Origin of the sequence: uncultured Tateyamaria sp. (assembly GCF_947503705.1) — a bacterium.
Classification (GTDB): Bacteria; Pseudomonadota; Alphaproteobacteria; order Rhodobacterales; family Rhodobacteraceae; genus Tateyamaria.
In genome coordinates this window covers 166590-280724 of record NZ_CANNES010000003.1, presented here as the reverse complement: position 1 = coordinate 280724, position 114135 = coordinate 166590, and the positions used below count along the sequence as shown (strand labels likewise).

Annotated in this window: 109 protein-coding genes (2 of these 109 running past the window's edge); 47 read left to right on the top strand and 62 right to left on the bottom strand. The window is 60.8% G+C overall.

The genetic code is table 11. The annotated features are described in order from the left end of the window. Together Q1A44_RS09990 and Q1A44_RS09985 are read right to left on the bottom strand one after the other, a co-directional pair. Positions 1 to 1272, bottom strand: the 5' portion of a protein-coding gene (locus Q1A44_RS09990) for an MATE family efflux transporter (protein ID WP_299623817.1). The gene continues 114 nt to the left of window position 1, outside the view; 1272 of the gene's 1386 nt are visible here — the first part of the coding sequence; it begins with the start codon at positions 1270 to 1272; its stop codon lies off the left edge, out of view. A 1-nt stretch (position 1273) separates the two neighbouring features. Beyond that, on the bottom strand, positions 1274 to 2506 hold the full coding sequence (locus Q1A44_RS09985) for an MFS transporter (protein ID WP_299623815.1): 1233 nt from the start codon (positions 2504 to 2506) through the stop codon (positions 1274 to 1276). Between the two features lie 179 nt (positions 2507 to 2685). Between Q1A44_RS09985 and Q1A44_RS09980 the strand changes: the two genes are divergently transcribed. After that, positions 2686 to 3141, top strand: a complete 456-nt coding sequence (locus tag Q1A44_RS09980; RefSeq protein ID WP_299623813.1) for a methylated-DNA--[protein]-cysteine S-methyltransferase — start codon at positions 2686 to 2688, stop codon at positions 3139 to 3141. Between the two features lie 269 nt (positions 3142 to 3410). On the opposite strand, the gene Q1A44_RS09975 is transcribed toward Q1A44_RS09980, so the two are convergent. The 5 genes from Q1A44_RS09975 to fsa form a co-directional block, all read right to left on the bottom strand. After that, the gene (locus Q1A44_RS09975; protein ID WP_299623811.1) at positions 3411 to 4103 is read right to left on the bottom strand and encodes a CDP-alcohol phosphatidyltransferase family protein; all 693 of its coding nucleotides are present in this window, start codon (positions 4101 to 4103) and stop codon (positions 3411 to 3413) included. A gap of 95 nt (positions 4104 to 4198) precedes the next feature. Beyond that, positions 4199 to 4780 (bottom strand): cytochrome P460 family protein, encoded by a 582-nt coding sequence (locus Q1A44_RS09970; protein ID WP_299623809.1) that lies wholly within the window; start codon positions 4778 to 4780, stop codon positions 4199 to 4201. Positions 4781 to 4893: 113 nt separating this feature from the next. Further along, positions 4894 to 5814, bottom strand: coding sequence for a tyrosine recombinase XerC (locus Q1A44_RS09965; protein WP_299623807.1), 921 nt, complete (start codon positions 5812 to 5814; stop codon positions 4894 to 4896). Next, positions 5811 to 6518 (bottom strand): DUF484 family protein, encoded by a 708-nt coding sequence (locus Q1A44_RS09960; protein WP_299623804.1) that lies wholly within the window; start codon positions 6516 to 6518, stop codon positions 5811 to 5813. Before Q1A44_RS09960 ends, Q1A44_RS09965 begins: the two co-directional genes overlap by 4 nt. Before the next feature lie 282 nt (positions 6519 to 6800). Next, complete coding sequence (gene fsa / locus Q1A44_RS09955) at positions 6801 to 7454, bottom strand: fructose-6-phosphate aldolase (protein ID WP_299623801.1); 654 nt, start codon at positions 7452 to 7454, stop codon at positions 6801 to 6803. Between the two features lie 90 nt (positions 7455 to 7544). Between fsa and Q1A44_RS09950 the strand changes: the two genes are divergently transcribed. Continuing rightward, on the top strand, positions 7545 to 9737 hold the full coding sequence (locus Q1A44_RS09950) for a primosomal protein N' (RefSeq protein ID WP_299623798.1): 2193 nt from the start codon (positions 7545 to 7547) through the stop codon (positions 9735 to 9737). 89 nt (positions 9738 to 9826) lie between these two features. Here Q1A44_RS09950 and ileS read toward each other — a convergent pair whose 3' ends face one another. The 5 genes from ileS to Q1A44_RS09925 all read right to left on the bottom strand — a co-directional run bounded on the left by ileS (position 9827) and on the right by Q1A44_RS09925 (position 17547). Next, positions 9827 to 12745, bottom strand: a complete 2919-nt coding sequence (ileS, locus tag Q1A44_RS09945; protein ID WP_299623794.1) for an isoleucine--tRNA ligase — start codon at positions 12743 to 12745, stop codon at positions 9827 to 9829. Between the two features lie 309 nt (positions 12746 to 13054). Beyond that, positions 13055 to 14671, bottom strand: coding sequence for an FAD-dependent oxidoreductase (locus Q1A44_RS09940; protein WP_299623791.1), 1617 nt, complete (start codon positions 14669 to 14671; stop codon positions 13055 to 13057). A gap of 4 nt (positions 14672 to 14675) precedes the next feature. Next, the gene (locus Q1A44_RS09935) at positions 14676 to 15689 is read right to left on the bottom strand and encodes a YcjF family protein (protein WP_299623788.1); all 1014 of its coding nucleotides are present in this window, start codon (positions 15687 to 15689) and stop codon (positions 14676 to 14678) included. Further along, complete coding sequence (locus Q1A44_RS09930) at positions 15689 to 16138, bottom strand: GNAT family N-acetyltransferase (RefSeq protein ID WP_299623785.1); 450 nt, start codon at positions 16136 to 16138, stop codon at positions 15689 to 15691. The genes Q1A44_RS09935 and Q1A44_RS09930 overlap by 1 nt, the downstream gene beginning before the upstream one ends. Further along, positions 16135 to 17547, bottom strand: a complete 1413-nt coding sequence (locus tag Q1A44_RS09925) for a YcjX family protein (protein ID WP_299623781.1) — start codon at positions 17545 to 17547, stop codon at positions 16135 to 16137. The genes Q1A44_RS09930 and Q1A44_RS09925 overlap by 4 nt, the downstream gene beginning before the upstream one ends. A 185-nt stretch (positions 17548 to 17732) precedes the next feature. Between Q1A44_RS09925 and truA the strand changes: the two genes are divergently transcribed. Continuing rightward, positions 17733 to 18500, top strand: a complete 768-nt coding sequence (truA, locus tag Q1A44_RS09920; RefSeq protein ID WP_299623778.1) for a tRNA pseudouridine(38-40) synthase TruA — start codon at positions 17733 to 17735, stop codon at positions 18498 to 18500. A 3-nt stretch (positions 18501 to 18503) separates the two neighbouring features. Here the strand turns inward: truA and Q1A44_RS09915 are convergent, their stop codons facing one another. The 3 genes from Q1A44_RS09915 to Q1A44_RS09905 all read right to left on the bottom strand — a co-directional run bounded on the left by Q1A44_RS09915 (position 18504) and on the right by Q1A44_RS09905 (position 22033). Beyond that, positions 18504 to 19004, bottom strand: coding sequence for a hypothetical protein (locus tag Q1A44_RS09915; RefSeq protein WP_299623774.1), 501 nt, complete (start codon positions 19002 to 19004; stop codon positions 18504 to 18506). Beyond that, positions 19001 to 20644: a hypothetical protein gene (locus Q1A44_RS09910; RefSeq protein ID WP_299623771.1), complete on the bottom strand. Its 1644-nt coding sequence runs from the start codon at positions 20642 to 20644 to the stop codon at positions 19001 to 19003. The genes Q1A44_RS09915 and Q1A44_RS09910 overlap by 4 nt, the downstream gene beginning before the upstream one ends. Positions 20645 to 20797: 153 nt before the next feature. Next, positions 20798 to 22033, bottom strand: coding sequence for an acyl-CoA dehydrogenase family protein (locus tag Q1A44_RS09905; protein ID WP_299624235.1), 1236 nt, complete (start codon positions 22031 to 22033; stop codon positions 20798 to 20800). 241 nt (positions 22034 to 22274) lie between these two features. On the opposite strand from Q1A44_RS09905, the gene Q1A44_RS09900 reads away from it, so the two are divergent. Genes Q1A44_RS09900 through Q1A44_RS09885 form a run of 4 tightly spaced genes read left to right on the top strand, consistent with a single transcriptional unit; the run spans position 22275 to position 26251 of the window. Further along, positions 22275 to 23702: a circularly permuted type 2 ATP-grasp protein gene (locus Q1A44_RS09900; protein WP_299623768.1), complete on the top strand. Its 1428-nt coding sequence runs from the start codon at positions 22275 to 22277 to the stop codon at positions 23700 to 23702. A gap of 4 nt (positions 23703 to 23706) precedes the next feature. Beyond that, on the top strand, positions 23707 to 24651 hold the full coding sequence (locus Q1A44_RS09895) for an alpha-E domain-containing protein (RefSeq protein ID WP_299623764.1): 945 nt from the start codon (positions 23707 to 23709) through the stop codon (positions 24649 to 24651). Positions 24652 to 24655: 4 nt separating this feature from the next. Beyond that, positions 24656 to 25456 carry a transglutaminase family protein gene (locus Q1A44_RS09890; protein ID WP_299623761.1) on the top strand — a complete coding sequence of 267 codons (801 nt, stop codon included), beginning with the start codon at positions 24656 to 24658 and terminating at the stop codon, positions 25454 to 25456. 39 nt (positions 25457 to 25495) lie between these two features. Beyond that, positions 25496 to 26251: a proteasome-type protease gene (locus tag Q1A44_RS09885; protein ID WP_299623759.1), complete on the top strand. Its 756-nt coding sequence runs from the start codon at positions 25496 to 25498 to the stop codon at positions 26249 to 26251. Positions 26252 to 26420: 169 nt separating this feature from the next. Here Q1A44_RS09885 and Q1A44_RS09880 read toward each other — a convergent pair whose 3' ends face one another. The 9 genes from Q1A44_RS09880 to Q1A44_RS09840 form a co-directional block, all read right to left on the bottom strand. Further along, on the bottom strand, positions 26421 to 28367 hold the full coding sequence (locus Q1A44_RS09880) for a beta-galactosidase (protein WP_299623756.1): 1947 nt from the start codon (positions 28365 to 28367) through the stop codon (positions 26421 to 26423). Next, positions 28364 to 29200 carry an SMP-30/gluconolactonase/LRE family protein gene (locus Q1A44_RS09875; protein WP_299623753.1) on the bottom strand — a complete coding sequence of 279 codons (837 nt, stop codon included), beginning with the start codon at positions 29198 to 29200 and terminating at the stop codon, positions 28364 to 28366. The genes Q1A44_RS09880 and Q1A44_RS09875 overlap by 4 nt, the downstream gene beginning before the upstream one ends. Further along, the gene (locus Q1A44_RS09870) at positions 29197 to 29799 is read right to left on the bottom strand and encodes a 2-dehydro-3-deoxy-6-phosphogalactonate aldolase (protein ID WP_299623750.1); all 603 of its coding nucleotides are present in this window, start codon (positions 29797 to 29799) and stop codon (positions 29197 to 29199) included. The genes Q1A44_RS09875 and Q1A44_RS09870 overlap by 4 nt, the downstream gene beginning before the upstream one ends. After that, positions 29796 to 30692, bottom strand: a complete 897-nt coding sequence (locus Q1A44_RS09865) for a 2-dehydro-3-deoxygalactonokinase (RefSeq protein WP_299623747.1) — start codon at positions 30690 to 30692, stop codon at positions 29796 to 29798. Before Q1A44_RS09865 ends, Q1A44_RS09870 begins: the two co-directional genes overlap by 4 nt. Beyond that, complete coding sequence (locus Q1A44_RS09860; RefSeq protein ID WP_299623743.1) at positions 30692 to 31462, bottom strand: SDR family oxidoreductase; 771 nt, start codon at positions 31460 to 31462, stop codon at positions 30692 to 30694. The genes Q1A44_RS09865 and Q1A44_RS09860 overlap by 1 nt, the downstream gene beginning before the upstream one ends. Before the next feature lie 32 nt (positions 31463 to 31494). After that, the gene (locus Q1A44_RS09855; RefSeq protein ID WP_299623740.1) at positions 31495 to 33579 is read right to left on the bottom strand and encodes an alpha-galactosidase; all 2085 of its coding nucleotides are present in this window, start codon (positions 33577 to 33579) and stop codon (positions 31495 to 31497) included. Continuing rightward, positions 33576 to 34424 carry a carbohydrate ABC transporter permease gene (locus Q1A44_RS09850; protein ID WP_299623737.1) on the bottom strand — a complete coding sequence of 283 codons (849 nt, stop codon included), beginning with the start codon at positions 34422 to 34424 and terminating at the stop codon, positions 33576 to 33578. The genes Q1A44_RS09855 and Q1A44_RS09850 overlap by 4 nt, the downstream gene beginning before the upstream one ends. Position 34425: 1 nt before the next feature. Then, entirely contained in the window at positions 34426 to 35412 is a 987-nt protein-coding gene (locus Q1A44_RS09845; RefSeq protein WP_299623733.1) for a carbohydrate ABC transporter permease, read from the bottom strand. Positions 35413 to 35570: 158 nt separating this feature from the next. Continuing rightward, a complete protein-coding gene (locus tag Q1A44_RS09840; RefSeq protein ID WP_299623730.1) occupies positions 35571 to 36803 on the bottom strand; it encodes an extracellular solute-binding protein in 1233 nt (410 codons plus the stop codon). A gap of 209 nt (positions 36804 to 37012) precedes the next feature. Here Q1A44_RS09840 and Q1A44_RS09835 point away from each other — a divergent pair, with 209 nt between their 5' ends. Both Q1A44_RS09835 and ugpC read left to right on the top strand, forming a co-directional pair. Then, on the top strand, positions 37013 to 37801 hold the full coding sequence (locus Q1A44_RS09835; protein WP_299623727.1) for an IclR family transcriptional regulator: 789 nt from the start codon (positions 37013 to 37015) through the stop codon (positions 37799 to 37801). A gap of 23 nt (positions 37802 to 37824) precedes the next feature. Then, positions 37825 to 38886, top strand: coding sequence for a sn-glycerol-3-phosphate ABC transporter ATP-binding protein UgpC (gene ugpC / locus Q1A44_RS09830; protein WP_299623724.1), 1062 nt, complete (start codon positions 37825 to 37827; stop codon positions 38884 to 38886). 427 nt (positions 38887 to 39313) lie between these two features. Here the strand turns inward: ugpC and ptsP are convergent, their stop codons facing one another. The 5 genes from ptsP to Q1A44_RS09805 form a co-directional block, all read right to left on the bottom strand. Beyond that, positions 39314 to 41554: a phosphoenolpyruvate--protein phosphotransferase gene (gene ptsP / locus Q1A44_RS09825; RefSeq protein ID WP_299623721.1), complete on the bottom strand. Its 2241-nt coding sequence runs from the start codon at positions 41552 to 41554 to the stop codon at positions 39314 to 39316. A 148-nt stretch (positions 41555 to 41702) separates the two neighbouring features. Continuing rightward, entirely contained in the window at positions 41703 to 42941 is a 1239-nt protein-coding gene (locus tag Q1A44_RS09820) for an aspartate kinase (RefSeq protein WP_299623718.1), read from the bottom strand. A gap of 109 nt (positions 42942 to 43050) precedes the next feature. Beyond that, the gene (locus Q1A44_RS09815) at positions 43051 to 43692 is read right to left on the bottom strand and encodes an SDR family NAD(P)-dependent oxidoreductase (protein WP_299623715.1); all 642 of its coding nucleotides are present in this window, start codon (positions 43690 to 43692) and stop codon (positions 43051 to 43053) included. Between the two features lie 4 nt (positions 43693 to 43696). Beyond that, positions 43697 to 44140: a DUF1178 family protein gene (locus Q1A44_RS09810; protein ID WP_299623712.1), complete on the bottom strand. Its 444-nt coding sequence runs from the start codon at positions 44138 to 44140 to the stop codon at positions 43697 to 43699. A gap of 62 nt (positions 44141 to 44202) precedes the next feature. Then, the gene (locus tag Q1A44_RS09805) at positions 44203 to 44676 is read right to left on the bottom strand and encodes an NUDIX hydrolase (protein ID WP_299623709.1); all 474 of its coding nucleotides are present in this window, start codon (positions 44674 to 44676) and stop codon (positions 44203 to 44205) included. 179 nt (positions 44677 to 44855) lie between these two features. Between Q1A44_RS09805 and modA the strand changes: the two genes are divergently transcribed. The 3 genes from modA to modC are packed head-to-tail and all read left to right on the top strand — an operon-like array spanning position 44856 to position 47376. Continuing rightward, on the top strand, positions 44856 to 45590 hold the full coding sequence (modA, locus tag Q1A44_RS09800; RefSeq protein WP_299623706.1) for a molybdate ABC transporter substrate-binding protein: 735 nt from the start codon (positions 44856 to 44858) through the stop codon (positions 45588 to 45590). Then, entirely contained in the window at positions 45587 to 46279 is a 693-nt protein-coding gene (gene modB / locus Q1A44_RS09795) for a molybdate ABC transporter permease subunit (protein ID WP_299623703.1), read from the top strand. Before modA ends, modB begins: the two co-directional genes overlap by 4 nt. Continuing rightward, positions 46276 to 47376, top strand: a complete 1101-nt coding sequence (gene modC, locus Q1A44_RS09790; protein WP_299623700.1) for a molybdenum ABC transporter ATP-binding protein — start codon at positions 46276 to 46278, stop codon at positions 47374 to 47376. The genes modB and modC overlap by 4 nt, the downstream gene beginning before the upstream one ends. Here modC and Q1A44_RS09785 read toward each other — a convergent pair. Then, on the bottom strand, positions 47348 to 48103 hold the full coding sequence (locus Q1A44_RS09785) for an EcsC family protein (protein WP_299623697.1): 756 nt from the start codon (positions 48101 to 48103) through the stop codon (positions 47348 to 47350). The genes modC and Q1A44_RS09785 overlap by 29 nt on opposite strands. A gap of 32 nt (positions 48104 to 48135) precedes the next feature. After that, positions 48136 to 48621 carry a GNAT family N-acetyltransferase gene (locus Q1A44_RS09780; protein ID WP_299623694.1) on the bottom strand — a complete coding sequence of 162 codons (486 nt, stop codon included), beginning with the start codon at positions 48619 to 48621 and terminating at the stop codon, positions 48136 to 48138. An 88-nt stretch (positions 48622 to 48709) separates the two neighbouring features. On the opposite strand from Q1A44_RS09780, the gene Q1A44_RS09775 reads away from it, so the two are divergent. Both Q1A44_RS09775 and Q1A44_RS09770 read left to right on the top strand, forming a co-directional pair. Next, entirely contained in the window at positions 48710 to 49315 is a 606-nt protein-coding gene (locus Q1A44_RS09775) for a flavin reductase family protein (RefSeq protein ID WP_299623691.1), read from the top strand. Then, entirely contained in the window at positions 49312 to 49938 is a 627-nt protein-coding gene (locus Q1A44_RS09770) for a CatB-related O-acetyltransferase (protein ID WP_299623688.1), read from the top strand. The genes Q1A44_RS09775 and Q1A44_RS09770 overlap by 4 nt, the downstream gene beginning before the upstream one ends. 125 nt (positions 49939 to 50063) lie before the next feature. Here Q1A44_RS09770 and Q1A44_RS09765 read toward each other — a convergent pair whose 3' ends face one another. After that, complete coding sequence (locus Q1A44_RS09765; protein WP_299624232.1) at positions 50064 to 51671, bottom strand: SulP family inorganic anion transporter; 1608 nt, start codon at positions 51669 to 51671, stop codon at positions 50064 to 50066. Between the two features lie 279 nt (positions 51672 to 51950). Between Q1A44_RS09765 and Q1A44_RS09760 the strand changes: the two genes are divergently transcribed. Continuing rightward, the gene (locus Q1A44_RS09760; RefSeq protein ID WP_299623685.1) at positions 51951 to 53258 is read left to right on the top strand and encodes a glycosyltransferase family A protein; all 1308 of its coding nucleotides are present in this window, start codon (positions 51951 to 51953) and stop codon (positions 53256 to 53258) included. A 49-nt stretch (positions 53259 to 53307) separates the two neighbouring features. Then, on the top strand, positions 53308 to 53865 hold the full coding sequence (locus Q1A44_RS09755) for a dTDP-4-dehydrorhamnose 3,5-epimerase family protein (protein ID WP_299623682.1): 558 nt from the start codon (positions 53308 to 53310) through the stop codon (positions 53863 to 53865). A 29-nt stretch (positions 53866 to 53894) separates the two neighbouring features. Here Q1A44_RS09755 and Q1A44_RS09750 read toward each other — a convergent pair whose 3' ends face one another. Continuing rightward, positions 53895 to 54191, bottom strand: a complete 297-nt coding sequence (locus Q1A44_RS09750) for an AzlD domain-containing protein (protein WP_299623679.1) — start codon at positions 54189 to 54191, stop codon at positions 53895 to 53897. Continuing rightward, complete coding sequence (locus Q1A44_RS09745) at positions 54188 to 54865, bottom strand: AzlC family ABC transporter permease (protein ID WP_299623676.1); 678 nt, start codon at positions 54863 to 54865, stop codon at positions 54188 to 54190. Before Q1A44_RS09745 ends, Q1A44_RS09750 begins: the two co-directional genes overlap by 4 nt. A gap of 102 nt (positions 54866 to 54967) precedes the next feature. Between Q1A44_RS09745 and Q1A44_RS09740 the strand changes: the two genes are divergently transcribed. Beyond that, the gene (locus tag Q1A44_RS09740; RefSeq protein WP_299623674.1) at positions 54968 to 55420 is read left to right on the top strand and encodes an Lrp/AsnC family transcriptional regulator; all 453 of its coding nucleotides are present in this window, start codon (positions 54968 to 54970) and stop codon (positions 55418 to 55420) included. A gap of 241 nt (positions 55421 to 55661) precedes the next feature. Beyond that, positions 55662 to 56030 carry a GFA family protein gene (locus Q1A44_RS09735; protein WP_366942599.1) on the top strand — a complete coding sequence of 123 codons (369 nt, stop codon included), beginning with the start codon at positions 55662 to 55664 and terminating at the stop codon, positions 56028 to 56030. Between the two features lie 16 nt (positions 56031 to 56046). Here Q1A44_RS09735 and Q1A44_RS09730 read toward each other — a convergent pair whose 3' ends face one another. Genes Q1A44_RS09730 through Q1A44_RS09720 form a run of 3 tightly spaced genes read right to left on the bottom strand, consistent with a single transcriptional unit; the run spans position 56047 to position 58186 of the window. Continuing rightward, entirely contained in the window at positions 56047 to 56598 is a 552-nt protein-coding gene (locus Q1A44_RS09730) for an amino acid synthesis family protein (RefSeq protein ID WP_299623667.1), read from the bottom strand. A 2-nt stretch (positions 56599 to 56600) separates the two neighbouring features. Then, a complete protein-coding gene (locus tag Q1A44_RS09725) occupies positions 56601 to 57773 on the bottom strand; it encodes a CynX/NimT family MFS transporter (RefSeq protein WP_299623664.1) in 1173 nt (390 codons plus the stop codon). Beyond that, the gene (locus Q1A44_RS09720) at positions 57773 to 58186 is read right to left on the bottom strand and encodes an ester cyclase (protein WP_299623661.1); all 414 of its coding nucleotides are present in this window, start codon (positions 58184 to 58186) and stop codon (positions 57773 to 57775) included. Before Q1A44_RS09720 ends, Q1A44_RS09725 begins: the two co-directional genes overlap by 1 nt. A gap of 179 nt (positions 58187 to 58365) precedes the next feature. Here Q1A44_RS09720 and Q1A44_RS09715 point away from each other — a divergent pair, with 179 nt between their 5' ends. Then, complete coding sequence (locus tag Q1A44_RS09715) at positions 58366 to 59199, top strand: LuxR C-terminal-related transcriptional regulator (RefSeq protein WP_299623657.1); 834 nt, start codon at positions 58366 to 58368, stop codon at positions 59197 to 59199. Positions 59200 to 59210: 11 nt separating this feature from the next. On the opposite strand, the gene Q1A44_RS09710 is transcribed toward Q1A44_RS09715, so the two are convergent. The 4 genes from Q1A44_RS09710 to Q1A44_RS09695 are packed head-to-tail and all read right to left on the bottom strand — an operon-like array spanning position 59211 to position 66142. Then, positions 59211 to 61229, bottom strand: coding sequence for a peptidoglycan-binding protein (locus Q1A44_RS09710; protein ID WP_299623654.1), 2019 nt, complete (start codon positions 61227 to 61229; stop codon positions 59211 to 59213). Continuing rightward, positions 61229 to 63196 (bottom strand): hypothetical protein, encoded by a 1968-nt coding sequence (locus tag Q1A44_RS09705; RefSeq protein ID WP_299623651.1) that lies wholly within the window; start codon positions 63194 to 63196, stop codon positions 61229 to 61231. Before Q1A44_RS09705 ends, Q1A44_RS09710 begins: the two co-directional genes overlap by 1 nt. Before the next feature lie 40 nt (positions 63197 to 63236). Continuing rightward, positions 63237 to 64067, bottom strand: coding sequence for a hypothetical protein (locus Q1A44_RS09700; RefSeq protein ID WP_299623648.1), 831 nt, complete (start codon positions 64065 to 64067; stop codon positions 63237 to 63239). 14 nt (positions 64068 to 64081) lie between these two features. Then, positions 64082 to 66142, bottom strand: a complete 2061-nt coding sequence (locus tag Q1A44_RS09695) for a hypothetical protein (protein WP_299623645.1) — start codon at positions 66140 to 66142, stop codon at positions 64082 to 64084. 273 nt (positions 66143 to 66415) lie between these two features. Between Q1A44_RS09695 and Q1A44_RS09690 the strand changes: the two genes are divergently transcribed. The 3 genes from Q1A44_RS09690 (at position 66416) to Q1A44_RS09680 (ending at position 68532) form a co-directional block, all read left to right on the top strand. Further along, on the top strand, positions 66416 to 67288 hold the full coding sequence (locus tag Q1A44_RS09690; RefSeq protein WP_299623642.1) for an S-methyl-5'-thioadenosine phosphorylase: 873 nt from the start codon (positions 66416 to 66418) through the stop codon (positions 67286 to 67288). A gap of 81 nt (positions 67289 to 67369) precedes the next feature. Continuing rightward, positions 67370 to 68005 carry a LysE family translocator gene (locus Q1A44_RS09685; RefSeq protein WP_299623639.1) on the top strand — a complete coding sequence of 212 codons (636 nt, stop codon included), beginning with the start codon at positions 67370 to 67372 and terminating at the stop codon, positions 68003 to 68005. After that, a complete protein-coding gene (locus Q1A44_RS09680) occupies positions 68002 to 68532 on the top strand; it encodes an adenine phosphoribosyltransferase (protein ID WP_299623636.1) in 531 nt (176 codons plus the stop codon). Before Q1A44_RS09685 ends, Q1A44_RS09680 begins: the two co-directional genes overlap by 4 nt. A gap of 338 nt (positions 68533 to 68870) precedes the next feature. On the opposite strand, the gene Q1A44_RS09675 is transcribed toward Q1A44_RS09680, so the two are convergent. Both Q1A44_RS09675 and Q1A44_RS09670 read right to left on the bottom strand, forming a co-directional pair. Then, the gene (locus Q1A44_RS09675) at positions 68871 to 70283 is read right to left on the bottom strand and encodes an FAD-binding oxidoreductase (RefSeq protein WP_299623633.1); all 1413 of its coding nucleotides are present in this window, start codon (positions 70281 to 70283) and stop codon (positions 68871 to 68873) included. Positions 70284 to 70354: 71 nt separating this feature from the next. Beyond that, positions 70355 to 71185, bottom strand: a complete 831-nt coding sequence (locus Q1A44_RS09670) for an MBL fold metallo-hydrolase (protein WP_299623630.1) — start codon at positions 71183 to 71185, stop codon at positions 70355 to 70357. A 246-nt stretch (positions 71186 to 71431) separates the two neighbouring features. On the opposite strand from Q1A44_RS09670, the gene Q1A44_RS09665 reads away from it, so the two are divergent. Beyond that, positions 71432 to 71716, top strand: coding sequence for a hypothetical protein (locus Q1A44_RS09665; RefSeq protein WP_299623627.1), 285 nt, complete (start codon positions 71432 to 71434; stop codon positions 71714 to 71716). 7 nt (positions 71717 to 71723) lie between these two features. Here Q1A44_RS09665 and Q1A44_RS09660 read toward each other — a convergent pair whose 3' ends face one another. The 9 genes from Q1A44_RS09660 to coxB all read right to left on the bottom strand — a co-directional run bounded on the left by Q1A44_RS09660 (position 71724) and on the right by coxB (position 79197). Then, complete coding sequence (locus Q1A44_RS09660) at positions 71724 to 72308, bottom strand: GNAT family protein (protein ID WP_299623624.1); 585 nt, start codon at positions 72306 to 72308, stop codon at positions 71724 to 71726. Further along, positions 72308 to 73570 (bottom strand): pitrilysin family protein, encoded by a 1263-nt coding sequence (locus Q1A44_RS09655; protein ID WP_299623621.1) that lies wholly within the window; start codon positions 73568 to 73570, stop codon positions 72308 to 72310. The genes Q1A44_RS09660 and Q1A44_RS09655 overlap by 1 nt, the downstream gene beginning before the upstream one ends. Next, the gene (gene thrC, locus Q1A44_RS09650; RefSeq protein WP_299623616.1) at positions 73567 to 74955 is read right to left on the bottom strand and encodes a threonine synthase; all 1389 of its coding nucleotides are present in this window, start codon (positions 74953 to 74955) and stop codon (positions 73567 to 73569) included. Before thrC ends, Q1A44_RS09655 begins: the two co-directional genes overlap by 4 nt. Before the next feature lie 3 nt (positions 74956 to 74958). Next, positions 74959 to 75642 (bottom strand): SURF1 family protein, encoded by a 684-nt coding sequence (locus tag Q1A44_RS09645; protein WP_299623613.1) that lies wholly within the window; start codon positions 75640 to 75642, stop codon positions 74959 to 74961. A 101-nt stretch (positions 75643 to 75743) separates the two neighbouring features. Continuing rightward, a complete protein-coding gene (locus tag Q1A44_RS09640; RefSeq protein ID WP_299623610.1) occupies positions 75744 to 76577 on the bottom strand; it encodes a cytochrome c oxidase subunit 3 in 834 nt (277 codons plus the stop codon). A 10-nt stretch (positions 76578 to 76587) separates the two neighbouring features. Further along, positions 76588 to 77163, bottom strand: a complete 576-nt coding sequence (locus tag Q1A44_RS09635; protein WP_299623607.1) for a cytochrome c oxidase assembly protein — start codon at positions 77161 to 77163, stop codon at positions 76588 to 76590. Continuing rightward, positions 77163 to 77324: a cytochrome C oxidase assembly protein gene (locus Q1A44_RS09630; RefSeq protein WP_299623603.1), complete on the bottom strand. Its 162-nt coding sequence runs from the start codon at positions 77322 to 77324 to the stop codon at positions 77163 to 77165. The genes Q1A44_RS09635 and Q1A44_RS09630 overlap by 1 nt, the downstream gene beginning before the upstream one ends. Continuing rightward, positions 77321 to 78259, bottom strand: coding sequence for a heme o synthase (cyoE, locus tag Q1A44_RS09625; protein ID WP_299623600.1), 939 nt, complete (start codon positions 78257 to 78259; stop codon positions 77321 to 77323). The genes Q1A44_RS09630 and cyoE overlap by 4 nt, the downstream gene beginning before the upstream one ends. Positions 78260 to 78315: 56 nt before the next feature. Further along, positions 78316 to 79197 carry a cytochrome c oxidase subunit II gene (gene coxB / locus Q1A44_RS09620; RefSeq protein WP_299623597.1) on the bottom strand — a complete coding sequence of 294 codons (882 nt, stop codon included), beginning with the start codon at positions 79195 to 79197 and terminating at the stop codon, positions 78316 to 78318. A gap of 196 nt (positions 79198 to 79393) precedes the next feature. On the opposite strand from coxB, the gene tldD reads away from it, so the two are divergent. The 3 genes from tldD to topA all read left to right on the top strand — a co-directional run bounded on the left by tldD (position 79394) and on the right by topA (position 84881). Next, positions 79394 to 80815, top strand: a complete 1422-nt coding sequence (tldD, locus tag Q1A44_RS09615; RefSeq protein ID WP_299623594.1) for a metalloprotease TldD — start codon at positions 79394 to 79396, stop codon at positions 80813 to 80815. 219 nt (positions 80816 to 81034) lie between these two features. Next, complete coding sequence (dprA, locus tag Q1A44_RS09610; RefSeq protein WP_299623591.1) at positions 81035 to 82189, top strand: DNA-processing protein DprA; 1155 nt, start codon at positions 81035 to 81037, stop codon at positions 82187 to 82189. Between the two features lie 100 nt (positions 82190 to 82289). Further along, positions 82290 to 84881, top strand: coding sequence for a type I DNA topoisomerase (topA, locus tag Q1A44_RS09605; protein ID WP_299623589.1), 2592 nt, complete (start codon positions 82290 to 82292; stop codon positions 84879 to 84881). Positions 84882 to 84920: 39 nt separating this feature from the next. On the opposite strand, the gene Q1A44_RS09600 is transcribed toward topA, so the two are convergent. Continuing rightward, positions 84921 to 85370, bottom strand: a complete 450-nt coding sequence (locus Q1A44_RS09600; protein WP_299623586.1) for a MarR family transcriptional regulator — start codon at positions 85368 to 85370, stop codon at positions 84921 to 84923. A gap of 102 nt (positions 85371 to 85472) precedes the next feature. Here Q1A44_RS09600 and Q1A44_RS09595 point away from each other — a divergent pair, with 102 nt between their 5' ends. The 5 genes from Q1A44_RS09595 to Q1A44_RS09575 all read left to right on the top strand — a co-directional run bounded on the left by Q1A44_RS09595 (position 85473) and on the right by Q1A44_RS09575 (position 88929). Continuing rightward, positions 85473 to 86096 carry an SRPBCC family protein gene (locus tag Q1A44_RS09595; protein ID WP_299623583.1) on the top strand — a complete coding sequence of 208 codons (624 nt, stop codon included), beginning with the start codon at positions 85473 to 85475 and terminating at the stop codon, positions 86094 to 86096. Positions 86097 to 86255: 159 nt separating this feature from the next. Further along, a complete protein-coding gene (locus tag Q1A44_RS09590; protein ID WP_299623580.1) occupies positions 86256 to 86969 on the top strand; it encodes a CoA transferase subunit A in 714 nt (237 codons plus the stop codon). 11 nt (positions 86970 to 86980) lie between these two features. Continuing rightward, positions 86981 to 88006: a PAS domain-containing protein gene (locus Q1A44_RS09585; protein WP_299623577.1), complete on the top strand. Its 1026-nt coding sequence runs from the start codon at positions 86981 to 86983 to the stop codon at positions 88004 to 88006. Positions 88007 to 88019: 13 nt separating this feature from the next. Then, positions 88020 to 88646 (top strand): 3-oxoacid CoA-transferase subunit B, encoded by a 627-nt coding sequence (locus tag Q1A44_RS09580; protein WP_299623574.1) that lies wholly within the window; start codon positions 88020 to 88022, stop codon positions 88644 to 88646. Next, positions 88639 to 88929 carry a GNAT family N-acetyltransferase gene (locus Q1A44_RS09575; RefSeq protein ID WP_299623571.1) on the top strand — a complete coding sequence of 97 codons (291 nt, stop codon included), beginning with the start codon at positions 88639 to 88641 and terminating at the stop codon, positions 88927 to 88929. Before Q1A44_RS09580 ends, Q1A44_RS09575 begins: the two co-directional genes overlap by 8 nt. Positions 88930 to 88990: 61 nt before the next feature. Here the strand turns inward: Q1A44_RS09575 and Q1A44_RS09570 are convergent, their stop codons facing one another. Next, positions 88991 to 89797 carry a lytic transglycosylase domain-containing protein gene (locus Q1A44_RS09570; protein ID WP_299623568.1) on the bottom strand — a complete coding sequence of 269 codons (807 nt, stop codon included), beginning with the start codon at positions 89795 to 89797 and terminating at the stop codon, positions 88991 to 88993. A 373-nt stretch (positions 89798 to 90170) separates the two neighbouring features. Here Q1A44_RS09570 and Q1A44_RS09565 point away from each other — a divergent pair, with 373 nt between their 5' ends. The 16 genes from Q1A44_RS09565 to pdeM all read left to right on the top strand — a co-directional run bounded on the left by Q1A44_RS09565 (position 90171) and on the right by pdeM (position 106513). After that, complete coding sequence (locus Q1A44_RS09565; RefSeq protein ID WP_299623566.1) at positions 90171 to 90350, top strand: hypothetical protein; 180 nt, start codon at positions 90171 to 90173, stop codon at positions 90348 to 90350. 103 nt (positions 90351 to 90453) lie between these two features. Continuing rightward, complete coding sequence (locus tag Q1A44_RS09560) at positions 90454 to 90630, top strand: hypothetical protein (protein WP_299623563.1); 177 nt, start codon at positions 90454 to 90456, stop codon at positions 90628 to 90630. Positions 90631 to 90830: 200 nt separating this feature from the next. Then, a complete protein-coding gene (cpaB, locus tag Q1A44_RS09555) occupies positions 90831 to 91688 on the top strand; it encodes a Flp pilus assembly protein CpaB (protein WP_299623560.1) in 858 nt (285 codons plus the stop codon). A gap of 208 nt (positions 91689 to 91896) precedes the next feature. Further along, on the top strand, positions 91897 to 93324 hold the full coding sequence (locus tag Q1A44_RS09550; RefSeq protein WP_299623557.1) for a type II and III secretion system protein family protein: 1428 nt from the start codon (positions 91897 to 91899) through the stop codon (positions 93322 to 93324). 10 nt (positions 93325 to 93334) lie between these two features. Continuing rightward, complete coding sequence (locus Q1A44_RS09545; protein WP_299623554.1) at positions 93335 to 94000, top strand: OmpA family protein; 666 nt, start codon at positions 93335 to 93337, stop codon at positions 93998 to 94000. A gap of 245 nt (positions 94001 to 94245) precedes the next feature. Continuing rightward, entirely contained in the window at positions 94246 to 95484 is a 1239-nt protein-coding gene (locus Q1A44_RS09540; protein WP_299623551.1) for an AAA family ATPase, read from the top strand. Positions 95485 to 95506: 22 nt separating this feature from the next. Continuing rightward, positions 95507 to 96934, top strand: coding sequence for a CpaF family protein (locus tag Q1A44_RS09535; RefSeq protein ID WP_299623548.1), 1428 nt, complete (start codon positions 95507 to 95509; stop codon positions 96932 to 96934). A 47-nt stretch (positions 96935 to 96981) separates the two neighbouring features. Further along, positions 96982 to 97947: a type II secretion system F family protein gene (locus Q1A44_RS09530; RefSeq protein ID WP_299623545.1), complete on the top strand. Its 966-nt coding sequence runs from the start codon at positions 96982 to 96984 to the stop codon at positions 97945 to 97947. A gap of 10 nt (positions 97948 to 97957) precedes the next feature. After that, entirely contained in the window at positions 97958 to 98929 is a 972-nt protein-coding gene (locus tag Q1A44_RS09525) for a type II secretion system F family protein (RefSeq protein ID WP_299623542.1), read from the top strand. 56 nt (positions 98930 to 98985) lie between these two features. Beyond that, the gene (locus Q1A44_RS09520) at positions 98986 to 99552 is read left to right on the top strand and encodes a tetratricopeptide repeat protein (RefSeq protein ID WP_299623539.1); all 567 of its coding nucleotides are present in this window, start codon (positions 98986 to 98988) and stop codon (positions 99550 to 99552) included. A gap of 84 nt (positions 99553 to 99636) precedes the next feature. Continuing rightward, complete coding sequence (locus Q1A44_RS09515; protein ID WP_299623536.1) at positions 99637 to 100500, top strand: tetratricopeptide repeat protein; 864 nt, start codon at positions 99637 to 99639, stop codon at positions 100498 to 100500. 4 nt (positions 100501 to 100504) lie between these two features. Next, the gene (locus Q1A44_RS09510) at positions 100505 to 100999 is read left to right on the top strand and encodes a prepilin peptidase (RefSeq protein ID WP_299623533.1); all 495 of its coding nucleotides are present in this window, start codon (positions 100505 to 100507) and stop codon (positions 100997 to 100999) included. A gap of 61 nt (positions 101000 to 101060) precedes the next feature. After that, the gene (locus Q1A44_RS09505; protein WP_299623530.1) at positions 101061 to 102368 is read left to right on the top strand and encodes an ATPase; all 1308 of its coding nucleotides are present in this window, start codon (positions 101061 to 101063) and stop codon (positions 102366 to 102368) included. Beyond that, a complete protein-coding gene (locus Q1A44_RS09500) occupies positions 102365 to 103153 on the top strand; it encodes an NAD(P)-binding domain-containing protein (RefSeq protein ID WP_299623528.1) in 789 nt (262 codons plus the stop codon). The genes Q1A44_RS09505 and Q1A44_RS09500 overlap by 4 nt, the downstream gene beginning before the upstream one ends. A gap of 98 nt (positions 103154 to 103251) precedes the next feature. After that, positions 103252 to 105690 carry a ligase-associated DNA damage response DEXH box helicase gene (locus tag Q1A44_RS09495; protein ID WP_299623525.1) on the top strand — a complete coding sequence of 813 codons (2439 nt, stop codon included), beginning with the start codon at positions 103252 to 103254 and terminating at the stop codon, positions 105688 to 105690. Between the two features lie 160 nt (positions 105691 to 105850). Next, a complete protein-coding gene (gene pdeM / locus Q1A44_RS09490; protein WP_299623522.1) occupies positions 105851 to 106513 on the top strand; it encodes a ligase-associated DNA damage response endonuclease PdeM in 663 nt (220 codons plus the stop codon). On the opposite strand, the gene folD is transcribed toward pdeM, so the two are convergent. From folD to Q1A44_RS09450, 8 genes are all read right to left on the bottom strand, one after another. Then, positions 106510 to 107409 carry a bifunctional methylenetetrahydrofolate dehydrogenase/methenyltetrahydrofolate cyclohydrolase FolD gene (folD, locus tag Q1A44_RS09485; protein ID WP_299623519.1) on the bottom strand — a complete coding sequence of 300 codons (900 nt, stop codon included), beginning with the start codon at positions 107407 to 107409 and terminating at the stop codon, positions 106510 to 106512. The two genes, pdeM and folD, sit on opposite strands and share 4 nt — an antisense overlap. Positions 107410 to 107440: 31 nt before the next feature. Beyond that, complete coding sequence (locus Q1A44_RS09480) at positions 107441 to 107911, bottom strand: hypothetical protein (protein WP_299623516.1); 471 nt, start codon at positions 107909 to 107911, stop codon at positions 107441 to 107443. 121 nt (positions 107912 to 108032) lie between these two features. Then, positions 108033 to 109709, bottom strand: a complete 1677-nt coding sequence (locus Q1A44_RS09475) for a formate--tetrahydrofolate ligase (RefSeq protein ID WP_299623513.1) — start codon at positions 109707 to 109709, stop codon at positions 108033 to 108035. Between the two features lie 293 nt (positions 109710 to 110002). Continuing rightward, positions 110003 to 110713 carry an alpha/beta fold hydrolase gene (locus Q1A44_RS09470; RefSeq protein WP_299623510.1) on the bottom strand — a complete coding sequence of 237 codons (711 nt, stop codon included), beginning with the start codon at positions 110711 to 110713 and terminating at the stop codon, positions 110003 to 110005. Positions 110714 to 110830: 117 nt separating this feature from the next. Further along, positions 110831 to 111898: a transporter substrate-binding domain-containing protein gene (locus Q1A44_RS09465; protein WP_299623507.1), complete on the bottom strand. Its 1068-nt coding sequence runs from the start codon at positions 111896 to 111898 to the stop codon at positions 110831 to 110833. Next, positions 111898 to 112962: a transporter substrate-binding domain-containing protein gene (locus Q1A44_RS09460; RefSeq protein ID WP_299623504.1), complete on the bottom strand. Its 1065-nt coding sequence runs from the start codon at positions 112960 to 112962 to the stop codon at positions 111898 to 111900. The genes Q1A44_RS09465 and Q1A44_RS09460 overlap by 1 nt, the downstream gene beginning before the upstream one ends. A gap of 94 nt (positions 112963 to 113056) precedes the next feature. Next, positions 113057 to 113671, bottom strand: a complete 615-nt coding sequence (locus tag Q1A44_RS09455; protein WP_299624229.1) for a hypothetical protein — start codon at positions 113669 to 113671, stop codon at positions 113057 to 113059. Between the two features lie 34 nt (positions 113672 to 113705). Continuing rightward, positions 113706 to 114135, bottom strand: the end of a protein-coding gene (locus Q1A44_RS09450) for an alpha/beta fold hydrolase (RefSeq protein ID WP_299623500.1). It continues 554 nt past the right edge of the window; the window shows 430 of its 984 coding nt (coding positions 555–984); its start codon lies beyond the right edge, outside the window — the gene reads right to left on this strand; the stop codon is at positions 113706 to 113708.

The following is a 114135-nucleotide window of genomic DNA, read 5'->3' as shown; positions in this document are numbered from 1 at the left end:
GCCCATGATCACACCGGCCACAGCCTGGCCATAAATCACGCCCGCCGCCCCAAAAGGCACGGCCAAAAGGGCGGCAGCAGGCCAACTCAGCGCCCCGTCCTTGAGCCAGTTGAGCAAGGTGGACCGGCTTGGTTTGCCCAGATTGTTGAAGGCAGAGTTGGACACAAAGAGCGCCCCCACAAAGACAAAGCCGCCCACGCCCACGTATGTGAAGGCGTGCAAGACCCCTGCCCCCTGCCCCGTCAGACCAAAGGCGTCGATGATCAGCGGCGTGACCGCCACCAACAGCGCCCAGGTCACCAGCGTATAGATCAGGCAAAAGATCAGGGCGTCGCGATACGTACTGCGCACCCGGTCATAATGCCCTGCGCCAAAGTTCTGGCCAAAAATGCCCCCGATGGATGCCGACAGCGCAAAGATGCCGCCAAAGGCCAAAACCGTTAGGCGGCCCACCACGGCCCAGGCCGCCACCGCATCGTCCCCAAAAGGGGCCATCACGATGGTCAGGAAATAGTTGCCCGCAGGGGTGGCCATCTGCGTGGCGATCCCCGGCACGGCCACAGCCATATAGGGCGTCCAGTTCGCCTTGACCGAGGCCCAGGTGGGCCGGGCCACCAGATCATGCTGGTAGACCGCAAAAAACAGGGCCAAGCCCATCAGACAAAAGCGAAAGAGGATCAGCCCAAGGGCCGCCCCGTCCAGACCAAGGCCCAGATAAACGATCAAGATCGGGTCCACGACCATGAGGAACGCACCGGAAAACAGCGTCACATACATCGCCTTGGCGCCCAGACCTTCGGCGCGCAAGGTCGCCGACACGGTCAATGCCACGGCCATGGGCACCAGCGACGGCATGGTCCACAACAAATAGCGCGCCGCCAGAACCGCCGTTTCGCCCGTGGCCCCGGCCATGCGGACCAGTTCGTGGCGCAACAGGATCACGATCAAGGCAAGGGCCGCCTGGATTGCGGTGGCCGTGGCCGCCGACGCCCCCGCCTGGGCCCGCGCCGCCGCCCGGTCCCCTTCGCCGATGCGGCGCGACACAAGGGCGGTGCTGGCGATCATCAAACCCACGCCGGACGAGACAGAAAAGAACTGGATGGCATAGGCAAAGCCGATGGCCGCGACCAGTTGCGGCTCTCCCAATTGCGAAATCCACAGCAGGTTCGCCGCATCTACCAGAAAAACAAAGGTAATGCCAAAGGCGCCCGTGGCCGTCATGCGCACCACATGGCCCATGGTGGAGCCGCTCAGAAATCGCCCCTCTGCCATCCTATTCGGCTGGGGCAGGTGCGGGGCGCACCAGACGGGTCTCGTATCCCGGCACCGGATGGCGCGGGATCAACAGCGCCAGCATCAGCGACGTCGCGGCCATGCCCGCCGCCAGCAAAAATACCGAACCGGGCGAGGCCAGCCACAGCAGGCCCAAGGGCACGGGCAGGCCCACAGCCGCAATATGGTTGATGGTAAAGGCGACCGCCGCCGTGGGCGCGATATCGCCGGGATCAGCGATCTTCTGAAAATAAGTTTTCAGCGCGAGGGCCAGCCCGAAAAAGATGTGATCGATCACATAAAGAGCAGAGGCAATGAACAGGCCCCAGCCCAGGAAATAGACCCCGCCATAAGACAGGAACACGATCACCAGACCGCTATATTCAAAAACCAACGCCTTGCGTTCGCCATACACCGCGACGATCTTGCCCAGAAGCGGGGCCACGATGATATTGACCATCAGGTTGATCAGATACAGGGCGGTCAGCTCGTGCACTTCAAAGCCGAATTTCTCGACCATCATAAAGCCCGCAAAAACCATAAAGATCTGCCGCCGAGCGCCCGACATGAATTGCAGCGCATAATACAGCCAATAGCGACGGCGCAGGATCATCTTTTTCAGCTGCGGATGCGGGGCCTCGAACTGCGGATAAGCGAACATGGCAAACAGCGCGATGGCCGCCGTCAGACCGCCACCCACCATATAAACGGTGTTGTAGGTCAGGCCCAAAGGCTCCCACAGGATCATGATCACGAAATAGACAAGGAACGTCGCAACAGACCCCGCCGCCATCAGCCATCCCAACGTCTGCGGCGCGCGATCCTTGGGCAACCATTGCAGTTGCAGCGATTGGTTCACCGTCTCGTAATAGTGAAAGCCGACCGAACTGAGAAAGGTCAGGATCAGGATGCCCTGAAGCTGCGGAAACTGCGCCGTCATCGCCGTGGTCACACCCAGCAGGACAAGCGAGGACAAGCCCAACACCTGCTCGCGCATGAACATGATGACTAGGATCACCCCCACAGCCAAAAAGCCGGGGATCTCGCGGATCGCATGCAACAGACCAATATCGGCCCCGTCGAAGTCCGCCGCCTCCACCACAAAGTTGTTGAGCAGCGCCAGCCAGACGGAAAATCCGATTGGCATGGCAAAGGCCATCAGAAACAGCAGGGACGTCGGCCGCCGCCAAAAGGGCAGCGTGTGCGCGTCAGACAGGGGGACAAGGCGGGCCATAAAACCGCCTTACGCCTTTTTTGCTGGGCGGGCGAGAGGCTGTTTCGTGCGGTGATGCGCATATGGGTGGCGATGCGTGTTTGCCCGGCTTTTTGAATGAGTATTTTTGAAACAATGAAGCGGGGATTGTGTCAGGATTCGGGTTGTGTCGTCCGGGCCCTCTCCGCGATACTCGCCTCATGCTGCAACGTGATGTTCAAACTCAATTTGGCGCACTGATCCTGACCGAGGATGACGGCGCGATCATTCGCCTGTCCTGGGGTACATCGGGCTGTGCCGACCGGTCGGATGTGCTGGATGCGGCGGCCGCGCAATTGGCCGAATATGACGCGGGCACGCGGATGGGGTTTGATCTGCCATTGTCGGTGCGCGGATCGGCGTTGCAGCGCGATGTCTGTGCCGCCATGTCCGCGATCCCCTTTGGCTATACGGTGACCTATGGCGACATTGCTCGCGATCTGGGCGTGCCCGCGCAAGCCATTGGGCAGGCCTGCGGCGGCAATCCAATCCCGATCATCATCCCCTGTCACCGGGTCATGGGGGCAAAAGGTTTGACCGGGTTTTCGGGCGCAGGCGGGGTTGAAACCAAGGTGGCCTTGCTCAAACATGAAGGCGCTGGCGGGTTCCTGATCTGACGGTCTTGCAGGGACCAGGTCGGTGCGTGCTGTCCGGACCTTAGTTTATTTTCGGGTGAAATGCGGTGGCGTTAACCCCGATTCTCCGGGGTGCTGCGCAAAACGTACGAAAGGCCGGGCAAACTGTACGTTTTAAGTGTGACCCGTCTGAAACCGCCTGAGCCGAGGGGGCGAAAACGTACATTCCAGCGGCCAAACTGCTCAGTTCTGATCACACTGGTCTGGCTGTCCTGCGGCGATGGGCCTGCGTTAACACAGCGTGCGCTGCCTCAGTCGCGTTGCGGGATCAACTGCTGCACCATCCCCGCAAAGACCAGATAGACCGATGTCACAATCAGCCCCCAATGCGCCCAGCTGTCGGGATAAAAATCGACCCAGGCCGCCCAGCCTGCAAAGAATGTCCACGCCAGCGCCATCGGCAGGCTGACCATCCGCCAACGCTCCGTACGCACCGGGTGGATGAATTTGACCGGCAGAAACATCGCAATGGCCAGTGTCGTCACCATGGCCAGACATACCCAAAAACTTGGGTGCAGCGCAAAGATCACCAGCACAAGCATGTTCCAGCATCCAGGAAAGCCGCTGAATGAATTATCCTTTGTCTTCATGCGGTTGTCGGCAAAATACATGGCGGACGCAAAGGTGATCAGGATAATTGCCACCCATCCCGTCCATCCGTCCATGAGCCCGGATTTGAAAAGCGCAAAGGCCGGGATAAACACATAAGTCAGGTAGTCGATGATCAGGTCGAGAAGGACGCCGTCAAATTCGGGCGCGTTGGTTTTGACATCATATTTGCGCGCCAAGGGCCCGTCGATGCCGTCCACAAAAAAGGCCACGACGAGCCACAAAAACATCAGGTCCCACTTGGCATCGACCGCCGCCAGCATGGCCAGCATGGCGAAAACGGCCCCGGACGCAGTGAGCAAATGAACAGATAAAGCACGGGTTTTCGCAGTCATCCGCTTGTCATGCTGCAAGTCGCGACGCGATGCAAACGTAAAACCGTGCCGGGCATGCGGCACGGTTTACTTATCGCTTTAAAGGATCAATGGTATCATTGACTTACGCGCAGCTCTTCAAGTGGGTAGGCCAAAGCGTCCTGATCTTCCCAAGCGGCATGGCAATCGTGGCAAAAGGATTGCTTGACCTTCATCACCTTGCCATTGGGTTGCAGACCGGAATAGAGCCAGCCATCCGCCTCAGGCGCCGCATCCACGCCGACTTTGGTCATGATGAACAAGGGGCCGGGGCGCGCTTTTTGTTTCTTGATCGAGAGGCTGATGGATTCCTTGGCCAACACCGAACCGATAGGCATTTCAACGCCTTCTTCTTCGAACTTCAGGTACTGTTCGGCGGCGATGTCATTGGCAAAGGTCATCAAGAGGCGGTTGCCATGCACGCCCGCCACACCGGGCGCTGTAGCCGTGACGGCCCAGCTTCGGAACTCCGACCCGATCGGGTCCCCCTCCTTGGCGTAACCGGCGGCCATCTTTTCCTCTAGACACTCATAGAGTGCATCAATTGCAGCCGGGTCGAGGTCAAAGGCGTCTTCTACAGCGATGGCGGCGCAGTCCTGCGCGCTCGCAGCCCCCGCGACACAGGTCAACGCAGCGGCAATTGCAAATTTGCGAAACATGGGATGTCCCCCTTCGGGCTTGGTGTACTGTATGCGACGGTATGCCGCGCACCGAACCTTGCATGGATCGTAATCACGTTGTGATCACCATTTGCGCACGTTTGTGTGAGGGATCAGGCCTTGGGATGCGCCCGCGCATAGACGTCCATCAGCCGCGCAGTATCCACCGCCGTATAGGCCTGCGTCGTGGACAGCGACGCGTGGCCCAGCAACTCCTGAATCGAGCGCAGATCGCCGCCCGCGTTCAGCAGATGCGTGGCAAAGCTGTGACGCATCGCATGCGGTGTGGCACTAGCGGGCAGGCCCAGCTGCATCCGGGCGCGCGCCATGGTTTTCTGGATCGCCCCCGGGCCCAAGGCGCCACCGCGCACCCCGCGAAACAACGGCCCAGCATCCGGCAGATCAAAGGGGCTTGCGGCCACATAAGCGTCCACCGCATCGCGCGCCGCGTCCAGCACTGGCACGATCCGTTCCTTGCCCCCTTTGCCGGTGATGCGCAGCACGGTTGGCAAGGGCGCGTCAGCGGCCGTCAGCCCCAACGCCTCCGAAATCCGCAGCCCGCACCCCCAAAGCAGCGTCAGCACGGCGGTGTCGCGCGCACCGACCCAAGGTTTGTCTGATTGCAATGACGCAATGTCCAACAGACTCTGGGCGGCATCAACGGCCAAGGGGCGCGGCAGTTTCTTGGTGAATTTCGGCGCACGGGTGGACAAGACTGCTGTGGGTTCGAACCCCTCTCGCGCAGCAAGCCATTTGTAGAATGCCTTCACTGCCGACAGTTTGCGGGCCAGTGACCGCGGCCCGACCTCGCCCGAGCGTGTGCGGGCCATCCAGGCGCGCATGTCCTGCGTGGTGATCCGCGCCAAAGCGCCCAGGCCTTGGGACTGACCCGAATGCACCGTCATGAAACTCAGAAATTCAGTGATATCACCTGTATAGGCGGTGATCGTGTTTTCCGCCGCGCCCTGAATGCTGCGTTGGTGCGCCAGAAAGCTTTCTAGCGCATCCCGAGCGGCGGGCGAGATCAGGCTCATCCCAGCCAGCGGCGCATGGCCCGCTCAAACACACCGGTGAAAAAGGCAAGCAAATCGGTGCCTTGTTGCGGGCCAAACATATGCGGATCATCCGCGCCCAACACCAAAAGGCCGGGCAGACGGCCATCGCCAAAGTCGAGCTTCAGGCACGCCTCGGAACGGACCCAATCGCTTTTGTCGCCATAGATGACGTCGTCGGCATCCTGAACCTGGCGAAGGGTCACCTGACGAACTGTGCCACCACGCCCATAAGTCAGGTAATTGTCGATAAAACCGGGCTCTGCCACGCTTAGCACATCGCCAAGACGCTGAACGGCGGGGTCATTGTCGTTCTGGACCGACTCCAGCACCAGTTTGACCGCATAAACCCGGAGGATTTCAGCCACTTCACCGCCGAGATCGCGCAGGAAAGGCTCAAACTCCAGCGGGTCCAGCATCCGTAGGATAGCGCGGTGAATCTGGTTGGTGCCTGCAAGGTTTTCATAGGCCGCCGCGATGACGGAACGGTGGGTGTCCTCAAGGCGATCAAGGCGCGCCTCAAGCCGTTCCATCGCGAGGCCACGCAAATCGACAATATTGCCGCCCATCGCACGCTCATTCGCGGCAATCAGGGCATGCATCAAATCCTTGTCGTCCAGAATCACATCAGGACGCGAGATAATCGCCTCGCGCAGGGCGTCTTCAATCTTGGGTTGGCTGCTCATACCGTACTCAAATTTTATTTTGAGGGTCTATAGCATGGGGGCAGAGCAAAATCTGCCCCGAACTTCGATAAAACTGCGCGGTTCTGATCGGTGTTGCAGCCCCGCGTCAGCCAAGGGGGAAGGCGCGCAACCTTCTCCCCGTGAAGGGCACGCGCCGTGCTGTCATATCAGCGTCATGACACAGACACCCCAAGCAACCACTCACGGACCGGCGCCCTCGATTTTCCCTCTCGGGCCCGAAGCCTTGCGGGTGATGCTAAGACGGGCTGGAAGCGCCTGAATTTACAGGATCTTCTGGCCCGTCTTGGCCCAATCCTTCATAAATTGTTCGAGGCCTGCATTGGTCAGTGGGTGACCTGCCAGCTTTTTGATGACCTCTGGTGGCGCGGTGATCACGTCGGCACCGATCATGGCGCATTGCTGGATGTGGCCGACACTGCGGATAGAGGCGGCCAGAATCTCCGTCTCGAACCCGTAATTGTCGTAAATGGTGCGGATGTCCTCGATCAGGTCCATGCCGTCGATGTGGATATCGTCCAGCCGTCCGATAAAGGGCGAGATGAACGACGCCCCCGCCTTGGCCGCCAAAAGCGCCTGATTGGCCGAGAAGCACAAGGTCACGTTGACCATGCGCCCCTCGCCCGAGAGAACCTTGCAAGCCTTCAGGCCGTCCCAGGTCAGGGGCAGCTTGATGGTGATGTTGTCGGCAATCTTGGCTAATTCGCGCCCTTCGGCGATCATGGCATCTGACTCAAGAGCGACAACCTCTGCGCTGACCGGACCGTCAACCAGATCACAGATTTCCTTGGTCACTTCCATGATGTCGCGACCGGATTTCAGGATCAGCGACGGGTTTGTAGTGACCCCATCGACCATCCCCAGGTCGTTCAGTTCGGCAATGGCGTCAATCTCGGCGGTATCAACAAAGAATTTCATGCACGGGTCCTCTTGATGGCTTGGCGTTTGCTTGATCAGCGTTTACCTCATGCGGGGTGATGCTTAAACCCCTCATATGTTGGCGCTAACATGACGCAATCCTTCTTTGACGAAGGCGCGCTTGTGGCCGTTTTGACCACGCAACCGCTGGACCGTGCGCTGGATTACAAAGCGCCCGAGGGGGGCTGTCACCTTGGCGCCTTTGTCGAAGTGCCCCTGGGTCCGCGCAAAGTCATTGGCGTTGTTTGGGGGCCGGGCAAGGGCGATTATGACTATGCCAAGATCCGGTCCGTCATTCGGGTGCTGGACGCGGCACCCATGCGCCAGGAAATGCGTGATTTCCTGACCAAGGCGGCCGCCTATACCCTCACGCCCATGCCCGCAATGCTGCGGCTGGCCACCCGCGCGCCGGGTCTGGGCGACCCGCCGTCGATGCGCAAGATTTACCGGCGAGGCACATCTGATCCCGACAGGATGACCGACGCGCGTCGCCGGGTTCTGGAGTTTCTCAGCGATTACGGGGATTTGTCGTTCACATTGAAGGAACTGGCCGAGCTTTCGGGCGTCACGTCTTCGGTCATCAAGGGGCTTGTCGCCCTAGAGGCCGTGGCCGAAGAAGACAGCCCACGCGACCTGCCCTTCCCTCACATGGACCCCGAACGCCCCAGCAAAGACCTCACGCCCGACCAGGCCACCGCGGCGAGCCAGATCAGCGCCGCAGTCAAGGCGGGGGACTATGGTACAACGTTGCTGCGCGGCGTGACCGGATCGGGCAAAACCGAAGTCTATCTTGAGGCCGTCGCCGCCGCCTTGCGCGCAGGCCGTCAGGCGCTGGTGCTGTTGCCCGAGATCGCCTTGACCGCCGAGTTCCTCAAACGGGTCGAAGAACGCTTTGGCGCGCGCCCTGCCGAATGGCATTCTGGCGCGACGATGACGGAACGTCGGCGGATCTGGCGCATGGTCGGCCAGGGGCAGGCACAACTGGTGATTGGCGCGCGCTCGGCCCTGTTTCTCCCCTATCAGAACCTCGGGTTGATCGTCGTCGATGAGGAACACGACACGTCTTACAAGCAAGAGGATGGCGTGCTTTACAACGCGCGCGACATGGCCGTGCTGCGCGCTTCGCTGGTGGGGGCGCAAGTCATCCTGGCCTCGGCCACCCCATCGTTGGAAAGCTGGGCCAACGCACAAAGCGGCAAATACAGCCGCGTGGATCTTGAGGCACGTTTTGGACCTGCGGTCATGCCCACCATGCAAACCATTGATATGCGGAGTGAAAAGCTGCCGTCCGACCGCTGGGTGTCAGATGCGTTGAAACGGGCGGTGGATGTGCGGCTGGCAGCAGGCGAACAAGCCATGCTGTTTTTGAACCGGCGGGGATATGCCCCGATCACGCTCTGCCGCGCCTGCGGGCACCAGGTGGGCTGCGACCAATGTGATGCCCGCATGGTCGAACACCGCTTCCTCAAACGCCTGATGTGCCACCAATGCGGCGAGACGAAGCCGATGCCAGAAAAGTGTCCCTCCTGTGATGCCGAAGGGCGGATGGCTCCGGTGGGCCCAGGCGTCGAGCGACTGGGTGAAGAGGCCGTGAAACTATTCCCGGAGGCTCGCGTAGCGGTGCTGAGTTCGGACATGTACGGCTCTGCCCGTGCGCTCAAGGCCGAGATCGAGGGGATCGCCGCAGGCGGAGCCGATGTGATCATCGGCACACAACTGGTCGCCAAGGGGCACAATTTCCCGAACCTGACCCTTGTGGGGGTGATTGATGCCGATCTGGGCCTGCAAGGCTCGGACTTGCGGGCCGCCGAACGCACCTTCCAACTGATGCGGCAAGTGGCGGGGCGTGCGGGCCGCGCGGAAAAACCGGGCACGGCCATGCTCCAGACGTATCAACCCGAACACCCCTTAATTCGGGCCATTCTGGCGGGGGACGAGGAAGGGTTCTGGCGGGCCGAGGCAGCTGAACGGGAACAAGCAGGCGTGCCGCCTTATGGGCGGATGGCTGGCATCATCCTGAGCGGGCCGGACGTCGCGCAAGTTTTTGACGCCGCCAACATGTTGGCGCGGAATAATCGCGCTTTGGCCCAGGTCGGCGCGCAAGTGTTTGGCCCAGCCCCGGCACCCATTGCACGGATCAGAGGACGGCACCGGGTGCGACTGCTGGTCAAGGCAGGCAAAGGCGTGGCACTGCAAGGTGCCATCGCACAGTGGATCGGGCAACTCAGGCTCAAAGGCGACTTGCGGCTCGCTGTCGATATCGACCCACAGAGCTTTTACTGACCGTCCATGGCGTACCAACGGCCACGCCTTACGGGGATGAGATCAAACGGATCCCCATAAGGCGGAGGCGTCATCCGCCATTGCCGGTGTCACCCAAGCGCCGCGTCACAGCGACCACAGACACCGACGTGGCTGTGCTGACCCACATCGGGCAACACCTTCCAGCAGCGTGCGCATTTCTCGCCATCCGCCTTTTCAAACACGACCCCAATGCCGGGCACTTCGGGCAACCGGAATGCTTCTGCCGGGCAAGGATCGTTGGTCACACTGATCTGCGAAGTGATGCAGATATCGGCGAAGGGCAGCGCCCCAAGCGTCGCCGCCAACTCCGCGTCCTCCACATGCACCACCGGCGCAGCCTCCAACGAGGCCCCGATCACCTTGTCCGTCCGCTGGATTTCCAACGCCGCTGTCACTGCACGGCGCGCCGAACGGATACCCGCCCACTTCGCTGCCAAGGCCGCATCGCGCCACGCCGCAGGCGTCTCGGGGATGTCTACCAGGTGAACCGAACTGTCCTCGCCCGGGTTCCGCTCCAGCCAGACCTCTTCCATGGTGAACACCAGGATCGGCGCGAGCCATGTCGTCAGCCGGCGATAAAGCAGGTCCAGCACCGTCCGCGCCGCCCGCCGTTCCGGCGTGTCGCCGTCGCAATAAAGCGCATCCTTGCGGATGTCGAAATAGAAGGCCGACAGGTCCACAGTGGCAAAGGTAAACACCGCCGAAAACACCCGCTGGAAGTCAAAAGACGCATAGCCCTCGCGTACGACCTGATCCAACTCCGCCAAACGGTGCAGGACCCAACGTTCCAATTCCGGCATATCGGTCGGGCCCGTGCGGTCCTCTTCCGTAAAGTCAGCCAGAGACCCCAGCATGAACCGCATCGTGTTGCGCAACCGACGATAGCTGTCGGCCACGCCCTTCAGGATCTCGGGCCCGATCCGCTGGTCGGCGGTATAATCCGTCTGCGCCACCCAAAGCCGCAGGATATCCGCCCCATATTGCCGGATCACCTCGTCGGGTACGATGGTATTGCCGATGGACTTCGACATCTTGAAGCCCTTCTCGTCCAGCGTCATCCCATGGGTCACCACATTGCGATAGGGCGCGCGCCCCGTAGTGCCCACAGATTGCAAGAGCGACGAATGGAACCAGCCACGGTGTTGGTCGGTGCCTTCCATATAAACGTCAGCCACACCATCTTCGGACCCGTCCGCACGGTCGCGCAGAACAAAGGCGTGGGTGGAGCCACTGTCGAACCACACGTCCAGAATGTCGGTGACCTGTTCGTAATCGTCGGGGTTCACAATCCCTTCAAGGAAGCGCTGCTTAGCATCCTCGTCATACCATGCGTCAGCCCCTTCCGCCTCGAAGGCCGAGGTGATGCGGCGGTTGACCTGAGGGTTGCGCAGCAGGAAATCTTCATCCGTGGGCAGCGCGCCCTTCTTGGTAAAGCAGGTCAGCGGCACGCCCCAGGCACGCTGACGCGACAGCACCCAGTCGGGGCGCGCCTCCATCATCGAATGCAGGCGGTTGCGGCCCGATTGCGGTGTCCAGTTCACGTTGTCGATCTCGGTCAGCGCGCGCTGCCGGATCGTGGTGCCGTGCGTGTCCTGCCCGTCGCCCACCGGCTTATCGATGGCGGCAAACCACTGCGGCGTGTTGCGGTAGATCACCGGCGCCTTGGACCGCCAGGAATGCGGATAGCTGTGCTTGATCTTGCCCCGCGCCAGCAGCCCGCCCACTTCGGCCAGCTTGTCGATAACAGCGGCGTTGGCGTTGCCCTCTTTCCCGTTGGGTTTCAGGATCGCCTTGCCGCCAAAGAACGGCAGGTCGTCGCGGAAGCGCCCGTCGGGGTTCACGTTGTAGGTGATGACCTGTTCGAGCATGCCCAGTTCGCGGTAAAGCTCGTACTCCTCCATCCCGTGGGACGGCGCGCAGTGCACGAACCCTGTGCCTTCGGTGTCGGTGACGAAGTCAGCGGCACGGAAGTCACGGATGTCATCCCATTCGCCCTCGCCACCTTCTGCACCGGCCAGCGGGTGGGAAAGTGAAATTTTGGCCAGATCGTCCTGGCTGATGTCGCACAACCGGCGATACATCGTCTCGTCCAGGCGGGCACGCCCCAGCACATCAGCGGCCAGGTTATCCGCGAGGATATAGCGATCTCCGATAGTCGCCCAGCACTCTTCGGGTCGGCCGATCACCTCATAGAGGCCATAAGAAATGTCGGGGCCATAAACGACAGCCTTGTTTGACGGCATGGTCCAGGGGGTTGTGGTCCAGATCACGACCTGCGCGCTGTCGAGGGTGGCATCGCCCGTACCCACAACATTGAACTTCACCCAGATCGTAAAACTGTCCTTGTCGTGGTATTCGACCTCTGCCTCGGCCAGGGCGGTCTGCTCCACCGGCGACCACATTACAGGCTTGGAGCCCTGATAAAGCGTCCCGTTCATCAGGAATTTCATGAACTCTTCGGCAATCACCCGCTCGGCATGGAAATCCATCGTCAGATAGGGCTCATCCCAGTTGCCAGTGATGCCCAGCCGCTTGAACTCCTCGCGCTGCACATCGACCCAACCGGCGGCAAAATCCCGGCACTCGGCACGAAATTCGTTGATCGGCACCTGGTCCTTGTCACGACCCTTCTTGCGGTACTGTTCCTCGATTTTCCACTCGATGGGCAAACCGTGGCAGTCCCAGCCAGGGATATAACGGGCATCGCGACCCATCATCTGGTGAGAGCGGACAATCATGTCCTTGATGGTCTTGTTCAGGGCGTGGCCGATATGCAGATGGCCGTTGGCATAGGGCGGGCCGTCATGCAGGGTAAAGGGCGCCCGGCCCTCCGCGGCCAGCGCCTTGTCGCGCAGGCGATCATAAATACCGATCTTCTCCCAACGGGCCAGCCACTCGGGCTCGCGCTTGGGCAGGCCCGCGCGCATCGGGAAATCGGTGCGGGGCAAATTCAGGCTGTGTTTGTATTCAGGCGTATCGGCGCACATGGGTGGCGTCCTTTGTCGGTCGTTCAGATTTGGAATGGCATGGTGCGGCGCGTTGGTCCAAGCGCCTTGACCCGGCAGCTCAAGGGATAAAGATCAGAGCGCCGGGGATATAATTCGCAGAATGCAGATCAAACACATCATGGGCGTCTTATAGGCAGCAGAAACAAGGCTCACAAGACCCACTTCACGCCGTTGTGCCGGGCGCAACCCTCCGTCTTCTCTTCTTCAAAAATACTCCGGGGTTTGGGGCAGCGCCCCAAGACCGCGTGTCAACGCAAATAGAATACTGTCGCGCAAGCGTCCTTTGGATCAGTCGTTGATATGGGACCAGACCGCAGACATCACCACCGAGCCCTCGCCCACCGCGCTGGCCACCCGCTTGACCGAACCCGCGCGCACATCTCCTACAGCAAAGATGCCAGGGCATGACGTCTCGTAAGCGCTGCTGGTACCCTCTTCCACGCCGGTCACCACAAAACCGCGGGGATCCAGATCGACGAGGCCCGACAACCACGCAGTGTTGGGGGCGGCACCGACCATGACAAACAAGGCCTTGGTGTTCAGTTCCCAATCCATCCCGGACGCGCGATCCCGGATGGTGATCGCTTCCAGCACATCTTCGCCTTTCAGGGCGGCGACCTGGGTTTGCGTGTGAATGGTGATGCCGGGGTGGCTCTCCAAGCGCTGCAACAGGTAATCCGACATGGACGAAGCGAGCGATTGGCCACGCACCAGCACATGCACATGTTTGGCGCCCCGTGCCAGGAACATTGCCGCCTGACCGGCGGAATTGCCACCGCCCACAATGGCCACTTCTGTGCCTTTGCAATACCGCGCCTCGACATCCGTGGCTGCGTAGTAAACTCCACTGCCCTCCAGGCGCTCCAGCCCTTCAATGGGCAAGCGGCGATACTGCACGCCAGTGGCCACGATCAGCGCCTTGGCCGAGACCCAATCGCCACTGTCCAATTTGATATGAAAGAGCTTTTTCGAACATTGCTCCAACTCCGTCGCACGCACAGGCATGGCAAAGCGGGTGCCAAACTTCATCGCCTGCACCTCGCCCCGGCCGACCAGATCGCCGCCCGATATGCCGGTGGGAAAGCCCATGTAATTCTCGATCCGACTGGATGTGCCCGCCTGACCACCAATAGCCAGATCCTCCAGCACGATGGCGCACAGGCCCTCTGCCCCCGCATAAACGCCGGCCGCAACACCAGCCGGTCCACCGCCCACGATTGCCACGTCATAAACGTCTTCCTTGCGCAGCGCGATATCGAGGCCGAGGGCCTCGGCGACGCCGCGCGGAGTGGGCGGATCAATGACCTGATGCTTGGCAAAGACAACCGCCGGATGGGCCCGATCAATGCGGCATTGAGCGGCCAGATCGTCGCCCTCTTCAGAGTCGATCTCGACCTCCTGAAACGGAATGCGATTGCGCGCAGCAAAGCTCGCAATACGGCGCACGTCCCGGTCCACTTCGCCCCCAATCAGGGTCAGCCCCCCTTCCGAGAGGTCAACCATCCGGCGACGGCGCGCGGCATAAACGGTGATGATAATATCTGACATTTCGGGCATGTCCGACATCAGCTTCAGCATCTCGTCGCGGCGCACACAAAGCAGCTTGGTATCCTGCACCGCGCGCCCCCCCATAAAGGCGCGTCCGCCGTTCAAAAACGCCAATTCGCCAAAAAACTGCCCGGCCTTCAGGGTCGCGTTGCCATAGCGTTTGCCAGTGGCCGAATTCACGGCCTCGGTCTCCCCGTCCAGCAAATAGTGAAAAGTATCAATACGTTCACCAACCTTTTGGAACCACTCGCCAGCGGCCACATCAATCACCGTCCCGACGCGGCGCAGGGCCGACACGTGTTCGGGCGTCAACGGTGTGCGCACCATCGTATTCAAGTCAGCAGCAAAGCTTTCCATAGTCTCAGTCCCGATTTTCCAGGCGTTGTGTTTGAAATAGCCCGCCCAAAGCCTGTTTCACCAGGCGCCGGGCACGAGGGCGATTTTGGGGATCATAGGCCAAGGGACGGCAGACCTCCATCGCGGCCACGCCCACGCGCGCGGTCAGCGCCCCGTTGACCAGCCCCTCGCCAAATCTGCGGGACAATTTGCCAAGGATCGAACCGCCCAGGATCGGCTCCAGCATATCGTCGCCCACGGCCACTGCGCCTGTGGCCACAAGATGGGTCATCACCGCCCGCGTCAACCGCCACGACCCCACAACGCCGCCGCGCCCGCCGTAAACCTCGGCAATGCGACGGATCATCCGCAGGTTCGCGGTCAACGCCGCCACCACATCGGCCAGGGCCAATGGTACGAGGGCCGTGACCGTCGCCACCTGGCGGGCGGCGGCCTCGACCTCGCGCTCCGCCGCCTGATCCAACGGCGTGATCAACTCAACCTCGGCCAGGGCCAACAGGCCCGCTGCATCCATCTGATCGCCCCGCAATTCCGCCAGTCGCGTCCGACCCCACTGCGTTTCGGGGCGGGCGGCATACATGCTGTCGAGCCTGTCTGTCACCGCTCGCGCGGCGGCCAAATCATCCCGCTCCAACGCGTCCGAGGCTGCATGGCGCAACCCGTCGATCCGCGCCAGACGGCGCAGCGCCGCCAATTCGCGCAGCGCCACGACCAGCAGGACCAGCACAAAGGCCCCCATCAGCCCGGCAAAAACCCAGCCAAGAATGGGCGCCCGCACAATCCAGCCATTGACGAAATCCCATGCCGCCATGCTCAGCACAGCGGTCAGGATCGCACCCAGCAGCGACCAGAAAAGCTGCGACAGCCGGGACGGTTTACGCCCGGCGATACGAGCCGCCGATTGCATCGCCGCCCCCTGGGGCACCGCCACTGGCCCATCGGGCACAGGCGGCGCGTCTGCCACCTGTGGCACGGCATCGCTGTCTTCGATCTCGATCAGAACGGGCCCCTTGGCCATCACGCGGCCTCCCTTTTCCAGGTCATACGCAGGTCTGGCAATCCTTGGTCATTGCCCGCACCATCAGTGGTCTCGGCCGGCACAAATCCATGGGCGGCATAAAAAGCCTGAGCCCCCCGATTGGCCTGAAAGGTCCACAGGTTCAGCGCATCCACCTGCGCCTGCATCGCGCGCAAAAGCGCAGAGCCGATGCCCTGACGCCTGGCCCCGGCTGCGAGGTAAAGCGCGTGAACCTCTGCCCCGTCTCGCGCGGCAAAACCTGCGACGCGGGCGTTTGCTTCGGCCACCGTCACCCAGCCTCTGTCGATCATATCACCGGCAAAGCTCAGATCCTCGGCCCGTGTGTACACGCGCGGCATCCAGGCAGTATCGTCGATGAAGGCTGACAGGATCGCGCCCACCGCCCCCGCATCCGTGCTGCGCGCGGCGCGCAGAACGGGCGGGCTCACAACCGGTCCCCGATCAGAAACTGCGCTGCGCGGTCCATCCTGATATGGGGCGGCCCGTCGCCCGGGCGCAGGGTCAGGGGGGCTGGCGCAAAGCGCATCACCTGATAATCCCCGTCCAGCCACGCCGCGGCCCCAGATTGCGCGGGGTTCAGGATATGGCCCGGATCATCTGGCAGCGCGCCAGGATAAAACGCGGCTCGCTTGCCGGTATCGAGCAAGGTTCCCCGCACGACATCCAGCGGCGCGGCGTCATGGGTCACGGTGTCTTCGGTCGTGGCGCGCAGCGCGGCCAGCGCCAACGCCTGTGTCTCGGCTCCCGCAAAACGGGCCCGGTCCCGCGCGTCGCGGGTCAGCGCCTCCATGATCGCGGTCAGGCGGGCATGTTGGCTGTGATGCAAGTGGTCAGCCTTGGTCGCGGCAAAGAGGATCTTTTCCACCCGCTTGCCACGGATCAACTGCGTCAGAAAGCCGTTCTGCCCCGGCTGGAAGGCAGCCAGAATATCGGTCATGGCGCTGCGCATATCCTCGACCGCAGGCGGGCCGGAATGTATGGCCCCGAGGGCATCGACCAGCACAACCTGACGGTCAATGCGGGCAAAGTGATCGCGAAAAAACGGGCGGACCACCTGGGATTTATAGGCCTCGAACCGGCGGACCATCTCGCGGCGCAGGGACCGGCGCGGGGCCTTGCCCTTGGGCAAGGGCGCAAAGGTCAGAACGGGCGAGCCCGCAAGATCACCGGGCAACAGGAAACGGCCCGGGGTGCAATCGTAGAATCCCGCGACCCGAGCCTGCGCCAGGTAGTCCGTGTAAGTGGCAGCAAGCGCCTTAGCGCGAACCTCATCCAGCTGTTCTGCCCCATCGGTTTCGGCCACCAGCGCTCCGTAGGCCGCGCCACTTTCGCGTTGTTCCACGCGGGCCAATGCAGAGGCAGACCAAGTGTCGTAACTCTGATCCATCAACCCCAGGTCCAAAAGCCACTCGCCCGGATAGTCGATGATATCGAGATGCACGGTGCGCGGGCTTTGCAACCCCGCCAACAGCCCATTGGGCTTAATGCGCAGCGACACGCGCAATTCGCTGACCGCGCGCGTGCTGTCGGGCCATTGCGGCGGTGTGCCAGTCAGCGCACCCATGTGGGTCTCGTAATCGAACCGAGGCACGGTGTCATCTGGCTGCGGCTGCAAATAAGCCGCCGTGATGCGCCCCTCATTCGCCGCCAACAGATGCGGCATCCGCCCCCGATCCAGCAGATTGGCCACCAGTGAGGTGATAAACACAGTCTTGCCAGAGCGGGCCAGCCCCGTGACGCCCAAGCGGATCGTCGGCGTGCCAATCAACCCCGCGCCGGTGTCATAGACCCCTTGCGCCAAATCCAGCACCCCGTCGGCAATCGTCGTCAGAACCACGCGGTACTCTCCTTCACGCTATGCAGGGCAACATAGGCGGCAGCGCAGCGCTTCGCCAGTGGTGGCGGCACGGTTGGGCGCTGCGGGCGCTTTCGGCGGGGATTTCCTGGAACACAGAAGCAGCGGACCCAAGCGCCATTAAGGGGGCCGTTGCCTGTTATGGTTTTTGACGCTATCGCACGCCCATGCCACGTTATGCGCTCAAAGTTGAATATCACGGGGGGGGCTTTGTCGGCTGGCAACGCCAGACAAACCACCGATCCGTGCAAGGCACGATCGAGGCGGCCCTGGCACGGTTGGAACCGCGTGACCACACCATTGCTGCAGCAGGCCGGACGGATGCCGGCGTACACGGGCTGGGGCAAGTGGCGCACTGCGACATGACGCGCGATTGGGACCCGTTTCGCTTGTCAGAAGCACTGAACTACCATCTGCGCAACGATCAGATTGCGATCCTCGATTGCGCGCTTGTGGCCGATGACTGGCACGCACGATTTACCGCGCTGGAACGGCGATACCTGTTTCGATTGCTGATGCGCCGAGCGCCTGCCACCCACCTCAAAGGGCTGGTGTGGCAAGTCAAAAACCCGCTCGACATCGACGCCATGCGCGCAGGTGCTGCCCATTTGATCGGCAAGCATGACTTTACCACGTTCCGGTCAACCATCTGCCAGGCAGAAAGCCCCGTCAAAACACTGAATACGCTGGATATCCGCGCCGTTGATGGGCCCAACGGGCCAGAGGCGCAATTCGACGTCCGCGCGCGGTCGTTTCTGCACAATCAGGTGCGCAGCTTTGTGGGCACGCTGGAGCGGGTCGGGGCGGGGTCGTGGGCACCGCAGGATGTGAAAACGGCGCTGCAGGCCCGCGACCGCGCAGCTTGCGGCCCGGTTTGCCCTCCTCAAGGGCTTTACATGGCCAGCGTAGTGTACCCGCAGGACCCGTTTGGCTGACCCTCAGTCGAGGTCCATCAACCCGGCACCCGCGCCCGCACTGCGCGATGCATCGCTGTCAGGCACATAGGTTTTGGCGGCAAGTTCCTGCATCTGTTCCTGCAATTCCGGGCCAAGCGGCACGCGATCCGGGCGGGACCGATCACTCGGTGCCGCCAGGTTCAGGGAGGCGATGATTGTGTCATCGGCCAGCGTCAAAGCGGTCTGACAAGGCAGTCCCGAGAGCCAGCTGAACAGCAAGGCGCGCGCGCCAGCATCTGCCTCGCGTACAGTCACCGCACTTGCATTCATTGACGCCCCTTCAATCACCTTTTCAACTCGCAATGCCAGCGCAACAATGCTGTCAGGGGCGCGCAATGCGGCTGCAATCGGGGTCTCTGCCCCCCCGTCCGCGAGGTGCCGCGCCACCATCGCCCCAAAGGCCAAAGCCTGTGCTGGAGGGACACCCGCACCGCTTGCCGCCTTGACGCCCAACGCCTGCACTTCGGTCCAGGAATGGGTCAATGGGCCAGCACCGGCAACCACCAGTCATCATTTTCAGGGGTCAGTTCATCGCCCAGCGGCGCGCCTTGGGCCAACGTGATCCGGGTCCAGAGGTCGGACTTGGGATCAAATTTCGTGGCCCCGAAAAAGCTGAGCTTGCAGCGGAGCATGTCGATGGGCTTGCACGTCGCCGCGATCAGATTGTCGCGGATATCGGCATAGGGATAGCGCGACAACACACAGACACGGAACGCGGCCAAGGCGTGATCAGGATATTGCGCGAGAAAATCAGACACCGGGCCATCACCTGCAGGTAAATCGCGGTAAAGGGCAGCCACACGGCGGGCGATATCCAGCGGCGTTTCCAACTCCGCCCCCGGCTCGGCGAAGCGGTCACCCAAACGCGGTTCAAGCTTGGCCGCGCTCACATACCAAAAGCGGCGGCAGGCGTCCGCCTGTGTGTAATCCGCCGTCAAGGCCCATGCCCAATCTGCCTCAATCGCCTGACGCAAGGCGTCGGTGCCGCAGAACGGCGCAGCCAGCGGGCCAAACGGGTCGCCCATACACTCGGCCAACCCGTCGATCAGGTCACCAAAGGGCTCCAGCATCAGTGCGACGACCAGTTCCTGGCAGGGAACCGATTGGGCTTGGGCAGCCTGCCACAATTTCTCCAAAGGGTGCGGTCCGTCCAGCGCATCAAAATGGGGCTGAAAGGCCTGCCACTCCGCTTCCAGGTCGCGCAGGACCTGATTGTGATCGGGTGCGGGCACGTGCCACTCTGACAGGTGCCGGGCCGCCCGAACATGGAGCGCGTGGAATTGGGCCTGCTCTGGGTCCGTCAACCTTTCGATGGATCTGACGCGCCCCAACGCGGTCTCCCGCGCTACCATCCAATTGTTGAGCAAAACCGGATGGTTGACCAGAAACGGGGCCATCCCGAGACCCGTGGCATTCCCGATGCCCAAATGCCGGGCAAGCCCGGGTTCAAGCCGCCCCTGCCCCACATGCTGTACCAGATCGAGGGTGAAATGACGGATCAGGTAGACGGTCAGCATCTCGGCGGCAAAAGGGCCATCAAGGCCCGGGCGGCCGGCAATAACGTGGCGGTCGGCGATGCCGAATTTGCCGTTGCCGTAAACGGCCGTCGTGCGCATCAGATAGCCGATGTCGCGGATCATGGTCGCGTCGGGTTGGCCTCCTGCGCGCAAGGCGTCGACGGTGGCATTCCACATGCGCACGGATTTGTTGGCACGGCTGAGAACCAGATCGCGAGGGCTGAAGCGACCCGCCTCTTGTCTGGGTGCGTTTTCGGCAATCCGGGCGATGTCGTCGGGGCTCGGAACGCCATCAAATAGAACAAAAGCCGCATCCCAGGCTGTGGCGATCACGCGGTCGCTGCGCTGATCCGCAGGAAGGTCGGTCGAGATGGCCACCAGCGAGTAGGTATGCCCACTAAGATCAAGGCTGTAGACCGCGTGACCATGTCCCGCGGCGGTCATGGACCAGACAGGACGCGTGATTTGCGCCCGCTCGGCGCACAACCTGCGCAGCAAGACACGCAGAAAACTGAGCCGCGTGGGCATCATGGCCCCCATGCGCGCAAGACGCATCACGTCGCCCGGCGGGCGCAACGGCATGCTATGATCAGCAAGGTCTTTCATAGATACAGTAAGCCGCGCTTGACGCGACCGATGCAAGCGTTTTTCGACGCGAAAAACGGCTGGAAAGCGACGCGCTTTCCAATCAGCGCGCGACTGATCGGTCCGGGCCCGGTTTCTGCGTCAGAAACCGGCCGGAAACCGCGTCGGTTTCCGTTACATCGGTCGCTGAGTGTACTTTTTCAACTCGGCGCGCGCCACTTGCCGCCGGTGCACCGCATCCGGTCCATCGGCCAGGCGCAAGGTTCGCTGATGGGTCCAGGCATGGGCCAGCGGCGTGTCTTGGGAAATCCCCTGCCCACCATGCATCTGCACCGCTTCGTCAATCACTTTCAGTGACACACGCGGAGCAACAACCTTGATCTGGCTGATCCAGGGGGCCGCCGCCCGCGCATCGCCCTGATCCATCATCCATGCGGCCTTGAGGCACAACAGCCGCGCCATCTCGATCTCCATCCGGCACTCCGCGATGATGTCGTAATTGGCACCCAACTGCGCCAGAGGCTTGCCAAAGGCTTCCTTGGACAGCGACCGCCGACACATCAGCTCCAACGCCGCTTCCGCCTGCCCAATCGCGCGCATACAATGGTGAATGCGGCCAGGTCCAAGACGGCCTTGCGAAATCTCAAACCCCCGGCCTTCCCCCAAGAGGAGATTCTCCGCAGGCACCCGTACATCCGTGAACCGGATATGCATATGCCCGTGTGGCGCGTCATCATGGCCGTAAACCAGCATGGGGCGCAGCACTTCGATCCCGGGCGACCCCGCAGGGACCACAATCATTGACTGCCGCTTGTGCTTGGGCAGATCATCGCCGCCCGTTTTGACCATCACGATATAGACCTTGCAGCGCGGATCACCCGCGCCCGAGGCCCAGTATTTCTCACCATTCAAGACGTAGTCTTCGCCGTCACGAACGCACGACATGGAAATGTTTGTCGCATCGCTGGAAGCAACATCCGGTTCCGTCATCAAATAGGCCGAGCGGATTTTGCCCTCCAGCAACGGCGCCAGCCAATCGGCCTTCATCGCGTCGGTGCCATAGCGCTCGAACACCTCCATATTTCCGGTATCCGGGGCCGAACAGTTAAAGGTCTCCGCCCCCAAAGGCGTTTTGCCCATCTCTTCGGCAAAATGCGCATATTCGACCGTCGACAAGCCAAAACCCTTGTCGCTGTCGGTCAGCCAGAAATTCCACAATCCCTCAGCCTTGGCCTTGGACTTCAGCCCTTCCAGAATCTCGGTCTGCCGGTCGGTATATTGCCAGCGATCCCCCTTGCCGACTTCGGCGGCATATTCTTCCTCAAGCGGCATGATATCGTCGCGGATCATAGTCGCCACGCGCGCCAAAAGCTCCGCATTATCTGCGCGCATGCCAAAGCTGAGATCCATAAAGCTCTTGTCCATTCGGTGTCCTCCCTCGTTATGCGCAGCGTGGCGGCAATTGGCGCGACTGTCCACCTGATGGCACGCAAATCGCGTGGGGTAACTGGGGACGCAACCATAAACAGCAATCGCTTTGCCCCTACGTCACCCACTTCCAACCGCCTGAAATACAGGCAAAATCTGTGACAAGAGCCCCGTCGACACGCCAATTGGTTGCGGCACGCGCCGGAATGTGCAGGCTAAAGGGATGGCCAAGAAACCTGATTACTTTGACGAGATGTATGGCCGCGGCTCGACGCCGCGCGCTCCTTTTGAAGACTACGCCAAATGGTTTGACGGCGAAAACAACGCCCGCCTGCTGGAAAAATCTGCCGAAGCGGAGGCCCTGTTCCGCCTGATCGGCGTGACGTTCAACGTCTACGGTGACCCCGATGCCGCCGAACGGTTGATCCCCTTTGATCTTGTGCCGCGCATTATTGCCGCCCGCGAGTGGGCCAAGGTGTCCAAGGGGATCGAACAGCGCGTGCGCGCGCTCAACGCCTTCTTGCACGACATCTACCACCGGCAAGAGATCGTGCGCGCGGGCCGCCTGCCCGCCGAAATGCTGGCACGCAACGACGCTTTTCTGCCCGAGATGATCGGGGTAACCCCGCCGGGCGACATCTACACCCATATCGTGGGCACCGACTTGGTGCGCACCGACGACAACGAATTCTATGTGCTTGAGGACAACGCTAGGACCCCGTCGGGCGTGAGCTATATGCTCGAAAACCGCGAGACGATGCTGCACATGTTCCCCGAACTGTTCAGTAAGATCAAAGTCCAACCGGTCAGCCAATACCCGCAAAGCCTGCGCCGCTCGCTCATGGCCTGCGCGCCCAATGCCTGCTCCGGCCGCCCGACGCTGGCGGTACTGACGCCGGGCATCCACAACTCGGCCTACTACGAGCACGCATTCCTCGCCGACCAGATGAGTGCCGAACTTGTCGAGGGCCACGACCTGCGCGTGGTGGACGGGCGCGTGGCGATGCGCACAACGCGGGGCTACAAGCCCATTGACGTGCTCTACCGCCGGGTGGATGACGATTTCCTTGATCCGCTGACCTTCAATCCCGACAGCATGTTGGGCGTGCCCGGCATCATGGATGTCTACCGCGCGGGCGGGATCACCATCGCCAACGCACCCGGCACAGGGATTGCGGACGACAAGGCGATCTATAGTTACATGCCTGATATCGTTGAATTCTATACGGGTGAAAAGGCAATCCTGAACAACGTGCCGACCCATCGCTGCTCGGACCCCGAGGCACTGAAATACGTGCTCGATAACCTCGCTGACCTGGTGGTCAAAGAGGTGCACGGATCGGGTGGTTACGGAATGCTGGTGGGGCCTGCGGCGTCCAAAAAGGAGATCGCGGCGTTCCGGATCAAGCTTGAGGCAAACCCCGGCAACTACATCGCACAGCCGACCTTGGCGTTGTCTACGGTTCCAATCCTGACCGACGCGGGATTGGCCCCGCGCCATGTGGACCTGCGACCTTTCGTTCTGGTCTCCCCCCAGGGGATCGAAATCACGCCCGGCGGGCTAACCCGCGTGGCGCTGAGCGAAGGATCACTGGTGGTGAACTCGTCACAAGGTGGCGGCACAAAAGACACCTGGGTTCTGGAGGAGTAACGCAATGCTGGGCAAAACCGCAGGCGGACTGTTCTGGATGTTCCGCTATCTTGAACGCGCCGAAAACACCGCACGGATGATCGACGCAGGGCTGCGCATTTCGCTGACACGGTCCAGCGCCGCCGAAAGCGAATGGACCTCGATCCTGTCCTCGACGGGGCTGCGCGGCGCGTACGAGGCCAATTATGGCCGGTCCTATGACGGGCCAAGGATCATCGACTTTCTTTTGCGGGATCCGTCCAACCCGGGCAGTATTCTGGCGGGCATCGAGGCTGCGCGCGAAAACGCCAGGCTCGTACGGACCGCGCTGACCCGCGAGGTCTGGGAGGCCGTGAACGAATGCTACATGGTGCTGAAAAAGGTGCTGGCCAACCCAATTGAGGATCGTGATCTGCCCCGCGTTCTCCAGGTCGTCCGGCAACGCAGCGCCTTTGTGCGTGGTGCGTCGCATGGCACGATGGTGCGCAACGACATGTACAACTTTTCGCGGATCGGCACGTTCTTTGAACGGGCGGACAATACCGCGCGCATCCTCGACCAAAAATACTATATCCTGCTGCCATCGGTCCGGCTGGTGGGCTCTGCCTCGGACAATGTGCAATGGGAAACGATCCTGCGGGCGACATCGGCGACGCGAGCCTATCAGACCCTGCATGAGGGCGAAAACGACCCAAAGGCCATCGCGCAATTCCTGATGCTGGACGGGCGACTGCCCCGCAGCCTCAAGTTCTGCTATGGCAAGATCGCCGAGAACCTCGGCTATATCGAACAGGAATATGGCGAACGCTCGACCAGCCATGCCCTGGTGGACAGCATTTGCGCCCGGTTCAGGGCACATGACATGAACGCCATCTTTGACTACGGCCTGCACGAATTTATCGCCGACTTCCTGCGCGACAGCGCGGCATTGGGCCGCCAGATCGAAATTGATTATAGGTTTATTGAGTGATCCCATGCGCTTGACCGTTTCCCACCGCACCCACTACGCCTATGACGCCCCCGTGCCCTACGGATTGCAACAGATCCGTCTGCGGCCCAAATCGCGACCAGGCCAACTGGTCGAGGACTGGAATATCGACGTGGCCGGCGGCCAGGTCGAGGTCAGCTTTGAGGACGAACACGCCAACACCGTCGATCTGGTCAGCTTTGCACCCGGCCAGACCGAGATCGAGATCACCTGCCGCGGCACGGTCGAGGTCGAGGACAAGGCCGGGGTCGTCGGACATCAAGGCGGATACGTTCCCATGTGGCTGTTTCAACGCAGCACGGCACTGACCAAGGCTGGGCCATTGATGCAAGCATTACTGGACAAGGTTACACGCGGCGCCGATGACCTCGACACGCTGCACGCGCTGTCGGCACAAATCCTCGACCACGTGCCCTATTCCACCGATCAGGCGGCCGCAGACCTCACGGCCGAGGACGTATTGAAAGCAGGGCACGGCGTTTGCCAGGACCACGCCCATGTGTTCATCACCGCAGCCCGGGCGATGGGATACCCTGCACGCTATGTGTCGGGATACCTGATGATGGACGACCGGGTGGACCAGAACGCCAGCCACGCCTGGGCCGAGGCCCACGTGCCGACGCTGGGCTGGGTGGGCTTTGACATCTCGAACGGCATTTCGCCCGATGCCCGCTATGTGCGGGTGGCCACAGGGCTTGACTACAGAGGCGCTGCCCCCATTTCCGGCATGCGTTACGGCAATGCGGCCGAGGACATGACTGTGTCCTTGCAGGTGCAGCAGCAATAGGCCAGATTTGGCACGAATCAAAACAAAGGCCACCAGATCATGACATATTGCGTCGGCATGCGCCTGAATGCCGGTCTGATCTTTATGTCCGACACCCGCACAAATGCGGGTATGGACAACATCTCGACCGTCAAGAAAATGCACACCTGGGAGGTTCCGGGCGAGCGATCCATCGTGATCATGACGGCGGGCAATCTGGCCACGACGCAATCGGTGATCAGCCTGCTGGACGAACGCAGCAAGGCCCCCGAAGACCGCAACCCCTCGATCCTCGAAGCGCCCTCAATGTTCCAGATCGCGCGCGAGGTGGGCAGCACGCTGCGCGAGGTAATCCAGTCCAACGATCCCAGCGGGCCAAAGGCCGAAGCCACCTTTGGTGCCTCCATGATCGTGGGCGGACAAATCGCGGGCTCCGGTCCCCGGTTGTTCCTGGTCTATCCTGCGGGCAACTTCATCGAAGCCTCTGACGACACACCGTTTTTCCAGATCGGCGAGGCCAAATACGGCAAGCCCATTTTGGTACGTGCACATGATCAGGAGATGAGCTTTGAAGACGCGCTCAAGCTCTTGTTTGTGAGCTTTGATTCCACGATCAAATCGAACCTGTCCGTCGGCCTACCCTTGGATTACGTGACCTATGAGGCCGACAGCATGCGGATCACGCATCAGGAACGGATCGAAGCGGACGATCCCTATTTCCAGATGGTGTCCAATGGCTGGGGCGAGGCGCTGAAACTCGCCTTTGACCAATTGCCGCCATTCTCATTTGATCGCGACAGCGACGCATCCTCCTAGGGCAAGGGTGTTCCCGTCTTGGCCGGGACAGAAGCAACCGACAGGTATGTCTTATGGCCATAGGTGGCGGTTTTTCAGGCAACGTCGCTGGATAGGATATTTCGTGATGATGGAAAGGCCTGCGCCACTGGCCTAACCCTGTTGAGATTACTTCAAAAACAGTAAAGGCTCAGGTCGCCTGCCGCAGCACACCCGCTGGCGGGATCGTTTGCCCCGCAACCCGCGCCTCACTGCGCCCGTAATTGAACCAGAACGTCTCCGCCCCTGTCTGTCTGCGCCGTACGCCTTCCGGCATTTCCTCGACGTCAAGCTGAGGCGCCACAGTTTGGATCAGCCGCATGTGCGCCGCGTCATCACCCCAGCCCGCCATATAGGTGGCATTCGGTCCGCATGTCACCGCCACCGGAGCGCCATCCTCGGTCTCAAGCACAACCGCGCCGCGGCCTGCGATTTGCTCCAGATAGCTGTGCACTGTGCCCGAGCCACTCAATGCAATGCGCATGTCGGGGCGCATGGATTGGACCCGCTCAACAACCAGATCACTGCCCGGCCAATCGGGTGGCATAGGAGTCGTGGGGATGTTGAAATTGTCGTCCCGCGCCCCCGACCGGGGCCCGACAATGACCTGGCCGGGTGCCGCAGCCAGTGCCGCCTTCAGGTCATCCGCCATATGCATCAGCCCCGGCGCCAAAACCAGCGCATAGCCCGCAAAGTCCCGCGCCGTACCCGGCACAATATCCACCGACAGCCCCAGTTTGCGCAGCGCCCTATACCAGTCAAAGACCAGCCCAAAATAGCTGAGCCCCGCCCCATGCGGCTGCACCGCCCAGGCGGCATCCGCGTCATAGTCAAAGATCAGCGCAACAGGAGCCTGCGCCACAGTAACCTCCGGTGCATTCGCCAGTTCGGCCATCACTGTTTCGGCCTCTCCATACGCCTCCGCAACGACGGAATCAGGCCGCAAAAGCCCCGCATGCATCTGCTCTTGTGCAATGGGCGCTTGGCGCCAGCGAAAATAGCACACGGCCTCCGCCCCATGGGCAAAGGCTTCCCAGGTCCAAAGCCGCACCATCCCCGGCAGCGGTGCCGGGTTATAAGGCGCCCAGTTCACCGGGCCCGGTTGTTGCTCCATCACCCACCAGCGACCGCCACCCTTTTGATGCGCGCCACGGGCCGCGCCAACGGCGCGATAAAGGTCATGGTGAAAGGCCTGAAAATCCGGGTCGCCCTGCTGCGCATAAGCACACTGGCGTTCAGACGATGCACCCACGCGATCTTCCAAAAATCCAAGCGGATAGCTGTCCCAGCTCGCAATATCGAGGTCCGCGCCAACCGCAAAATGGTCAAAATCCGTGATCCGGCCCATATAATTATGGGCGACCGGCGCATCCGAATGGGCGCGAATGATGTCTGTCTGCACGCGGTTGAAGGCCACCACCTGGTCACTGGCAAAGCGGCGAAACGCGTGCACATGGGCCGGGTTCGGTTCTGTCACCGTCAGGTTGGGCAGCCCGATCTGATCAAAATCATCATAGTCCATCGACCAGAACACATTGCCCCACGCCGCATTCAGCGCATCAATGTCGCCGTCATTGCCCGCCCCCGGAAACTGCGCCCGCAACCAGTCGCGAAACGCCACGCGGGCGGCCTCCGAATAGCTGATCGTGGTGTCGTGGCAGCCGTATTCATTGTCCGTCTGCCAGGCTGCCACATGCGGGTTGCCGCCATAGCGTTTGGCCATGGCCGTCACGATCTTGCGGCATTCGCCAATATACCCCTGATGGGAAAAACAGTAATGCCGCCGCGATCCGTATCCACGCGTATGGCCATTCTCGTCCACCGCAAACATATCAGGATGTTTGGCCACGACCCATGCAGGCGGGGTGGCGGTCGGCGTGCCCAGAACCACACGCAGGCCCGCAGCCCCCAGCACCTCAATCGCACGGTCGAGCCAGTCCCAGCGGTAGTTCCCCTCAGACGGCTCCATCCGTTTCCACGCAAATTCACCGATCCGTACCCAAGTGAGGCCCAGGGCCGCCATGCGGGCGGCATCTTCGGCCCATTGGGCTTCGGGCCAGTGCTCGGGATAATAACAAACGCCTAAAGTCCGCTTCATAAGATCACCTGATGCTCGCGTTGCCCGGTCACGCCGATCTGCGCCGCAAAGGTCATGCCGCCTTGCGTTTCATCCACGCCTTGGGCGGCTGAGGTCACAAACATTGTCGCAAGATCCGCACCGCCAAAGGCCGGGCAAGTGGTCTGGCTTGCGGGCACGTCAATTGCCTTGAGAAACGTACCATCGGGCGCATAGCACGCAACACGACCTGCCCCCCACTGCGCATTCCAAAGGTTGCCTTCCGCGTCCACAACGGACCCATCCGGGTTCAATTCTGGCTCCCGTAAATCAACAAAGATCGACGGTTTGCCTGTGGGCCAGCCCTCGTCATCCAGCGCCACGGATTTGATACGTCGCGACACGGTATCAGCGTAATAGGCCCTGCGCCCATCCGGGGCAAAACAGATCGAATTGGGTATCGTGATCCGATCAAACAACCGGCGCACCTCGCCCCGGTAATAACGATAGATCGCACCGGCATAGGCCTCGGCCTCTTTGCCCATGGTCCCAATCCAGAACCCACCATACGGGTCCGCGCGCCCATCATTGGAACGAGTCGCAGAAGTGTCACTTTCCAGACCCGCCAGGAATTCCTGCTCTCCCGTCGGAATATCAAAGGTCCACAGGCCGGTTTCGGACGCAATCAACAGTGTGTCCTGATCCACCCATCCGGCTGCAGAGACATGTTCGTCAAAGCCCCACGCCTCCTCGGTCTCGCCTTTGCAAAAAAGAGTACTGCCCAGAATATCAAACCAAAACAATGTATTGCGCTGAGGATGCCACAATGGGCCCTCGCCCAGTTCGCAAGCCGTGTCGCTATGGACGTCCATCATATCGCGGCGTCATAGGCTACAACCATCGCGTCAGCCCGCGTGCCCACCTCATCCGCCGACATGCCGGGTTTATAGAGGGCCGAGCCGATCCCAAAACCAGTGATCCCAGCCGCCAGCCAATCGGCAAAGTCTTCTGGGCCCACACCACCCACGGCATAAGTCTTGGTGCCCGCAGGCAGAACCGCGCCAATGGCCTTCAGGCCGCCAATACCCAGCAGAGACGCCGGAAAAAGCTTGAGCCCATCCGCCCCCGCATGGAGCGCTGCAAAGCATTCCGACGGCGTCATCACACCCGGATAAGACATCATGCCCGCCTGTTTCGTGGCGACGATGACCATCGCGTTGGCATCCGGCGAAACAACCATATGCGCGCCCATTTCGGCGAGGCGTTCCACTGCGGCGACCTCCAAAACCGTGCCCGCCCCGATCATAGCCTTGTCGCCCACCGCCTCCAGCATCGCGGCAATGCTGTCAAAGGGCTCCGGCGAATTCAGCGGCACTTCGATCCGGGTGATGCCTGCGGCCACCAGTTTTTTGGCCACGGGAACAGCCTCCGCAGGAGTGATCCCGCGCAGGATGGCAATGATTTCGCGGCTCATGCGGCCTCTCCATATAGCTCGGTGTAGGCGGCCGTGAGGCCCGCCAGTGTCATCTCTTCGGCACGGGCCTCGGCCACAGGAACCCCTTGAGTTTTCAGGGCCTTGGCATAAGCGGCGCTCAGGGCATCCGCACCAATGATAGCCACCTGCTGGCCCAACCAATACGGGCGCATCGACGCCAGTTCCGCCCCGATCAACAAGCCTGACAAGCGCGCACGCGCCGCATCGGGGTCCAACCCGTCCAGCAACCCTTCGGCCCGCAAGGAAAACAACGATGCGGCCAAGGCTTCGGGCCGCGAGATTGCCTGATCCACCCCGGCATCAAAGCTCGCCTCGTGCCAACCGCCGCCCACTGAATGGCGCAGCACCGATTGCTTGGACAACAACGCAAACATCTCGCCCGTCATCGCGGTGCGGAAACTCACAATCTCGCCCGCACTGATATGGGCCCACTTCGTATGCGTTCCGGGCAGGCAAATCACGCCATCAAAACCCGGATTCATCGCCAGGTAACCCGCGATTTGTGTTTCCTCGCCGCGCATCACATCCGCCGGACGCACCTGTTTGACACCCGGTAAAATCCGCACACTCAGCCCCGGCATTTTCACCGGCGCAAAGCTGGCCGCATCCGCACCGGGTGGTGCACAAGGGACGGCAGTGTATGGCGCCTCGGCCCAGCCCTGCCGCGATCCGACCATGCCGCAGGCCAGCACCGGCACGGGCAAAACGTCCCCACATAAATCAACCAAAGCAGGTTCAAACCCGGCAGGTTCCAACACGCCCATGCCATGGCCCGACGCGCGTGCATCCACGATGGCCCCGCGCGCATCCATCAGCCAGGCGCGCAGATGCGAGGTGCCCCAATCAACCGCAACCCACGCAACACCCGCCATTAGCCCGTCACCACCACGCCGCCATCCACAACCATCGACTGGCCGGTCATCATCCGGCTGATATCGCTCGCCAAAAACAGGGTCGCACCAACAATGTCACGCGGCTCAAGATGTTCTTTGAGGCACTGCCGATCCATATGCGCGGCCAGTCCCTCGGGCGTCGCCCACTTGTCCAACTGCTTTTGGGTCAACACCCAACCGGGCGCGATCACGTTGACCCTGATCTTGTCGGGTCCAAACTCGCGGGCCAGCGACCGGGTCATGCCGTTGATCCCGGAATTAGAGCCCGTATACAAAGGATAGCCCGCATTCCCCATCATGTAGCTGATCGAGGAAAAGTTGATGATGGAGCCTCCGCCGACGGCCTGCATGCCCGGAATGACCGCCTGACAGGCAAAGAAATAGGCTTTGAAGTTGATGGCGATCATCCAGTCCCAGAATTCGCTGTCGACCTCTGCTGTGGTGTGCCGCTTGTCATTGGCCGCGTTGTTCACGAGGCAAGTGACCGGCCCATGCGCCTCTGCAGCTTGATCAATTGCCGCCTTCAGCGCATCCACATCCGTAATGTCGCACGGAATGAACAAGGGGCGCACCCCATGCTTGCCTTCCATCTCGTCACAAAACGCAGTCGCATCCGACCGCTGAACAAAGGCGACGCGCGCGCCCTGCTCGATGAAACCTTCGGTCAGGGACGCGCCGATGCCGGACCCGCCCCCGGTAATGAAAACGGAAGCGCCTTTGAGGTCAGGAAATTGGGCAGTGTCGTGCATGGTTCAAACCTATGAATTGCGGAGCGTTACGGTCAAGCAAGGTCACCCTTGATCACCCACATCCGTTCAGGAAAACTCCATGGCAGGGTAAGGCCATGATACATCAGATAGGCGCCACTCACCACAAGTGGGCCGGATTTCAGCGCATTTGCGCCGCGTGACAAATGGCCCACTTCGTCGCGGTTCACCAGCTCGATCCGGTACTTGGCGTCAGGCGAAAGGCGGGTCAGGCGCAAGGGCCGCGGGGCGATCTGATCGGATGTCGCGGCCTTGCCCGCAAAAACGACAAATTGTCCGCCACCCTCTTCCAGATGCTGCTCGGCGAACACCGCCGGGTCGGCACTGTCGAGGCGCAGAATATCGGCTCCGTGCATCCAGTTCCGGTTGGCTTTCCACCAGCCCGTCACATCGCGCAGCACGGTCGCCTCGTCGTCCGTCAACTCGCGCGGGTCCATTTCGAACCCCATGTGCCGCTGCGCCGCGACCCAGGCGCGAAACCGAATGTCCAGCGTCCGGCCAGAGGTGTGGCTGGTGCGCGGCCCCACATGGCTGCCAGTCACAGCCATCGGCAAAAACAGCGCCGCATTGTGCTGAATGCGCAAGCGCTCCACCGCGTCATTGCTGTCGCTCAGCCAAACCCGCTGGGTCCGCTCCATAATGCCAAAATCGATACGCCCCCCGCCACTTGCACAGCTTTCGATTTCAACATGCGGGAATTCACGGCGCAGCCGGTCCAACAGGGCGTAAGACCCCCGCGTTTGCGCGGCATCCGGCATTGGCAACACGCGGTTATGATCCCACTTGATGTAGTCGATGTCGTGGCGGCTCAGGATGTCGCTGATCCGAGCAAACAGGAAGGATTGCACCGCAGGTAACGCCATGTTCAGCGCCATTTGCTGCCGCCCCATGATCTGATCCTCACCCCCCAAAGCCCAATCGGGATGGGCGCGGAAAATATCCGAGTTCGGATTGATCATCTCGGGTTCGAACCAAATGCCGAACGTCATGCCCAGCGATTTGACGTGATCAATCAGGGGCGTCAGGCCATCGGGATATTTGCGCGGGTCCACTTCCCAATCGCTCAACGCCTGCGTGTCGTCATCGCGGTTCCCGAACCAGCCATCATCCAGCACGAAACGCTCCGCCCCAAGGGCTACGGCGCGTTCGGCGATCTCTTTCAGCTCGTCCAGATTGTGGTTGAAATAGACGGCTTCCCAGCAGTTGTAGTGCACCGGGCGCGGCGCGTCCGGGCGGGGAAAGGTCACGATCCGGTCGCGCAAATGGCGTTGGAACGCAACGGCACAGCCGTTCAAGCCATCGTCGGAAAATACGGCATATAGTTTACCGGTGGCAAACTTTCGTTGCGCCGCACCCTCGACCCGGGCGGCGTGGCCAAACTGGATCTGACGACGGCCATCGGGCAACTCTTCGGCCACCATACGGTGCCCACCGGACCAACCATAGTGGAACGCATAGGTGTGGCCGCTGGCATTGGACGCGCCGCGCACCGGCACGATCAGGCCCGGAAAATGCTCATGCCCCGTGCGCCCCGTGCGGTTTTCGCGATAGCGGATGCCGGGGGACCAGGGCGTGCGGTTCATCTGAAACTCACCACACCAACGACCCGCGAAATCGATCATCTCATCGCTGAGTTGCGGCGCCGGGAACACGGGCGCAGACAGCCAATGCAGGTGCATGGGCCGGTCGGCCTCCACCTCTGCGCTCGCCTCGATGATATGGGTCACAGGGTCGAGGGCAAAGCGTGCCCGGTAGGTCAGAACGCGGTCCTGATCCATAAAGGTCAGCACCAGAACACCGTCGCCCAGGTCCGCCTGTTCAAAGCAGAATTTTGGCAGATAGGGCGTGCCGTCCCCGTCGCGAATGATCAGCCCGGGCTGGCCCGGGAACGACCGCGTCGCTTCGGGACAAATGGACAGCTCGGGGTTGGCATCCAACATGCCACCCGTCACATCGAGGGTATATGCCTCATAGAGGGTCGTCAGATCCTCCTCGTCCGGCAGGCGCGGCCCCCAATAGACCACCTCTGCCAACCGGCCCCGATCAGAGCCAAGAACGAGGGTCTGACGTCCGTCATCCAGACGCCAACATCGTATCACTTTACCGCCCCCAGGGTCAGACCGGTGATGAAGTGTTTCTGCATCGCAAAGAACATCAGAACCGGCGGGATGGCCGCCATCAACGAGGCGGCAGAGACGAGGTGCCAGTTGTTCACAAACTGGCCGTTCAAGGCACGCACACCGGCGGTGATGGGTTTGGCCCCTTCCCCTTGGGTCAGCACGTTGGCCCAGAAAAAGTCGTTCCAGACAAAGGTAAAGATCAACACTGCAAGTGCTGCAATTGCGGGCCGCACAAGGGGCAGCATCACGTACCAGAAAATCTTCCACTCTGCGATGCCCTCGATCCTCGCGGATTCTACCAGATCAAAGGGTAAGGCCTTGATAAAGTTACGCATGAACAGGGTGCAAAAGCCGGTTTGGAAGGCCGCATGGAACAGGAACTGTCCCGCAATCGTGTCATAAAGCCCCGTCTGCACCGACATGTCCCGCACCGGCACCATCAAGATTTGAAAGGGGATGAAATTGCCCGCCACAAAGAGGAAGAAAAGCGGCAAGGCGACCCGGAACCGGTAGATCGCCAGCGCATACCCTGCAAGGCAGGCCAAAGCGACCGAGATCATGACCGTGGGCACCGTGATCAGCACCGAGTTCAGCATGTATTGCGCGGCGGCCGATTGCGTGAATACTGCCGAATAGTTCTCGATCAGGGCAAATTCAGACGGCCAGCCAAACACGTTGCCCGAGTTGATATCCTGCGCCGAGCGGATCGACGTCAGCAGGATCGCGATCAGCGGCAAGAGCCACAGGATCAGGGCGAAGGGCAGGAACGCCTGATAGGCAAAGCGGGCGGGTGCTGCGGATTTTTGAATTGGACGCGGAAACATCTCAGCGGCCCCCCTTCTCTTCTTGGTACATCTGCCAGAGGAAATAGCTGATGAAAATCAGCATGATGCCGAACAGAACCGTCGCCACGGACGACCCGTAACCATACCGCTCACCGTATTCGGAAATCGCGACCTCATACATGTAATGCGATAGTACATTGGTTGATCCGAACGGTCCGCCCTGAGTCATGATCGCGATCATATCGAACGAACGCAGCGCCCCGATCACAGTGACCACGATGGCAATGAATGTGGCGGGTTTCAGTTGCGGCACGACCACGTACCACAGCATCTTCCAGCCCTTGGCCCCATCCAGACGCGCGGCTTCGATCTGGTCAGAGGCGACGTTGTTCAGGCCGGTGAGATAGAGGATCATGCAATAGGCGATCTGGGGCCACAAACCGGCGGCGATGATGCCGTAAGTGGCCCATTCGGGGCTCGACAGGATGTCAGGCGCGGGGCGCGAGCAGGTAAAGGTCACGTTGCCCAGGATGTTGGTGGTTTCCTCGCAGAAAATCGCCTTCCACACGGTGCCGACGACCCCAAAGTCCGGGTTGTAGAACCAGCCAAAGATCAGGCCCACAACGACCTGCGAGATGACAAAGGGAAAGAAAAACATCGACTTGTAAAATCGCATCCCCGTGACGGTCTGGTTCAAGAACAAAGCGATGAACAGGCCCAGGGGCACGGCCAGCATATAGAGGATCAGCCAGGCGATGTTGTTGCGCAGCGAGGTCCAGAAATTGGGATCGTCCCACAGCTTGACGTAATTTTGAAACCCGACCCAAGTGGCGGTCGAATTACCGTCCGCATCATAAAGGCCGTTCCATTCATAAAGCGACAGCCAGAGCGACTCAAAGATCGGAATGACCACGTAAATGGCAAAGAAGATGAGCGCAGGGATCAAGAAAATCCACGGGGCCACCGCCAGCTTGTTGCGGCTCAGCCAGCTTGGTTCGGCCTGCGATTGATGCGTGGCATCGGACATGGGCGCGCACTCCTGTTTTTAGGTATCGAAAACCTGTCCCCCCAATCGAAAACGAGAGGACAAACACTAAGCTTTTGAAAACGCGCAAATTAAGCGTTTACAAAGGATTAATGGGAAAAATGGCGGGGCGCACGATCCGCGCGCCCCGCGATGAAATCTTACTTGTAGACTTCTTCCTGAACGGTATCGAGGCGCTCAAGGATCGCGTCCACTTTGGACGTGTCCAGCATGAACTCCTGGAAGCCTTCCATGCCCGCCTTGGCCATTGCCGCAGGGGCGTCACGGTCATAGAACTGCGCGAGTCCCGTGGCCGCGTTCAGCAGGGCAAAACCTTCCTGGATGAACTTGTCATCCGAGATGTCGGCCTTGGAGTTGATGGGCAGCTGACCGATGGTCTTGTTCCACTGGGTCTGCACATCAGGGCGCGCGACAAAGGCCAGGAATTTCTTGGCATCTTCGACGTTCTTCGCGTTGGTGGGGATAAAGAAGGCGTCCGCAGGCGCTTCTTCAGCCGGTGGGATAGCCGCGTCGATGGTCGGGAACGGCATGAAGTCGATCTGATCTTCGGTCAAACCTGCGTTCTTGTAGCCGTCGACCGAGAAGTTGCCCATCACATACATCGCCGCGTCACCATTGGCGAAAGGCGCGATGGCGTCCTGCCAGGACATCGAAGCGTGGTTGTCGACAAAGCCACATTCGTTGATCAGCGTTTCCCAGTTGGCGAATGTCGCGCGAATGCGCGGATCGGTGTACTTGATCTCGCCTGCGGTCAGGGCGTTGTGCACGTCATAGCCGTTGGTGCGCAGGTTGATGTAGTCGAACACACCCGCTGCGGTCCAAAGGAACTTGGTGCCGATGGTGAAGGGCGTCACGCCGTTCTCTTTCATCTTGCCACAGGCGGCCAACAGCTCGTCCCATGTGCCGGGCTCTTCCAACTCGAGGATGTCAAAGATGTCTTTGCGATAGTAGATGCCCCACTGGTAGTAGGAATAGGGCACGCCCCAGATCTTGCCGTCGCGCGACATGGTCGCCTTGATGGCCGCCAGGTCTTCGTTAAAGCCGTTGTCGGCCCACACATCGTCAACAGGCTGGAACAGGCCCGCATCGACGAAAGGCGCCATGCGGTTGCCGGGATACCAGCTGGTCACGTCTGGCGCGTCAGCGGTCAAGAAGTTCCGAATCGCTGTTTTGTGCGCTTCGCGGTCGTTGATGTTGACGATCACGTTGATGTCGGGGTTCTCAGATTTGAAGAGCTCAACCGCATCTTCAAAGCCCTGCTTGGGGCCTGGGTTCAGGTCATCAAAGTTGATGACGAGATCGCGCGCAAAGGCGGACCCGGCCATAGCAGACAGGGCAATCGCCGCCACAGCGGTTTTAACATTCAGGAACATGGTTTCCTCCCTTAGTTCCGTTTCTTCCGATCCGGAGCTTGTCTCATTGCTCCGGAAACGGAAAGTCAGATTTCTTTTGACTTACAGTCTCTCTTCGTGGAAGTTCCACATAGTGAAACTGAATTCCAACTATTGGAACTATGCGGCGACACAGCGCTTGCGTCAACAGTTTCCTGAATGTGGTTTGATCAGCGGTTGGGAGGACCGGGATGAACACGCAAGCCCCCCGTCAGGGGGATGGCACCATTGGCAAGGCACTGGATGTGCTCGACCTCATTGCGGGGCTGGAACGGCCTGTGCGGTTCTCCGAATTACTGTCGCTTTCCTCACATCCCAAGGCCACGCTGTACCGACTGGTGCAGACCCTGACGAACCTTGGAATGCTACGCTACGACGTGGATAGGCAGACCTATGCGCCGGGCCTGCGCCTTGTGCGGCTGGCCCATGCGGCGTGGCGCCAAAGCTCGCTCGCCCCTATCGCGCGGGCCCATATTGATGCGCTGAGCGAGGCGGTGGGCGAGACGATCCACCTGGCCCAACTCGATGGTGGTCAGGTCCTTTACGTGGACAAACGCAATGCCGCCGAACCTTTGGAACTGTTCAGCCAGGCGGGCAAGGTCGGCCCCGGCTATTGCACCGGCGTCGGCAAGGCGATGATCGCCTTTCTGAGTGACGAGGCCCAGGTCAATGCCTTGGCCCAGCAGGCCTATTTCGCCCATACCGCCCACACCCACACCAGCGCCGAATCGCTGGCCGCCGAACTGGCCGACATTCGCCGCGACGGCATTGCCTATGACCGCGAAGAGCACGAGCCCGGCATCATCTGTGTCGCCGTGCCGATTCTGTCGGATATGGGCCGCTCTATCGGGGCGCTCAGCATAACAACATCCACCGCGCGCAAGTCGCTGTCTGATCTGACCGCCCTTGCCCCGCATCTGCAATCCACGGCCCGCGACATCGCGGAGGCGGCTGCCAATTGGCAGTTTCCAAGTCAGTAACATCTTTTTGGGAGGGGAGACCTATGACAGGCGTAACACTGAACAAGGCGGTCAAGAAATACGGGGCCACGCAGGTCATTTTCGACGTGGACCTGACGATTGAGGATGGCGAATTCTGTGTCTTTGTCGGCCCGTCGGGCTGTGGCAAATCCACCTTGCTGCGCATGATCGCGGGCCTTGAGGAAACCAGCGGCGGCCAGATCCATATCGGTGCCCGCGACGTGACCCATGTAGACCCCGCCCAACGCGGCATCGCCATGGTGTTCCAGACCTATGCCCTCTACCCCCACATGACGGTCGAAGAGAACATGGGCTTTGGCCTCAAGATGAACAACGTCCCCAAGGACGAGATCAACAAGAAGGTCAGTGCTGCCTCCAAAATCCTCAAGCTGGACGAATACCTGAAACGCAAACCTGCCGCTCTGTCGGGGGGGCAGCGTCAGCGGGTGGCGATTGGCCGGTCAATTGTTCGTGGCCCCGAGGTGTTCCTCTTTGACGAGCCTTTGTCGAACCTTGATGCCGAGCTGCGCGTTGATATGCGCGTAGAGATTGCCCGCCTGCACAAGGAACTGGGCACCACAATGATCTATGTGACCCACGACCAGGTCGAAGCGATGACCTTGGCCGACAAGATTGTAGTCTTGCGCGCGGGCCATATCGAACAAGTGGGCAGCCCCATGCATCTTTATCAGGACCCCGACAACAAATTCGTGGCGGGTTTCATTGGCTCGCCCGCAATGAACTTTGTCAAGGGTGTCGCCGAGGCCGGGGGCGTGCGTGTCCCTGCCCTGTCCGACACCGTTGTGCCTACATCCGTCACCCTGCCCGCACCCGGCACCGAAGTCACCGTGGGCATCCGCCCGCAAGACATGGAACTGACGGCCGCCCCGTCCGCAATCAAGCTCGACATCCGCGAGCGGTTGGGCGGCGTTGCCTATGACTACCTGACAACACCCACGGGCGAACGGCTGGTTGTCGAATCCAAAGGTGATCTGGCGATGGAGGAAGGCACCGAAGTCACCGTGTCCTTCGACGAGAGCCGGACAATGTTCTTTGACGTTCAGAGCGAGGCGCGACTGCGCTAATCCAATTGGCAGCTTTAGCAAAGAAAGACCGCCACGTGAGATGCGTGGCGGTTTTTTCGTGTTTGCGTTGTGGGTTCACATTATCCACAGGACGCGTTGTCAGGACATTAGAACTGGGGATAAAAGCATTCAAAAGCTCTGTTACCTCAAGTCAGGTGTCTCTGGTTGTGAGTAACTCATCAAATATGTTCTGAATCCAGAATCTAAGTGGGACGCTTTTCAAGTCAATCTGCCTGTCTCGGGCTCATAAATCACTTATCCACAAGGCGCTCAGGCAGCTCTGAAGTGGCACAATACATCCCTAAACTGAACGCTCTCGTCGCGCTCAGACATAAGATCACGCATTCCGAACCGTGCGGTAACCACAGGGCACAGTGCAAGCATCACGTGAAGTCACGCGTTCAACAACTTAAAATCGAACGAGAAATCAGCCCTGATTGCGCAGGTATTCCATGATCGCGGGCCGTACGTTCATGTCGCCGCGATGGCGGGCATCCATGATCACCTTGCGCACATCCTCAAGATTTGAACGCCGCAACAGCGATTTCACCGGCCCGATGGACGCCGGGCGCATGGACAATTTGCGCAGACCGATGGCCGACAGGCACAGCGCCTCAACGGGTCGCCCCGCATCCTCGCCGCAGAATGACAGCGACGTTCCGGTCAATTCACACCGCTCCACGATCCGCTCGATAAAACTGAGGAAGGAAACGTTCAGCGTATCATAGCGGCGACGCACCCTCTCATTCTCGCGATCCGCGGCAAAGAAGAACTGCTTCAGGTCGTTGCCCCCGATCGACAGGAACCCGACCTCTTCAAAGAATTTCTGAGGGGCAAAGGCAAGGCTGGGCGTCTCAAGCATCGCGCCCACTTCGACCGTTTCCGGCACCACATGGCCCAAACGCCGCTCACGGTCGAGCGCCTTGTCCATTTCGGCCTTGGCCTGGGTGTATTCCTCGTATTGCGCCACAAAGGGGAACATGATCGTCAGGGGCCGCCCATTGGCCGCCCGGATCAGCGCCTGCAACTGCATCCGCAAAACACCGGGCTTGTCGAGGCCCACGCGGATCGCACGCCAGCCCAGCGCCGGGTTCGGCTCGTCATTGGGTTTCATATAGGGCAGCACCTTGTCCGACCCAATATCGAGGGTGCGAAACACCACCGTTTTACCCCCTGCCGCATCCAGAACGCGCGCATAAAGCGCGCTCAACTCGGACCGCGTGGGCATCTTGTTGCGCACCAGAAATTGCAACTCGGTGCGGAAGAGGCCAACGCCCTCGGCCCCCGACCCCTCAAGCGACGGCAAATCTGCCATCAAACCGGCATTCATATGCAGACCCACAACCGACCCGCATAGCGTTTCGGCAGGCTTGTCCCGGATCGAGACATAGCGCTCGACCGCCGCCGCCTGCATCGCCATCTTGTCGCGAAAGGCGGTAACAACAGTGTCGTCCGGGCGCAAATGCACGATGCCCTGTTCGCCGTCCACCATCACATGATCGCCATTGAGCGCCTCAAGCGTCGCGCGCTCTGCATGGACAATCAGCGGAATGGCGAGGGCGCGGGCGACAATGGCCGCATGACTGCCAACAGATCCGGCCTCAAGGATGATCCCCTTGAGGCTTCGGCCGTAATCCAACAACTCAGCCGGACCAATATTGCGGGCCACCAGAATGGGATTGGCGGGCATTTCGGCCCCGGTATCGGTCCCCTGCCCCGTCAGAATACGCAAAAGACGGTTGGACAGATCGTCCAGATCGCTCAGCCGTTCGCGCAAATAGCTGTCGGTGGCCTGGCCCATGCGCGCGCGGGCCAGCGATTGCTCTTTCTCGACCGCCGCCTCGGCGCTGAGGCCCCGGCTGATATCCTCTTCCATCCGGCGCATCCAGCCTTTGGAATTGGCAAACATCTTATAGGCTTCAAGGACTTCGGCCTGTTCCTTGTCGACCGACGCCAGGGCCAGCATCTTGTCCACGCCCACGCGCAATTCCTCGACCGCTTCGGTCAAGCGCTCAAGCTCGCGGTGCGGATCGTCGGCAATCGGGTTGCTGACAACGACACGCGGCTCGTGCAGCCAGATATGGCCCTCGGCCACACCTTCCTGGGCCACGGTGCCGCGCAACATGGCAGGCTGGCTGTGCCGCGCCTCCATCGCGCTGCCGTCCCCGACAAAAGCGCCCAGTTCGGCCATTTCGGCCAGAACCATCGCGACCACTTCGAGGGCATAGACCTCGTCGGCGGAAAATTCGCGCGCTTCTTTCGATTGGACGACCAAAACGCCCAATGTGTCGCCTAAACGCAGGATCGGCACACCCATAAAGCTTGAAAACACTTCTTCGCCGGTCTCGGGCATGAAACGAAAGCCGCGCTCTTGCGGCGCGTTGGCGGTGTTCACCACGCGGCGACGGCGGGCCACCTTGCCCACCAGCCCCTCGCCCAGGCGCATCCGGGTCTGGTGCACAGCCTCGGGGTTCAACCCTTCGGTGGCGCACAGCTCAAGCGTATCTTCGTCCCGAAACAGATAGATAGAGCAGACTTCACTGCCGATGCTGGTGGCGATCAAATGCGTGATCTTGTCCAGCCGCGCCTGACCGGTGTCCTCGCCCGCCATCGCATCACGCAAACGGCCCAGCAGTTTGCGGCTTTCTGTTTCAACCCGTTCGGCCATTCTGGCCTGCTCCCCATTCTTGCGCGATCACAGCTTAGATCACAGCGCCTGCCAAAGCGAAATGGCAAACACAGCTCTTGCGCAAGGATTTTCTACCTATGGTCGCAATTTCGCACAATCACCCTGTCCGGGCACCGGCGAAGGAGTCTCAGGCCGCCTTGTCCAATTCGAACGCGTCATGCAGGGCCTGCACAGCCAGTTCCATGTATTTGCGGTCGATCAGTACGGAAATCTTGATCTCGGACGTGGTGATGACGCGGATGTTGATGCCTTCGGCGCTCAGCACGCGGAACATCTTGGCCGCGACGCCGGTGTGGCTGCGCATGCCGATGCCCACAACGCTAACCTTGGCCACGTCGGTGTCGGCGATCAGTTCCTGATAGTTGATGACGCCGCCATCCTTGGCCTCGGCCATCGCCTTTTCGGCGCGCGCCACCTCGGTGGTGGGACAGGACCAGGTCATGTCAGTGCGCCCCTCTTCGGCAATGTTTTGCACGATCATGTCCACATTCACGCCCGCATCGCTGAGGGCGGTAAAGATGGTGGCGGCGATGCCGGGGCGGTCGGCCACGCTGACCAGCGTCATCTTGGCCTCGTCCCGGGAATAGGCCACTCCGGCCACGACATTGCTTTCCATGATATCCTCCTCGGCACAGACAAGGGTGCCCGCCACATCACTGGGTTCTTCGAAACTCGACAAGACGCGCAAGCGCACGTTGTAGCGCATGGCCAGCTCGACCGAGCGGGTCTGCAAGACCTTGGCGCCCAGCGAGGCCAGTTCCAGCATCTCTTCGAAGGCGATCTTGTCCAGCTTGCGCGCCTTGGCCGAGACGCGTGGATCGGTGGTATAGACGCCGTCCACATCCGTATAGATGTCGCACCGTTCCGCCTCAAACGCGGCGGCAAAGGCCACCGCGGTGGTGTCACTGCCACCCCGGCCCAGGGTGGTGATGCGCCCCTCGGGGCTGACGCCCTGAAAGCCCGCGACCACGGCCACCCGCATACCCTCGCCGAACTTGGCGGTGATGTTGTCGGTGGGAATCTCTTCGATCCGGGCACTGGAATGGGCCGACGTTGTCTTGACCGGCACCTGCCAGCCCTGCCAGCTGCGCGCAGGCACGTCCATTTCCTGCAAGGTCAGGGCCATGAGGCCCGCAGTCACGTTCTCGCCCGAGGACACAACCGCATCATATTCGCGGGCGTCATAGAGGGGCGAGGTTTCGTTCACCCAACCGACCAACTCGTTGGTCTTGCCGGACATGGCCGACACGATGACGATCACGTCATAGCCCTTGGCCACTTCCACGCCCACACGTTTCGCGGCGCGGCGTATACGGTCGAGGGTGGCCACGGATGTGCCACCGAATTTCATCACCAAAACGGGCATATGCGCCTCACGTCAAAATCCCGAAGGGCCATACGCCGCCCCGCGCCCAAGCACAAGCACAAGGCGCGCCAAGGCATTCGTCTCTGTTGTAAAAAACCTTGCGCCGCCCTCAATAGGCGTGCGGCTGCCCGTCCCACGTCTCGAACACGCCTGTCGTCTCGTGCGACAGCGCGGCAAACCGTGCCACCAGGCCGGCCACAGACTCGTCAACCGTGATCGCCGCCTCAGCGCCGCCCATATCGGTCTGCACCCAACCGGGGTGATAGATGCCAACGGCCACCTGCCCCGCCAGGTCAGCGGCCAGGTTCCGGCCCACATTCAACACCGCCGCCTTGGACGCGCGATAGATATAGCTGCCGCCCGGCGCGCGGGTGTGCGAGGCCATCTGCGACGAGATGATAGCGATCTTGGGCGCATCGGCTGCCCGCAGATGCGGCAAGAGCGACTGGATCGTCAAGAACACGCCCGTCACGTTGGCCGCAAAGCTTTGGGCCCAAAGATCGGGCGCATATCCTGTTTCCAGATCGGCCCCCTTGTCCAGATAAACCCCCGCATTGCAGACCAGCAGGTCGATGGGCTGCCCCGCCAGCGCGGTGGCCATGGCCGCATGATCGGCAGGCTGGGTCACGTCCAGGGTCATTTCCGCCCCGGCCGACCGGCCCGTGCCCGTCACCTGATGGCCCGCATCGCGGTAATGGGCCGCAAGGCCCGCGCCGATGCCACGTGTGGCACCCGTAATCACAATATGCATGAGGTCAGTTCGCTTTGCGTGTGGGGATAAAGGGCAAGGGGGCCACCGGCACCCCGTCATCAATCAGGGCCTTGGCCTCCGCCAGGTTCGCCTCGCCCCAGATGGGGCGTTCGGGCGCATCGCCCAAATGCATGGACCGGGCCTCGCTCGCGAAACCACCGCCCACGTAAGTCGCATTCTTTTCAACGTGATCGCGCATCTCGCTCAGCGCCTGGGCCACCTCTGGCGAGGGCGGCTGTACCTCTGGCGCGGAAGCCACGGGGGCGGGCACATCCTTGGTCCGGGCCGTGCTGACGCGGGGGGCCATGATGGCCTTGGACACATCCGCGCCGCCGCAGACGACGCAGGCCACATGGCCGCCCGCCGTCAACGTGTCAAAGGCGTCGGCATTGGCAAACCAGCTTTCGAACTGGTGGCCTTCGCTGCATTTCAAAGTGTATTTGATCATTGTCCCACGAATGTAAGGGCCGTGCGGGAAATAGCAATCACCGCGAGGCGACCGCAAGGCCCCTATCGCAAGACGCGCGGGTCAAAGTCGCGCAGGATGCGCGCCAGTTCCGGCTCGCCCACCAGCGACGCGGCTTTGCTCCGGCTCAGCCATTTGCGTTTGCGTTGCCCGGCTTCGGGGAAATCCTTGGCCAGGGACTTTACGCGCACCGCATACACCATCGCCACGCAAGGCAGCAATTCCTCGTCATCCACCTGCTTGGTATAGGAAAACAGCCCCAAAGGTTGCGCATCCACACGGCCGACAACACCCGCCTCTTCCCAGGCTTCCTGCGCCGCACTTTTCTGCGGCGTCATGCCGTCCATGGGCCAGCCTTTGGGAATGATCCAGCGCCCCGTGCGCCGGGTGGTCACCAAAAGAACCTGCACCTTGTCGCCTTTGATGCGATAGCACAGGGCCGCAAATTGCGTCCGGACAGATGATTTTGTCGATGCCCCGAAATGCAGGGGCAGTTGTTTGATAATAGGGGCTGTCACTGCTGCGGCCCTCCTCGTTTTTTCCGTTTATACCCATTTTGCAGGGAAAACACCAGCTTAGAGGGCAGTTATCCACAAGCGCCCCGGGTTTGGCCGCCCTGAAACGCAAGGGCATATGCGGCCCAGACGTGCAACACCCCTTGAGCCAGGCCGCCGCTTGCCCAATAGTGCCCCTCGTGATGAAAACCTCTCGTTGGATCAAAGGCTTGGCCCTGATGCTGGGCATCGCTCTGCTTGCCGGGGCCACAAGAGCAGAGCCGTTGCGCATTTTTGCCGCTGCAAGCCTTCAGGGGCCGCTGGATGCCGTTGCGGCAGGTTGGTCCGATAGGGCCCGCATCAGCTATGGCGGCAGCGGCACGCTGGCCCGGCAAATCAGCCTCGGCGCTCCAGCCGATATCGTGATTCTGGCCAACACCGCCTGGATGGATTGGCTGGTCGATCAGGGCCATATCACCGGGCCTGGAACCGATTTTCTGTCCAATGATCTTGTACTGATCGGCCCCGCTGGCGCGCGCGCCCTGCTCGCCCCAAGCGCTGACGCGCTGATCTCCCGGCTTGACGGCGGGCGCATGGCCATCGGCCAGCACATGTCGGTGCCAGCAGGGATATACGCCAAAGCCTGGCTTGAGAACATCGGCGCATGGAACAGCCTGCGCCCCCATCTGGCCGAAACCGACAATGTGCGCGCGGCCCTCGTTCTGGTCGCGCGGGGCGAGATGCCCCTTGGCGTGGTCTATAGCTCTGACGCGGCAAGCAGCGACGCCGTTTCCGTCCTCTGGACCGTGCCGCGCGACCAGCATCCCCCCATCCGCTACCCGGCCGCCGCCCTGACGCCCGCCGGGGCCGCGTTCCTCGCGCATCTGACATCCCAAACCGCAGCCTTCGAGGCCGCGGGGTTCAGGCCCATGCCATGATGCTCGACCCCGCCGGATGGGAGGCTTTGCGCCTGTCCCTGCTGGTCGGAGTGACGGCCACGGTGCTGGCGCTGCCGCTCGCGATCTGGGTCGCGTGGCTGCTGGCACGGCGGGATTTCTGGGGCAAGTCCGCGCTGAATGCGGCGGTCCATTTGCCCCTGGTCCTGCCCCCGGTCGTGACCGGATACCTTTTGCTCATCGCCTTTGGGCGCACAGGCCCGGCGGGCCGTTTCCTCGAAGAAACCTTTGGCCTCGTCCTCGCCTTTCGCTGGACGGGGGCCGTGCTTGCCGCCGTGGTCATGGGTTTTCCGCTGATGGTGCGCGCCATAAGGCTGGCGATCGAGGCGGTGGATCCCAAGCTCGAACAAGCCGCCCGCACTCTGGGCGCCCCGGGCTGGGCCGTTTTTCGCACCGTCACCCTGCCCCTGATCCTGCCCGGCATTCTGGCGGGGGGCGTCATGGGCTTCGCCAAGGCCATTGGCGAGTTCGGGGCCACAATCACCTTCGTCGCCAACATCCCCGGCGAAACGCAAACCCTGCCCTCGGCCATCTACGCCCTTTTGCAGGTGCCGGGGGGTGAGGATGCGGCGATCCGCCTGGTCCTCTGGGCCTGCGTGTTGGCTCTGGGGGCAGTGGTCTTGTCGGAATGGCTGGCGCGGCGGGTCGCGGCACGGATTGCGGGCACATGACACTGTCGGTCGCCCTCCAGCACCGCTTTGGCGGCTTTGATCTCGATGTCCGCTTTGAGGCGGGTCGCGGCGTCACCGCCCTCTTTGGTCGCTCGGGCGCGGGCAAGACCACGATCGTGAACGCGGTTGCGGGGCTCTTGCGCCCTGATACGGCACAGATTTCCCTCAACACTGTGACCTTCAACGACGCCCGCACCTGTCTGCCCCCGCACAAGCGGCGCGTGGGCTATGTGTTTCAGGATGCACGGCTTTTCCCTCACCTGAGCGTCGCGCAAAACCTCGATTACCCGCAACGCTTCGGGGCCAGACCCACGGGCCGCGACCGGATTATCGAGATGTTGGGCATCGGCGCGCTGCTGGCCCGCCGGCCCGGCACCCTGTCGGGGGGCGAACGGCAGCGGGTCGCCTTGGGCCGCGCGCTGCTGGCCGACCCGCGCCTTCTGCTGATGGATGAACCCCTTGCCGCCCTCGATGGCCCGCGCAAGGCCGAGATCCTGCCCTATCTCGACCGCCTGAAATCCGAAGGGACGGTGCCGATCCTCTATGTCAGCCATGCGGTAGACGAGGTGGCGCGCCTGGCCGATCACATGGTCCTTTTGTCAGGGGGCCGCGTGGCGCGGCAAGGGCCGCTTTTTGATGTGATGGCGGACCCTGCCGCCGTGCCCTTGCTGGGCGTGCGCGAGGCGGGTGCGGTCCTGCGCGCGCATGTGACGGAACATGGGCTGGATGGGCTCAGCACACTGCGTGTGGCGGCAGGCGAGGTGCAATTGATGGGCGTTCAGGCGGCCGTGGGCGCGGAAATACGCTTGCGTGTGTTGGCGCAGGACGTGCTTTTGTCGCTGGACCGGCCCACGGGGCTGAGCGCCCAGAACATCCTGCCCGTGACCATCGCCGCCATCCGCGAAGGCGACGGACCGGGGGCGGCCATTGCGCTGGATGCGGGGGGCGACACGCTGCTCGCGCGGGTGACGTCACGGGCGGTCACGTCCATGGGGCTGACCACCGGCCAAAACCTCTTTGCCATCATCAAGGCCACATCGGTCGCCCAGACCGCCATTTCAGGTGGCGCTATTTCAGCAAAAGCATCTGCGCCCTGAGGCGTTCCACCACTTCGGCATGGGGCACATCCGCCTCAATCGCGAGGCGGCGCAGACCGAAATGCACATGGGCCATATCGGTGTAATAGCTGGTATAGGCATAGTTCGTCGCGGCCCCCGCCACAGCCCCCAGCACAGGCACGGTCTGGGCCGCCAGTTTCTGGCCCATCACAACCGCCAGACGCGGGGCGACGCGGGCAATCACCGCCTGCATCGCTGTGCCCGTCAGCGCCAGACGGGCCGAGAGGAATGCAATATCGCTGCCATCATCATGTTCCAACGGACCAGCCGAGGCAAAGACCTGCACACAATCAAAGCGCACGGATTCCGTCGCCGGATCAAAGCCATGGTCGACGGCAACCCCTTCGATCACGCGCAAGAGCAGGGTTGTCGTGACAGGCAGTTCGGCCAGGGCCGTGGGCAATCCACCCATCCCGCCTGCGGCCCCCATGGCCGTCCCCACGGCGGTGTTCAACCATTCCGACTGGTCAGGCACAACTCCACGTGATCGGCTGGCCACGACCATCGCCTGTTCAAGGGCCGCGCGTGTGGCGGCGTTGAGTTGTTGCGATACGGGTGTGGGCAACTTATCGAGCAAGCTGTCCGCACGAGTGCCCAAAAGGTTCAAAACCTGAATGCCCAAACCGCCTGCCGCCTTGTAGCGTTTTGCGATGCGGGCCAATTCGGCCTCGGGATCAATCGGGGTGGTCACGACAATTTCGGTCATGGGCTAAGAGGTGGGGCCGCCCGCGCCGAATTTCAATCCAGACGTTGCACATCGCCCGTGATGCCATCCCAGGCGCCGGGCACCATGGCGCGGCCCAACACCCGGTCGGGGTTGGTGGGTGGGGGCATGATCACATCGTCAAGGCGGGCAAAGCCAAAGCGGTTGTAATAGGGCGCATCGCCCACCAGCATGACCCGGGCCCAGCCCAGCGGCGCGGCCGCCTCCAGCGAGGTCTCGATCAACTGACGGCCCAGCCCCTCGCCTTGCCGGGTCGGGTGCACAGCCACAGGCCCAAGCAAAAGGGCAGGCACCTCGCCCACCCGCACCGGCCAATAGCGGATCGCACCGGCCAGAATCCCGTCACCATCGCGGGCCACATGGCTCAGCCCCGCTTGGGCCGGAACACCATCGCGCAAACGATAAGACGACAGCGCCTCGCGACCCGGGGCAAAGCACAGGTCATAGAGCGCCTCAACCTCCCACCAGTCATCGGGTGTCTCAACAGTCAGATGGTACATCTTGGGCGGGGCTTTTCGTGATCTGCGCTGGCCCCCGCCCTAACATGGGGGTAATCGTGAGGCAAACCACGCAAACTGCGGAGCCCTCATGTTCTACAAACCCAGCGACGGCCACGGCCTGCCCCACAACCCATTTAACGCCATCGTGACGCCCCGGCCCATCGGTTGGATTTCAACACGCGGCAGCAACGGGGCCGACAATCTGGCACCCTATTCCTTCTTTAACGCCGTGGCCTATGTGCCGCCGCAGGTCATGTTTGCCTCGACCGGGGTCAAGGACGACCGCGATGGCACCAAGGACAGCGTGTCCAACATCCGCGAGACGGGCGTGTTTTGCGTGAACGTCGTGGAATACGCCATGAAGGATGTGATGAACAAAACATCCGGGGACTGGACGGCGGACACGGATGAATTTGCGCTGGCCGAGATCGAAAAGGCGGCCTGTGACCAGATTGACTGCGCCCGAGTGGGGGCGGCGCCTGCATCGCTGGAATGCCGGATGACCCAGATTGTGCAACTGGAAGGGGCCGCGAATTTCGTGGTCTTTGGCGAAGTTGTGGGCGTGCATATGCGCGATGATTGTCTGGTAGACGGCATTTTTGACGTGACACGGTTCAACCCGCTGACGCGGTTGGGCTATCGCGACTATTCGGTGGTGCGCGAAAAGTTCAGCCTGGCGCGCCCCGGCGAATGAAGTTTCCCGAGGCGGGCCGCGCCTATCCTGTGACCCTGCCCGATGGGTCGGCCCATCCTGGCACGGTGTTTCTGGACCAGGTGATTGATCATCCGAATTTCGCGGTTGGGGCCTATAGCTATGCCTCCGATTTCGACCCGCCCGTCGATTGGGCCGCACATCTGGCGCCCTACCTGTTCGCAGGTGGGCCGGACCGGTTGGGGATCGGCAGGTTTTGCCAGATCGCACATGGGGTGCGGTTCATCACCAGCGGGGCGAACCACGCGATGGACGGGGCGACAACTTTTCCCTTTCCCATCTTTGATCCAGAGCAGATCGGAACCTACCGGCCCGACAGCCGCGATACGGTGATCGGCCACGATGTGTGGTTGGGGTACGGGGCCATCGTCTGCCCGGGTGCCCGGATCGGCAACGGGGTGATAGTCGGCGCCGGTGCGGTCGTGCGCGGTGTGGTGCCTGATTACGCGGTGGTGATGGGCAATCCGGCAACCGTTGTGCGGATGCGGTTTGAGCCTGACAAGGTTGCCGCCTTGCTGGCTGCGGCCTGGTGGGATTGGCCCCTGGACCGGATCAAGGAGGCGGTGCCCGCCTTGATATCAGGAGACCTTGGCGCATTGGACTGAGGGGCCGTTTTCCGACACGGAAAACGGCAGGAAACCGATACGGTTTCCAGTTGCGCGCGGGCGGTGAAGGACGCGCTGTTTTCCGTGCCGGAAAACAGCCGGAAAACGTGTCGTTTTCCGCCCCCTCAGTGGCCGCCCAGAATGCCCGTACGCACACCGTAATCCGTCGCAATCTCGTAGTCGGGATCATCGTCACTGTCGACGATCAGGTGTCCCGCATTGGTCAGCAAACGGTGGCAGTCATGGGTCAGATGGCGCAGCTGCACCCGCTTGCCCACATCTTCATATTTCATCGCCAGCGCCTCGATGGCCTGCAATGCGGACTGGTCCACCACCCGGCTATCCGCGAAATCAACGATGACCTCGGAGGGATCATTCTCCACGTCAAACATCTCGATGAACCCGCTGGCCGAGCCGAAAAACAGCGGCCCCTGCACCTGATAGACCCGCGCGCCCTCTGGCGTTTTATAGCTCTTGGCGTGGATGCGCCGCGCATTGTTCCAGGCATAGGCCAGCGCCGACACGATCACACCGACGACCACCGCGACGGCCAGATCTTCCATCACCGTCACGACCGTGACCAGCACGATGACAAAGGCATCCGTCAAAGGCACCTTGCGCAGGATCTTGAGCGAGTTCCAGGCGAATGTCCCGATCACAACCATGAACATCACGCCAACCAAGGCCGCCAGCGGAATCAGCTCGATCACCGAAGACCCGACCAGAATAAAGGCCAGCAAAAACAGCGCCGCCGCAATGCCCGCGATCCGCGTCCGCCCCCCGGATTTCACGTTGATCATCGACTGCCCAATCATCGCGCACCCGCCCATGCCGCCAAAGAATCCGGTCGCCGTATTGGCCACGCCTTGCGCGATACATTCCTGTGACGCCCCGCCCCGCTGGCCGGTCAGATCGCCGACCAGGTTGAGGGTCAACAGGCTCTCGATCAGGCCAATGGCCGCCAGGATCACCGCATAAGGCAGGATGATCTCGAGGGTTTCCCAATTCAGCGGCACCATCGGAATGTGGAAGGAGGGCAAGCCGCCCTGAATGCTGGCCAGATCGCCCACACGCGGCACGTCCAGGCCAAAGCCGATCACGACGGCGGCCACGATGCCGATGCCCGCCAGAGGCGCCGGGATCGCCTTGGTCAGGCGCGGCGCAACCCAGATGATCGCCATGGTGGCCCCCACCAGGATCAGCATGAGCATCAGGGGCATGCCCGACAGCCATTCACCGCCCGCCATGCCATGGCCCGACGCCTCAGCCGTGCCCGGCACCTTGAATTGCGTCAATTGGGCCAGGAAAATCACGATGGCCAACCCGTTGACAAAACCCAGCATCACCGGATGCGGCACCAGGCGAATGAACTTGCCCCACTGCATCACGCCCGCGAAAATCTGCAAAAGCCCCATCAGAACAACCGTGGCAAAGAGGTATTCAACGCCGTGCTGCGCCACCAGCGCCACCATCACAACGGCCAAAGCCCCCGTGGCCCCCGAAATCATGCCGGGGCGACCCCCAAAAATCGCGGTGATCAGACCCACCATAAAGGCCGCGTAAAGGCCCACCAGCGGATGAACCCCCGCGACAAAGGCAAAGGCAACGGCCTCAGGCACCAGCGCCAGCGCCACCGTCAGGCCCGAAAGCAGCTCGGTCTTGATCTGACCGGGGGTCAGCTTGACCTCGCCCGGCGAGATGGAGAAATCGCCAAAACGGGTCTTGGTTCGCATGCTCGAAAAATCGAAAAAGGCCATGAACGCCCCTCTGCTGGTCTGCGGGTTACGGCGGGCACCTAACGCATCACCGCAGCAATGGCCATGGGTGCTGGGCGCGCGGCGGCTATGAAGGCAAAGCATAGCAAATGGGGCACAGATGATGCGAAGGCACAGAGCACGCGGAGTGCCATCTGGTGACAGGCCCGCAGGTGTGGTTCTGTACCTGCGCCGCGCTACACTCCGACACCGCGCTCGCCCGCACATATCATCACGCATCACAAAGGCGCTACAGCCGTGAAATACCTGATCCTGTGTCCAACCTATAACCACGCCGACGCGCTCTTTATGTCGGTGGCCAGTGTGCGCGCCCAGCAGATCGAGGATTGGGAACTGGTCATCGTGGGCGACGGCGCGCCCCCGCGTATGAACCAGATCGCGGCCGAATTCACAGCGCAGGATGCGCGCATCCGCTATGTGCCCCATCCCAAAGGGCCCCGCTATGGCGAAACCTATCGCGACGCCATCATCCGCGACAGCGACGCCGACGTTGTCTGCCACCTCAGCGATGATGACCTCTGGGCGCCGGATCAGCTGGACATCATGGGCGCGCTCCTGCGCGAGGCGGAGTGGGTCAACCAGTCCGAGGTCAGATTGCTGCCCGATGGCAGCTTGCAAAGTGGCGTGCTGAACCATGGCAAACCTGAATTCAGGGCCGCCGCGCAAAACCGCAAACACGTGTCCAGCGGTCTGAACTATGTGGGCTACCGGCGCGACACCTACCTCAAATTGCCCGAAGGCTGGACAGATGCGCCCTGGGAGGAAGGTCAATCAGACCAGTATATGTGGGCCAAATTCATGCGCCTGCCGGAACTGTCGATTGCCAGCACCATGCGCTGCGGCGCGCTCAAGCTGACCAGCCACACCGACAAACGCTTTGGCGCAACGCCCGAATTTCGCGCGGTTGAGCTTGGGCCCTGGCTCGCCCGGATCGGCAGGCCTGGCTTTATGGACAGCTTGCGCAAAAAAGCCAGCGTCTATGACCGCATCGCACGCGTCTTTGCCGTTTCGGGCGGGGCCGAATGCGCGACGCTGGCCGAGGCCTTTGACCGGGCCGGGTTGCGGCCGGTGGACCAGGACGCGACACCCAACATTGCCGTCAACGGCGCTTTGATGGATGTGCCGCTGACAGCCGCGCAACTGGATCAGGCGACATTGGCCTGGCTGACGCTGCGGAGCCTCGTGGGTGCGCCGGGCGACGCCGCGCAGGAACAGGCGCTGGTCGATATGTTGGGCACGCAGCGGCCCCGCTGGATCAAGGCGCTGCATCTGCTCAACCAGGACTTCCCCGATGCCGCGATGGCCGGTGTCGCCCTGTTCGAAGCGCGGTTGGACGGTACGGCCCGTCCCGCACAGTTGCTCAGGGCGGTGCTGGCCGCGCGCGCGGGTGATGCCGCAACAGCCCAGGTCATTCTGGACGACACACCGCAGGCGTGGCGCAGCGGACAGGATTTCCAAAATGCGCAATCCGTGGTCAAATCCTTCCAGACGCCATCCGCCAAACGGCCCTGGCTGACCCAGGCACGCCCCCCGCTTGACCGCTAAGCGCAAACGGGCAATGGCTCGGCGGCAGCTATTTGAATAAAGATGTAATATGACCAAACCAGAGTCCCTGCTCGAAAAGACGATTGCCGCCGCCATCGCGGATGAACGCACCGTATCAGACGACGGCGTACCGATCCGACAATTGCCTGACGGGATGCGCGAGCGAGCCTCGATCAAACATATTGATGATCGCGGATCGGTCACCGAAATGTTCGATACGCGCTGGAACTGGCACCCCGACCCGATTGAATTTGTCTACCAGTTTTCAATCCGCCCCGGCGCCATCAAGGGATGGGGGCTGCACCAGCGTCACGAAGACCGCTATTTCCTGCTCAAGGGCGAGATGGAGTTGGTGCTCTACGACGTGCGCCCAGACAGCAGCACCTATGGCAAAGTCTCAAAAATCGTGCTGAGCGAGGATCAACCCAAGATCGTCAGCGTGCCCAGCAATGTCTGGCACGCCGACCACAATATCGGCGACACCGAGGTCTTGGTCGTGAACTTCCCCACCATTCAATATGATCACAGCGCCCCGGACAAAATCCGCCTGCCGCTGGACACACCGCTCATCCCATACGACTTTGGCCCGGATGCCAAAGGCTGGTGATCCGACCACGGCAACCCGGGCACATCCGGTCAAAACCCGATCATGCCCAGCGCGGCAAAGGCAATGACACCCAGAACCATCGTGGCAATCACATGATTGGTCACAACTGCCACCCCGAGGGCCACACAGGCGGCGGCCCAGGTCCCCGTCGGCGCTCCTGCAAGAGAGGCGGCAACCAGACTGACAATGATCAGGCCCGGCAAATCCTCCAGCATCCATGCATGGCGCGACGCCTGAATTCGGGCCCCCGCAATCAGGCCCAAAAGGCGGATGGCAAAGGCTGACAGCGCCAGAATGCCGATCACGGCCCATTGCGCGCCGGTCATGCCAACACACTCCGGCGACGCAGCGCAAAGGACACAACCAGCCCGCAGGCGGTTCCCACCACGATGGCATAGGCTTTGGGAAGGCCCAGCAGAACCACGGCAATCGTCGCCAAACCCGCCACGGCCCAGGGCAGCACCTGCGCCCGCCCCCGCCAAAGGCCCCGCGCCATTGCGATAAAGGCGGCGGTAAAGGCAAAGCCAAGGCCAAACCGCTCCAGATCGGGCAGCACCGTGCCCGCAAGCGCGCCTGCCGTGGTCGATGCTGTCCAGACACAGATCATCACAGCCCCCGACCCGATCAGAAACCGGGCGCCGATATCGGGCGATTTGGCCCGCTCTGCCATGGTCAGCGCCCAGTTTTCGTCGCCCGTGATGTGAATGGCCACCATCTTGGCACGCAAGGACAGCCCAGCAAGCACGTCAGACAATGAGGCCACGATGCCCACATAGCGCAGGTTCAGCGCGGCCCCCGCCAATGCGGCCCCCAACACCGCCTGGGTTGAGGCAAACTGCTCAACAGCGACAATTTGCGATGATCCCGCATGCACGGCGGCACTCATCACCCCAACGCCCCACCATGGGAAACCGACCTGGGCGGCCAACAACCCAAAGGCAAAGCCATAAAGGGCGGCACCCAAGGCCAAGGGAAGAACAGCAAGCGCACCATGTTTCATAGGCAAAGGGATAAGGGATTTCCTTGATGCGATGAATATAAAAATTCGTATAATTGCGATGCGATCCCATCATTGAACATCGCATTCAGGGAAAATCAGATCATGGACTCCACCGACCGCAAACTTCTTGACCAGTTGCAACGCAATGCCAAGACCCCCGTTCACAGCCTCGCCGAGGCTACGGGCATCTCTACCGCATCGGTGCAGCGGCGGATGCGTGCCCTGCGCGACGCGGGTGTGATCCAGCGCGACGTGGCGATCCTCGACCCCAAACAGGTGGGCCTGGGTATCACGGCCATCGTGTCGGTCGAACTGGAACGTGACAGGCTGGACCAGATCGACGCTTTCAAGCGCAAGGCCCGCGCAGACCCGCAAGTCACCCATTTCTATTGCATCGCGGGCGAGGCCGATTTCATTCTGATCGTCATGGCCAAGGACATCGCCGGTTACGAGGCCTTTACCCACCGCTTTTTCTTTGCCGACAAGAATGTGCGGAAATTTCGCACCTCCATAGTGGTATCGACGGAAAAGGCCACGTCCGAATTACCACTGTGACATCGGATATCCGGCGGCCACACGCCCGGACGCAGCCAGTCAATCTCCCGCACTCATCAATCTAACAGATGATCCACGCCATGGGCCCGGTTTCGGGCCGGTTATGGTGCAATACCGCCATGTCGCAAGCGGCCGCACTTGGTCGTCGCGTAATGGTCCGACTAAGGGCAAAGCACCTACCGTTGCCTATGACCGGCTATGAAAACAGGAGGCGGCCATGACGAACCACAAGGGCGGATGCTTGTGCGGTGCCATCACCTACAACGTCGCAGGCCCACTGCGCCAGATCATCGCATGTCATTGTATTCAGTGCCGAAAAACCAGCGGTCACTATGTGGCAGCGACCCAGACCGCGACCGCCAGCTTGACCATTTCCGGCGCCGTGACATGGTATCAGTCTTCAGACAAGGCGCGACGCGGATTTTGCGGCACATGCGGCAGCCCGTTGTTCTGGCAGCCCGGAAACCGCGCGGTCACGTCCCTCTTCGCGGGCGGTTTAGACGGACCAACCCGGTTGAAGATCGTCAAACAAATCCATACGGAGGCGAAGGGCGATTATTACGCTTTGCCCCACACCGAAACCAGCGACCAAGATCCCTGCGCAGGCTAAGCGCCGCGCCCGCAGGTCACAGCGTGGCGCCACTTGGCCCCTTGCCCACGCGCGGATGGGCCCGCGTCCCGTCCGACAGCCCGATACAGAGCACAATTTCATCCGCGCGCGGCCCATCCGCCACGCTCAGGGTCATCGTGTCAATATGATCAAAAGACCACGCCTCGTCCTTGTGGCCCAAGGGCAGATCAATGCTACTGCCCAACGCGCCCACCTTGTGGTTTGACGGCATCAGGGACGCGCCCCCGCCCACAGCCGCACGCACCGGCTTGCCCAGCGTCGGGTGCAACACGGCGGCCCCATGCTCCATCGCGCCCAGCGTGCCGACAAGGGCCGCCTTGCCATAACACAGGGGCGCGCCGCCCAGCATCGCCACCAGCTCAGTGGTCAGACTGTCGCCCAGCCGCGCCGCCACCTCGAAAAGCGGCGACAGATCCGCCTGATGCAGCCCTGCAAACGGGTTTCGCACGACCGCCATCCCCGCCACCCGCGTAATTGGCACACAAGGGGTGCCTATCTCGTCCGAATGGATGATCTCTTTGATAAACAGTGTTTTTCTGACGTCCATGGTCACGCTTTCTGATGCAGGCCGGGGGTGGTTCGCCCCTTGATATGTTGAAAAACAAAGCCAAGCGGCACAACAAAGGCAAAAAGGGCAACCGCCAGCCATATCGGTGCGCGCGAATCCCCCGTCGCATCCAAAAGCGCACCCGCAACCGGGGGGGTCACCAGCATGATGGCGTAATAGATGGTGAAAAAGATCCCCATGCCAAAGGCCCGCACCTGTGGCCGCATCGCTTGGCCCGCCATGGCCATGATGACCCCCGCCGGGGCCATGCCCACCAGCCCAAAAAGGACACTGGCCCCAAGGCCCGCCCCTGGCACGCTCAGCAACAACAGGGCCACACAGGCCCCCGCCATACAGAGCGTCAGGACAAGGCTGCGCCCGCCAAAACGGTCCACCACCTGCCCGCAGGCGGCCCCCGAAGCGGTCATGATCCAACTGCCGATGCTGATGATGCCCGCCGCCGCGATAGCCGTGTGGCCCAGCCCCTCCAGCACCTTGGGACCAAAGGCGAGGTAGATGACGTAAGCTGCATTGAACACGGCCCAGGCCGTTGCCGCGCAAAGCAGCAGACGCCACTCCTGCCCGGTCAACACGGCCGCCGCCCCCCCGGTTGCGCGGGGCAAAGCCTGCGGCACGCGATAAAACGCAAAGACGGACAGGGCCGCCGCCAGGCAATGGAGCGACGCTACCTGAAACGGGATATGCCACCCATAAGCCACTGCCAGCCAGGCATGGCCCACCTGCCCCATGGCAATGCCCAGCGGCCAACTCATCACGAAAATACCCATGGCCGTCGCGATCTCGTGGCCTTCAAACCAATCGGCAACCATCTTGGTGAAATACAGGTTCGCAAAGAGAAAACCGGCCCCCGACAGCACGCGCCCGGCCCCGATCATAAACCCATCCACCGCTACCGACGACACAAGCCCCCCAAGGGCCAAAGCGCCAAGGCCAAACACCACCATCAGGCGGTCAGTCACATAGCCGCCCCAATAGCCCGCCGGGATCGCCAGAAAAAGGCCCGGCGCCATGAACAGACCGATCAGAAACCCGATGGCGACGTAGTCCAGACCAAAGGCCACCACCAGATCGTCACCGACAGAGGCCACAGTCTGAAACTGAAACCCAAGCGCAATGCGGGCCAGAAACAACAGGCCCAGCATGCGCCAGCGCATCAGGTCCAGCCAAGACCGCGCAGCGCGTGCACGTCGTTCCAGATCTTGGTCATGTGACTGATCTTGCCGCCCTCAAGGCGCATGACATAGGCGTAATCCGACACCACCGCCTTGCCCGTGGGCGGCACCGGGCCACCCTCGCCGGTCTGGGTCCCGTGAAATTCGGCCGCCGCGACAACCGTGCCCCGTTCCGCATCGGCTGCAAAGGCGGTCAGTACATAGCGACCGTCAGGCACCGGGGTCAAAAGCCCCTTCATCCAGTCGGCATAGGCCGCCAGGGTCGTTACATCGGCCAACGCATCCGCCTGGCAGGCAAAACCGGCATCGTCCTGGCACCAGGCCTTGCACACGTCCCAGCCCTTACCGGTCTCGCAAGCTTCGAAAAACGCTTTGGCAGTCTCAAAATCCGTCATGGTGTGTCCCTTTTCAATACCTGCGCAGTCTGCACCAGAACGCGACCACGGCCTATCCCGCAAATGCTTTAAATTCAGACGCGCAGGTGCAGTACGCGATCTACAGCATTTGCAGGATTGCGTTTCGCCCCGCTTCTGGCCACGCTTGGCATCAGGTCGCAGGCGATGAAGGAAACAGCGTGGCGGATCAAACAGGCCTCAGCCAAAGAGAATTGCAGATCGCCCAATTCTACGCCGGTGGGCAAACCTACCAGACCATCGCAGGCACCCTTGGCATCGCGCCCAGCACGGTACGCACCCATCTGGCCACGATCTACCGCAAGCTTGACGTGTCCTCGAAACTCGACCTGGCCACCCGGCTCAACGGGGCCGCCGCCGCCGCACCACCGCGCAGCCAGGACGAAATGGCCATGGTGGTCTCTGAACTGGCACTGAGCCTCGAAGAGGCAACTAGCCGCGAAAAGGCTCTGGGCGAGGTGCTGCGGATCATCGGCACGGCACAGGGCGATCTGGACGCGGTGATGCCACTGATCCTGAACTATGCGCTTGAATTATGTGACGCCGAATTTGGCATCCTGTTCGAATATCGCGACGCCCAGCGCTTTGTCGCGAACCACAGCGCGGGCATCCCGGGCGCGTTCAAATCCTGGCTTGAGGATCAGGGCGTCTTTGCCGTCAGTGCGCAAACCGGCCTGGGCCGGATGGTCGCGCAGCAAAGTATCGTCAACATCATCGACGTCAAATCCGAGGCGATCTACCAAAGCGACGACCCCTTGCGCTTTGCCACGGCCGATCTGGGCGGGGCGCGGTCCTTTGTGGCGATCCCGATGCTGGCAGGTGACCGGCTGGTGGGGGCCTTTACGATCTACCGTCAGACGGTGCGCCCTTTTTCCGACGACACGACCCGATTGGCCCAGCTTTTTGCCGCGCAAAGCGTCATCGCACTGGAAAACGCGCGCATGATCAGGGCGCTACAAGCCGCCCAACGGTCGGCGGAGCCGGGCAGCGCATAAGACAAAGCGCCTCAGATCATCGCAATGATCTGGCGATAGGCACGTCCCTTGTCGGCAATCCCATGGCCCTTGGTCTGACCGGGATAGCGTTGATCGCCGCCCTTGTTCTTGTCGCCATTGATCAGGCTGCGGGCGTTGAACCAGTCAAAATCGCCATCCAGCCCCATGTCAGACAACAGACCCTTGCCAGTAAATCCGAACTCGGCCATGCCGCGCACCAATATCTGCGCCGCGATCTTGGGATCAGCCACCAGATCGGGGTTGCCGACAAAATCCTGTCGGAAAATGTCACTGTATTTCTGATAGTTATTGCGACCTGTGATCTGGACAAACCCACGCCCCATGAAAAGCTTGCCCTCCGCCGGTCCGCGATTTCCAAGGCGGTGACCATAGGTTTTCTGGATCGCCGTCGGCCCCCAAAGCTCTTTCATGAACTGGCCCAGATTGGTCTCGTGATAGGCTGTGGCCAGGATATAGGCCTGATGCGACAGGTCGTTGACCTTGTTTTCGACACAGGCGCGCAGGATGGCGTCGACAGCGCCCGCACGGGTCTTGCGCATGGTGGCGCCACCGCCCTCCAGCTTGGCAATCCGCTCGGCAATCTGGGCAATCTCGTCGACCTTGAGCCGCGTGCCGGGGCTGGCAGCCGCCCGCTTGGCTGCGTCCTGGCCCGCAGGCAGCAAAACCACTGCCCCCACTTTCAGCCGTTTGGCGCTCTCCTCATCAAAGGGGGTGCCATCCTCCATCCGCAACTCGGTCCAGCGGTTGGCGTCGCCCAGGTGAAGCTGTGCGATCTGTGACAGGGTCTGTCCCCGCTTGACGATCACCTTTTCGGGCGCATCACTTGGCGTCTCCAGGTGCAGGTCACCCCGCGCATCCTCGCGCAGGATCAACCCCAGCCGTTCGCTGACCTCGGCCACCTCGACCCAGGTCAGATCAAAACCATCCGCCCCCGTCGTGCGCACAATCGCAAAGCGCAGCGCCGGGTCAGAGATCATGGCAACGCCATCTTTCTCGTCGATGACCGGCGCATCCCAGCCAAAATGGGTCACCAGATGGTTCAGGTCCAGCCAGATCCGCCCGTCAAAGGCGGCACCGCGCAGCGGCTCCCCATCCACGGTGACGGTTTCGGTTGGCACAACTTCGGTCTCGGCATCGGCGTCGATGATCACCGCCGTCGGGTGCTTGAGCGCGTCCAGAATGCCTGCAACCCGCGCGCGAATACCATCTCCGACTTCCCGGTAGGGGCGGCCAGGGTCCCACTCCACCGCCATCGGGTCCCACTTGCCATTCTGGGTGATGCCCAGATTGGCCTGCACTTCGCCATGGCCCAGAACCGTTTCGCGCGACACCTCGATGCCGTAACGCAGGCACAGCTCGGCCACGACCTGATCCATCACGGCCCACTGCGCGCGCGTGATCGGAAACGGGCCGGGACGGAACGGGTTTTCACGCGCGTCACCGCCCATCGAACACAAGGACAGACCAATCGAATGGCTGTTGCAGCTTTTGGTATGGGCCGCATAGCCGCCACTGCTCAGCGGGGGCACATTGGCGGTGATCGGATGATTGCCGCGATGCAGCTGGCCGTCGCCGTCGATCAATAGATGATAATGTTTCTTGTCCACACCGCTGGGGTCATAGGCACCACCGGTCCAGTGCAGGATGATCCGTTTCATCGACGCGGCAGGCATCCAGTCGGCAGGCACCGCACGGCCCTCCAGACCTGCAACAGGTGTCACCGGCTCGGACCCGGCCCTGCCGCCCCCGCCACCACTACCGGCACTCCCGCCGCCCACCAAGGTGGCCAGGGTGTCATGCGTGTTGCGCCCGACAATGCCGTCCACGCCCAACCCATGCTGGCGCTGAAAGGCCTCGACCGCACTTTTGGTGCCCGGGCCAAACAGCCCATCCGCCCCCGATGCATGCAGCACCCCTTGCAGGGCCAGCGCCTCTTGCACGTTTTGCACATCGTCGCCCTGCATCATGGGCAGTTCGTATTTCAACAGTCTGGAAAACGCGCCCAACATCAGCTTGCCTCCCCCGCCAGTTGCGTATCGACCAGCGCCATCAGGCGGGCCAGCGTCGCCTCGGGGTCCGTGGTCTTGGGCACCGCACCGCTCAACAGCTCCAGCCGTTGCAGCCCGCCACGCGCCGCCACGTCAGAAGACACCTGCGACAACGCACTGACCAACGCCGCGCCGTCCATCGCACTGCCGGTGACCGGGGCAAGGGTCGCATTCCACTCCGCCGCCAGCAGGCGACGAACAGCGGCATCGATCCACGCCTCATAGGCCGCATCAAAGCCCGCGCGATCCCCAAATCCGCCCGGTCGGGCAAAAAGGGCTTCGGCATCCTGGGTCAGCATCTCTTGCACCGTGATCTCGCCACCACCGGGCAAGGCCAGACCACTGCCCAGATCGTCCGGGGCCACATCACGCAGCAAGGCGATCGTTGGGCTGGCCGCCTGGTAGGCCACGTGACGCCAGCGGCGCAGCGACGGCTCGTCCACGTGAATGCTGGCCGCCAGCGCGCCCTTGGCCGTGGCGCGCAAGGCCGGGCCGCTCAGCGCGCCCCGCAACGCGTCCATCGCAGCGGTCAAAGCGGCTGTGGCAAGATCACCGCCCCCCACACGGTCCAACGCGGCACGCGCCGTCGCCAGATCCTGCGGCGCACCTGCGCTGGCCTGCAGTTTTTCCAACGCATCGCGCAGGGCGGTCTGCGCCGCCGTGGCCGCCGCAACAGCGCCGGGGGCCGCATCCGGCCAAAGCGGCGCGGCATGCACGCTGACCTCGGCCAGACCAAGGGCCCGCTGCAACCGTTCAATGACGGTGAATTGCGGCCCCACCGCCACCGGGTTCGGGGTCTCGCCCGACATGATGCCAAGGATTTTCTCCTGCATCACGGTCGCCCGGCGATCCGCATCCGGCTCTTGCTGGGCATCGGCCAGAATGCGGGCCAGCTCCTCGCGCTGTGCCGCATCATGCTGCTGGATCACACCCAATGTGCCATATTCGGCCTGCGCCAGAATGCTCTGGCGCTCCTTGCGGCGATCCTCGCGGAACATGTTGGCCACGGAATCCACCAGCTTGGTCAACAAATCATAAACCAACTGGGCCGAGAACCCGCCGATAAAGGCCAGCAAAGCCGAGGACAAAACGCCCTGATCGAGATAATCGCTCAGCGGCTCGGCCAGCAGGATACCAGAGAACCCGCCAAGGAAAATCCGCACGTAATAGGTCGAGGCCAACCGCATGTCATAGCGGCCCTCGCGGATATAGCTAAAGCTGTCATAGATCGAGGAATAGGCCGCGCCCAACATCCCCAAAGCGCCAAAGAACAGGAAGATACGCAACAGGATGGGACGACGCTCGGCCTGACAATCCTCGTAATGCTGCTTGATCAGGGCATCGCGCTGGCTCTGCAACAAATCCTGGTTCTGACCTGCGGCGGATGCGATCAACTCCTCTTCGCTAAAGCGGCATTGGCCATGCAGATATTCGATGACGGGAAAGAAATACGGGTTGCGCTCCGGCTCGGTCGCAAGCTCAACCTCAACAGGCGGCAGGCCCACGCTCCCCGCCTCTGGTACCGCGGAAACAGCCGGTGGTGTGCCCCCCGCCCGATCCGCCGGGCTAAAGTCGCTCCACCCCGACAGGCCAAAGCCGAACAAAAGCACCAAAACAGCCGAAACCACGATCAACCACAAGATCGAGTTCAGCGGCGCAAGGCGTCGAAACCACCCAGGCATCATGCGGTATTCGTGCAGTTTCTCGATGGTCTCGGGAAAGGCCGGGGCCACGGCACGCGCCAACCCTTGGTGCAAGGCCATGACGTCGGCGATGGGCACGGCGGCGCGGTCTTCCGGGGCCAGATCAAGCAGGGCCAGAACGGTGGGCTCCGGCAACTCCTTGCCGATGCCCCGGTCCGCGATGTAGCTCACCATCGCCTGGGCCTCTTTGAACAAACGCTGCTTCAGCTCTGCGGGCGTTTCCATGGCTTTTCCCTCTCGCTATGTCACCAGTCCGGGCCGTCCGTCAGCCGCACGGGCTCTGGGCAGGGCCCAATGGCGCCCCGTCCTGGTTGGCAATCAATTCACGTTCAATATCGCGGCGCAGGCGGGCAATCTGGCTGCTGTCATCCGCCAGAGGCCCCCCAAAGGCGGCCATCAAATTACGGGCGTCCTGCAAACTTGCGCGTTCCCCCAGAAAGCCCGCACAGAGCGCCGCATCGGTCGCCAAAGGCAGACAAGCGCGTTGCAAGGCGCGGTCTGCCTGCACCAGTGCCGTGGCCTGATAGGCCGCGACAAATGCCTTGCCCTCATCGCCCTCGCCCGCATCGGCCTTGCACAACCGGCCCGTCACCGCGCGGGTCCGGGTCTGGATATCGCGCACCACCGCCACGCGCCGCGCATTGTCGGCGGCACTGTTGCTGCTCAGCTTGGCAAGGCTCGCCTCTGCCTCGCGGGCGGCCACCAGATCGGCAAAGTTCTCGGCCATAATGGCATTGCGATCGGCAATGCCGCCCGTGTTCAGACGTGACGCCGCCCCGGTCACCTCAGGGGCGATGGCCTTGGCTTGGCCCAATTGGCCGGTCTGCAAATAGATCAGCCCTTCCAGCAAGGTATAAAAGCCGCGCACCGGCTGGCTGAGGCCGCTGGTGTCACTGGGCAAGACGGCCAGGGTCCGTGCAAAACGACCCGGGGCCACGCCCACCCCATCGGCGGCCACTGCGGCGCGAAAGTCCGCGTCATAAACCGCCTGCACATCGCGCACCCGCACGTGGTCGGCGTCACTCAGGGCCCCGCGCAACCCCGTGCAGCCGACAATCCCGGTCACAAGCGTCAGCACCAGCATGATACGTGTCATCTTCGGTCCTCCCGTCATCTCAATTCAGCTATGGCGGCCTCAATCACGGCGGCCAGATCGGCGGCAGACAACGCCATGGGGTCATCGGCCTTCAAGGCTTCGGCCAGAATGCGGCGCACGATGTCCACCAGATCATCCGCACCGGCATCGCGGCCCAGCCTGGCCACTGCCGCCTCGACCGCCTGGCCCAAAAGGGCTTCGACCCGTTCGGTCAGGAACGCCTCCGGATCATCCGCTGCTGCGGCCAGATCAGACAGTTTCAGACCGTGGCGCGCGAAAATGCCCAGGGTCTCATCGGCAATTTCCAGAACCGTCATCACCGACAGGGTCTTGGGCACCGCGTCGCCCTTGAGAACGGCGGCAATCGCCGCGATCAGCACCGGCAATTGCTGCGCTTCATGCAGTTGCTGCCAAACGGGGCGATCACTGGCCAAACGGGCCACAAGCAGACCCAGGATCTCCTCGACCGCGTCGGTTTCAAGCGTGGGCCGACCTTCACCCACCGCGCGCATCAGACCCGTCAGATGCGGCAAGAGCCCCAGCACAAAAGCGCCATCCGGTGTGTCCTCCGCATAAAGCTGGCCAATGACCGCCTCGAACACCCGCACCGCGCCATCGCGGTCAAGGCCCGTCCGCAAGAGGTCCGGCATCTGCGCAAAAAGGGCCTGGGCCACTGCCTGCACACGCTCACTGTCGCCCGCAAGCAAGACATCGGACCGCTGCCCGGCGATTGTAAACACCTCGATCATCAGCGCCCGGGCAAAGCGCGCGCCGCCCGCATCCTCCAACTCGGCCAGCACGGCCTGCGTCTCGCCCGAGGTCACGCGCAGGGCCAGATCCTGCAAGATCACCTCGGCCCGACTGAGCGCCGCGTCCTGGCCAAGGGTCGGCAAGACTTCGGCCATCTGCGCCATCAGATCGGCAAAGACCGGGGCAATCAGGTCATTATTCTGCACCGCACCCGCCTGCCCCACGGTTGTGATCACCGCCTGCAAGAGCGACGCCATAAAGCGGTCGCCATCCAGCTTTTCACCCAAAAGCGCGCCCGAGTTCTGCGTCACCCCGCTCAGAACCGCGCCAAACACGTCGCGAAAAGTCTGTTCCTGCGACAACGGCTCGGCGGTGCCGATATTGCGGCCAATCACGCCCAGCGTGTTTTTCAACGCGCCAAACACCGGCTGCAAACGCGCAGGCAGCGTGCCGGGGTCCGCCGGATCGTAACTGCCATCATCCAGCCCTTTGACGTCGGCCAGCAACTCCACCAGATAGGGGTCGGCGGCAAGGCTCCCGATCCAATCCGACACAACGGTCGTGAACCCTTCATGCGAGGCGATTCGGATGACGAAATCATCCCCGAATTCCTGCCGCGCCCGGCCCAACGCCCCAAACAGGATCGCCGCCGCCGGATTGTCCGTGGCCTCCGTCCCATGATCCGCCGCCGCCACCGCGACAGAGCCCACGAGGATCTTCAGAATGCGTTTCGGGGTGTCCTGCTCCAGATCAGTGCGCGTGGCAAACTCGCGCAGCACAGAAGACAGGATCACCTTGTTGGAAGAGCGCGCCAGAAAGATGCTGGCATTGTCGCCCAGAAACTCGACCAGCACCTCGGCTGTTGCCCGCAGGATCTGCACCCCCGACGACCCGCCCCCCGCTGCGGCAGAGCGGACGAGAAACCGGTCAATGCCGCCCGCATCCACCTCGATATCAGACAAGCCCGCGACGCTGTCCTGACGTTCGACCTGATAATAGAGCCCCATAAAGCGCCAGAACATGTCGGCATGGCGCTCGGTCTCAAGCGCGTCACCGGTCAGCGGATCGATATTCTTGTCAAAGGCGTCAAAGCTGTCCTCCAGCCCCCGCACCTCCAGCGCCGCGCGAAAGACGGGGTCGGCGCGAAACGCCGCGCGCATCCGGTCGGGGTCTTTGGTGGGGTTGACGACCTGCGTCGGCGGCAAGGCAGGCAGCAGCACAGGCAGCGGATCATCGAGCCGTTTGCGGTCTTTGATGTCGATCACGCGCCCACGCAGCAACACCAGGCTGCGCACTGCGGACAAGGCCACAGGTATCAATGTCACCGGGACGGCCAAAATGAACTCTCGTTTCAAAAATGTCTTTTTTAACGGCACAACGCTACGTCAGGTTGCATAATATCGCAAATCTTTTCTCTTTTGCCCGCGGGCAGAGCACAGCAATACGCCAGCCGATCCTGTCCCGGTAATATCCCTGCACGATCAAGCGCGCGGTGGGGGTGTACAGCCGGTGCACGGGTTGTGTACGCATGGTGCAAGGGCTTTTCGGGCTGGTTTTCCGTGTGTCCGAACCGAGATTTTCAAACACGAGGCCCCGCCATGACCCACACCAAGATTGCCGTGATCGGCGGCTCCGGCATTTACGACATTGACGGGCTGGAAGGGGCCGATTGGGTCACGGTCGACACGCCGTGGGGGGCACCGTCGGATCAGCTTCTGACCGGGCGGCTCAGCGGGGTGGACATGGTGTTTCTGCCCCGGCACGGGCGCGGCCATGTGCATGCGCCGACCACCGTGCCCTACCGGGCCAATATCGACGCGCTCAAACGGCTCGGGGTTACGGATGTGATCTCGATCTCCGCCTGCGGAAGCTTTCGCGAGGAAATGGCGCCGGGCGATTTTGTCGTTGTGGATCAATTCATTGACCGGACGTTCGCCCGCGAAAAATCCTTTTTCGGCACCGGCTGCGTGGCCCATGTGAGCGTCGCGCACCCCACCTGCCCCCGGCTGTCAGCGGCCTGCCTGGCGGCCGCAATTGATGCGGGGATCACGGTGCATGACGGGGGCACTTATCTGGCCATGGAAGGGCCGCAATTCTCCACCCTGGCCGAAAGCAAGATGTACCGCGAAAGCTGGGGCGCGGATGTGATCGGAATGACCAACATGCCCGAGGCCAAACTCGCCCGCGAGGCCGAGCTGTGCTATGCGAGCGTCGCCATGATCACCGATTATGACAGCTGGCACCCCGACCACGGCGAGGTCGATGTCACGCAAATCATCCAGACCCTGATGGGCAATGCCGACAAGGGGCGCGACATGGTGCGACGGCTGCCTGACCTGCTCGGGGCCGATCGGGCACCCTGCCCGCATGGCTGCGACCGGGCGCTTGAATACGCCATCCTGACCGCACCCGAGGCGCGTGACCCCGCCCTCATGGCCAAACTTGACGCGGTGGCGGGCCGTTTGCTCTGACGTCCCCGGGGCAATCACAGATTTCACCTCGACGCAGACGCGCGCCCATGTCTTTTTAAGCAAAACACAAGGAACCCCATCATGCCCCTCGATCTCTGGCTGGCCTTTGTCGCCGCTTCCACTGCACTTTTGGTGATCCCGGGGCCGACACTTATGATGGTGCTCAGCTATGCGCTGTCCCAGGGGCGGCGGGTGGCAGTGGCCTCGGCCCTCGGCGTGGCCACAGGCGACCTTATCGCCATGACACTCTCGGTGATCGGGCTGGGCGCGCTCTTTTTGACCTCGGCGGTGGCCTTCAACATCCTGAAATGGGTGGGGGCGGCCTATCTGGTCTATCTGGGGGTCAAGATGCTGCTCAGCGCGCGCAGGCCCAGCCAACAGACCGACCTGATGCGGCACCCATCGGGACAACGGCCCGCCAAGGTTTTCCGCGACCTCACGACAGTCACGGCCCTCAACCCCAAATCCAACACCTTCTTCGTGGCCTTCGTGCCGCAATTCATCCAGCCCGAGGCGGCTTTTGCGCCTCAGGCCACCATCCTCATCGCTACCTTTGTCATCATCGCCGGGCTCAACGCGCTGGTCTTTGCGCTGGCCGCCAACGCCATGCGGTCGCGGATCACGCGGCCATCGGTCCAGATGTGGTTGACGCGCACAGGCGGGGCCACGTTGGTGGGCATGGGCCTTCTGACTGCAACCCTTCGGAGAGCGACATGAAAACCGTTCAGGACTATATACGCACCATCGTCGACTTCCCCCACGAAGGGATCATGTTTCGCGATGTCACCACCCTGTTTGCCGACCCACGCGGGTTCCGGATGGCCATTGACCAGATGCTGCATCCCTATGCGGGCATGCAGATCGACAAGGTGGTGGGGCTAGAGGCGCGGGGCTTCATACTGGGCGGGGCCATCGCGCACCAATTGTCGGTGGGTTTCGTGCCAATCCGCAAAAAGGGCAAATTGCCCGGCGCCACGATCAGTCAGGCCTATACGCTGGAATATGGCGAGGCCGTGGTCGAACTGCATGACGACGCAATCCAGGCGGGCGAAAAGATCCTGGTGGTCGACGACCTGCTGGCCACCGGCGGCACCGCCGAGGCGGGGATCAAGCTGATCGAACGGCTCGGGGGCGAGATCGTGTCCTGCGCCTTTGTCATCGACCTGCCCGATCTGGGCGGGCGACAAAAGCTCGAAGCAATGGGCATGGATGTCACCGCGCTCTGCGCGTTCGAGGGGCTCTGACCCATCCCCCCGCACAACGGATGGAGCAGGGCGGCAAAAGGGGTGGTGGGTGGGTGCCTTTTCGGGCGCAGCCCGAAAACAGACCACCCAACATCCCAGGAAAAGACCACGCCAGATCGGCACGCATTAACCATTCGAATCGCCGCAGGCTGACGGGCGCGGGCAAAATGCACATTTTCCCAGGCAAACTGCTCATTTCGCGCCTAAGGCTCCAATAACCACCGCGACAGCGCCCGCTCAAACGTAGCAAATCGGGCCAAAACTGTACGTTTCGCCCCCGTGTCACGCCCCGGCAAGCGCCAAAATTGACCTCAAATCCGACGGTTAACGCAGCGCACTCACCCCCGCAGCACCGCGCCGGGGTTCATGATCCCCACCGGATCAAGGGCCGCTTTGATGGCGCGCATCGCCGTCAGTTTCGCAGGATCGCCATAACGTTCCAGATCACCGACCTTAAGCCGCCCGATGCCGTGCTCCGCACTGACTGAACCGCCCATTTCATGCACCAGATCATGCACCACGCGCTTGATCTGATCACGCTCCCCCTCATGGTCCGCGCGGGTTTTCCCAGGCATGGGAAAGACATTGTAATGCAGGTTCCCATCGCCCACATGACCAAAGCAGTTGATGCGGAATTCCCCTATTTTTTCAATACGTTTGCCACCTTCGACAATGAAATCCGCCAGCGCCCCCAACGGCACGGAGATGTCGTGCGAACTGACAGAGCCGATCAACCGGTTGGCCTCCGGGATGCTCTCCCGGATGGTCCAAAAGTCCTGGGATTGGCCTTGGTTCTGCGCAATCAACCCGTCCTGAACCAACCCCGCCTCAACCGCGTTGCTAAACAGGGTTTCAAAGGCCGCCGCCGGGTCCAACCCCTGCGGCAGGCCCAATTCGACCAACACACACCATTCCGGCGTTTCGCTCCAAGGGTTGCGCACTTGAGGCATGGTTTCTGAAAGAAAATCAAACCCTTGGCGGTGTATCAGCTCAAAAGCACTGACCGCCTCTCCCACCTGTCCCCGCGCCATCGACAACAGGCTGAGCGCCGCGCCGGGCGAGGCCACCTGAAACAGCGCGGTGCCCATCGCTGCAGGTCGCGCAAAAAGCTTCAGCGCCGCCGCCGTGATCACCCCCAAAGTCCCTTCAGCACCGACCATCAGATGGCGCAGGTCATAGCCTGTGTTGTCTTTGCGCAACCGACTGAGACCATTATATATTTCACCGCTGGGGAGCACCGCTTCGACCCCCAGAACGAGGTCACGGGCGTTGCCATAGCGAAGCACACCTGTCCCCCCCGCATTGGTGCCCAAAAGCCCGCCAATCCGCGCTGACCCTTCCGAGGCCAGCGACAGCGGAAACAGTCGGTCCGCCGCCTCTGCCGCCGCCTGGACCTCTGCCAGGATCACGCCGGCTTCGGCGATCAACACGTTCTCCTCTGCGTAAACCTTTCTGATTGCTGACATTTTTTCCATCGACAGGATCAACGGCATCGGCCCGTCCGGCGCCACTTGCCCCCCGACCAGTCCAGTCCCCCCCCCATAAGGGATCACCCCGATCCGTTCCTGCCCCGCGATGCGGATCAGGCTGGCCACTTCTTCCGTGGAATGGGGCGTGGCGACCAGCCCTGCCTGCCCCGCATACCGCCCGCGCGGCTCTTCCAGATGGCGCGCCTCGGCGCGTGCAAACCGACCGTCGGGCAAGGCCGCGCGCAGGCGCGCTTCGGCCTCTGCTGTCAATGAATTCAACATCTTATCCCCCGACACGCGCATCCTGTTGCCCCCATGTGCCAGAAACCGAAGGGCGTCGCAATGTGGCGGTCTTATTCGGCCTCGACCCGCAGCCAGGCGGGTCGCAACACCATGATCGTTGGTGTGCTGGGCAGGCGGTCCAGCGACACGTCAAGGGCCGGGCCACCCACCTCAACCACCTGAAACGTCTCCTGCATGCCCGCAAGGAAGGTGTTCAACGTATAGTCGCCAAACCAGTGCATCGGGATCACGATGGAGGACCGCAGCCGCGAAATGATCCGCATCATCGTAGGCAGGTCCACGGTCATACCCCCGTCCACCGCCGCCATCACCACATCAAGCCGTCCCAGCGCCGCATATTGCTCTGCATTTGGTTCGTGGTGCAGATGCCCCAAATGGCCAATACACAGACCCGCCACCTCAAAGACAAAGATCGAATTGCCATTGTCTTCGATCCCGGACCATTGCGAGCGGATGTCCGTGGACACATTGCGCACCAGCACCTCGCCCAGATCCAACCGATGATCGATCCCTTGACCGAATGCGCCCCATCCGCGCAGGACATGTGGGATCGCGGGATCGGGATTGGCCGTCCAATGCGTGTCGTGCGCATGGTTCATTGTCACCACATCCGGGATCATCGGCGCGCTCCCGGTAAAGCCTGTAAAGTCGGTGACCATGTTCAGACCACCCGCTGTGCGGATCAGAAAACTGGCGTGAGAGATATAGTGGATACGCACCGTTTCAGGCGCGACATCAACGGCATAGCTGGCGCGGTGTACATACTCGGCCCCTGGGATGTCGCCCGCCAGCGCGATACAATGGCTGGGCGTGCGCGCCGCCTGCTGGGTGTGCGCCACATTGGCGACAAAGACGAAAATCACGGCGAGCCATTTCAACATCAGACTGTCCTCCTGCGCTTTGACCTAGGCTAGGCGCCCGGAAGGACCAGTCAAATTCACAACTGCGTGCCACGCGCCCCGACGCGCGCAACGGGCGGGAAATGCCCGTTTTTGGTGCAGCGCCTGCTGCACTGCTGCACAAGAACCATGCGGGATTTCGCTCATTGCGGATCAAAAGGCTTGGCAATCTCTATTAATGACACATATGTCATTAATAACAAATCGAAACAGAAGGGATGTCAGAGCATGAGCACGAGCGCGCGTTACAAGACCATTTTTGGATCATTGATTGCAGGCCTTGCCCTGACCCTGGCCGCCCCAGTTGGCGCGCACCCGCTCTTGTTGCTCAAGGCCAAGAAAGAGGCGGAACAAAGCCGCGTCGCACCCGTGCCCCCGATCCCCCCACTTGTTGCGAAATCGGCCGTAACAGGCGTCGCGGCGCAAAAAGCCACCATAGGGCCACGCTCTGTGGTCAAGAGACGCCCCGGGCCGCCATTGCCGCCACCACTCACGTTGAAAGCGATGCACTGACCCGAGGCTAACCGGCGTCGGTGCGTCCGCGTCGGTCCATGCGCAGGGCTGCGTAAAGGACATGGGTGCGCCAGCGCCCGTCGATCTGAAGGTAGCTCTGCGCAACCCCTTCATACTTGAACCCACAGCTTTCCAGCAGGCCCCGAGAAGCCGCGTTTTCCGGCAGGCACGCCGCCTCGATCCGGCTCAGGTCGATGCGGGTAAAGGCATAGTGCACCACCGCCTTGATTGCCTCTTGCATAAAGCCTTGGCGCGCATAGGCCTGCCCCGTCCAATAGCCCAGCGTGCCTGCCTGTGCGGGCCCCCGGCGGATGTTGTCCAGTGTGATCGCCCCGATCAACGCATCATCGCTGCGCCTGAACAGAAACAGTGGCAACGCCGTACCGCTGGCCACAGACCGCTGTGCCCAATAGACCCGATTGGTAAAGGCTTTGCGCGTGAGGTGATCGGTGGCCCAGCTTGGCTCCCACGGGGTCAGATGTTTGGCGCTGGCATGACGCAGGGCAGCCCATGATCGGAAATCGGAATGCGTGGGTGAACGCAGCGTCATCCGCTCCGTTTCGATCCGCAATTTCCGCTTTGCCAAGAGCATCAGGCGGCCCGCTGCTCCTGCAACTGTGCCAGGGATGGCGCTTGGTCGACAGGGCCATAAAGCGCAAGCGCCATCGGGGCTGTGCTCGCGATGTTTTCGGCAAAGCGGCGCACGTCCTCCGTGGTCACCGCATCAATGCGCTCCACAGTTTCGTGCAGGCTTGGCACCCTGTCCCAGATCTGGATCAGCCGCGCCATACGCTCGGCCCGGTTCGACGGGCTTTCCAGCCCCATCAGCAGGCCCGCCTTCATCTGGACGCGGGCACGGGCCACTTCGGCTTCGGACATATCGCTGGCGGCGCGTTTCATCTCGTCCACCGTGATGGTGGCCAGATCGGGGATCTGTTCGGCGGACGTGCCCGCATAGATCGTGGTCATGCCGGTGTCATTGTACGCCCCGGCCTGAGCAAAGATGGTATAGCACAGCCCCCGGCTTTCGCGGATTTCCTGGAACAGGCGGCTCGACATGCCGCCCCCCAGGGCGCTCGCGTAAATCTGAGCCGTATAGATATCGTCGTCCCGGTATCCCGGTGATTCAAAGGCTATGGCAAAATGGACCTGCTCCAGCGACTTGGACTGGCGCACTTCGCCCCCTGCAAATGTTGCGGTGTCCGCGATCAAGGCCGGACGGGGCGTCAGGTGGCCGAACAGGTCCTCTGCCATCCGTACGATGGCGTCATGATCCACGGCACCTGCCGCCGACAGGATCATCTGCTCAGGTCCATAATGCTGGTCGATAAAGCGCGACAGGTCGGCCTGGCCAAAGGCTGACACACGCTCGGACGGGCCCAGGATCGTGCGGCCCAAAGGCTGCTCGGGATAGGCCTGTTCCTGCAACCAGTCAAAGATCACGTCATCGGGCGTATCCAGCGCCTGGCCGATCTCTTGCAGGATCACGCCGCGCTCGACCTCGATCTCGGCCAAGTCCAAAACCGGGTTCAGCAGGATATCGGCAATCACATCCATCGCCAGCGGCACATCGTTTTGCAGCACCCGAGCGTAATAGGCCGTGACCTCGCGGCTGGTATAGGCGTTGATATGGCCGCCCACATCTTCGATCGCCTCGGCAATCTGCAAGGCGCTGCGCCGCTTGGTCCCTTTGAACGCCATGTGTTCAAGGAAATGCGCGATCCCGTTCTGGTCCGCCGCTTCGTGGCGCGCGCCCGCCCCAACCCACACCCCGACCGAGGCAGAGGCGAGGCCGGGCATATGTTCTGTCACGATGCGAAAGCCGTTTTTCAGGCGATGGGTCTGCGTGGTCACTTGGATCGGTTTTCCTTGATATGGGCCATGAGCGCACCAAGGTCATTGGGCACCCGCGTCAGCCGTTCGGCGCGTTCATACAGGTCCGCCATCCGGGGGGGAAGGGGGGGATGAATGCCCGTCGCCGCCTTCACCGCATCGGGAAACTTTGCCGGATGCGCCGTGGCCAGCGTGATCATCGGTGTGCCTTTAACCCGCTGATCCTCCGCGACCTTCACGCCAACCGCAGAATGGGGGCAAAGCAGCTCGGCCGTGGTGTTCAGCGTCTGAGTGATCTGCGCGCTGGTTTCGTCCTCGGACACGCGCCCAGAGGCGTATGTGTCTTGCAGTGTCTGCATCGCCCCTTGGCTCACGTCAAAGCCGCCTGCCTTCAACTCGTCCATCAATTGTGCCACAGCGGCCCCATCCCGGTCATAGGCGTCAAAGAGCGCGCGTTCGAAATTTGAGCTGACCTGAATGTCCATCGACGGACTGATTGAAGGAATCGTCTCGCCCTTGTGGTACCCCTGCCCGCTCAGGCAGCGGTGCAGAATGTCATTCTGGTTCGTGGCCACCACCAGCTTGTCGATGGGCAGCCCTATTCGCTTGGCGATGTACCCTGCAAAGATATCACCGAAATTGCCGGTGGGCACCGTAAAGCTGACCTTGCGCCCAGGCGCGCCCAGGGCCACGGCGGATGAGAAGTAGTAGACAACCTGCGCAAGCACCCGTGCCCAGTTGATCGAGTTCACGCCGGCAAGGCCCACGCCATCGCGGAACTCAAAATCGTTGAACATGTCCTTAAGAGCAGCTTGGCAATCGTCGAAATCACCGTCCAAGGCCAGCGCATGCACGTTGCTTTCCGTGGGCGTGGTCATCTGACGGCGTTGCACCTCGCTGACGCGGCCATGGGGATAAAGGATAAAGACATCCACATTGTCGAGGCCCCGAAACGCCTCGATCGCGGCAGAGCCGGTATCACCGGATGTGGCCCCAACGATGGTCACGCGATCCCCGCGTCGGGCCAGGGCCGTCTGAAACAGCTGGCCGATCAGCTGCATTGCAAAGTCTTTGAAGGCAAGCGTGGGGCCATGGAACAGCTCCAACAGGAAATGTCCCTGATCCAACTGCACCATCGGTGCGCGCGCAGCATGCCCAAAACCGGCATAGGCACGGTCAATACAAGCCCGGAACTCTTCATCGCTGAACGTGTCACCCACAAACGGGCGCATCACGGTATAGGCGATCTGCTCATAGCTTTGGCCCTCCATCGCGGCGATGGTGGCGGGATCCAGCGTCGGAATGGTTTCGGGCACATACAGGCCCCCGTCACGGGCGAGGCCCGACAACATCGCCTCTTCAAAGCTGAGGGCGGGGGCCGTGCCACGGGTCGAGATATAGCGCATAGGTCAGTCTTTCGAGGCGGCGTGACGCCTGGGGCGCCACACGAAATAAGTGGTCATCGCCATCCAGATCGCGGCCAGCGAAAACCAGGTGATGGCGTATTGCAGGTGATCGTTGGGAATGCCAGCGCTGTCTACGGGCCAGGGCGTCACGGCGAGGTCAATTTCCGGCGCTTCGCGCAAAACCACCAGCACCGGATCGGTGTTCAGGGCGGCGGCCATGGCGGGCACGTCTCGGGCAAACCAGATATTGGCGGCGATGTCAGGGGCGGGGGTGAATTCATCGGCCTCATTGGGCGCGTCCAGATTACCAACGACCGTCAGGCGAACCTGGGGTGCGCCACCGACTTCGGCCAATTGAGGCTGCCATCCGGTATCCACCAGGACGCGCGCCCCTTGGGCCAGTTCAAAGGGGCGAATGATGCGGTAGACTGGGCCAATGGATTTGCGCGATGCCAACATGCGGATGTGGCCTTCGGCGAAACTACCTGTCATCTCTACTGGGGCATATCGGCGAAATTCCGGCGCCAGCGCATCCGCCAATGGCACGGGATCAGCGGCAATCTCAGCCTCGATCCGGGCCAGCAGGTCCTGCTTCCAGGCCAGACGCTGGACCTGCCAGACGCCCAGGCTGATCAGGATCGCAGCGCCGCCTAACCCGATTGCCACAAAGAAGATGATGCGCGCCATAACGCCCTCGGCTCCAGCCTCGTGTCCAAAAGAAAAGGCGCGCGAGGGGTGTCTCGCGCGCCGGTGTTTTTACGCCTTTCGGCTGTCACTTCAAGGCGCGATCAGACGCCCCAGAGGTAGACGGCAAAGAAGAGGAACAGCCAAACAACGTCCACGAAGTGCCAGTACCAGGCGGCGGCCTCAAAGCCGACGTGCTTTTCGGGGGTGAAGTGCCCTTTCATCGCGCGGATCAGGCAGACGCCCAGGAAGATGGTACCGATGATCACGTGGAAACCGTGGAAACCGGTGGCCATGAAGAAGTTGGAGAAGAACTTGTCGCCGCCAAATTCCCAGCCTTGTTTCAGCAGGTAGCCATATTCATAGGCTTGCAGACCGGTAAAGAATATGCCGAGCACGATGCCTATGGCCAGACCGTTGACGAGGTCTTTGCGGTTGTTTTCGTGCACCAACGCGTGGTGCGCCCAGGTCACGGCACAGCCCGACAAAAGCAGGACCAGCGTGTTGATCAAAGGCAAGTGCAGCGCATCGACCTGATAGAATTCTGGCGGCACATAGGTGCTGCCCACATATTCGTTCATCGGGTAGATGGCGTGCTTGAAGAAAGACCAGAACCACGCCGCAAAGAACATCACTTCGGACATGATAAAGAGGATGAAGCCATAGCGCAGACCGATCCGCACCACGGGCGTGTGATCCCCGATGGAGCTTTCTGTGACCACGTCAGCCCACCAGCCAAACATGACATAGAGCACGGCCACAAAGCCCATCAGGAACATCCAAGGACCGCTCAATTCGACGGATTTGAACAGGATTGTCATCCCGCCCGACATCCAGACTACTCCGCCAAAGAGCATGCAGAAGGCGGCCACCGCGCCCAAGAGCGGCCAGCTGGAGGGCGCCAGAATGTGGTAGTCGTGATTTTTTGCGTGGGCCATTGTCCGTCCCTCAGTTCAGGTTGGTATCGGCGGCCTGGTCGAGGGCGGCATAGCCTTCGGGCAGGTCGATTTGGTAAAAGGTATAGCTGAGCGTGATCGTATGCACGTATTTTGCGTCGCGGTCCGTCACAATTTCCGGGTCAACATAGAAAGTCACCGGCATCATCACCCGCTCGCCGGGTTGCAGGACCTGCTCTTCAAAGCAGAAGCAGTCGATTTTCGAGAAAAACCCACCCGCCTCGTAGGGGGCGACGTTGTAGCTGGCGGAACCGGCTACGGGTTTGTCAGTGGGATTATAGGCCTCATAAAAGGCCAGCCCCGTCTCACCGATCCGCAATTCCATCTCGCGGACTTCGGGGGTGAAATCCCAAGGCATGTTCCGCTCAAGCGAGGCGTCGAACCGCACGGTGATTGTCTGATCCAGAATGTCGTCAGAGGCCACTTCGCTGATGCCAGGCGTGCCACCAAAGCCCGTGACCCGGCAGAACCAGTCGTAAAACGGCACCGACGCCCAGGCGAGACCACCCATGAACACAACCAGCCCAACCGTCTGCAAGACTGTTTTTTGAGGGGCGGAAATGGCCATTACTGTGTCTCCTCCACGCGGGGCAATTCGAAATCACCGCCAGTAATTTTCACGAATGTCAGCGCCAGGATCAGCACAACAAAGGCGGCCAGCATCAGGCCAACGCCCACGTTGCGACCTTTGCGGCGTTGATGAATTTCATGCTCTGCCTTGATGCTCATGCCCAGATCCCCCAGGCGGCAGGCAACAGCGCCTCGGCCAGAATGGCCCCGAAATGCAGGAACAGATACCACAGCGACAGTTTGAAAAAGCTTTTCTCGACGGCGTAGCCATCGGCTTCGGCCTGCGCCTCGTCCCGGCGCCAAATGTCGTAGGCGCCCTTGAGGAACATGGCGTTCAGAACCAGAGCCGTTGCCAAATATACTGGTCCGCCGATTGAGGTGAACCCGGTGCCGACTGCGAGAATGACAAGCGGCACGGTATAGATCAGGATATGCTTGCGCGTGGACGTGCGCCCATGCGTCACCGTCAGCATCGGCACGCCAGCATTGTGGTAATCCGCCTTCATGAACAGGGCCAATGCCCAGAAATGCGGCGGCGTCCACATAAAGATCAACGCAAACATCAACCACGGTTCAATCGCCATCGAACCCGTCGCAATCACCCAGCCAATGACCGGCGGGAAGGCACCCGCCGCGCCACCGATAACGATGTTTTGCGGGGTCGAGCGTTTGAGCCACATCGAATAGATCACGATGTAGAAGAAGATGGTGAACGCCAGCAGGAATGCTGCCAGGAGGTTCGCGGCCAGTGCCAGCATCATCACGGACATGCCGGACAGGGCAAAGCCCAGTACCTTAGCCTCGTCCGGGGTCACCTTGCCTGCAGGGATCGGGCGTTTGGCGGTGCGGTTCATTACGCCGTCAATATCGGCGTCCCACCACATGTTCAGCGCGCCAGAGGCCCCTGCCCCAATGGCCACGAACAGTATCGAGGCAAAGGCAACGACCGGGTGCACAGCAATTGGTGCGGCGAGCAGGCCAACCAAAGCCGTGAACACGACAAGTTGCATCACGCGCGGCTTCATCAGGGCAAAGTAATCGCCCAAGCTGGCCTCGCCCGTCTGTGCCGTTTGCTGATAGCTGACGTCGGTCATGTAAATCCCATGGGTTGGATCACGCCGTAGGGCGGGGTTCACCCCGCCGCACGCATTCAGTTGGAAGCGACCTGCACAGGCTGCGGCAGTCCAGCGAATTCGGCCTTCGCCTCGGCCAGCCATGCGGCATAGGCCTCTTCGCTCACCACTTTGACCGTGATCGGCATGTAGGCGTGGGCGATGCCGCACAGCTCAGAACACTGGCCAAAATAGATGCCTTCTTTTTCGGCTTCGAACCACAGCTCGGCCAAACGACCGGGAACGGCGTCTTGCTTCACGCCGAATGCGGGAACAGTCCAGGCATGGATCACGTCTGCGCCCGTCACCTGCACGACAACTGTCTTGTTTACAGGGATCACCATTGCGTTGTCGGTGGCCAGAAGGAAGTCTTCACGGCTGTAACCCGCCTCGACCAGTGCGGCCTCGGTCTCGGGCGTCAGGGAATTGTCGCCCCCCGTGGCCGGTGCACCAATCATGTAAGCGTCAAAGCCAAAGCCCTCGTCCACATATTCATAGCCCCAGAACCACTGATAGCCTGTGGCCTTGATTGTCACGTCCGCCTCGGGGATCTCTTGCTGGTGAAACAGCGTCGGCAGCGAGAACGCACCGATAAAGACCAGGATCACAATCGGCACAACCGTCCACGCAATCTCGATCGGGGTGTTGTGGGTAAAGTTGGCGGGCTCAGGGTTCCGCTTGCGGTTATAGCGGATCACGATCCAAGCCATCAGGCCGGTCACGAACAGCGTGATGATGGTGATGATCACCAGGATCATACCATCCAGCCATTGCAGGCGGCGTGCCACCTCGGTCGCGGCGGGCTGAAAGCCCAGAGCACCGTCAATGGGCCTGCCGATGACCTCAAGGTTGTCTTGCGCCCACACCGGGGCCGCGGCCAAAGCGCTGAACACGCCCGAAATCGAGAGAAGCTTTTTCATCTGGTCGTCCTGATCTTGTTGGATCATCCAAGGTTCGGAGAAAGGCCGATACGCGCACCGCAGACCCCGCCCGTTGTATTGTCGGGACTTACAATCATATCTTGGAAACAAGATAAAGGGTTTTGGCCGCGTCAAACGGACGCTTGCGTCAGGAAATTTCACCCCGGCCCTTGAAAAACAAAACAGGAAACTGCCCATGTCTGACGCCCCTTTTGCCCCACTCGACAATGATCTGGCCCGCGACGACGCTCTTGCCATCCTGCGTGAGGCGACCGCAGGGGCCGACGATGGCGAGCTTTTCTTTGAACGCCGCCGCTCTGAGGGGCTGGTTTATGACGATGGCCGCCTGAAAACCGCCAGCTATGATGCGTCCGAAGGGTTTGGCCTGCGGGCCGTGCGCGGTGAAGTGGCGGGTTACGCCCATTCCACCGAAATCAGCGAAAGTGCCTTGCGCCGTGCCGCTGAAACGGCCCGCCTCGCCGTGGGCGATGGTGGCGGCACCCTGGCGGAAGGGCCGCAAGCCACCAATCGCCACCTTTATACCTCTGATGATCCCATCGCCGGTGCCACGTTTCCGGTCAAATTGGAGACCTTGAAGGAGGTCGACGCCTTTGTCCGCGATCTTGATTCGCGGGTTGTTCAGGTATCGGCCTCTCTGGCCGCATCCTTGCAGGAGGTCGAGATTCTGCGCCCCGATGGCGTCAGCGTCCGCGATGCGCGGCCCATGAGCCGCCTCAACATCTCGGTCATCGTTGAACAGAACGGACGCCGCGAAAGCGGATCGGCCGGCGGCGGTGGCCGTGTAGGCCTTGATGGTTTGATTGATCGGGCCGACTGGCAGGCCAAGGCGCGCGAGGCGCTGCGCGTAGCGGTTGTGAACCTTGACGCCGTCCCCGCCCCGGCGGGCGTGATGGATGTCGTGCTTGGGCCCGGTTGGCCCGGCATTCTGCTGCATGAAGCGATTGGGCACGGGCTGGAAGGCGATTTCAATCGCAAGGGCAGTTCCGCCTTTGCAGGCTTGATGGGCGAGCGCATCGCAGCCCCGGGTGTGACCGTTCTGGACGACGGCACGATCCCCGACCGGCGCGGTTCCATCACCGTGGATGATGAGGGGACGCCCTCGGCCAAGAATATCCTGATCGAGGACGGCATTCTGGTGGGCTATATGCAGGATCGCCAGAACGCGCGGCTCATGGGCGTCAGGGCCACCGGCAACGGGCGGCGTCAAAGCTATGCCCACACGCCGATGCCGCGGATGACCAATACCTATATGCTGGGCGGCGACGTGGCGCCCGGCGATATTGTGGCCGATTTGCGCGACGGGATTTACGCCGTGGGTTTTGGCGGCGGACAGGTCGACATCACCAATGGGAAGTTTGTTTTCTCATGTACCGAAGCCTACCGCGTTGAGAACGGTGTTGTGGGTGCGCCCGTCAAAGGGGCGACGCTGATCGGCGACGGGGCCACCGCCCTGAAACAGATCCGCGCGATTGGCAACGACATGGCGCTGGACCCCGGCATGGGCAATTGCGGCAAAGCTGGCCAATGGGTGCCGGTGGGCGTGGGCCAGCCGACGCTGATGATCGGTGGGCTTACTGTCGGCGGATCAGCGGCCTGACTTTGGTTGATTCGGCAACGTTGATCAGACTGTGAACCTCAAGCCTCGCTATTTATGGGGAGGCGCGAGGCGGTGAATTGTTCGCGATCCGTTCTGCCGCCCGTTTCCATCTGACAATACTCAACCAATAGGGGAATTTAGGCGAATGCAGTCGCTTTCCTTCATGCATTGTTAACCTTGCCGATTCTATAACGGTCCCAGCAACGGACGGAGCGTAGGATGACTGAAGACAAGGATACCCATCCTTCTTCCACTCACCCCCCACTCCCACCCACCTCGGAAGACGACCAGTTCATGCGGCTTCGTCTGTTGCGCTCTCGCCGGGTCGGCATTGCGACGTACTACCGTCTGCTGATTGAACACGGCACCGCGCAAAACGCGCTGGCCGCGCTGCCTGAGGTGGCGCGCGCCGCGGGCGTTGAACGCTATTCTATTTGTCCCGAACGCGTCATCCATGCCGAACTCAAGGCAGGGCGCGCAGCAGGTGCCAGGCTGGTAGCACGTGGATCCCGCGATTACCCCTCTGCCTTGGGTGATCTCAACGATGCGCCGCCCTTCTTGTGGGTCATCGGTGACACGCGTTTGATGCACAGGCCGATGATCGCCATGGTCGGGGCACGCAACGCGTCGTCCCTAGGCACCCGGATGGCGCGCAAGCTTGCCTCCGACCTGGGCACTGCGGGATATGTGATTGTGTCGGGCCTTGCCCGCGGCATCGACGCCTCTGCGCATATTGCGGCACTCGAAACCGGTACGGCCGCGGTCCAGGCGGGCGGCGTCGATACGATTTATCCGGCAGAAAACGCCGAACTGGCACAGAACCTCGCCAAGTCCGGTCTGAGAATCAGCGAGCAACCCATGGGATTGCAGCCCATGGCGCGCCACTTCCCCGCGCGCAACCGGATCATTTCGGGCGTGGCGGTGGCCACCATCGTGGTTGAGGCGGCCGCGAAATCAGGCAGCCTGATCACCGCGCGCGACGCCCTTGATCAGGGGCGCGAAGTTCTTGCCGTACCGGGCCACCCGATGGATGCGCGCGCTTCTGGATGCAACATGCTGATCCGCGACGGCGCTACATTGGTGCGGAGCGCGGATGACGTGCTGGAGGCGCTGACACCGCTGGCGACGCGAAACACACCGGAATTGCCGCTCGACATACCGGAGCGGCCGCCGCAAGATCGACGCAGTCTGCGCGAAACGGCCGACCTGCACAGCCAGATCCTGTCCCGCCTCGGCCCATCGCCCCTGGCCGAAGACCAACTGATCCGCGACCTGAACACGCCTGCCTCTGCCGTGGCGCCCGCTCTGGTCGAGTTGGAGTTGGATGGCAGCATCAATCGTGCCCCCGGCGGGCTCTTGTCCCGCGCCAGTTAGGCGCACCGGTGTCCAGGTCTGTTGACAATCGGCACTTGCACCCCACATCTTGCCCGGCCATAGAGCACGTCAAATTTCCTGTCTGAGGTACGTCTGTTAAATGCCTGTCGTCGTTGTCGAATCCCCAGCCAAAGCCAAGACAATCAACAAGTATCTGGGCGACGACTATACCGTTTTGGCCAGTTACGGCCACGTCCGGGACCTGCCACCCAAGGATGGATCGGTCGACCCGGACAACGGATTCGAGATGCTTTGGGAGGTCGCAAGCGACAGCAAAAAGCACATGAAGGCGATCGCCGACGCGCTCAAAGAAGACAATGCGCTGATTCTCGCAACCGACCCCGACCGCGAGGGCGAAGCAATCAGTTGGCACCTGCAAGAGGCCCTGACCAAGCGCAAGTCGATCAAGAAAGACACGCCTGTCAGCCGGGTGACATTTAACGCAATCACCAAAGCGGCCGTGACCGAGGCCATGGCCAATGCCCGACAAGTCGACATGCCACTGGTGGAAGCCTATCTGGCGCGCCGCGCTTTGGACTATTTGGTGGGCTTCAACCTGTCGCCGGTGTTGTGGCGCAAGCTGCCCGGTGCGAAATCCGCCGGGCGGGTTCAATCAGTTTGCCTGCGCATCCTCACCGAGCGCGAGATGGAGATCGAGGCATTTCGCAATCGCGAATACTGGTCCGTCAAAGCGGTGCTAGCGTCCCCGCGGGGACAGGAATACGAGGCACGGCTGGTTAGCCTGGCGGGCAAGAAGCTCGAAAAATTTGATCTGGAGAACCAGACTCAGGCGGAGATGGCCGAACAGGCAATCAGCAGCCGCGATCTGAAAATCCAATCGGTTGAGGCCAAACCCGCTTCGCGCAATCCGTCGGCCCCTTTCATGACCTCGACTTTGCAGCAAGAGGCCAGCCGGAAGTTCGGCATGGGTGCGCGCGCCGCGATGAGCACGGCGCAGCGGCTTTATGAGGCAGGCTATATCACATATATGCGGACTGACGGCATCGACATGGCGCCCGAGGCCGTGACCATGGCCCGCGATGCGATCAAGGATCGGTACGGCGCCGAATACGTGCCCAGCCAGCCGCGCATCTACAAGAATAAGGCCAAGAATGCCCAAGAGGCTCACGAATGTATTCGCCCTACCGATATGGCGAGGGATGCAGCGAGCCTGAAGATTACTGACGATGATCAACGCAAGCTCTATGACCTGATCTGGAAACGAACCCTGGCCTGCCAGATGGAAGGTGCACGGCTTGAGCGGACCACCGTTGAGATTGGCAGCGATGATGGGCAGGTGGGCCTGCGGGCCACAGGTCAGGTTGTACTTTTTGACGGTTTCCTCCGCGTCTACGAGGAAGGCCGCGATGACGAGGTTGTGGACGACGATGACAAGCGCCTGCCACAAGTGACCGAGGGCGAAAAGGCTAACAAACGGTCGGTCACGCCCGAGCAGCATTTCACGCAGCCCCCGCCCCGCTATACCGAGGCAACTCTGGTCAAGCGGATGGAAGAGTTGGGGATCGGACGCCCCTCGACCTATGCCAGCATCGTGACGACGATCCAGGATCGTGGCTATGTCCGTAAGGACCGCAACCGTCTGATACCAGAGGACAAAGGGCGGCTTGTCATCGCCTTTCTCGAAAACTATTTCCGCCGCTATGTGGGGTATGATTTCACCGCCGACCTTGAGGGGCAGCTGGATGATGTGAGCGCGGGGGACCGTGACTACAAGGACGTGTTAGGCCGGTTCTGGCAGGACTTTTCCGCAGCAATCGCCGAGACATCAGAGCTGCGCATCACGGACGTGCTGGAAAAGATCAACGAAGTGCTGGAACCGCACCTGTTCCCGCCCAATGAGGATGGCAGCGATCCGCGCTTGTGTCCGAATTGTGGACTTGGCCGTTTGTCGATGCGCACCGCCCGCTCTGGTGGGGCATTTATCGGGTGTTCGAACTATCCTGAGTGCCGCTATACCCGTGCCTTTGGCCCCCCCGGAACTGAAGAAGACAGCGGCATTCCGCCCGAAGGCAAATTGTTGGGCGAGGATGCGGGCGACAAGATTTACGTGTTCAAAGGTCGCTTTGGTCCTTATGCACAGCGCGGCGAGGTCACGGACGACAATAAGAAACCGCCCCGCCAGTCGATCCCCAAGGAATGGCCACCCACCGAAGTGGACTTGGAGCAAGCCCTGCGCCTGCTGTCGCTGCCCCGCGAGATTGGTCCGCACCCGGAAGACGGTATCATGGTCTGGGCCAATATCGGTCGCTATGGACCTTATATCAAACATGCCCCCTCAACTTCGGATCGGGGTGGCACCAATGCCAACCTAGAAAGCCTCGAAGAGGTGTTTACTGTCGGCATGAACCGCGCGGTCCAGCTGCTGGCTGAAAAGGTCGCAAGCCGCGGCGGGCGTGGTGCGGCGGCCAAACCTTTGCGCGAATTGGGCGAACATCCTGACGAGAGCGGTCCCGTCAATATTATGAAGGGCAAATACGGGCCTTATGTGAAATGGGCCAAGGTCAATGCGACGATCCCCAAGGGCACAGAGCCTGACGACGTGACCATGGAGATGGCCGTTCAACTCATTGCCGAGAAGGCTCCAGCCAAAAAGACGACCCGCAAAAAGGCTGCAACCAAAAAGGCCCCGGCAAAGAGAAAAGCCGCGAAAAAGTCCGCTGCCAAGGAATAAGCTGCGGTGCATCGTTGCCAGGTCTTTTGAAGGGCGCGACTAGGTCGCGCGCCCTTCCAAGTCTGCGACGCGGCTGACGACCTGCCCCAGAATTTCGATCAGCTTGTCCTGATCCACCTCTGACAGAGCGGACAGGAACAGACCCATATTGCGCAAATCCTGCTGGTGGATCGTTTGCGCGACACGCATCCCATCTTCGGTCAGTGTCAGATCATAGGCCCGGCGGTCTTGCGCGCTTTGGGTACGGGCCACATAGCCACGCTTGACCAGTCGTGCGATAACGCTGCTGGCGGTTGTTGGCACTACGCCCAAGGCATCCGCCACGGCTGATGCTCGGGTGCCCGGTGCCTCGCGCAGAAGGCCCAGCGTGTGAAAATCCAATGGATTAAACTTTATCACATGCTGATGCTCAGGTGCTGTCCGTTCGCTCACAAGCATCACGCGCATCAGGACATGCACGTATTCCAGCAGGTGTTTTTCCTTGGTCATGTGGTTTTTTGGCGATCCGGACTTGAACTGACAAGGGGCAATCCCATTTAGTACGATATTCGTATCTTTTAGTACGAATTTCGCATCAAATGGAGATCCCTCATGCCCTTGCGTCCTGTCCTGACCGCCCTGTTTCTGACAATAAGCTTTGCACTGCCGGCCCATGCATCCGGGTTTCCGGTGGTTCCGTCGGTTTTTCCGCCCCATGATCTGCACAAAGCCGCGACGGTGAGCCAAGCGCCGAAACTGTCTGATCCCGGCCGCTATTTGACAAACACCGAAACCCGGACCTTTACCGGTTCAATCACAGGCTTTCGTGCCTTTCTGGACAGAAATCCAATCACTGATTTTGTTGTCCCAACCGACGCCATTCCCGCCATTGAAGACATCACATATTTGTCGGGCACTTGGCCCCAGGTCGGCTCTGTGCGCCGTGTTCACCTAGCCGGCGGGCACAGTGTGCTTGAACGGGTGCTGACCAACACCAAAGACCGGTTCTCCTATCAGATCTGGGATATCACCGCGCCTGCTGGCCGCGTTATCAGCTATATCATGGGCGAATTTCGCTATGCACAGGACGGAAATCGCGTGACAGTCACATGGGATTACAACATCAAACCCAATCTGTTTCTGGCCCGGCCTGCGATCAACCGTTTTCTCAAAAACGACTTCAGCCCCTTTATGGAGGCGGGGCTGTCCGGCGTGGTGGCGGCATATACTGACTAGCTTTCCCAGAAGTTGTGCGGCGCTCGCATCGCCGCACAGCGCCGCCGTCTGGATGTGGCAGTATAATGCGCCATACAAACCATCGAAGTTGTCTTGCCACCGATACAAGTAAAAAGGTAAACTACTGCGAAACGCGGCAAGGCGCTTTAGGGGACATTCATGAAGAAGATTTACGGCTCTGCGGCTGAGGCCCTTGATGGGGTTTTGTTCGATGGCATGTTTATCGCGGCCGGTGGTTTTGGCCTGTGCGGCATTCCGGAACTCTTGCTGGATGCCATCAAGGACGCTGGCACCAAGGATCTGACCTTTGCATCCAACAATGCGGGCGTGGATGATTTTGGCATCGGTATCCTGTTGCAAACGCGTCAGGTGCGCAAAATGATCTCGTCTTATGTAGGTGAGAACGCCGAATTCATGCGCCAATATCTGTCGGGCGAGCTTGAGTTGGAATTCAACCCACAAGGCACCTTGGCCGAGCGTATGCGGTCTGGCGGTTGTGGCATCCCCGGTTTTTACACCAAGACCGGCGTAGGCACTGTTATTGCCGAGGGCAAAGAGCACAAGGATTTCCCGACAGGACCCGATGGCGCGGATGAAACATATATCCTTGAAGAAGGTCTTTTTGCTGATCTAAGTATCGTCAAAGCGTGGAAAGCCGACGCGACGGGCAATCTGGTGTTCCGCAAGACCGCACGCAACTTCAACCCCCCTGCCGCCATGTGCGGCAAGATTTGCGTGGCCGAAGTCGAAGAAATCGTGCCCACCGGTAGCCTCGACCCCGACACCATCCATCTGCCCGGCATTTATGTGCACCGCCTTATCCAGGGCGAGCACGAAAAGCGCATCGAACAGCGCACGACGCGCGCCGCTTGAGGATGGAGGGGATGTCAGAAACACTTCAGGGTGTCCTGATGAAGGATTCGTTCTTTGACGGGTTCAGCCGTGCCAGGGTGTCGATACTGGTCAGCGATCCCCATCAGGAAGACAATCCGATTATCTATGTGAATCAGGCGTTCACCCGGCAAACCGGCTATGCCCGCAGCGCCGTGATCGGCCGCAATTGCCGCTTTCTTCAAGGGGATGGCACCAGCAAGGCCGCCGTAGACCGACTGCGCGAAGGCATTCAGCAACAGGAATCCGTTTCTGTTGATATTCTGAACTACCGGGCCAATGGCGAGCCGTTCATGAACCGTTTGGTCGTTGCCCCCTTGAATGACGACAAGGGCGAACTTCTCTATTACATCGGTGTTCAGACAGAGTTGAACACCGAACGCCCCGAAGACGAGATCGAAAAGGTCAATCGCCACCTGTCCGAAATTCAGGACCGGGTCGAGGCCGATATGTCGATGATCATCGGCATGGTCCGTCAGCAATCTGGCCAAACGACGCGCCCGTCGGAATATGCCGCCCTCGCCCGTCGGATCGAAACCCTCCAGCTTCTATACGAAGAGATGAAGCTGTCTGACACACAGTCCAACGAGGACAGCATCAACATTGGCAGCTATCTGTCGCGCCTATGCTGTGCCATCGGCCATATCTATGGCCGTCCCGGCGTCCGGATGAACCTGCAACTTGAAAACGTCGAGGTCCCGATCGAAATCGCCTCGCGCGTGGGTCTCGTGGTGTCTGAACTGATGACCAACGCGCTGGAACATGCCTTTGACCGGATGGAAAATGGTCTGGTTGAGGTGCGCGTGACCCAGCTCAGCGGCGGGGGCTTGCGTGTCGTTATTTCCGACGATGGCGTGGGTATTCCGACAACCATGCAGTGGCCTAGCCAGGTCAGCATGGGCGGCCGCATCGTCAGCGGTCTTATCGAGGGTTTGGAAGGCACGCTTCAACTGGGCCGCGGCGCGGCTGGCAGCATAATCACCATCGACGTGCCCGCGGGCGCGACCTTAATCAAGTAAGTTAGGAACACCGATGCCCTGGGATCGTAACCAGATGGCGGCCCGCGCCGCTCAAGAGCTTGAAGACGGCTGGTATGTCAATCTTGGCATTGGCATCCCCACATTGGTGTCCAACTATATCCCCGAAGGGATCGAAGTTACTCTGCAATCCGAAAACGGAATGCTTGGCATGGGACCTTTCCCGATTGAGGGCACCGAAGATGCCGACCTGATCAACGCGGGCAAACAGACGATCACCGAATTGCCCCAGACCGCCTATTTCGACAGCGCGCAAAGTTTTGGCATGATCCGGGGCGGCAAGATCGCCATGGCGATCCTGGGTGCGATGGAAGTGGCCGAGAATGGTGACCTTGCCAATTGGATGATCCCGGGCAAGCTGGTCAAGGGTATGGGTGGCGCTATGGATCTTGTCGCCGGCGTGGGCCGGGTCGTGGTGGTCATGGATCACACCAACAAGCACGGCGATAGCAAAGTGTTGACCGAATGCACCCTGCCCCTGACAGGCAAAGGCGTTGTGGACCGGATTATCACAAATCTGGGCGTTCTGGATGTCGTCGAAGGCGGCTTGCGCATTGTTGAAACTGCGGATGGTGTCAGCGAAGACGAGCTGCGTGCAGCCACGCAGGCGACCATTGTCTAAATTCACGATCAGCCATGAAGAAGGCGAGACCAAGGGCCGCTATGTGTTGGTGCATAATGGCGCCGAGGCGGACCTGACCTATTCCATCCTTTCACCGCAGACACGGATTGCAGATCATACCGGGGTACCAGACGCGTTGCGTGGTACAGGTGCGGGCCTCGCTCTGGTCGAGAGGCTGGTGGCGGATGCCCGCGCGGGCGGGTGGAAAATCGTGCCGCTTTGTCCCTTCGTAAACGCACAGCGGCGGCGCCATCCTGATTGGGCGGATGCCTTTAACGTCTAGCGCTGGCGTTTTCCGATTATCGGAAAACGGCCCGGAATTTGTGTCAAATTCCGACCAGCGCCTAGTTCATCACACGAAACACACAACCATCAGTGATCAGCTCGGGCGGGGTTACACACAAACCTCGTGCGATCTGGAACGCCGCCAGCACTTTGGGCACATAATCACGCGTTTCGGCAAAAGGCGGAACGCCTTGGTGCGTGCGCACCGATCCTTCGCCTGCGTTATAACCTGCCAAAACCAACACCGGATCACGGTCGAAGGTGCCCATCAGCCAGTTGAGGTATTTCACACCACCTGTGATGTTCTGCGCCGCCTCGAGACTGTCCGTCACACCAAAGCGCGTAGCCGTGTCAGGCATCAATTGCATCAATCCTTGAGCGCCTGCCCCGCTTACCGCGTCCACTTGACCACCTGATTCCACCATCATGACGGCCAGAACCAAAGCCGGGGATACATCCGTGCCAATGGTTGCCTTAAGAATGTCGATGCCACGCTCTTGGGCCAACACCTGCATCTGTTGTAACCGCGGCACCGGAACTGGCTGTTCTGCACGGGCCAACGCGCGCATCGCAAGATCAAGGCGGCCCGGCCCTGTATCCGAGATGTCGGGCGAGATGTCGGACCAGAACCAATCATACCGGCTGGACGGTCGGCCGACGACCGTGTTCCCCACATTCGCTGCTGCCGCGGGCGCGCTTGGCGCAGCGGCAGGATCAATCTGTATCGTGATCCGTTTGCGCGCACCAGGTTCGGGCGGCTTCACCCGCTTGGCCGAAAAGTCCTTGAAGGGGGGCGGATCATCGGCGCGCAGCGGAGCACCCGCCACACCAAACGCCACGGCACAGGCCAAAACCAAGTATTTCATGCAACTGCTCACTCTGCCAGAACGGTTCTTTGACCGCTTACCGGGCCAACTATCGCAAAAAACGGCCCACAAAACCAGTCAAAGGCCCTTAGAACATGGCGATCTCGCCACATTTGCGGGCTCATTTACATAAAATTAAGGTTTGTCGAAAAAAAATCGGGATAAAAACCTTTTGTTTTCTAGCACTTGCTCAAAATCACCCAACTTCTCGCACCAAAACTTAATATTCTCAATTTGCCGCCAAATTCGTGCCCCAATCAGACGGCTATATAGCGTCATACCAAGTCGGACAGCGCCAATGAGAGAGAGCGGCGCACCACAGAGACGGCAAGGTTGAAACGCAAAACCACTGATCCTTTGGAGGGACACTACAATGACAAAATTCCTGAACAAATTCCGCAAAGACGAAAACGGCGCCGTGACAGTTGACTGGGTTGTTCTGACCGCAGCCGTTGTTGGCCTGGCCGTCGCAGCCTACACTTCGATCGAAACCGGTGCGACAGAACTGACCGCCGACACCGACACATTCCTGCAGGCGCGTGACCCTAACTAAGTTGGTCTGACCTACAGCGTAATGCTCAAAGGGGGCCGCGACCGCATCCGGACGCGGCCCTTTTTTGTGCCCAGTAACCCGTGCCTCAAGAAAGAGAACCATAATGCTCTGCTTTGCGAACAAATTTATTCGAGACGAAAAAGGTGCTGTCACCGTAGATTGGGTTGTCCTGACCGCAGCGGTTGTCGCCTTGGCCGTGGCCATCGTCGCTGTGCTTGTAGAAGGCTCTGTTGGCGTGTCTGCGGGTATTGAGGCTTTCATGACCGGCTGGGATTTCTAACTTTCTTTCAAATTTCCTTTGCGTCCTGCTCGCCCGGCATCCGTCGGGCGGTTGTCGTTGGAAACGGTTGTATTGTGCGGGGCCAAAATGCCCAACGACCACCCCGCCCTTTCCACCAAATTGCCACAATCACCGATCACATAGGTCGCGAGAGGTTCCCGCCATTTTGGTGAAGTGAACCCAACCCAAGAGGTGCTGAAATGCGTATGGTTTTCGGATTGGTGTTATTGGCCGGGATCGCCCTGGCTGGTGGTGCTGTCTACATGGCGAAGAATTACATCGGGCAATATCAGACCGCCCTGGCCAAGGAACGGGCCCAGCGGGAAAAGATCGTGCCTACGATCCCGGTCTACGTGGCCGAACGCCCGTTGAAATATGGTGAGGCGCTGACCGAAGAGGACGTGCGCCAAGTGGATTGGCCCGAAAACGCCATTCCCGAGGGCACGTTCACCGCAGACAACCCCCTGTTTGCCGAGGGCGAAACAGAACTTCGCGTGGTCCTGCGTGCCATGGAAAAAGACGAGGCCATCATGGCCGTGAAAGTCACTCTCCCCGGCGAAGAGGCAGGGCTGACCTCCCGTCTTGAGCGGGGCATGCGGGCCTTTGCAATCAAGGTGGATGTGGCCTCTGGTGTGTCGGGCTTTTTGCGCCCTGGCGACCGTGTCGATGTCTACTGGACCGGCCGCGTGGACCAATCGCTGAGCCAGACCCGCGGCGAAGTCACCAAACTGATCGAAGCGGGTGTGCGTCTGATTGCCATCGACCAGAACGCTGCTGGTGATCTGGATGGCGCCAGCATCGCGCGCACCGTCACCGTTGCCGTGGCCCCCGGCCAGGTCGCGACCTTGGCTCAGGCCCAATCGACTGGCCGGTTGTCCCTGTCGCTGGTTGGTGCTGAGGATGACACGATTGCCTCGGCCATCGAAGTCGACCAGCGCACCCTCCTTGGGATCGCAAGTCAGGAGGTCAAAGCCGAAGTGGAAGAAGAACGCACCTGCTCGATCCGGACACGTCGCGGCGCAGACGTGGTCGAAATCCCGATCCCGTGCACCAACTGACGCTTCTGAAACCATCGCATTTCAACACCTTACTACGGCGCGTCCCCTTGGGCGCGCCGTAAGTGTTTGCCGTGCTGTTGCCCGTTATCCACATAAGAATCAGACCCGAACCCATTGATTCTTGCAAAAAAAACGAAACTGACGCATGGTGATGAAAATCGCGGGCAAAAAGACCCGACACTGAGGCGTGATCAAAAAGGCAGGTCACATGAAAATCGACGGAATTCTCAAAGCAACCCTTTTGGGGTTGTCTCTTGCTGTAAGCCCAATCGCCCTGACAGCGCAGGCCGAAAACCTGCGCGTTGTGCGCCAGGCAACAGAATCTACCCTGAACGTGCCGATGAACCGGGCGGTCGTGGTTGAAAGTGACGAACCCTTTGCCGAACTGAGCATCGCGAACCCGGCCATTGCGGATATCTCGTCGCTGTCGGATCGCACGATATATGTTCTGGGCAAATCCCCGGGTCTGACCACTCTGACCCTTTTGGATGCCAACGGCCGCCTTATTACAAACGTCAATGTGCGCGTGGCCTCTGACATTTCCGAGTTCAAGGAACGCCTGCGGCAGATCCTGCCCGGTGAAAAGATTGAAGTGCGCACCGCCAATGACGGGATTGTCCTGTCTGGCGTCGTCTCCTCGACCGCCCGCCTGCAACGCGCGCTTGATCTGGCCGAACGCTATGCCGAGGGGCGCGTATCCAACCTAATGAGCGTCGGCGGCATTCAGCAAGTCATGCTCAAGGTCCGTTTCGCCGAGATGCAACGCACCGTGTCCAAATCTCTCAGCTCATCGCTTGCCCTCAGCGGCTCGCTCTTTAATGGTGATGTGGGCGTGAACGGCGGCAACGGTACGAATGTAACCTCCGGGGCCATAACCAATTCGCTGGGTGGCGCGGTGCCCGCAAATAACGAAAACGCTGGCGCCCTGCTCTTTGGCTTTAATGCAGGCTCCACTCAGGTGGGTCTGTTGCTAGAAGCGCTCGAATCCAAGGGGGTTGTGCGCACGCTGGCCGAACCGAATCTAGTGGCTCTGAGCGGCCAGGAAGCAAAGTTCCTCGCCGGTGGCGAATATCCGGTGCCGATCAGCCAGGATAACGGCACGATTACCGTTGAATTCAAACCTTTCGGCATCGAATTGAACTTTATCCCCCGCGTGGTGGACAAGGACCTGATCAACCTCGAACTTGAAGCGGCTGTGTCGGCCATCGACCCAACGAACGGGTTCCAGTTTGACAACTTCCAGATCGACGCCTTCAGCCGCCGCGAAACCTCGACCACAGTCGAGTTGCGGGATGGCGAAAGCTTTGCCATCGCGGGTCTGTTGCAAGACGATTTCAACGATGACAACTCGCAATTGCCCTGGTTGGGTGATGTGCCTGTCCTCGGTGCCCTGTTCCGCAGCGCCTCGTATCAACGCAATCAGACAGAATTGGTGATCATCATCACCGCGCATCTTGTGTCGCCCGTCAAAGGTGACGTCCTGGCCTTGCCCACCGACAGGATCAAACCACCGTCTGAGCAAGACCTCTTTTTGTTCGGGCGTACCGCCGCAGGCACACGCACACCCAAACAAGGGGCTGCGGGCGAGGTTGCCAAACAGGACTTCTCCGGCTCATATGGCTACGTGTTAGATTAAGGACTGGGTCATGAAACCGATCATCTCCGTCGCAATGGCAGGCTGCATCGCACTTGGTGCGTGCGCGCCGTCCAGCGATCCGGTCTATACCCAGTTCTATCGCGAAGCAGGTGCGCTGGTGGATACCGGTCAGTTCGGCAATGCAACGGCCAACAACACCCTGATCATGACAGGTGAACGGCAATATACCTTTGATCTGGCGAACCGTTTCGCCTCTGAGGTGATCACAACCGTCAATTTCGCCTTCAATTCGTCGCAACTGGACGCAGGCGCACAAGACGCGCTGCGCGAACAGGCGCAATGGATCCGCCAGTTCCCCGAAATTCGGTTCCGGGTCTATGGCCATACGGACGCGGTTGGTTCAAATTCCGCCAACAAGCGTCTGGGCCTCGCGCGTGCCAACGCCGTTGTCGCTTATCTAACGACCCAGGGTATCAGCCGTTCGCGGCTCGAAGCGGTCGCCTCTTTCGGCGAAACGCAACCATTGATCGTGACCCAGGGCCGCGAACGCCGCAATCGGCGCACTGTCACCGAGGTCAGCGGATTCGTGCAATCGCATCCCAGTGTGTTGAACGGCCGCTATGCCGAGATCATCTATCGCGATTACCTCAAGAGCGCCGAAGCGCCGTCGCAACTGACCGGCATCGTGGGCGCTGATCTGCGGACCGAACAATAAATCAACCGTAATTTCGTGGGCTAAGAGGGGCGCGGACAATCAACTGTCCGCGCCCCTTACCGTTCAAAGATACCAAACAATTGGAGTTTTTTGGCCCCAATCTCGCCTGAATTAACTGCGACAACCGCTCCATGGGATACGTATGCCCGGCCGTACCGTGCCGGGCTTGGGTGACCGCAGAGTGATTTGGGCGCATGTTTTGCCCGATCTGCCTGCCGAACCCCGGAATAAAGGACGAGTGGGCAATGAGCAGTGTAATGCCACAACCAGAAACAGCGCCGATTGTGGCCTGTACCATCAGCCGCGATGTGCAGAACTTTGATCTGCTGATCGAGGATATGGAACAGGCTCTGGGCGAGGCCTGGGGTGACCTTGGTTTTGCCGAGGCGCTGGCCTTTTTCAATCAACCGGACGCGGAAGCGATGGAATTCGTGGCACTGGCCATCGACGATGAGGACGAGGATAACCTGGTTTTGTTGGGTGAAATCATCACTCAGGCCAAATCGCACGGTATCCGTGTCATACTCATCGCGGAAGATGTGACACCCGCCTCGCTGCATCAATTGCTGCGGCAGGGGGCGGACGAATTTGTCCCCTACCCGCTGCCGGAAGGCGAATTGCAGCAAGCCGTAGACCGTCTGCGCGCTGCGGCCAATCCGCAACCGGTTGAGGCCGAACAGACCGCCCGTCTAAAATCAGGCACCGACAAACAGGGCGCGGTTTTCGTTTGCCACGGCATTGCTGGCGGGACCGGCACCACCACTTTGGCCGTGAACCTGGCGTGGGAACTGGCCTTGCTGAACACTGCCGAGGCACCGAATGTGTGCCTTTTGGACCTCGACCTGCAATTCGGCTCAGCCTCCACCTATCTGGATTTGGGACGCCGCGAGGCTGTGTTCGAGATGTTGTCGGACACCGAAAACATGGACGAGGAAATCTTTGGCCAGTCCTTGCTGACCTTTGAGGACAAGTTGCAGGTTTTGACGGCCCCGGCCGACATGATCCCCCTTGATCTGATCACCCCCGAGGACGTGCAGCGTGTTGTCGACATGGCCCGTGCGCATTTCGACTATGTGATCATCGACATGCCGTCGACCCTTGTGCAGTGGACCGAAACGGTGCTGTCTTCGGCGCATCTTTACTTCACCACGCTTGAGCTGGACATGCGCTCGGCTCAGAACACCCTGCGTTTCAAGCGGGCGTTGCAATCCGAAGAACTGCCGGTGGAAAAGCTGCGCTATGTGCTGAACCGCGCGCCCAAGTTCACCGATCTGGGCGGCAAGGCGCGCGTCAAGCGCTTGTCTGAAAGCCTGGACATCTCGATCGAGGTGCAATTGCCCGACGGCGGCAAACCGATCACCCAAGGTGCGGACCACGGCCTGCCCCTGGCCACATCGGCCACCAAAAATCCGCTGCGCCGCGAAATCGCCAAGCTGGCAGCGTCCATCCATGAATTGAATGCGGACCACGCTCAAGCGGCGTGATCCAACAAACTGAGGTCACTTGATGTTCTCCAAGTACAAAAAGACTGCCCCCGCCCCCGCTGCCGCCCCGGCAGCCAAGGTCACGGAACTGCCCAAGGCGGACGCGGCTCCGAAAGTGGCGCGCAAGTCCAACATGAGCGCGGCCACGGTCATGCCCATGGACAAGGAGCGCAAAAAGAAGGAGCGCATGGGTGAGATCAAGCTTGAGCTTCACCGCGCCCTTTTGGACAACCTCAACCTGGCGGCGTTGGAACACGCATCCGAAAGTGATCTGCGCCAGGAGATCAGCTCCATCGCCAGCGAGGTGTTGGAAGAAAAGAACATCATTCTGGGTCGCGAGGATCGCACGACCCTGAACCAGGAGCTTTATGACGAAGTTACAGGCCTTGGCCCCCTTGAGACCCTTCTCAAGGATGACAGCGTCAACGATATTCTGGTCAACGGCCCGCAACAGATTTTTGTTGAGCGGGCCGGCAAATTGCAACTGACCGACGTGACGTTCAAGGATGAACGCCACCTCTTGCGCATCATCGACAAGATCGTGTCGGCGGTGGGACGCCGGGTGGATGAAAGCAACCCGTACGTTGACGCCCGCCTCAAAGACGGCTCTCGCTTTAACGCCATGGTACCGCCCATCGCGGTGGATGGGTCGCTGGTGTCCATCCGGAAATTCAAAAAGGACAAGCTGGGCATCGACGATCTGGTCGAGTTCGGCGCTTTTACAGAGGAAATGGCCGCCTATTTGCAGGCAGCGGTGGCCACGCGCCTGAATGTGATCGTCTCAGGCGGTACTGGTTCGGGCAAAACGACCACGCTCAATGCGCTGTCATCCTTCATTGACAACTCTGAACGCATCCTGACGATCGAAGACACGGCCGAACTTCAGCTGCAACAAACCCATGTCGGCCGGATGGAAAGTCGGCCCCCGAACGTGGAGGGCAAAGGCGAGGTTTCGCCGCGCGACTGTTTGAAAAACGCGCTGCGGATGCGGCCGGACAGGATCATCGTGGGTGAGACCCGCGGCGAGGAAGTGATCGACATGCTCCAGGCCATGAACACCGGCCACGACGGCTCAATGACGACGATCCACGCCAACTCGGCCCGCGACGGCGTCAGCCGTTTGGAGAATATGATCGCCATGGCAGGCATCGAAATGCCGCTCAAGGCCGTGCGTTCGCAAATCTCAAGCGCTGTGAACCTGATTGTGCAGGCCTCGCGTTTGCAGGACGGCTCGCGCCGCATGACCTCGATCACTGAAATCACCGGGATGGAGGGCGAAGTGATCTCCATGCAGGAAGTGTTCCGCTATCAGCGCGTGGGCCTGACACCCGACAATAAGATCATCGGGCATTTCACCGCCACCGGCGTGCGCAGCCACTACGCTGAACGGTTCCGTATGTGGGGCTATGACTTGCCATCATCGATCTATGAACCCGTAGCCGCCGAATAAAAGAACCAGAGATGCCCTACCGCGTCACGACTTGAGGACTAAGACAAATGAGCGCAGAACCCATTATCTACGGCCTAATATTCATCGGCGTGCTGGTCCTGGTCGAGGGCCTGTACTTGGTTGCCTTTGGCAAATCCATCAGCCTCAACAGCCGCGTGAACCGCCGTCTTGAAATGCTGAACAAGGCTGGCGGCCGCCGCGAAGAAGTTCTCGAACAGCTGCGCAAAGAGATGCAGCAGCATATGGGCGCGCGGTCTATCCCGCTTTATTCCCTGCTTGCGGACAAGGCCCAAAAGGCATCCATCGCCTTTACCCCCACCCAACTCATCATGGTGATGGGCGGCGTGTCGGTTGTGGCCTTTATCGGCCTGAGTGTCGGCACCGAGACAGACACGCCTGTGCGTGCCCTCCTGTCGGTCGGGATCGGCATCGGGGCGGTCTATTTCTGGGTGTCATCCAAGGCTGGCAAACGCATGGCCATGATCGAGGAACAATTGCCCGACGCGGTCGAACTTATGGTCCGCTCGCTCAAGGTCGGCCACCCCTTCAGCTCTGCGATCCAGATTGTTGCGAAGGAAGTCCAAGACCCGCTTGCCTCTGAATTCGGGGTGATCGCGGACGAAAGCGCCTTTGGCCGCGATGTGGGCGATGCCCTCAAGGACATGGCCGAACGGCTCGACATGCAGGATTTGCGCTTTCTCGCCGTTGCCGTGACGATCCAGCAGCAATCAGGTGGTAACCTGGCCGAGATCCTCGCCGGTCTTGCCAAGGTGATCCGCGCTCGTTTCCGCTTGTTCCGCAGGGTCAAGGCGATCACGGCCGAGGCGAAGTGGTCAGGCAAGTTCCTGTCGGCCTTCCCCATCGTCGCCCTGGTGGTGATCAACATCGGCGATCCGCACTACTACGACGAGGTCCGAGACCACCCCTACTTCATCCCGGCCTGTTTCGCCGTGGGTATCTTTCTGGCCATCAACCTCTTTGTCATGCGCGTCCTGACAAACATCAAAGTGTAAGGAGACCGTCATGGATTTTATGACATTGATCACCGACGCGCTTGGCCCCCTTGGGCCCATCGTGATCGTGGGCGTGCTGGGCATCATGATGATTGCCATCGTTGCGATCATGATGATCCGCCAGCCCGAAGACCCGCTGGCCAAGCTCAAGCGGAACGTCAAGGCAGGCACGGCAATCTCTGGGTCCGACAAAAAGAACCTGCGCCAGGGTGCCCATAACGAAAAGCTCGACAAGTTCTCGAACTTTCTCGAACCACAGGACGTGGCGGAACTGAGCAAGCGGCAATTGACCCTCCGCCAGGCGGGCTATCAGTCGCGCGATGCGGTGCGGATATTCCATGCGGCGCAGTTCATATTGGGGCTTTTGGGCCTTCTGGGGGGTGTGGTCTATGTGAATTTCATCGTGGGCACCGACGGGATGACCACGCAAAAGATCATCATGTACACCGTCGGCCCCGGTGGCGTGGGTTATTACCTGCCGCAATACTGGATCACACGGCGCGTCGAGGAGCGCAAGGAACAGATCACCCAAGGCTTTCCCGACAGCCTCGACATGATGCTGGTCTGCGTTGAGGCCGGCCAATCGCTGGACCAATCCATCACCAGGGTCGCCAATGAGTTGCAGGCCTCCTTCCCTGCCCTGGCGGAAGAGTTCAAGGTCGTCAGCTACGAGATGAAGGCGGGCAAGGACAAGGTTACGGTTCTCAACGACATGGCTGAACGCTGTGGTGTGCAGGATGTGGCCTCCTTCGTTACCGTTCTGGTGCAATCGGCCAGCTTTGGTACCTCCATTGCGGACGCCCTGCGGGTCTATGCGGGCGAGATGCGGGACAAACGCGTGATGCGCGCCGAAGAAGCGGCAAACAAGTTGCCAACCAAGATGACGCTTGCCACTATGATGCTGACGGTGCCGCCGCTGTTGATCATCCTTGTGGGTCCTTCGGTGCATGGGATCACGCAGCTGGGCAATATGGGCAACTGACGTCCGCAACGCGACACCGGGAACCGCGCATAGCGCAACGGGAAAGAACTGACACGATGCGCGTGCGTATCCGGGCTCTGCCCGCCGCCCTTTTGATACTATGTCTTGCCGCCTGTTCATCGGGCGGCATTGACGCGTCGCAGACCGGCCCCTTTGCCCCAGGCGTTGATCCGCGCGGCGAGGCGGTCAGCGGCATTGACGTGGGTCACCGCCTGATCGCGGCGGGTGAATACGAATTGGCAATCAAGGCCTTCAACCGCTCAGCCCTCAACAGCGGGTTCAGCGCCGAAGTCTTATCGGGCCTGGGCACGGCCAATCTGGGTCTGGGGCGGTTGAACCAGGCAGAAATGCTTCTGCGTCGGGCCACGACGGAATACGACCCTTATCCCGAAGACCTCAACAATCTGGGCGTCGTGCTGATGGAGCGGGGCCAGACCGGCGAAGCGATCGAGATTTTTCGTCGTGCCTTTGCCCTAGATGACGGAGAAAGCACACTTATCCGGGATAATTTGCGCTTGGCTCTCGCAAAATCCGAAAATTCTGTTAGCCTACCGATCAATGACACCGAGTATAAACTCGTGCGACGCGGCAGCAGTGACTTTCTGATACGATCTGCTCTGTAATTGAGGACGCGCCTCAGGGTGCGATATAGGATGCGACGAGGCAACAAAAGCTTCGCGTGAACGAGCAGGAAAAAGGACGCAAACATGCGCCACCCTATGTTTTTGGCCGTGTCCGTGGCAGGCGCGCTGGCTTTGTCTGCATGCGCACAGCAAAATGCGGATGAAACCGTAGAACGTGCGTTTCAGGACGTGAACGTCGTGGACGAGACAAACCTCAATGACGTGATGTTGACTGTTGCTGACCCCAACGAGGCGGTGAACTATTTCAACCGCACCGCCAAGGAACAACCCGACCGGATCGACGTGCAACGTGGCCTGGCCCAAAGCCTCATTCGCGCCAAGCGCTTTTCCGAAGCCGTGCCCGCCTACGCTAAAGTCATCAAGATGGACGGCGCCACCAATGACGACCGCGTGGACTATGCAGACGCTTTGCTACGGTCTGGCGATTGGGCCCGGGCCGAAGAGCAACTGGACACGGTGCCGCCCACCTTTGAAACCTTCAAACGCTACCGCCTTGAAGCGCTGATCGCCGACAGCAACAAGGAATGGAAGAAGGCCGACAGTTTCTATGAAACCGCCGTGGGCCTGACAACTCGTCCGGCAGGTGTTTTGAACAACTGGGGCTATTCCAAGTTGACGCGCGGCGATTTCAAGGATGCCGAACGCTTGTTCGGCGATGCGATCCGTCAGGACCCGACCCTGTTTACCGCCAAGAACAACCTAATCCTGGCCCGAGGTGCACAGCGCAACTATGCCATCCCCGTCATTCCAATTGACCAGACCGAGCGGGCGCAATTGTTGCACACTCTGGGCCTGACGGCGATCAAACAGGGGGATGTGTCCACAGGCAAGGGCCTCTTGCGCGATGCCATCGACACCCATCCTCAGCATTTTGAGGCCGCGGTCCGTTCGCTGCGCGCTCTCGAAGAAAACGTGGCAAACGGTTGATCTGATGGCCTTTTCGGCGACGGCGGCCCTGTGGTTCCTGCCTTTTTTGATCCCATTGTGCCTTTATGTGGCCTTCACCGACCTGCAAGCGATGCGCATCGCCAATGGCACGGTGATCGCCATCGCGCTGGTCTTTGCCCTGATCGGGCCGCTTGTCCTGCCCTTTGAGGTATACCTGTGGCAACTGGCCCAGCTTGGCATCGTGTTGGTGGCGGGCATCGTGGCCAATGCGGCAGGCATCATGGGCGCAGGTGACGCAAAGTTTGCCGCCGCCGCCGCGCCCTACATTGCTTTGGGCGACCTGCAATTGCTGATCGTGATCTTTACGGCCGTGCTCCTCGCCGCCTTCGCTGCCCACCGCATTGCCAAATTCACGCCCCTGCGCCGCATTGCGCCGGATTGGGACAGCTGGGACCAGGGGCGCAAGTTCCCCATGGGACTGGCCCTGGGGCCTACCCTCGCCCTTTACCTGATGCTTGCCGCCGCATACGGGACATAATTTGGCCGAATTGCCCCGGTAGACCTGCCCAAAATCGCGCAGAGTTTCCGAGGCTGACCAAATGAACATGCACACCACCGATGTGATTTCTCCTCCCGCGCCCAAGCGGTTGGAAGATATGAGACTGCCCATCGTCATGATGCGCGACATCACTCTCAAGACGATGTTCCGCAAGACGTTGGAAAACGTGTCCGAATTGTCGCCTGCCATGTGCCTGCCAATTCCGGTGGTGCAGGAATTGATCGACATGTGCCGCGAACAACGGCTGGTCGAGGCGACGGGTACGCTGAATGCCAACAATGGCAACGAGATGGGCTATCAACTGACCGATCTGGGCAAGGCCCGCGCGCTGGATGCCCTTGCACAGTCGGAATATTTCGGTGCTATGCCCGTCCCGCTGGAGGTTTACCGCGAACAGGTAAAGCGCCAGTCGATCCGCAATATCATGGTCACCCGCGGCCAGTTGACAGGGGCCATGGGCCATCTGGTCCTGCCCGACGATCTGTTGGACCAGCTTGGGCCCGCCGTTTCGGCCGGCCGCTCCATCCTGATGTATGGCCCTCCCGGCAACGGCAAGTCCTCGATCTCCAACGGTATTCGCGACGCTTTGGGCGATCAGGTCTATGTGCCCCGCGCTATTGAATATGCGGGCCAGGTGATCACGGTCTATGATCCCATTGTGCACGTGCTGGCCCGCGAAGAGGAACAAGACCCCACGTCCCTGCGCCGCGTGACCAAATATGACAAACGCTATGTGAAATGCGAACGCCCCACCGTGATCACAGGCGGTGAGTTGTCGCTGAACATGCTTGATCTGGTCTATAACCCGACGGCGCGGACCTATCAGGCGCCGCTTCAGCTCAAATCCACCGGCGGCATTTTCATCGTGGACGACCTTGGCCGTCAGGCCGAACCGCCCCAGGCGCTCGTGAACCGCTGGATCGTTCCTCTGGAGGAAAGCAAGGACATCCTCGCCCTGCAATCGGGCGAAAAATTCGAAGTGCCTTTTGACACGCTGGTCATCTTCTCCACCAACTTCCACCCGAACGAGATCTTTGACCAAGCCGCCCTTCGTCGGATCTTCTTCAAGATCAAAATTGACGGGCCGGACCAGGCGAATTTCCTCAAGATCTTTGCCATGGTCGCCAAGAAACGGGGCATGCCACTGGACGAAAGCACGCTTATCCATCTGCTCAAAGTCAAATATCCGACAATCGACAATGTCTATGCCAACTATCAGCCAAACTTTTTAATCGATCAGATGGTGGCAATCTGCAATTTCGAAGGCATCCCCCTGCAAATGCGTCCCGATCTGCTGGATCGCGCCTGGGCTAACATGTTCGTCAAGGACGAACATATCGTCAAATGATCGGCCTTGCAGGCTGCGGACGTATGGGCGGGCCAATGTTGGCGGCTCTGCGGGACGGGGGCACAGGTGCCATCGGATTTGACGTGGTCGACAAGGGAGTGGGGCACATCGCCGGCAACGTGATGGCCTTTGCCCCTCGGCTCGAGACGCTGTTCAGCGTAGTACGGGACGCTGCCGAAACCGATGCGCTGCTATTCGACAAACAGAACCTGATTGGTACAGCCCCCAACTTGGCGCGCATCTTCATCTGTTCGACCCTGTCACCTCGCTATGTGCGCGATTTGCGCGCCCGCATCCCCGATCACATCACCCTGATCGACGCCCCAGTGTCCGGCGCGCAGGTCGCGGCCGAAAATCGCGCACTCAGCTTCATGCTGGGCGGCACGTCGGCGGATATCGACGATGCCATCCCCCTGCTCGCCCTGATGGGGCAGCACTTTCACCACATGGGTGATTTTGGGGCAGGAATGCAGGCCAAAGTGCTCAACAACATGTTGGCGGCCTCGCACACGGCCATGACGCGTCTGGTCTTGGATTGGGCTGATGCAACAGGCCTCGATCAAGACAAATTGCTTCAACTTATCCATACTTCGTCGGGTCAGAACTGGCTTGCCTCAGGCTTTGACAGCATAGAATTTGCGCGCGACGGCTTTGCGCCCGACAATACGATTGGCATTTTGGTCAAGGACGTGGCCGCCGCCCTCGATGCGGCCCCGGAGGGCGCGGATCAAGCATTGCCGCGCACGATTCAGGATACAATCCACGCCCTCAAACCGCGCCCCTGATTTTCAATTGGTCCAGCCAAAGTCCAATCAGGGGCTGGCCCCGTCGTTGCACCGTTTGAGGACTGGCCCCCGCCCCGCCATCCGCTACATTGCGCGCCATGGCCCAAATACCGCAACAGTTTCAGGACTGGTTCGCCGCCAAAGGCTGGTCGATCCACCCGCACCAGCAAGAGATGCTGGACCGGGCGACCGACCCTGCCCTATTGCTCATCGCCCCCACGGGCGGCGGCAAAACACTTGCCGGTTTTCTACCCTCGCTGGCCGAATTGGCTGACGGAACACATAAAGGGCTGCATACTCTCTATATCTCGCCGCTCAAGGCACTGGCGGCTGACATCAAGCGCAATTTACGTACCCCGGTCGAGGATATGGGCCTGCCCATTCGCATCGAGGACCGAACCGGTGACACCAGCCAGACCCAAAAGAAACGGCAACGGGCCGATCCGCCGCACATCCTGCTGACCACCCCCGAAAGCCTTGCCCTGCTCACCAGTTACGAGGACGCGCCTCGTATGTTTGCGGGCCTGAGACGGGTGATTGTAGACGAAATCCATGCGCTCGCCGAAAGCAAACGGGGGGACCAGATGTTTCTGGCGCTGTCGCGGCTGCAAGCGACCTGCCCAGACCTCAAGCGAGTAGGCCTGTCGGCCACGGTTGAGGATCCGGACGCCATCGCCTACCTGCTCGCCAAACATCCCGACCCCTGCCAGATCATCCATGCCGATCCCGGTCCCGCCCCCGACATCCAGATGCTGGTAACCGAAGAGGCGCCACCGTGGTCCGGCTCGGGCGGCAAATACGCAATCCCGGCAGTTCTGGAGCAGGTCAAACAGCACAAGACCACCCTGATCTTTCACAACACCCGCGCGCAGGCCGAGCTCTATTTCCATAACATCTGGCTTGCCAATGACGACCAACTGCCCATCGGCATCCACCATGGCAGTCTTGATCGGCAACAGCGCGAAAAGGTTGAGGCGGCGATGGTCGCAGGCCACCTCAAGGCTATCGTCTGCACCGGCACGCTTGATCTGGGCATTGATTGGGGCGACGTGGACCTGATCATCCAGGTTGGCGCGCCCAAGAACGTCAAGCGGTTGGTCCAGCGGATCGGGCGGGCCAATCACCGCTATAACGCCCCGTCCAAGGCGCTTCTGGTGCCCGCCAACCGGTTCGAAGTGGTGGAATGCGTTGCGGCTCTAGAGGCGGTCAAAGCAGGTGCGCTTGACGGCGATCCGCGCGGCCCCGGGCCACGCGATGTACTATGCCAACACATCCTGATCGTCGCGGCCGCCGGGCCATTTAACGCAAACGCACTCTTTGACCAGGTAACGACGGTCGGTGCCTACAGCACGCTCAGCCGTGCTGATTTTGACGCCTGCCTCGATTTCTGCGCCACAGGCGGCTATGCGTTGCGCGCCTATGACCAGTGGAAGCGGTTGCAACAGCGTCCCGATGGCCTCTGGCAATTGCGCGACCCGCGCAGCGCGCAACGCATCCGTATGAACATCGGGACGATCCAGGACACCGACACGCTCAAGGTCCGCTTCAAGGGGCGTGGTGGCAAGCCTTTGGGCGAGATCGAGGAAGGCTTTGCCGCGACCCTCACGCCCGGCGATACATTCCTGATCGGTGGCCAAATCGTGCGTTACGACAGTCTACGCGAAATGACGGTACAAGTGACACGGGACGCCGCCAAGAAACCCAAGATCGCGACCTTTCTGGGCACCAAATTCGCCACCTCCACCCAACTCAGCCACCGCATCATCGAGATGTTTCAACAAAAAGACTGGCCCGACCTGCCGCCGCATACCGCCGAGTGGCTGAAACTGCAGCGCAAGGTCAGTCGGCTGCCTGAACCGGGTCGGCTCTTGATCGAGAGCTTTCCCCATGATGGTCGCGTTCATACCGCAGTTTACGGCTTTGCCGGGCGCAACGCGATGCAGACCCTCGGGCTATTGCTCACGAAACGGATGGAGGAAACGGGACTAAACCCTTTGGGGTTTCTCGCGACGGATTATGCAACACTGATCTGGGGGCTTGATCCGATCCGCGATCCCGGACCTCTCTTTGACATCAACGGCTTGCGCGACGGTTTGGAACGATGGTTGTCAGGCAACGCCGTCATGAAGCGGACCTTTCGCGCTTCTGCAACCATCGCCGGACTGATTGAGCGCAATTCACCCTCCGCCCGCAAATCCGGCCGACAAGCCACGTTTTCGTCCGATATCCTCTATGACACGCTGGCCAAATACGACCCCGACCATCTGATGCTGAGCATCACGCAACAAGAAGCGATGCGGGGCCTCGTTGATTTTGGCAGAATCGAGGAAATGGCCGCGCGCGTTGAGGGGCGGATCGACTTGATCGAACTTGATCGCGTCACGCCTCTCGCCGCCCCGCTCATGCTTGAAGTCGGCCGCGTGCCGGTCAAAGGCCTCGCCGAGGAAAAACTGCTCGCCGCTGAGGCAGAGCGTTTAATGAGCACTGCGGGCCTGCCACCGGAACCGCAAAAGCGGGATTGGCGAGTGCCTTTCTGACCCCTTTTTTAGTCCGAAATATCTTGGGGATTTTGCGGCAAGGTCCCAAAGAGCAAATCGGTCGAAAATCAATGCGTGCGGGTCATAACCCTCCAACTTTCACCCCAATCCCCGCAAGGCGCATCTTGATGCGGCACCCATGCATGGATATGAACAAAATATGAACATGTGTGACATCACCCTTGCCGGGGCCGCCCTCAAGGCGCTTGGATCGGGCGCGCTCTATTGGCCCGCGCAGGACCTGCTTTGCGTCTCTGACCTGCATTTGGGCAAGTCCGAACGGATTGCCCGGCGCGGCGGCACGCAGTTGCCCCCCTATGAGACGCGCGACACGCTTGCACGCCTGGCCAGCGATCTTGACGCCACAGGCGCGCGCAAAGTGATCTGTCTGGGCGACAGCTTTGACGACCTGAGTGCGGCCATGGCCTTACCGGACGCAGAGCGCCTTTGGATAACACGGTTGCAAGCGGGGCGACACTGGGTCTGGATCGAGGGCAATCATGACCCGGGCCCCATCGAATACGGCGGTACCCATCTGGCAGAGTTGGCCGAAGGCCCTTTGACTTTCCGCCACATCGCGTCCCCGGCGGAAACCGCCGAAGTATCGGGGCATTATCATCCCAAGGCGACGCTGCACGCGCGCGGGCGGGCCATCACTCGACCCGCATTCCTGATCGACGAGGATCGCCTGATCATGCCGGCCTACGGAACTTATACAGGCGGGCTGCGCAGTCATGATCCGGCGCTTACGGGCCTGATGAAACCGGGCGCCCATGCCGTTCTGACAGGCGCCCGGCCGATGCGCATCCCGATGCCGCGCTAGGCGGTCAGCCCTTCGGGCTCGGGCAGCCCGTGGGCACGGCAACAGGCGGTGACGGTATTGGCCAAAAGGCAGGCGATAGTCATTGGGCCGACACCGCCCGGCACGGGTGTCACAGCCTTGGCCACGGTCACGGCCTGGGCAAAGTTCACATCACCCAACAGCTTGCTCTTACCCGGCTTTTCAGGGTGCGGAATGCGGGTGATGCCCACGTCGATAACCGTGGCACCGGGTTTGATCCAGTCCGCCTCGACCATCTCGGCACGACCAACGGCAGCCACGAGGATATCGGCACGGCGACATACCTCTGCCAGGTCTTTGGTCCGCGAGTGGGCGATGGTTACCGTGCAGTTTTCGCGCAGCAAAAGTTGGCCCATCGGTTTGCCAAAAAGGTTAGAACGGCCAATCACAACTGCCTCCATCCCCGACATATTGCCCAACTGATCGCGCAGCAGCATCAGACAGCCCAGCGGCGTGCAGGATACAAGACCCTTTTCGCCGCTGGCCAACAGACCCGCGTTGACGACGCTCAGGCCATCGACATCCTTGGCCGGATCAATCCGGGCCACGACGGCGCGCTCGTCCAGATGATCAGGTACAGGGAATTGGCAGAGGATGCCGTGCACAGACACATCTGCATTCAACTGATCAATCAGCGCGAACAACTCCGCCTCGGGCACATCCGCGGGCAGGCGGTGCTCGAACGAGGCCATGCCAACCTCGACGGTTTGCTTGTGCTTGGCTGCGACATAAACCTCGCTTGCAGGGTCTTCGCCCACCAGTATGACCGCAAGGCCCGGTGTGATGCCATGATCATCCTTCAGCCGGGCCACGTGGGCGGCCACCTGGCCTCGTACACTGGCCGCAAAAGCCTTGCCATCGATCGTCGTCGCACTCATGCGCGTCTTCTCCTGTTTATCGGTTGCCCGTCTATCTGTTGAATGTGACCTTGTGGGTCCAAGTTTCACCGTCGCTGATCAGCAACTCGTCAAAGCCCATCAGTTGCAAAAGGTCATAGAATGTGGCCACATATTGCAGCTCTTCCTGGCGGAAAAACCCTCCCTTGCGCACGCTGACAGTTAATTGCGCCAGTATGGCCCGTGCCCGGTAGATCGTTGAAAAGACGTCATCATCCAGCGCCACAAGGATCAGAGTGCCCGCATCGTTGCCCTTGGAAAAGAACACGAAGCGGGGGCTTTCGGGCGCCTCAAGCTGGGCAGTTGTAAGCACGTTCACGAAATCAATGCGCACCGACTTGCTTGCGCCGCCACCGTCGCGCACGACGCGGTCAAATGTTTCTTCGGACGTGATTTCGGGGTAGTAGTACCCGACATAGCGGTCTTCGGCCAAAACGGCGGTGGCCGCAAACAGTGCCACGATGAATGTCATAAATCGGGTCATTGGTTTCTCCTTAATCAACCAGAGGTCACGCTGAACCGCGCATCCCTTCCGGTCAATAGAGTTGCAGCCCCCTGCCGCAATCGTGAGGGGGCTGCAAACCTTGTGTGATCGGCTTGAAGCCTTAGAACAGCCCTTCGATCTGGCCTTCGTCATTGAGGTGGATGCTTTCGGCAGACGGCACCCGGGGCAAGCCCGGCATGGTCATGATCTCACCGCAAACAGCCACGATAAACCCGGCGCCCGCCGACAGGCGGACCTCACGAACAGGCACAGAGAACCCGGTGGGTGCGCCGCGCAAAGTCGGATCGGTCGAGAACGAATACTGCGTTTTCGCCATGCAGACCGGCAGATTGCCATAGCCCTGCTCTTCCCACAGTTTCAGCTGATCGCGGATCTTTTGATCCATGAGCGCCTCGTCCGCGCGGTAGATACGCTTGGCGATGGTCTGGATCTTGTCGGCCAATGACATGTCGTCGGGATAGATCGGGGCGAAGTTTGCGGTGTCCGCGTCGGCCAGTTCGGCCACTTTGGTGGCCAGATCGGCCGACCCTTCGGAGCCCAGTTCCCAATGCCGCGAAAGGATCGCCTCGGCCCCCTGCTCGGCCACGAAGTCCTTGACCGCCTGCACTTCGGCATCGGTGTCGGTGACAAAGTGGTTGATGGCCACAACGACAGGCACGCCAAACGACTTGAGGTTTTCGATGTGACGCCCAAGGTTCGGGCAACCCGCCTTGACGGCCTCGACATTCTCCGCGCCCAGGTCGGCCTTGGCCACGCCGCCATTCATCTTCATCGCGCGCACCGTGGCCACACAGACCACCACCGACGGCGACAAGCCCGCCTTGCGGCATTTGATGTTCATGAACTTCTCGGCACCCAGATCAGCGCCAAAGCCTGCTTCGGTCACAACGTAATCAGCCAGTTTCAGGGCCGTCGTCGTCGCGATAACAGAGTTACAGCCATGAGCGATGTTGGCAAAAGGCCCGCCGTGGACAAAGGCCGGGTTGTTTTCCAGCGTTTGCACAATGTTTGGCTGCATGGCGTCCTTGAGGAGGACAGTCATGGCACCATCGGCCTTGATGTCGCGGGCAAAGACGGGGCTGCGGTCACGGCGATAGGCCACGATCATGTCGCCGAGGCGTTTTTGCAGGTCTTTCAGATCCTTGGCCAGGCACAGGATCGCCATGACCTCAGAGGCCACAGTGATGTCAAAGCCCGCCTCGCGGGGGAAACCGTTGGCGACGCCGCCCAAGCTGGCGGTGATCTGGCGCAAGGCGCGGTCGTTCATGTCGACGACCCGACGCCACACGACGCGGCGGGTGTCGATTTCCAGCTCGTTGCCCCAATAGATGTGATTGTCGATCATGGCCGACAACAACGAGTGAGCAGATGTGATGGCGTGAAAATCGCCTGTGAAGTGCAGGTTCATCTCTTCCATCGGCACGATCTGCGCGTAGCCACCGCCAGCGGCCCCACCCTTCATGCCAAAGTTCGGACCCAAAGACGCCTCGCGGATACAGACGCAGGCGTTCTTGCCGATCCGGTTCAGACCATCGCCCAGACCCACGGTTGTCGTGGTCTTGCCCTCGCCTGCGGGCGTGGGATTAATGGCGGTCACAAGGATCAGCTTACCGTTATCGCGGTCCTGCACCGAGTTGATAAAGGACTGGCTGACCTTGGCCTTGTCATGGCCATAAGGCAGCAGGTCGTCGCTGGAGATGCCCAGCTTGGCCCCGATCTCTTGGATCGGTTTCTTCTGCGCCTCACGCGCAATTTCGATATCGGTTTTGTAGGCCATTTTGCTCCCCGCAAGTCTGATGGGCACGTCACTCGTGGCCTGCATACAGGCGTATGCCCAGTCGCTATGCGCGTGATTCCGACATTTCAGAGAGATGGAGCGGCTCAAATACATCCACCCGTTTCGTTTCGGAAACGATGCGGGGAAGTTGAGAAAAATGTTTCATCGCCGCGATAGATCCAAGCATGGCGCACCACAGGTACGCCTTACGGGGAAATCCAACCGTGTTTTTGCCGCTGTTGACGGCCCTCAGGACACACCCGTAAGGCGTACCTGTGGTGCGCCAACGCCGGTTATCTCAGGTATAAAGGTTGCCGCATCCAGGTGCGCAGGGCGGCCGTTGTCTCATCCGGCATTTCCAGCGTCGGCAAATGGCCTGCATGTTCCAAAACCCGCAGTTCCGCACCGTGGATCAGCTCTGCCATGAACGTATGCCGCTTGACCGGGCACAGCGCATCATGCGCCCCGCACATCACCAATGTCGGCACGCGGCATTTGCGCAACGTGCCCTGTTGATCGCGGCGCCGTTGCAGTGCCCGCGATTGGCGCACAAAGACATCCGGGCCCAGCGCATCGGCCATATCCATCACCAGATCCAGAATCTCGTTCCGATAGGGCCCCGGGGCGAGGTAATTCGGCTTCATTTCTTCGCGCATCACGTCCTGCATGCGGCCTGCGCGGACTTTGACGATTTGCGGTTCGCGGGCCGCCGCCACCTGCGGTGTTTCCGCCAGCGGATTGGTATCGAGCAGCGCCAGTCGCGTAATCCGATCAGGCGCGCGGCGCAGGATTTCCATCGCGACGATCCCGCCCATCGACAGGCCCACAAGCGCAAATTTGGCCGGCAGATCGTTCAACAATCCGCTTGCAATCTCTTCGATCCGTTCGCCCCGCGTGATCGGGCAAACCATCACCGAGTAGTCTGGCGACAGAGCGGCAAGCTGGGGACCAAAGAGCCGCGCATCGCACATCATGCCGGGAAGAAAAACCAGAGGCTCAGACATCGCTCACGCTTGCATTCATCATCAAGTCACCTGCCGTTTCACGCGTACTATTCTATCCATCCTGCATTTGCTGGGCAGTTGCAAGACACTGTCTGCAAACACAAATCCGGTCGCGCCTTACTGCTTGATCTGATCCCAAAAGAGCGCCATGTGCCTGCTGACAATTTCGTTGTACCGGTCCGATTGCTTGAGTTTGGCAAGGCCTGCGTTAAAGCGATAAAGGTGCGTTGTGCCGCGCCAGTGTTTCTTGGAAATCACCACATGCAGCCCCTCGACCGACAAGGCCCGGTCCAACGGCACGACCTGGTCCGTCAGGCCCAATTCAAACACCTTTTGCACCCCCAGAAACTCATTGAGCGCTACCACATCCACCGTGCCCGCCAAGAGCATCTCAAAACAGGCGTCAGGCGTCGCGGGCTGTTCCAGCGTCACCAGCCCGCGCGACAGCCACTGTCGATCGGCGCGGTCCAGATCGTGGATAAAGTACCCGATGGGGCGGCACAGCCGTTTGCCGTGCATGTCCACATCCGTTTCAAAGGCGATATCATCCTCGGCCCGGGCAAACGCGAGGATTACCAGATCAACAAGCGGTTCGGAGAAATGGAAATTCGCACAGCGCTCATCCCCGGGATTGCCCGCACAATCGGGTTTGAACCAGGGAAACCCCATATCAAACTCGGTGCTGTCCAGCATGGGAAAGAGATGCCGGGACCAGTCATTTTCCCAAGTGATGGCATAGGTGGCAGGTTCGGGCGTGACCTCGAAGGCTGCGTTGACCACTTCGGTCAACATGCCTTGTCCCGGCCAGTCCAGATCGGTGAACGGCGCATAGTTCGAGCCGGTAACGATGTTGATCTCGGCATCTTGCCGCTGCAACGGGGTCGGGTCGGACACAGGGATTTGGGCCGGGGCGGGTGCCTCAGGCGCCGGGGCCACCGCGACCGCGGCAGGCGCGTCCGCGCAGGGCAGTTTCAGAACGATGCCATCGGGCAGCTCGACCAGGCTGCCTTCCTGCACGGCAGGGTTGGTGTAGAAGATGAGTGACCATTTGGTCAGATCCCCCAACTGCTCTTCGGCGATGGAAAAAAGCGTATCGCCCGTCTGCACCGTATAGTTCGGGGCACAGGCCTGAGCCGCCCCTGCCCCAAACATCGCCACAAGACATGCGCCCACCGCCCAGCGCATCAGAAATCCGCCCAGATTCGCGACATATGCGCGTTCACGATGCTTTGGTATTCGCCCGACGCCTGAATACGTTCCAACCCGTCATTGACTGTCGCCAAAAACCTGTCCGCCTCGGGATTGGACTTTGAGATCATGACATGCAGCCCCGTGATCGAAATTGGTCGCCCCTGCACCACATCGACGCGGTCTTGCATGCCAAGCTCTTTGATCGCGGCCCGGCCGGTGAATTCATTCAATACAACCGCATCGACCTGACCTTCTGCCAACATCTCAAAACAACCTGCAACTGTGCGCGGGCGCTTAAGCGTTACCTTGCCATCACGCACCCAATTACGCCCGTTCTGATCCAGCATGTGGGTTGTGTAGGCTTCGGGGCGGCACAGGTTGCGCCCTTCGAGATCGCTGTCTTGGGCAAAGACAACGGGGCGGTCCTTGTCGACAAACAGCAGGATCAGATATTCGAACATCGGTTTGGAGTAGTGGAAATTCACGCAGCGGTCCTGATCCGGCTCCCCCTCGCAATCGGGCCGCGCCCAGGGAAAAGACATATCGGCCATCTCTTCGGTCAAGAGCGGCGTCAGATGTGCGGACCAATCGTTAATCCAGTGAATGTCGTAGCCATCTGCACCCGTTGCCGCCTGCATTGCCACATTGACCACATCCGCCAAAAGCCCGCCATTCTCAAGGCCGCGGTCGGTAAAGGGGGCAAAGTCATCACCAGTGATCAGCTTGATCTTGGCCTGTGATGCCGTGCGGCGCGGTTCCGGTGCCCGGGCCGTTGCCCGGATCACAGGTGGCGCGCCGTCCAAGCCGGTCGGCAGCCCATCGATGCAGTTGATCGACAGGCTTTGGCCCACACCAATCGCGTTGGGATTTTCGCCGATGGCCGTGATGTTGGCCTGATGGATCGCCGTCCACTTGCCCGCGTCTTTGTAAAGCGTGTCCGCGATCACCGACAGGCTGTCGCCGGGGGCCACTACATAGGTGCCGCCGCAGGATTGGGCCAAGGCGGGCGTAGATGTCCCCAGCACCGCCAGTCCCAAGGCTGTCCAGAATCGTTTCATGGTGTCATCCCCCAGAACCCGTTGACGGAAAATCCCTTATCTGGTGGGGGTGGGTCAACGGGTAAACCAAATATAGTGGGAAATTTGCCGAGCCTCACGGATAGCGGATGCCGCGAAAAGGCGGAAAATCGGCATAACGCTTTTGCCGGGCCGCCAGGTCTTCGCTCGGCGTATCGCCTCGGCGCAACAACAGACCCTTGGGTGTGATATAACTGCCGATCATCCTGTGCGGCATTGGTCGCCAGTCCAAGTTAAAGGCACAGAGCTTTGGGAAAAACCACATGCCTGAATAGGGCAAATGATCGTGCACCCACCAGGCCAGATCGCGCCAATCGCGGCCCGCCTCGTATTGATCTGCAAACCAGGGGATAGCCAGCGACGTCCCCGCAATCGCCGCATCCCCATCCGCCCAATCCCAGATATGACACTCAATCGGATTGTCATTGCGCGCGCAGTTCAACTTGTTTTCATTGCCATAGCTGTTGAGTTCGGGCGAGCGATATCCCGAACGGATGGCCAGACGGCCAAAGGTCTCTTCAAGCGGGTCGAGCAATTGGGTGCAAAGCTGTCGACCGTTGGCAATCGCAAGGTCGGGGTCGCGCGGCAGGTTCTGGACGCGGTGGTAGTTCCCGATCTCGGAATAGAGGAAATCGCGCATGTAAAAGTGTTTGGACAGTCGCACGCGCCCAAGGTTTTCCAGGCTCCACATGCTGGCGGGGCGGCGCATCAGAGGGCCTGTTCCATCAGTTGTCCCCTAGCTTTTGCGCCCAGTTCAGTATGCCCAGAACAGCTGTTTCGGTCTGGGCAGGCGACATGATAGCGCCCGCAATCACATGGCTTTGCGGGTCGTCGGCACTGGTCATCACAGGATTCACCACTTCTACAGGTCCGCCCCATTGACCCGCCACTTGCGCCGTCAGGTCTGGGCGCACCACCTGGTCTGCCGTGGCAAACCAGAATAGGGCGGGCAAAGTGGATTCTCCGTGATCCATCGCCATACTCGCGTCGATCAGTGCCGCCATCGGCATCACCGCCACGCTGGGATATTCGGTTGTCCAATATGTGCCATGGGCCTCGTTGCGCGCCTCAAACGACCGCCTTTGTCCCGCCAGAGCCGGCAGCCAATAGCGCGCGGCGGGCCAGCTGAGCAGCCGCGCGACAGGATTTGCGATC

Bases quoted from the DNA above. Each gene is read 5' to 3' on its own strand.
- Q1A44_RS09985 (WP_299623815.1), bottom strand. From the start codon at position 2,506: ATGGCCCGCCTTGTCCCCCTGTCTGACGCGCACACGCTGCCCTTTTGG.
- Q1A44_RS09980 (WP_299623813.1), top strand. From the start codon at position 2,686: ATGCTGCAACGTGATGTTCAAACTCAATTTGGCGCACTGATCCTGACC.
- Q1A44_RS09975 (WP_299623811.1), bottom strand. From the start codon at position 4,103: ATGACTGCGAAAACCCGTGCTTTATCTGTTCATTTGCTCACTGCGTCC.
- Q1A44_RS09970 (WP_299623809.1), bottom strand. From the start codon at position 4,780: ATGTTTCGCAAATTTGCAATTGCCGCTGCGTTGACCTGTGTCGCGGGG.
- Q1A44_RS09965 (WP_299623807.1), bottom strand. From the start codon at position 5,814: ATGAGCCTGATCTCGCCCGCCGCTCGGGATGCGCTAGAAAGCTTTCTG.
- Q1A44_RS09960 (WP_299623804.1), bottom strand. From the start codon at position 6,518: ATGAGCAGCCAACCCAAGATTGAAGACGCCCTGCGCGAGGCGATTATC.
- fsa (WP_299623801.1), bottom strand. From the start codon at position 7,454: ATGAAATTCTTTGTTGATACCGCCGAGATTGACGCCATTGCCGAACTG.
- Q1A44_RS09950 (WP_299623798.1), top strand. From the start codon at position 7,545: ATGACGCAATCCTTCTTTGACGAAGGCGCGCTTGTGGCCGTTTTGACC.
- ileS (WP_299623794.1), bottom strand. From the start codon at position 12,745: ATGTGCGCCGATACGCCTGAATACAAACACAGCCTGAATTTGCCCCGC.
- Q1A44_RS09940 (WP_299623791.1), bottom strand. From the start codon at position 14,671: ATGGAAAGCTTTGCTGCTGACTTGAATACGATGGTGCGCACACCGTTG.
- Q1A44_RS09935 (WP_299623788.1), bottom strand. From the start codon at position 15,689: ATGGCCAAGGGGCCCGTTCTGATCGAGATCGAAGACAGCGATGCCGTG.
- truA (WP_299623778.1), top strand. From the start codon at position 17,733: ATGCCACGTTATGCGCTCAAAGTTGAATATCACGGGGGGGGCTTTGTC.
- Q1A44_RS09910 (WP_299623771.1), bottom strand. From the start codon at position 20,644: ATGAAAGACCTTGCTGATCATAGCATGCCGTTGCGCCCGCCGGGCGAC.
- Q1A44_RS09905 (WP_299624235.1), bottom strand. From the start codon at position 22,033: ATGGATCTCAGCTTTGGCATGCGCGCAGATAATGCGGAGCTTTTGGCG.
- Q1A44_RS09900 (WP_299623768.1), top strand. From the start codon at position 22,275: ATGGCCAAGAAACCTGATTACTTTGACGAGATGTATGGCCGCGGCTCG.
- Q1A44_RS09895 (WP_299623764.1), top strand. From the start codon at position 23,707: ATGCTGGGCAAAACCGCAGGCGGACTGTTCTGGATGTTCCGCTATCTT.
- Q1A44_RS09890 (WP_299623761.1), top strand. From the start codon at position 24,656: ATGCGCTTGACCGTTTCCCACCGCACCCACTACGCCTATGACGCCCCC.
- Q1A44_RS09885 (WP_299623759.1), top strand. From the start codon at position 25,496: ATGACATATTGCGTCGGCATGCGCCTGAATGCCGGTCTGATCTTTATG.
- Q1A44_RS09880 (WP_299623756.1), bottom strand. From the start codon at position 28,367: ATGAAGCGGACTTTAGGCGTTTGTTATTATCCCGAGCACTGGCCCGAA.
- Q1A44_RS09875 (WP_299623753.1), bottom strand. From the start codon at position 29,200: ATGATGGACGTCCATAGCGACACGGCTTGCGAACTGGGCGAGGGCCCA.
- Q1A44_RS09870 (WP_299623750.1), bottom strand. From the start codon at position 29,799: ATGAGCCGCGAAATCATTGCCATCCTGCGCGGGATCACTCCTGCGGAG.
- Q1A44_RS09865 (WP_299623747.1), bottom strand. From the start codon at position 30,692: ATGGCGGGTGTTGCGTGGGTTGCGGTTGATTGGGGCACCTCGCATCTG.
- Q1A44_RS09860 (WP_299623743.1), bottom strand. From the start codon at position 31,462: ATGCACGACACTGCCCAATTTCCTGACCTCAAAGGCGCTTCCGTTTTC.
- Q1A44_RS09850 (WP_299623737.1), bottom strand. From the start codon at position 34,424: ATGTTTCCGCGTCCAATTCAAAAATCCGCAGCACCCGCCCGCTTTGCC.
- Q1A44_RS09845 (WP_299623733.1), bottom strand. From the start codon at position 35,412: ATGTCCGATGCCACGCATCAATCGCAGGCCGAACCAAGCTGGCTGAGC.
- Q1A44_RS09840 (WP_299623730.1), bottom strand. From the start codon at position 36,803: ATGTTCCTGAATGTTAAAACCGCTGTGGCGGCGATTGCCCTGTCTGCT.
- Q1A44_RS09835 (WP_299623727.1), top strand. From the start codon at position 37,013: ATGAACACGCAAGCCCCCCGTCAGGGGGATGGCACCATTGGCAAGGCA.
- ugpC (WP_299623724.1), top strand. From the start codon at position 37,825: ATGACAGGCGTAACACTGAACAAGGCGGTCAAGAAATACGGGGCCACG.
- ptsP (WP_299623721.1), bottom strand. From the start codon at position 41,554: ATGGCCGAACGGGTTGAAACAGAAAGCCGCAAACTGCTGGGCCGTTTG.
- Q1A44_RS09820 (WP_299623718.1), bottom strand. From the start codon at position 42,941: ATGCCCGTTTTGGTGATGAAATTCGGTGGCACATCCGTGGCCACCCTC.
- Q1A44_RS09815 (WP_299623715.1), bottom strand. From the start codon at position 43,692: ATGCATATTGTGATTACGGGTGCCACACGTGGCATCGGCGCGGGCCTT.
- Q1A44_RS09810 (WP_299623712.1), bottom strand. From the start codon at position 44,140: ATGATCAAATACACTTTGAAATGCAGCGAAGGCCACCAGTTCGAAAGC.
- modA (WP_299623706.1), top strand. From the start codon at position 44,856: ATGAAAACCTCTCGTTGGATCAAAGGCTTGGCCCTGATGCTGGGCATC.
- modB (WP_299623703.1), top strand. From the start codon at position 45,587: ATGATGCTCGACCCCGCCGGATGGGAGGCTTTGCGCCTGTCCCTGCTG.
- modC (WP_299623700.1), top strand. From the start codon at position 46,276: ATGACACTGTCGGTCGCCCTCCAGCACCGCTTTGGCGGCTTTGATCTC.
- Q1A44_RS09785 (WP_299623697.1), bottom strand. From the start codon at position 48,103: ATGACCGAAATTGTCGTGACCACCCCGATTGATCCCGAGGCCGAATTG.
- Q1A44_RS09780 (WP_299623694.1), bottom strand. From the start codon at position 48,621: ATGTACCATCTGACTGTTGAGACACCCGATGACTGGTGGGAGGTTGAG.
- Q1A44_RS09775 (WP_299623691.1), top strand. From the start codon at position 48,710: ATGTTCTACAAACCCAGCGACGGCCACGGCCTGCCCCACAACCCATTT.
- Q1A44_RS09770 (WP_299623688.1), top strand. From the start codon at position 49,312: ATGAAGTTTCCCGAGGCGGGCCGCGCCTATCCTGTGACCCTGCCCGAT.
- Q1A44_RS09765 (WP_299624232.1), bottom strand. From the start codon at position 51,671: ATGCGAACCAAGACCCGTTTTGGCGATTTCTCCATCTCGCCGGGCGAG.
- Q1A44_RS09755 (WP_299623682.1), top strand. From the start codon at position 53,308: ATGACCAAACCAGAGTCCCTGCTCGAAAAGACGATTGCCGCCGCCATC.
- Q1A44_RS09750 (WP_299623679.1), bottom strand. From the start codon at position 54,191: ATGACCGGCGCGCAATGGGCCGTGATCGGCATTCTGGCGCTGTCAGCC.
- Q1A44_RS09745 (WP_299623676.1), bottom strand. From the start codon at position 54,865: ATGAAACATGGTGCGCTTGCTGTTCTTCCCTTGGCCTTGGGTGCCGCC.
- Q1A44_RS09740 (WP_299623674.1), top strand. From the start codon at position 54,968: ATGGACTCCACCGACCGCAAACTTCTTGACCAGTTGCAACGCAATGCC.
- Q1A44_RS09730 (WP_299623667.1), bottom strand. From the start codon at position 56,598: ATGGACGTCAGAAAAACACTGTTTATCAAAGAGATCATCCATTCGGAC.
- Q1A44_RS09725 (WP_299623664.1), bottom strand. From the start codon at position 57,773: ATGCGCTGGCGCATGCTGGGCCTGTTGTTTCTGGCCCGCATTGCGCTT.
- Q1A44_RS09720 (WP_299623661.1), bottom strand. From the start codon at position 58,186: ATGACGGATTTTGAGACTGCCAAAGCGTTTTTCGAAGCTTGCGAGACC.
- Q1A44_RS09710 (WP_299623654.1), bottom strand. From the start codon at position 61,229: ATGTTGGGCGCGTTTTCCAGACTGTTGAAATACGAACTGCCCATGATG.
- Q1A44_RS09705 (WP_299623651.1), bottom strand. From the start codon at position 63,196: ATGGAAACGCCCGCAGAGCTGAAGCAGCGTTTGTTCAAAGAGGCCCAG.
- Q1A44_RS09700 (WP_299623648.1), bottom strand. From the start codon at position 64,067: ATGACACGTATCATGCTGGTGCTGACGCTTGTGACCGGGATTGTCGGC.
- Q1A44_RS09690 (WP_299623642.1), top strand. From the start codon at position 66,416: ATGACCCACACCAAGATTGCCGTGATCGGCGGCTCCGGCATTTACGAC.
- Q1A44_RS09685 (WP_299623639.1), top strand. From the start codon at position 67,370: ATGCCCCTCGATCTCTGGCTGGCCTTTGTCGCCGCTTCCACTGCACTT.
- Q1A44_RS09680 (WP_299623636.1), top strand. From the start codon at position 68,002: ATGAAAACCGTTCAGGACTATATACGCACCATCGTCGACTTCCCCCAC.
- Q1A44_RS09675 (WP_299623633.1), bottom strand. From the start codon at position 70,283: ATGTTGAATTCATTGACAGCAGAGGCCGAAGCGCGCCTGCGCGCGGCC.
- Q1A44_RS09670 (WP_299623630.1), bottom strand. From the start codon at position 71,185: ATGTTGAAATGGCTCGCCGTGATTTTCGTCTTTGTCGCCAATGTGGCG.
- Q1A44_RS09665 (WP_299623627.1), top strand. From the start codon at position 71,432: ATGAGCACGAGCGCGCGTTACAAGACCATTTTTGGATCATTGATTGCA.
- Q1A44_RS09660 (WP_299623624.1), bottom strand. From the start codon at position 72,308: ATGCTCTTGGCAAAGCGGAAATTGCGGATCGAAACGGAGCGGATGACG.
- thrC (WP_299623616.1), bottom strand. From the start codon at position 74,955: ATGCGCTATATCTCGACCCGTGGCACGGCCCCCGCCCTCAGCTTTGAA.
- Q1A44_RS09645 (WP_299623613.1), bottom strand. From the start codon at position 75,642: ATGGCGCGCATCATCTTCTTTGTGGCAATCGGGTTAGGCGGCGCTGCG.
- Q1A44_RS09640 (WP_299623610.1), bottom strand. From the start codon at position 76,577: ATGGCCCACGCAAAAAATCACGACTACCACATTCTGGCGCCCTCCAGC.
- Q1A44_RS09635 (WP_299623607.1), bottom strand. From the start codon at position 77,163: ATGGCCATTTCCGCCCCTCAAAAAACAGTCTTGCAGACGGTTGGGCTG.
- Q1A44_RS09630 (WP_299623603.1), bottom strand. From the start codon at position 77,324: ATGAGCATCAAGGCAGAGCATGAAATTCATCAACGCCGCAAAGGTCGC.
- cyoE (WP_299623600.1), bottom strand. From the start codon at position 78,259: ATGACCGACGTCAGCTATCAGCAAACGGCACAGACGGGCGAGGCCAGC.
- coxB (WP_299623597.1), bottom strand. From the start codon at position 79,197: ATGAAAAAGCTTCTCTCGATTTCGGGCGTGTTCAGCGCTTTGGCCGCG.
- tldD (WP_299623594.1), top strand. From the start codon at position 79,394: ATGTCTGACGCCCCTTTTGCCCCACTCGACAATGATCTGGCCCGCGAC.
- dprA (WP_299623591.1), top strand. From the start codon at position 81,035: ATGACTGAAGACAAGGATACCCATCCTTCTTCCACTCACCCCCCACTC.
- topA (WP_299623589.1), top strand. From the start codon at position 82,290: ATGCCTGTCGTCGTTGTCGAATCCCCAGCCAAAGCCAAGACAATCAAC.
- Q1A44_RS09600 (WP_299623586.1), bottom strand. From the start codon at position 85,370: ATGACCAAGGAAAAACACCTGCTGGAATACGTGCATGTCCTGATGCGC.
- Q1A44_RS09595 (WP_299623583.1), top strand. From the start codon at position 85,473: ATGCCCTTGCGTCCTGTCCTGACCGCCCTGTTTCTGACAATAAGCTTT.
- Q1A44_RS09590 (WP_299623580.1), top strand. From the start codon at position 86,256: ATGAAGAAGATTTACGGCTCTGCGGCTGAGGCCCTTGATGGGGTTTTG.
- Q1A44_RS09585 (WP_299623577.1), top strand. From the start codon at position 86,981: ATGTCAGAAACACTTCAGGGTGTCCTGATGAAGGATTCGTTCTTTGAC.
- Q1A44_RS09580 (WP_299623574.1), top strand. From the start codon at position 88,020: ATGCCCTGGGATCGTAACCAGATGGCGGCCCGCGCCGCTCAAGAGCTT.
- Q1A44_RS09570 (WP_299623568.1), bottom strand. From the start codon at position 89,797: ATGAAATACTTGGTTTTGGCCTGTGCCGTGGCGTTTGGTGTGGCGGGT.
- Q1A44_RS09565 (WP_299623566.1), top strand. From the start codon at position 90,171: ATGACAAAATTCCTGAACAAATTCCGCAAAGACGAAAACGGCGCCGTG.
- Q1A44_RS09560 (WP_299623563.1), top strand. From the start codon at position 90,454: ATGCTCTGCTTTGCGAACAAATTTATTCGAGACGAAAAAGGTGCTGTC.
- cpaB (WP_299623560.1), top strand. From the start codon at position 90,831: ATGCGTATGGTTTTCGGATTGGTGTTATTGGCCGGGATCGCCCTGGCT.
- Q1A44_RS09550 (WP_299623557.1), top strand. From the start codon at position 91,897: ATGAAAATCGACGGAATTCTCAAAGCAACCCTTTTGGGGTTGTCTCTT.
- Q1A44_RS09545 (WP_299623554.1), top strand. From the start codon at position 93,335: ATGAAACCGATCATCTCCGTCGCAATGGCAGGCTGCATCGCACTTGGT.
- Q1A44_RS09540 (WP_299623551.1), top strand. From the start codon at position 94,246: ATGAGCAGTGTAATGCCACAACCAGAAACAGCGCCGATTGTGGCCTGT.
- Q1A44_RS09535 (WP_299623548.1), top strand. From the start codon at position 95,507: ATGTTCTCCAAGTACAAAAAGACTGCCCCCGCCCCCGCTGCCGCCCCG.
- Q1A44_RS09530 (WP_299623545.1), top strand. From the start codon at position 96,982: ATGAGCGCAGAACCCATTATCTACGGCCTAATATTCATCGGCGTGCTG.
- Q1A44_RS09525 (WP_299623542.1), top strand. From the start codon at position 97,958: ATGGATTTTATGACATTGATCACCGACGCGCTTGGCCCCCTTGGGCCC.
- Q1A44_RS09520 (WP_299623539.1), top strand. From the start codon at position 98,986: ATGCGCGTGCGTATCCGGGCTCTGCCCGCCGCCCTTTTGATACTATGT.
- Q1A44_RS09515 (WP_299623536.1), top strand. From the start codon at position 99,637: ATGCGCCACCCTATGTTTTTGGCCGTGTCCGTGGCAGGCGCGCTGGCT.
- Q1A44_RS09510 (WP_299623533.1), top strand. From the start codon at position 100,505: ATGGCCTTTTCGGCGACGGCGGCCCTGTGGTTCCTGCCTTTTTTGATC.
- Q1A44_RS09505 (WP_299623530.1), top strand. From the start codon at position 101,061: ATGAACATGCACACCACCGATGTGATTTCTCCTCCCGCGCCCAAGCGG.
- Q1A44_RS09500 (WP_299623528.1), top strand. From the start codon at position 102,365: ATGATCGGCCTTGCAGGCTGCGGACGTATGGGCGGGCCAATGTTGGCG.
- Q1A44_RS09495 (WP_299623525.1), top strand. From the start codon at position 103,252: ATGGCCCAAATACCGCAACAGTTTCAGGACTGGTTCGCCGCCAAAGGC.
- pdeM (WP_299623522.1), top strand. From the start codon at position 105,851: ATGAACATGTGTGACATCACCCTTGCCGGGGCCGCCCTCAAGGCGCTT.
- folD (WP_299623519.1), bottom strand. From the start codon at position 107,409: ATGAGTGCGACGACGATCGATGGCAAGGCTTTTGCGGCCAGTGTACGA.
- Q1A44_RS09480 (WP_299623516.1), bottom strand. From the start codon at position 107,911: ATGACCCGATTTATGACATTCATCGTGGCACTGTTTGCGGCCACCGCC.
- Q1A44_RS09475 (WP_299623513.1), bottom strand. From the start codon at position 109,709: ATGGCCTACAAAACCGATATCGAAATTGCGCGTGAGGCGCAGAAGAAA.
- Q1A44_RS09470 (WP_299623510.1), bottom strand. From the start codon at position 110,713: ATGTCTGAGCCTCTGGTTTTTCTTCCCGGCATGATGTGCGATGCGCGG.
- Q1A44_RS09465 (WP_299623507.1), bottom strand. From the start codon at position 111,898: ATGCGCTGGGCGGTGGGCGCATGTCTTGTGGCGATGTTTGGGGCAGGG.
- Q1A44_RS09460 (WP_299623504.1), bottom strand. From the start codon at position 112,962: ATGAAACGATTCTGGACAGCCTTGGGACTGGCGGTGCTGGGGACATCT.
- Q1A44_RS09455 (WP_299624229.1), bottom strand. From the start codon at position 113,671: ATGTGGAGCCTGGAAAACCTTGGGCGCGTGCGACTGTCCAAACACTTT.